Raw genomic sequence first — 113,443 nt, 5'->3', positions numbered from 1 at the left:
TCTTATCACTTTGAATAATTAATGGTTCAACTTGGGACGTCGTAATCACGTTGCGATTATTGGTTTTAGTAATATTTCTGAAGAAAGTCGTATAAACCATTAAGGTAAGCAACAACACAAAAACAACAATTTCGCCAATTGATATCAAAAAATTACGCCATTCAAAAGTTTTTTTATCCTCGATAATCATCTTAATTCGTCGTGATCGAATATTTTTAATCATAAAGATCAACACGATTAACACAACTATCCATGCAACTACACCTATAAGATTCCACCATGAATTCATGAAAGTATCCTCCGCTTCATTTTCCTATCTTCCCTATTCTAATTGAAAATTGATTTTTATGCCATCTTTGATATACTAAGTTTAATTAAACATTGGGGTGCCGAGTGGCTGAGATTATACCCGTTGAACCTGACTTGGACAATGCCAGCGCAGGGAAGATAAGATTGAGCTTAGATACATCAGCTGGACGTTCTCGCACTCGCGCTTGAAACGTCTTTTTTTATGGAGAATAATCAATGATAACAATTAAAAATCTATCATTTTCATATCCTGAACAGGATAAAATTCTAAATCAGGTCAATTTAAATTTCGAACCAAATAGCATCAATCTCCTGTTTGGTCCCACTGGTAGTGGAAAAACTACCCTCTTAAAACTAATTGCTCAACTATATCCCAAGTATAGTAAGGGGAAATTAACCGGCCAAATTGACATGGATGAAAAAACAGCCATGTTATTTCAGGATCCAAACCATCAGTTTGCGATGAAAACCGTTAAAGAAGAACTCATTTTTGCGTTAGGAAACCTTCACGTTGACCCTGTTAAAATGCCCAACCGGATTGACTCTGCTTTAAAGTTTTGTTGTATTAGTGAACTTAAAAATCGGGCCATTACCACCTTGTCGGGTGGCGAAAAGCAAAAAGTTGCCTTAGCTGTGACAGTTGCGATGAAACGTCCCGTCCTTTTACTGGACGAACCATTTAGTAACGTTGATGTTGATAGCAAAAAAGACATCATCGAACGTCTAATCCAGTTAAAGAAAAAAAGTAATCGGACCATCATTATCTCTGACCACAATCTTTCTGACTATCTCGACGTGGCTGATCATTTCTTTAACGTCCAAGCTGGCTCCGTTCATGCGGTTCCAGCTGACCAGATTAAAAATGAACTTGCAAACGACCCTAAAGAAGAGATTCACTACAAGATTATGTCAGACAACGATCCCGTGATTAATTTATTAAATTTTTCCATGACGAACGGTAATCAAAATCTGATTGAACCAGAAAACATTGACCTGTATCCCGGAATCACTTACCTAAATGGGAAGAATGGAAGTGGAAAGTCCACCTTCTTTAAGGCGCTGTCTCGCCTCCATTCGTACAACGGGGTCGTCAAAATTATGAATCATAACATTAAAAAATCATCCCTTCCCTCTCTCATGAAGTCCGAAAACCTGATTTTTCAAAATTCAGAAGACCAATTTTTAACCATCACGCTTAAAGACGAACTGACTCTAGCCAAGAAAAATGCCATCACCAAACAATGGACTGATGACCGAATTAACGACCTCTTAAAGGCCCTACATCTTGATAATCTCTTGAATCGGGTTGTCTATTCACTAAGTGGTGGGCAAAAGAAGAAACTCCAGATCGTGATTATGTTGATTCGGGATGCGCCCATCCTCATGCTTGACGAACCATTCGCTGGTCTTGACCAAAAATCAACCGTCATTATTTCGCGGATCCTTGAGAACGAGGCTAAGAACGGGAAAACCATTATTTTTGCTTCCCATCAACGAACCGACCTCGTCGAAAATGCTGATTTCTTTATTGAACTTGCCAATCATCGATTAACTTACAAGGAGGATGTTCATGAATCCTAGTCTAAAATTCGTTTTGGTATTGATCATTGCTCTAGAAGTTTCTTTCACTACCAGTATCGTTGGTAACAGTGTGCTAATCGTCTGTGGACTCGCCTATCTCATAGTGAAACACGTAAACTTCAAGCATCTGTTATGGATCCTTCTGATTGCCTTCATTCCTGCGGTCGGGTTACTGATCTCCCAGATTTTATACGCTAAAAGCACGCACGCGGGAATCCTATTATTTACGCGGATCTACGTTTACATCGTCTATGGAGCGGCCTTCACGTTAACCACTAAATTATACGAACTGGTTAATTCGTTAGAGCAAAATCTCCGGCTCCCAAGTAAATTTGTTTATGGGGCAATGGCGGCTTTCAACCTTCTACCAGAAATTCAAGCCGAAGTTAACAAGATTAAAACTGCTAGTTTGATGCGGGGAGTTAAATTACACTGGTGGTCACCGACCCTATACTTTAAAGCCATTTTATCAGCAATTCGCTGGTCAGAAAACTTAGCTCAAGGAATGGAATCACATGGTTTTGTCGAAGGTCAGCCCCGAACTTTTTATCAGACCATTAAAATCACAAAGGTGGACTGGCTCGTCTTTGTTTTTAACGTCATCTTACTTCAAGTAGTTCTGCTTCTGCTCTAGTATTCTTTGTCTCAAATAAATAAATTAATGTATAATAGAGTCAAGTAAGCGAAGTAGAGGAGGAAGCAAAATGAAAATTGGAGAAGAATTTAGTCAGGTAGCAACCGATCTAATTAAATTCCAAGAAAAACATGACATCCCTGACAACCAAATGGCCGTTGACCTACACATGACGGTGGAGAGATTTCATGCCATCAAGAGTATGCAAATTCAGCCTACTCAGGATGAAGTAAAAATAATTAAGCAGTTTATTGTTCATAACAAATAAAAACGATGACTTTTATAAAAGCCATCGTTTTTTTATCCGATTTGTTGCTCAATTAGATATGAGTCAAGGTAGCCAAAAGCAATTTCGTCAATATCTCCAAGATTAATGAGTTGATTATTCACAACGAATAATTTCGCTTTGTCAACGATTTGAACTGTTATCTGACCATGCTCGTACTTCACGGGAAATCCGAGGTAAGATTGGCCGTCATTCATTTTTATTCTAACCACCCGTTGAAATTTGATGGCCATTTGAATCGTGGCTTCAAATAGATTAATCGTCGAATCAAAACTTCGATCATTATTTAACACGGGTTGAACGAAGACCCCATTAGCCGAATTGATGGACACGAAGTGATTAATTAGCCGCAAATAATCACTTTTAATCACTAATTTATCAATCTCATCAATCTTAATGAGTTCATATCCACCAAATCGTCCCATCATATCAACCAACGAAAACATAACGGAATCAGAATTAACCGCTTTCACCTGACCAATGAAAAACAAATCAGAATGAATCTTCGGTATCATCACAATTCTTCTCCCTGTTTCCATGGCCGAGTACAAGTTGGCTTCAATGGCTAATTGTCCGTCGATGACTTTCGGGGCAATGTGTTTGGCAAATAAAACTGACTTAGAATCCGTTAATAACTTTAACTCGGTTCCAAGAAACTCAACCGAACGAACCAACGGTTTAATGATGGTCTTATGGGTCACATTTTCGTTGTCAAATTTATCAACAACGGAAAGTGAAAATTCAAAGTCCGACAGTGAATTAATGAACCCTTCAACGGAATTGCCGTCTTGAGTTACCACCATCACCGCTTGTTGGTCGACAAATGAATTGCCCAAAATCTGGGTCAATAGATCATTTTTAGAATTAAGTTTCATTACTTCCTGCTTAGTTCCGTTCAGTTTTAATTGACGAGACATTCGGATACGTCCCTCCATCTTGGTGAGGTCCTCACTTTGAAAGTCAATATCATCGATATCTCCGTAAACAACGTAGACCAGTCCGTTAGCAAGCCCGTAATCATCGTATGTGATCAAAATCGCACCAGCAGCATCAAGGGCAACGACCACACCAGTATAGAAGACCGTTGTATTTTGCTGGGTCAAATTTACCAATAAATTGTTATTCATTGAATACTTCAAGTCCTTAACAACTTGATTAACTGAATTATCCAAACAATCACCCGCTTCTCTAATAACATCAGTTTAATCTTATCACATGTATGGATTCGACCAAGTTTAGTGCGCTTATCATAACATAAATTTTGCGTTCTTTTTAAGCTTTCACTTTCTATTTTCATTTATTGGGCGAATGCTTTAAACTAATAGTGAGGTGAAAATATGTCGAAGAAGAAAATAGAACGTAAACAACGCCAAAACATCATCATTGATATGAATGATTTTATCATAAAATATGCCGCTACAATGTTAGGTGAAAACAAAACTAATCTAGCTCAGCAAGTCTATGAAGCCGGTAAAAACGACGTCAAAGGATTAGATAAATTATTTAACGATGCTGGCTACGGACGAAGAGAACAATACGAAGACATTGCTGAAGGATATGTTTGTAACTTCTATCACGTAATGCCTGATCAAACAAAAACTGAGGTTGATCGGTTAACCAAAGAGGCAATGAATTACTTAGGATCTCATGCAAACGAGTTCAATCGTTGGCGTGAAGAATAAAACAACTTCGTTTGAAGTTGTTTTTTTATTGAAAAAAGGAGGTGGAAATAGTGAACAAAGTTGGAGTCAGAGATCTCGTTGAATTTTTACTTCGAAGCGGAGATCTAAATAGTAGTCTTAGTAGTCTGAACACGGCTCAAGCTGGCACTAAAATCCACCGGAAAATTCAAAAGAATCGTCCTAGTAATTATGAAAAGGAGTACTACCTAGAAAAAGAAGTCCAGGCTAATCAGACTGATTTTCTGGTTCATGGTCGTGCCGATGGTGTCATCATGAGTGATAAATCAGCCACAATCGAAGAAATCAAAACCTCTGACATTGAGTTTAACGATATTCCAAAAAACAAAATGATTCTTTACTGGGGACAAGTACAGGCTTATGCCTATTTACTAATGACGGAACATCCCTCAATCAAATCAGTCACCATGCGGCTGACGTACGTCCAGACCCCTGAAGAAGAAATTACACAAAAGGAACGTTCCATTACATACGAAGATTCCAAACGTTTCTTTGACAACTTAATTCACGAATTTGGGGAATGGCTTGAACTTAAAGACCAGTTAAATGAAGAAAAAAGAATCACCGCCAAAAAAGTTCAATTTCCCTTCCCAACGTATCGAAGGGGTCAACATGAACTGGCAGCTGCGGTATATAAGACCGTCGCTTCTAACCGCCACCTGTTTGCAGAAGCTCCAACTGGAACTGGTAAAACCATCTCAACCCTCTTTCCTACCATCAAAGCCATGGGAAATGACCTTATCTCCAAGGTGTTTTACTTAACGGCTAAACAAAGTACTCGACGAGTTGCTGAAGACGCCATTAATCTCATGAGTAATCATGGATTACGACTTCGAAGCATTACCCTTACCGCTAAGGACAAGATTACGTTTGATGATGAACGTGACAAATCACCAGAGGATAATCCCTATATGCTTGGCTACTATGATCGCTTAAAACCAGCCCTAAAGGATATTTTAAAAAATAATCACCAGATCACGCGTGACGTGGTAGAAAAGTACGCAAAAAAATACACACTTGATCCCTTTGAATTCTCGCTTGATATCAGCCTTTTTTGTGACGTTATCATTGGTGACTACAATTACTTATTTGATCCACAGGTCCACCTTCAACGCTTCTTTGAGGTGCAAGACTATCAGAATTTTTACCTGATTGATGAGGCCCATAACCTAGTCGATCGCTCCCGTGACATGTACTCAACCGAAATATCATCTGAACCATTAGAAAAAGTTATCAAGCTTCTATCAAAAAACAAGGAACAAAACGCAAAGGTCTTAACCAAGTTACGATCACTCAAACGTCAATTTAATGCAATTGCCAAACCACTAAAGGAGGATCATCAATCAGAAGTATCAATCGATGATCCACTGGATAAATTTACAAAAGCAGTCACTAACGTAGTCAAGGTCCTCCGGAAATGGATCGCAAAACAAGACGACGGTGATGACCTGGACTTGGTGCTTGATTTTTTCTTTCAGTGTACGGGATACCTCAAAATCAACGAGTACTATGGTCCAAATTACAAAACGAGAATCCTCATCAATGGTAAGAATACGACTGTTCGTCTCTTCTGTATGGATCCAAGTCACAATCTAGCCGAGACCCTTAACCTTGGTGGCGGAGCAGTGTTGTTTTCGGCCACCCTCTCACCGATGAACTACTATGCCAAGGTTCTCGGTGACGAAGACAATAGTTTGAAGTATCAACTGCCCTCCCCGTTTCCAAAAGCAAATCAGAATATCATCATCACTTCTTACATCAATACTACGTTTCAAAAACGTGACCAAAGCATCCCTAAGATTGTTGATACCGTCAACAAAATGATCAGCGGAAAAGCCGGCAACTACCTGATCTTTGTTCCATCGGGGGTGTACCTAGAAAAAATCTACGATGAATTTAACAGGCAACACCCCACGGTTAAAACAATCAAGCAAGAAGCCGGCATGAACGAAGCAGCGCGTTCCAGCTTTATCAATCAATTCAATCAGCCAAACGACCATCCGGTTGTCGGATTTGCCCTTCTTGGTGGCATCTTTTCGGAGGGAATTGACCTGGTTGGTGATAAATTAATTGGGGTTGGGATTGTTGGGGTTGGACTTCCAGGACTTAACCCAGAAACCAACCTGATTCGGGACTACTTTGATGCCGAAAATGGTCACGGATTTGAATATGCTTATCAGCTACCGGGCTTAAACAACGTTTTTCAGGCTGCCGGACGTCTCATCCGTGGTAAGCATGATCAGGGAATCGTTGTATTAATGGATCAAAGATTTACCCAGAAAAGGTACACAAACCTTTATCCTCAACAATGGAAAAATTATCAGATTGCTCACAACCCTGATGAACTCGAGCATGACATCAAACAATTTTGGAATAATATAAAGGAGAAAAACCATGACGAAACTTGAAAGTTACCACCCAATTTTTACCGCTCACCTTGAAATGGATTGGCTGACTACCATGAATCTTGGCGAAATAACCTCACTCTTAAATGGTCGCACAATTGCCAATGTTCGCCTGGATGGTGAGTATAACCCCACTAGAACAGCCGATCTAGTTAATCTTGACATGCGTAAAATCATGAAATCTCAGGCTCTGATTTGGGGAGTGTTGGACAAAAACACTCACACTCTATTCGGAATCTTTGCCATCAGTAATTTAGACAATAACCAACCCCAGTTTTACTTTATCTTTGAGGTCGGAATTGCTCCGGATCTAATTTCCGAATTATTAAATCACATGATCAAGTTTACTTTTCAAGAATTAAAACAGCCAAACATCTCTATTCTATTAAATAATAATCAGCATAATCTTATAGGTATAATAAAAAGATTAGGTTTCTCTCAAGTAGGCCGATCCCCGAAATCCGCTAGATTTCAATTATTTCAGTGATTTCAGTTGAATTGTGTTCCATAAGCTACTAGAATGATTATTGAAATAAAAGAGTAACATTATAATGTATGGGAGTGCATATTTATGAATGAAAAAGAGAAGAAAGAAGCGTATGGGAAAGCCATGGACATTCTTAAAAGTAACAATGTCCGAATTACCCCGCAACGACAAATTATTTTAAAGTACCTTATCGATCACAATAACCATCCTTCAGTTGAGACCATCTTCCATTTTTTGGAAGAAACCTTTCCCAACCTAAGTATGGCAACTGTTTACAATAACTTACGTTTATTTAAAAAGCTTAGAATCGTGATTGAATTGCCAAATCCAGATGGTGGATATCGCTATGACTTTTACAGTCATCCCCATTTTCACGCCATTTGTGATACCTGTGGAAAAATTATTGATATTGATGATCCAAAGTTCAAGCAAATTGATAAAGACTTACAGGACGCAACCAAACAGGTTGGATTTGATCCATCAGTTTCAAACGTTGAAGTTCATGGAATTTGTAAAGAATGTCAAGCAAAGGAAAAGGACCAACAGAGTCAAAACAAGAGCAACAACCAAAAAGTTGTTGAAATATCTAAAACTTCATCAAAGGACTAATTAAAAAACTAATTTTATTTCAAAAATCGATCACCATGACATTTGTTCATGGTGCTTTTTTTATGCCTAATTTCTCTTTCGTGTTTACTATGTCAAGTTATTGCGGTAAAATAGTAGTTGAGCTAGATTATAATCATTATAAACTGGAGGAGTCAGTTATGTCAAAAATGAAAACATCACTTGCCCAGAAAATCAACGTTTTGCGGGCTAGTGTTATGGGTGCCAATGATGGGATCCTATCGGTTGCTGGAATTGTCCTAGGGGTCGCTGGTGCATCAACTAGTAATTGGGCAATTCTAATTTCAGGTTTAGCGGGAATGCTTGCCGGAACGGTATCCATGACGATGGGAGAATACGTCTCGGTTAACACCCAGAAAGATTCACAACGTCAGGCAATTGATCTTGTTAAACAAGGCCTTAAAAATCATTATGATGACGAGTTTAACTACGTTAAAAATAAGTACCTTAAAACCGGAATGGCAAACGCCCTGGCTGAAAGAGCAACTTCCGAAATGATGCAAAAGGATCCCCTCACTACCGTGGTTCGTGAAAAATATTCATTTGATCGAAATGATTTCACTAATCCTTATGCCGCTGCCATCGCATCAATGATCTCGTTTCCAACTGGATCAATTCTTCCCCTGGTAACTATTTTCGTTGCACCAGCGCAATATCGCGTGCTTGGGACCTACATTGCCATCGTCTTGGCACTTTCAATCACCGGATACGTTGCTGCCATTCTTGGAAACGCTAACCGGACTAAGTCACTGATACGAAACGTCATTTCGGGGTTAGTAACCATGACCGTTGCCTACCTTGTTGGTCGTTTAGTCGGATTAGCATTTTAGGAGGTAAGCAGATGCGTCTTCATTTAAAGAAACAACTAAAAGATAATAACGACAATACCATGGATGAGAAATTGAACAATCTCCGTGCCGGCGTTCTCGGATCAAATGACGGAATTCTCACCGTCGTTGGAGTCCTTTTTTCAGTTGCCGTAGCTACTACGAATCCCCTCACTATTTTCATTGCCGGACTATCGGATCTGCTTGCCTGTGCCTTTTCAATGGCAGGAGGAGAATATGCTTCAGTAAGTTCCCAACGTGACACTGAGGAAGCGGCCGTTAAAACCGAAAGCAAGCTTTTAAAAACCAATTTCGATGATGAAATGGCAAGTGTCGTTCAATTTTACATGAGCCGTGGGGTTAGTAAAGAAACGGCAACTGAAATTGCAAAGGATCTATTATCAAAAAAACCGCTTGAAACGGTAGTGAGCGTCAAATATGACCTTCAGTTAGGGAAATATCTAAGTCCGTGGAGTGCCGCTTTCTCGTCGCTGTGTTCTGCTGCACTTGGTGGAATTCTCCCACTACTTGCCATGACGCTGCTTCCCGTCGGACTTCAGTGGCCTGGAACTATCATCGCTGTCATCATTGCTGTAGCTATCACCGGATTCTTAAGTGCCGAACTTGGGAATGGTCTGGTGAAGATTGCGGTAATTAGAAACGTCATCGTGGGAATCATTACCATGATCATTCACTATGGGATCGGACAATTCTTCTAACACATTTCTCATCTTTTAACATTAATTTTAAAATAAAATTACATTACGAGAACCTACATCAGAGTAAGGACATAGAACCCGTAAAAACCGGTGTGCCGCGCTTTATAAATGGTAGAAAAGTTGACATATACGGTTGTACTTGTTAAGTTGGTTAATGTAGATATTTTTACTTTAATTGTCAGTGTTAATCGAAAGGAGGAGTTCTGTGGCTCAAAATAATAATGAAAAAATCAAAGTTGATCACATCACTAAAATCTTTGGTCCTCATATTAAAAAAGCACAAGAACTTTTATCTAAGGGAGAAGATAAGGCTCAAATTCTTGAAGAAACTGGTAGTACAGTTGGAGTTGATAATGCTAACTTCTCAATTAAAAACAACGAAATTTTCGTTATCATGGGACTATCTGGTTCGGGTAAGTCAACCATGTTAAGAATGTTTAATCGCTTGATTGACCCTACTTCTGGATCCATCTACTTAGATGGAGAAGACATCATGAAGTTTGATAAGAAACAATTACTTAACCTTCGTCGTAAAAAAATGAGTATGGTATTTCAAGGTTTTGGCTTACTTCCTAACCGTACCATCCTTGAAAATGCTGCTTTTGGACTTGAAGTTCAAGACGTTGACAAAGAAGAACGTGAAAAAAAGGCCCACGAATCACTAGAGATGGTGGGTCTTCACGGATACGACGATAGTTATCCAACTGAACTATCTGGTGGAATGCAACAACGAGTTGGTTTAGCACGTGCCATCACTAATGATCCTGATATTCTTTTGATGGACGAAGCTTTCTCAGCTCTTGACCCATTGAATCGGCGGGAAATGCAGAATGAATTATTGGAACTACAACGGAAGTTGCATAAAACCATTATCTTTATCAGTCATGACCTAAATGAAGCACTAAGAGTTGGTGATCGGATCATGATGATGCACGATGGCGACGTCATTCAAGTTGATACACCAGAAGACTTACTTGATCATCCTAAAAATGATTACGTTAAGAAATTCATCGAAAACGTTGATCGTTCTAAGATTCTTACCGCATACAACGTCATGGTTAAGCCAAATACCGTTAATATCGAAAAAGACGGTCCTAAGTTAGCCCTTCGTCGGATGAAGGAAGACCAAATCTCAAGTATCTTTGTTGTTGATTCACAAGACCACTTCGTTGGAATTGTCGACGCTGATGACGTCAACGAAATGATTGATAAACACGAAAAAGATCTTCACATCGCATTAAAAACAAATGTTCCAACTACTGCTCCAAGTACACCAATCGGTGACTTGTTCAATGCCATCTCTAAATCACCAATCCCATACGCGGTGGTTGATGACGAAAAACATCTGAAGGGTATTATTTTGAGAAGTGCCGTTCTTGATGCCATGGCTACGAAGAAAGGAGGAGATAACTAATGAATAGTTTGTTATCTATCGCTAGCATTGGTGCAATTCCCATTGCCAAGTGGGTCAATGACTTTTTTGCTTGGTTAACTGGATTTGCTGGTTTCTTTAATGCAATTACGCTTTTCTTAAATACCGTTATGAACGGAATCCAATGGGTTTTTGACATTATCCCAATTTGGTTGTTTATTGTCATTATCCTACTTGGAACCTGGTTCTTATTTCGCAAAACAAAACACTGGGGCTTCATGCTCTTTGAACTTCTTGGCTTCCTTTTAATCTGGAACCAAGGATACTGGCGTGACATGACTCAAACTTTGGACTTGGTTCTGACAACCTGCCTTTTAATCGTCATCATTGGAGTTCCACTTGGAACCTGGATGGCTAAAAGTAAAATTGTGGAAACCATTGTGAGTCCAATCATGTCATTTCTTCAAACCATGCCAGCTTTCGTTTACTTGATCCCTGCCGTTGCTTTATTCGGAATCGGTCAAGTTCCTGGTGTATTTGCTTCCGTAATCTTCTCAATTCCACCAATCGTCAACATGACCAACCTTGGAATTAGACAAGTCCCAAGTGAATACCTTGAAGTATCGGAATCATTTGGTTGTACCGCATGGCAAAAACTCTTCAAAGTTCAGTTCCCACTAGCAAAACCAACCGTTATGTCAGGGATTAACCAGGGAATCATGCTTGCCCTCTCAATGGTAGTTATTGCTTCAATGATCGGTACAATGGGGCTTGGAGAAGCCGTTTACTTTGCCGTTGGTAGAAATGATGTTGGTACTGGTTTTGCAGCGGGTATCGCAATCGTTATTCTTGCCATTGTTCTTGATAAAATCAGTAAAGGCCTTGGTGGTGCCAATAAAGCTGATGCAAGAGCAAATAAATAATGAATAAAAAATTTACAAAATGGATTCTAGGAATCACTTCCGCGTTACTTTTAGCGGTAACTCTAACCGCATGTAGTGTAAATCCACCAAAGTACAATCCCAACGCTAAAGTTGGACCACAAGTTAACTACACAATAACTGGAATTGATTCCGGAGCCGGAATCATGTCATCAACTACCAAGGCGCTAAACACTTATGGACTTAAGAAGGAAAAATGGCAACTTCAAGCTAGTTCTACTGCTGCCATGCTTTCATCTCTTGATAAAGCGCTCAAGTACAAACAACCAATCGTAATTACTGGTTGGACCCCGCACTGGATGTTTCAAAAGTATCCCATCAAGTTCTTAAAAGATCCAAAGAACGCTTATGGTAAGGGTGAACACATTCAAACTATCATCCACAAGGGATTTGAAAAGAAAAATCCTGGAGCAACAAAACTTCTCAGACAATTCCACTGGAACGACGAATTAATGAGTGAAGTCATGTTTAAGATTGATAAGGGTGAAAATGCTGAAAAAGCATCAAAAGAATTCATCAATAAACACCCCGAACTAGTTAAACAGTGGCTTAACGGTGTTCCTGAGGGACACGGTCAACCCGTTAAACTGGTCCTCGTTTCCTGGGATTCTGAATTGTCATCATCAAACGTGGTTGCTCAACTGCTACGGATGAAAGGTTATAAACCAACCCTTTCAGCAATGGAAGCTCAACCAATGTGGACGGCCCTTTCAACTGGATCGGCCGATGCTTCAACTGCTGGTTGGTTGCCAACAACGATGGCACCGATGTACAAGAAGTACAAAAACAACGTTGAAATCGTTGGTACCAGTATTGACAAGGCTAAAGTTGGCTTAGCTGTGCCGAAGTACATGAAGAACGTTAACTCAATTGAAGACCTAAAAAAATAAATAATCGAAAAAAATGAGTCTCATGAACAACATTCATGAGACTTTTTTGATACCATTTAATTATGAGAAAAAATTCGAAAGGACAATGACTATGACTAACAAAGAATTTCCAATTGATAAGTCAGAACTAAAAACCGACTTCTATGACGCCATTAATGGAGCATGGATTAAACAAGCAACCATCCCGTCTGATCACTCTTCAACCGGTGGTTTCATGGATCTAGTTGATGATATCGACAAAACCTTAATGAAAGATTCATCCGACCTATCAAGTGGCAAGTTACCTGCTAAAACCCCTGAACTCGAAGAATACAAAAAGTTCTATAACATGACTAATAACTTCAAAAAGCGTGATGAAGATGGCGTTAAGCCTTTAAAGCCAGTCCTTGACCGAATCAGTAATCTGGAAAATTACAATGATTTAAACGATCAGCTCCCCGATTGGATCCTTTCTGGACTCCCAACCCCATTTTCATTGGGACTTGATCCTGACATGAAGAATGCGAAAGTGAACGCCCTCTTTGCGAGTGGACCTTCCCTTTTTATGCCAGATAAAACTTACTACGAAAAAGATAATGAAGCGGCCAAAACCTTAATGCCAATCTTCATTCAAATGACCACCAAGTTATTTGAAATGGCTGGATATAGTGAGAACGACAGTCAAAAGATCGTTGAAAATGCGGTTGAATTTGATCGCTTAATCGCCCCAAACGTAAAGTCAGCTGAAGAAGCTGCTGACTATAGTAAAATGTACAACCCAGAAAGTACCGACGAATTAGCTCGGTCAACCAATGCCTTGAACCTAAAGGAAGCCATTAACCAATTAGTTGGTACCCTTCCTGAAAAGATCATCGTCACCGAACCCCAATTCTTTAGTAATCTTTCCGAACTTTTAACTTCATCTCACTTCCAGCTTATGAAGGACTGGATGCTTGTAAAGACGCTTAATGGGTACAGTGGCACTCTCTCAGACGAATTCCGGGTAGTTGGTGGGACCTATAGTAGATCGCTCTCAGGCAAGAAGGAAGCCACTAATAAAAAGAAGGCCGCCTACTACCTTGCATCAGGAACATTTGATCAAGTGGTTGGTGACTACTACGGTAAAAAATACTTTGGTGAAAAAGCCAAAGCTGACGTTCATCAAATGGTTGATAGTATGATCGACGTATATAAAAACCGACTTTCAAACAATCAATGGTTAAGCGACGACACTAAGAAGATGGCAACTAAAAAGCTTTCTACCCTTGGAGTTCAAGTCGGATATCCTGATGAATTAGATCCGCTTTACAAGAAATTTCACGTTACCGAGGAAAAAGATGGTGGCACGGTTTTAAGTAACCTACTTAACTTTGAAAAAATTGCCAACCAAGACGAATTCTCAAAGTGGAACAAACCAGTGGAACGAGAACGTTGGGAAATGAGTGCCAACACCGTGAATGCTTACTATCATCCCTTTAAAAACATCATTGTCTTCCCGGCTGCCATCCTACAAGCACCATTTTACAGTTTAGATCAACCCGAAAGCGCTAATTATGGCGGAATCGGAGCGGTTATGGCTCATGAAATTTCACACGCCTTTGACAATAATGGTTCTTTATTCGACCAGTATGGTAACCTGAATAATTGGTGGACCAAGTCCGATCACGAACACTTCTCCAAGTTAGCCCAGAAAATGATTGACGAATTCAACGGCATTCCATTTGCGGGTGGTAAAGTTAACGGTAAACTGACCGTCTCAGAGAATATCGCTGATGCGGGTGGTCTTAGCTGTGCTGAAGAAGCCGCTAAAAATGGTGATAATACTGACTTATACCAGTTCTTTACCAACTGGGGTCGGATTTGGCGGATGAAAGCCACCCCAGAATACCAGAATCTATTACTATCAATTGACGTGCATGCACCTGCCCCACTTCGGGCATCTGTTCAAGTTAAGAATCTTGATGACTTTTACACAACTTTTGACGTAACCGCCAAAGATCAGATGTACTTAAAACCTGATAAACGAGTTCAAATCTGGTAGGATGTAAGTGAAAAATAGAACAGATGGGAGTGCATAATATGAAACTTACTGATTATATCGATAAACAAATTCAATTCTTAGACCAACAATTACAAGATGCTAAAGACAAGAGTGAAGTTAAGGGTCAATACCTCATTGAATCAAAGATTAACGAACTTCAAGCATTAAGCCGTGCCGTTGAAAAAGGTGTCGTTAACCAACTCTAATTAAAACAAAAGCGAGATCACATTAATTTGTGATCTCGCTTTTTGTTTGATTATTCAGCGAACAGGAATCTTTCAATAATTCTTGAAGCCATCTGATTGTTTAATAACTTACTGTGTTGACCTGATCTTCCGCTTACTTTAATTTCCTGATAGTCAGAGCCCGGGACAAGCTTTCTTAATTCACGAGCAGACGAAGTAGTAACTCGTCCGTCAGATTTATTTGTCTTGCTCAATTGTCCGTAAACGTTGAGGACACTCACACCTTTCGGAAAACTCTTAGAGGCATCCTTTAATTCACTAACTTTCGGGTAGCGATGGTTCATAACATCAGTTACCGGCATGATGCCCTTGTATGGTCCACCAATTGATATGAACTTGGTCAGTCGCATATGATTCGATTCTTGACCATATGCCACGGCGTTCTGATAAATCGTTAGACTCCCAGAACCAAATCCTAAAGCATTATATTGTTGATAATGGTACTTATGATTTAAATGAACGAGAATCTCATTCAGCCACTTCGCCTGAATTACCGTGGAAGCAGTATTGTCGGTAAAGTTGACCTTGATAATCGGATACTTAGCGTGTACATTCCCGTTAGGATGGTAATAAATCTTACCGTCCGGATAAACATTAATCTTCATGGCATACTCGCCGCCCTCACGACTAGAAGTAACCGTCAGGTGGTTAGCAGCCTTGGAAGTTTTATTTAGGTCTGATACAAATAAAATGGGGGTGTGTTCACCACGCTTTACACCATCAACGTTGATCCCAAATTCAATAAAAAGAAAACCAGCCACAACAATGGCAATTCCAATCGCAAATAAAAAAATGTTTTTCTTTGCTGCTTTTTCCAAAAAATCACTCTTCCTTTGTTCATAAATTAGGAATCCCAGTGACACAAAAATCCCGCACAAAAAATCCGGAACACGCAAGCACCGGTTTCCAAATAATAATACACAATTGTGTATGAAACATAGTCTTATTAGATTTATAGCTCATCTTGTTTTCTTCCGGCAAAAAAGAAATAAAGACAGATACCAATGATACCCAACAACAATATTAACATAACCAACCAGAAGATGCTCTTTGAAACCGCTTTATTTATTGAATGAGTCGCTGAAATTGGGTTATTGACAGTAAACCCACGCGTAAAGTTCCAGACCTTAGTTCCCTTAAATTGAGGATCATTAGAAATCATTTTTAAGTGAAGCAAATAGCGTCCGTTCGGTAATTGGTTAGCTGACTTAGGAACCAGGTAATTAAACGAACTATTAGGCGCGATTACGGCATCAAAAGTTGTATGTGAGTCTAAAGCATTCATACTGTTAATCGGTGTAACGTAAGTCTTAATCTTGGTTTTTCCAAGCACCGCCGCCCTGTCATTTGATAACTTGACTTCCATCAAATTAGGATTACTAGCATTCAGCATCTTAATCCCATTCATTTTGATGTTAGCAGGTTGTTTTCCGTGTTTTAACTGAATTCCAACCGAATATGAATACAGTGAATTGACTGGTGATGACGACTGGTTGCCATTATCTTCGACAACGTAAAGGCCACCAAGAATGGTTCCCTTGAAGTCTTGAAATCGCCTGTCATTCGGAACATTTAGATTTAAAACAACGGTTTGCTTTTGTTGCGGTTGAAGTGAAATCGACTGATCGGAAGTTTTAGCAAAAGTTACCAACTTCTCAATCGGAAATTGACGGTTATTAGTTTTCTCTTTATTAGCGTAACTAATCGTAGGAGCTCCAGAAGTAGTAGCGGGATTAACTCCCAATTTAACCTTTAATGGCATGTTAGTGCTTCGGTTAATCAACTTGATTTTTAGCTGTTGTTTCATCCCAGGAGTTGCCTTAATATCGAAATAATCAGCCCTTTTTTGTTGGCCTTTCACATCTTTAATCTGAGGAAGAACTTCCAGTGGGACCTGATTTTGTGTATCGGCCTGGGTAAAAATACTTCCAAGTAAGAAGAAAAGAACAAAAGCACCGAGTGCAACCATCATCACCATTAATCTTTGAACTACTTTCATTATAACGCCACTCCAATTTCCAAGTTTAATCATTCATTACGCACAAAAGACGACAACAATTCTTAAATTATCATCGTCTTAATCATTAGTCGCCCTCAGAAGGACCGTGAGACAAGTTCCAAGTCAGCGTCCCACTAGAGTTCTGTGAATTGCCACCAAGACCCGCTTTATTATCCCTTAAAACTTCTTCATCTAGGTTCAATTTAATGTTATCCAAATTCCAAAATGTCTGATAGGTTGAATTATCTAAACTCACATCATTACTTGAGACAATCGGGGTTTCCTGTCCATTAAAGTTAATGAGGTCGGAAAGATTGTTTCCCGTTTTATTCCACTGCGTAAGTCCCATGCCACTTGGGGTACTTAATTCTTGGAGAAAACCATCACCAAGTGGGGACCCACCCAAAAGTAACGATGCATCATTTAACAGGTTTCCTTGATTATCATTTGCTGTAGCCGTAACCGATAAGTTCCAACCGTCATCATTTATTTCGCTACCAACAGAATTAGTAAACTGGGTAAAGATCCCCGGCTTCGAACTATTTGGATTGTAAGCTAACGAAGTTCCCTGCTCAGAAATTGGAACCGCCAAATGACCATTAATCGGTGACGCATTCCCACCGTTCATGTTAAATTGCATGCTTTGAGGAACCGCGTCGAGTCTTAACATTGCCGGATCATTATTGTCAGCAGGGTTGTTAGCTCCCGCAACTTGGTCACCCGGATCGACATTTTGTGGAAAGCCATTGTCATCCTGTGTTTGCGGTTGATATGGATTAATCACCCCTGGGTTATTAACACCGTCAACTGGTTCTGGGGTCTCCTTCGTGTAAAACCAACTGGAATCATTATATCCAGCGGCAAAAGCCGTAATGGTTTCGTTCGCAGTCAGGTAGGTTTGCTGTCCGTTCTTTTTAGGCAACGTATACTTGAAGTGCCCGTTAGAATCAGTCTTAGCGACGTACTCTCTTTTGGAAATATTATCAGGAGCCTTGGGTTGAAACATTGGATATCCAAAGGCGTAACCATCATTTGGGATACTATCGTTGTTACCAACATTGGGTTGGATATTCGGATCACCAGTTAAACTAACATATGCATTTGCATAGGGAGCACCGTTGTCATCCGTGACGGTTCCGTCAATCTGGTACGAGTACTTCGAATCCCTTGCATCATTTAATGAATGGTCAAACTGCAGGTTACCTTCAGACTGGGAAGTCCCCACCTTTAAACGAGAGTATTGATATGGATCAAACGAAGTGGGTTGAAAGGTATCATTTGGATACGACCAGCCACTAGCCGGTGATTGTTCCCAACTCCACTGAGGCGAACCGTCATTATCAGAATTAGTTAAGTTCCAAGCTGAGAATGGTTGATTAGCACCAAACTCAATTTGTCCGCTCCCGGTTGTACGACCGCGATTAACCGAAATAATTGGTTCATTAACCGGATGACTATAATTACTCATCCGCAGATCGCCATACCCCAGTTTACGTAAATCAACGTTCCCAGTTAGCGACTGAATTGCCATTCTTGAGTCATTATTTTGAACATTTTTATCAATGTTTAAGGTTGGCTGTTGATCAGAACCTGGGTCAAGTCCAGCAACCTGATTAGGAGCAAAGGTAATGTCCCCGTTAGCAAATATGCCTGGACGATTAGTTGCTGGGCTTCCGTAACCATGGTTACTATTGACCGTTAGGGTTGAACTCCCAATATTAATTCCAGATTGAGCACTACTATTTGCTCGATTATAGGAAGTGATGGCCCTATGACCAGGCGTCATATCAACATTAACCTTGGAATAATTACCAATACTAAAGTCATTTTGATTATTGCCACGCCCCAGATCAAATCCAGAAGTTTGACCTGAACTGTTGCTATTACCACCACCAACTGAGTTTTTAGCAGTCGCATCCATATCGACATTGACATTGTTACCAATCGCAATCTGACCCAGATTAAAAGGTTGACCAGTATTAGGATTAGTGGGAACATTTTGAATCCGCTGATCCCATCGTTCGTCTCCCCAGTCACCAATTTCAAAATTAGGAAGAGAAGAATTGTTATTACTGGTGGTTTTAACGTTAGTTGGATTGGAACTGTCATTGCTGTCGGCAATCCACAATGCGCATGCTTCCATCAGTTGTTGACCACCAAAGGAAATATTAGTATTAGTTCGCCCCATCGCTGAATACCGATTAACCTGGTTCAACCGGATTTGGCCCTTTAAAACGTCTAATCCACCATAGTTAACAAACGGTTGAGAACCGGTATACGAATAATTGGTGTAAGTTTGTACATCACCATGAATTCCACCGTTGCTATCACAAAACATCCCATAATAATTACCACCATACACGTTCAAGTTGTTAACCTGAACGTCTGGAAACTGGGATGTCCCATTCGAATTGCTTCCATTATTTCCATGCCAATCAAAACTATTACCGCCTAAATCAACCGTTGGACCATTAACGTGTTGATCGTCCGGATTACTATTAGAAGCGGTAACTTGTCCGTCGACCACCAGATTACCACTTAGACGAGAAGCAGCCTGGACCTGTCGCATTCCGGTATCAGGAGCGGCAAAATCATTTGCAATTAAAATATGATCGACGTTTGAATTCTGGATGGCCGCAACAAAACTACTCCAGTCGCCCACCGAGACAGTCGATAAATCAGCCGTTTTAATTTGCGCAGCCGACAACTTGGTGGCTGGCACATACTTACCAGCCTTAAAATCACTTTCGTCATTCTGACTTTCTTGCATCAATTGTGTGTACTTAACGCTCTTTTGGTCCATATCATGGTTACTTGAGGTTTTCATCCTCTGATCGTTTCCAGATGACTCCTGATCCGGGTTATCACTATTTGGACTTGTCTTTTTAAACGAACTGCTTTGACTAGTAGAATTAGCTTGACTAGCTGTTTGAGGATTACTTTCGCTCTTGGCCGAAGCAGAACGATTTGAACTCGTTGTATACACGAGTAGAATCGTACAGGCCACTATAAATAAGCCGGTCAGCCAACCGAGAATTACTCGTTTAATCCACTTGTCTTTTTTCACCGTTCATTCCTCCCCAATTTAAGACTTACACCTTGTGTTTTCGATGATTAAACATTACTAGAGATGCCAAAATTGTGACAATCAGGCCTAACGCAACTATAATTCCGATCATAATCAAGAGTGTTCGATCTGAAAATGTCCTGATGTAGTCAACCGGACTAACGATAAATTCCCTTTGTAATTTAACGTGACTAGGTGATTCATTAACTGAATTTTTACCACTGAGATTAACGGTGGCAACGTACCTACCGGGCAATAATTGTTTATTTAGTGGTTGTTTGATCGCAAATTCACTGTTGGGGGCTATCTGACCCCTTCTAATCTCGTCGGTACTCGTCATAAGTTGATTGAACGTCACGTTCTTCAATGTTGCATTAGCCTTCACGTCATCTAACATGGCTGGTTTTTTATTTACTAGTCCAAAAGTAAACATTGCATGTTTGACGGCATCCTTCTTGAGATCGTTTTTGGTTGCCTCAATCTCACTACCTTGCGGTTTCCCTTTTCTAACCTCAATCGGGATGGTGTAAGAAAATTGATTATTAATCTCACCATTAACTGCCGGCGCATCTTGTGTAAAAGTTACTGCGCCAAGGATTTCACCATTAAAGTCGCGAAACTTATCATTATTTAGGTTGAGGGACATTTTCACGATCCGAGTTTGCCTGGGAGCTAACTGAAAATCACGATCACTTAACTCATTAAATGAGACCACTTGGCGCATGTTAACGGGTAATCCACGAAACTGACTTTGATTATTATTAAAAAATAACGCCAACTTAGATGATGTGGACGCAGAATCAACTCGGGTGCTAATCTGACAAGCGTTGGTTTTACTTAGATTAGTTAACGAGACAGCGATTGGATAATCACGTGCTTGGTTAGTTTTAATCTGGTAGTATGAATTATCATGTGACACATGATAATTGTCATCAATCTTGACCTGGATTGGGGCCGTACTGCTCATACTAGCAGCCGAAGCCGTCAAAGTGGCCAAGACTTCCACCATAAATAAGGCAATCAGCGTGATTAATAGTGCTTTAACGAACTTTTTCATAATTAGGGTCCTAACTGTTTAGTGAACCTGAGGAGCATAATTCCAATCAATTGTGCCGTTGTATTCATTATCTTGACTAGGGACTTTATCATAGCCAGTAAAACTATTACTATTAAACGGAACTTCCAGGCGGAAATCTCCTAACGTCCATGCTAATTCATACACGCCAAACGAACCAACCGGAGTCATTGACTGATCAGCGGGGCCATTATTAGTATTCGACAACATTACCGGAGCATCTGCATCAGTCGTAATGGTGGTCGTTCCAATGTTGTCTGGTGACGCTGGTTGTGAGATATTATTGTACACAGCATCCCTAATGTCATATTGAAACAGTTGGGTATTCTTTAATTCAATGTACGCTCCGGGAAGGACATCTCCATCACCGTTAACAAACCCGTTTCCATTCCCATCGGCTTCAAGCGTGGCCTTTAACTCCATTGGTCCGGTATCACCAAAGTCATGAACTTGGACAAACACAAAGTTATTCTGACTTCCGTCTTTAGACGTGCTAGATCCACTTGAAGTTAACGGACTATCCGCAAAATGTGGGTCACTGAGAGCCTGAAAGGTTAACTCTTTGGGGACATAATCGACGGCATCTTGATCATTATTCTCACCAGCCGCTCCATTAGCACCAATGTTGGAATTGTCACTTGGTGTAAAAGGATTGATGATTGGGACATTAAATCTTCCCTGCACGTTTAGGCCAACGTTGGTATTATTATTTTGGGAATAATCAATTAACCCATCGGCTTTTACAATTATGGAAAATAGGCACACTAACAAAACCATGCTGCATAGAAAAAGCCCTACATATTTAACTTTTGCTACCAAACTCGTCGCCTCTCTTATCTCAAAGAATAAAAAAGTAATCTTCTTTAACAACTTGTTAACTAAACCAGATATCTTGCTTCATATTTTAGAATAATTATTAATTTATCACTTAATTAATTGATATTGTAACACGATCCCCATCAATCTTTAAATTTTATAAAAATAAATGTGATGTTCTTTCACAAAGACGTCGGTTAATTTATGATTAGAAATAATAGGCCCAGTAGTGATATATTAGAGGTGTGAGATTTTAACTAAATTTGGTAATTAAAAATTATTTTTACGCTTTATTTAATTTTAATTATTGAAGAAAAAATAATTTATCCAACTAATAAAAGGAGATATTCACTTGATTACTTTAAAATCAGATCGTGAAATTAAAAAAATGGCCGAGTCTGGTGCAGTTCTAGCTGGTGTCCACAATGGTTTGAAAAAAATCATTAAGCCGGGCGTTGATACTTGGGAAATTGAAGAATTCGCTGACAAGTACATTACCGACCACGGGGCTACTCCATCAGAAAAGGGCTTTGACGGCTATAACTACGGGACTTGCATCTCAATCAACAATGAAGTTGCCCATGGAATCCCGCGTCGGGGCTTAAAATTAAAGGAAGGCGACATTGTCAAAGTTGACATGTGTGTCAATAAGGACGGTTTTGAAAGTGACTCCTGCTGGTCATACGCGGTTGGTGAAGCCTCACCTAAGATCAAGAAACTCATGGAAGTTACTAAAAAGGGACTTTACCTTGGCATTGACCAAGCTCAAGTTGGTAATCGAATTGGAGACATTGGTGCTGCCATTCAACACTACGTTGAAGACGAAAACCATATGGGTGATGTCCGAGAATTAATTGGACATGGCATCCAGCCTTCCATTCATGAGGATCCAGCTGTTCCAGCTTATGGGGTTGCCGGTCATGGAATGCGTCTCAGACCGGGCATGACCATTACCATTGAACCAATGGTTAACCTCGGTACTTGGAAAATCAAAGATGACTATGATAAAAAAGACGATTGGACCTATTACGTTAGCCAAGATGGTTCATACTCAGCTCAATACGAACACACCTTAGCAATCACTGAAGATGGTCCTAAAATTCTCACTTCTCAGGATCACGTTGCTGACGCTAAATACATGTTCAAAAAATAAAAGTAATGAAAATGGATCCGAAATCATTAAGAGTTTCGGACCCATTTCTTTTTTGTTCTCCATTCTGTTTCGCTATGCTAAGATGGATTTGTTTCAGACTAAATCAGGGATGAAAGGTGGACCAAAAATGAAAAAATCAATCAAAATTGTGGGAACCCTAATGGTATTATTAGTTTCAATGATTGCCTTTAGTTCTCTCACGAGCTCGACCACTGAAGCTGATCAGAAAGTTGACCCTAACATTGGTTTTCGTTATGAACACCCCACCGCCAAATACTATATTCGGAGAGGAACTCCCCAATCGTACCAAACTATCATTGAACAAGCTGCCAGAAACTGGAATAAAACGCATGCTTTTACCTGGATTCGTTCCAAAACCAAAGTTCCGACAACCATTGGTACTACCAATAGTAATACTGGCTTCTGGAAGGGCAATCGGTACGCTGGAGTTACTTTGAATCTCACTAAAACCGTCAACGTTAAAAATCACACGTATCAGTCAGGTGCCAAAATCACGCTCAATCCGCGGGTAATGAGCAACATGCAATACACTTACAAGCAGCAATTGCTAACAACCGAACACGAATTTGGTCATGCAATGGGACTTAAGCACAATCACGCTCAAGAAAGTATCATGTTCCCAAATGACACCTACTATAATTCACTTGATCCTAATCAGATTGGTCTTAGTGACATTCATGGTTTAAAAAACCTGTACAATGAAAAATAAAACAATTTTAAAGGGATGCTACTTTATGAAAGTAGCATCCCTTCCTTATTTCCATCCGTATGTTTTTAAATCCATATCACGCTTAGGTATCTTAGACACATAAGGGTTCCCTTTAACGTAGAAACGATACGGCTTGTCCGTCCAAGTTCCTCGGTCACTAACCCCAATTCGTCCCGATTCAACCACTTCTTTTGGGACTTTCACATGATCAATGTCTAAGTCAAGGGCGGTGTTACCAAGCTCAATCAAGTTCATATCCTTGTCATAAATCCCCAAGGCGTCCATCAACTTTCCCGGACCATTGGTCAATTCAAAACCATTTTTCTTACGATTTTGTTTCATCAAGTCAATCCCTTGATAAGGTTCGATTCCACGAATCAAGATTCCCTCTGGTACGTCCTTAGCCTGAGCAGCAACGTCCAAACAAAGTCGACCATGAATGGAGTAGATATAAATCGTACCAGGAACACCATACAAGGCTTCGTTCGATGGGGTCCTTTTCCCCTGATAGGCGTGCGCTGCTGAATCTCTTTGTCCCAGGTAGGCTTCCGCTTCGGTAACGTATCCGCTCATTAACCCCTTTGGAGAATGATAAACCAGTAACGTTCCAAGCATCTTTTTAGTAATCTCATCGGTGGTACCTTCATTAAAAAAATCTCTTAACTTATCTGACAAAACCCTTACCTACCCTACCTCTTATTAAAAACTTTAGACTAACGAATGATAATCGTTGAAATTTTAGACTGCTTAACCAGTTTAACACTAATACTACGATTACCGTGTTCACCGGTCGCATCAGCTCCACAAATTAAGAGATCTGCCTTAAACTTGGGAGCAATGGCATCCAAGATTTCATCGTCAATGTTCCCACCAACCGAAATAATGGGGGTTACGTCCTCCACGCCAGCGTCACTTGCTCGATCGGTGTAACTACCAACCACTTCTCGTAAATGATCCCGTTTTGCTTCGATTTTACTTGGTGTTAAAGAATCATAAATATTAATATCATTATTTTCTAACACCGAGCAAATTCCAAGTGCCGCATGAAACTTAATGGCAATAGTAACTGCGTAACGAAAAGCCCGTTGCGTTGACTTACTATCGTCGGGATCAACTGTCAATAAAATTCTTTCAAATGTCAATGGTTTAAATTTTTCCATTGTCTCCATCCCCTTTCAATAACATCATATCATTAATTTTATGATTTTTAATAAAAAAATAATCAGTAGCAACCCACTGATTATTATTAACTCATTATTCTTTATTAGGATCAGGTAGCGACGCTTCACCAGCACCATTTTGAGCGTCTTCAATACTTTTTACCATTTTTTTAGCATGAATACGACGCATCTTTTCCTTTTTTTGTTTAATTCTTAGATTGTCCATTGCTTTATTTTTAAGCACGATTCCTTCATCATTTTTAACCATGTGGTAAATCGATATCAATATCATGATACATACAAACATTAATGGAAATCCAGCAATCGCACAGAATGTCTGGATGGTGCTAAATCCTCCGACAACTACTAGTCCAAACGAGAATAAGACAAAGACAACAACCCATGTCATTCGGTTAAACTGGGTTGGTTCCTGTCCCTCCTTTAACCCTAAACTTGTAAATGAGGAAACAATGAAAGCTGAGGACGAGATGGTCGTTGCCAGAAAGATAAAACACGAAATACAGTAAACGACAAAAACAATTACCTTAAAGGGCAAACTGGATAATACAGCAGTAATGACAGCAGCCTGCCCCTGCGTATTCAAAATATGAACCAAGTTAATCTGGCCGGTCCTTTGTAACCATAACGAATAGCCACCAAGAATTGCATAAAAACTTAAACATCCTACTGAACCGTAACCAAGCATTCCAATCAAAGTGGAACGAATGGTTCGTCCTTTAGAAATACGAGCAATAAAGAGTCCCATGACCGGCATGTATGACAGCCACCAGCCCCAGTAGAAAATCGTTTCCAGTTTGGCAACGTCCGCAGTTCCATTGGGAATGGTATTAGTCGACATGGAAACAAACTTATCAGCCAAGAGTCCCAAACTGTTGGTCTCTGAACTTAAGATATAAATAGTTGGACCAACTAACAGGACAAAGGCTAAGAAAATAATGGCTGTCCAAATATGGGCATCACTCAAACGATCAATTCCACCATTTAATCCCTTATAAACGGTCCAGGCAAAGATCACAAATAGCACCGCAAAGAGCGCAGTTTTAAGTTCCAAATTATCTGGAATCCCTAATAAACGACTTAAAACATTAGAAATAATGGGAATTTCCATTCCAACCGATGATCCAACACCACCCATAATTCCAAAGACAACCAGAAAATCAACTAGCTGTCTGGTGTAATACTTCCACCTAGCCTCACCCTGAATAAAATCAATGGCAGAGCTAAGGCGTTGTACCTTGCCGTGTTTAACAAATAGAATATAAGCAATGGCAATCGTGGCCGGAGCAAACATCATCCATGCCATTGGTCCCCAGTTAAACTGACCAAACATGTGCGCATAATTATAAGCACTCTGTGAAAATGGTTTAGCCCCAAAGGGAGGATGCTGCAAGTATCGAAGCGGATCCACCATACTCAACATTAAAATGCTGGCATCAATTGCGGTCGCAAAGACCATGCTGCCCCATTGCAAATCACTATACTCTGGTTTGGAGTGGGGCTCTCCCAAGCGGATAGCACCATACTTTGAAAAGATTAACCACATAAAAAATAAGAAGTTAATTATGTAAACCACCATATAGGCCCAGCCCATTTGATTAGTGATCCAATTTAAGGCTACCGCTAGTACTCCTTGCAACTTGGAACCACCAATAATCAGAATGATTGAACCAATTCCAAAAATTAATAAGGTTGGAATAAAGACGAATTTATCAATATTAAATTTTTTAAAAATAAAGAAATCCCTCCAAACGCTTTTTTCACAACAAAAAACGCTATGTATGGTGCTCATAGAGCCACTTGCATAGCGTTGTAAAGGTCACACAAATGATAATTACTTATCTTTCACTATCATTATACACAACTAAGATAATAAGTAAAATTCACTAATTATTGTCAATCTTTTTTAATACTTGAGCTGGATTTCCGACTAAAACCACATCGTCTCCAAACGATTTGGTAACAACAGCTCCAGCACCAACCACCACATTGTTTCCAAGGGTCACGCCGGGAACAATGGTTACATGACCACCAAACCAGGCATTATCACCAATTGTAATTGGGGCCGCCATTTCAACATCTGCAACCCGTTCCTTAGCATTCAAAGGATGGACGTTTGTATAAAGTCCACAATTAGGACCTATGTAACAATTTTTACCAAATGTGATTGGAGCCGTATCAAGCAGCGTTAATCCGTAGTTAGCGTAAAAGTTGTCCTCGATGTAAATATTAAAGCCATAATCAAACTCCATCCCAGTCTCAACAAAGAATCTTGGTCCGCTCTTTTTTAACAATGATTGAATCAGTTGGTTCCGCCTCTCATTATTAGGGGTATTATTAGCCTCCTGCAACTGCTTTCGACAAAGGATCCTTCGACTAATCAGTTCTTTATCAAATTGATTATAAGATTCTCCCTTAGTCATTTTTTCTCTTTCACTCGTCATTGAATCACTCCTTTTAGGTCTTAACCTTATTATTAGGAAAATTTACATTTTGTCCATAGTCTGATTCAATTTCTCGTCCACGAAGACGTTTCCTTTATTTGTGGCGTGACCCTTCGTCCAACCAAATTGGATGTTAGGAAACTGTTTCAATAAATCATCCAATTGTTGCCAGAGTTCCTTATTTTTAAGTTCTCCGCCACTACGTTTCCATCCGCGCTTTTTCCACCCGTCAATCCAGTGTTTAGTAATGGCGTTTAAAACGTATCTTGAATCGCTGACAACCCCAACACTCTGGTCGTTAAGCTGATGATCAAACAACCATTTCAAAGCTTTCACGAGTGCCATAATCTCCATTCTATTATTAGTCACCCCATACTCACCGCCTGAATCAACGTGCTGACCGGTCGGAGCATCAATTAGGTATGCCCACGCCGCCTTATCGTTTGATTTGACGTGACCACCAGCAACATTACCGTGATTTCTGGAACCACCATCGGTAAATACAATGATGGTTGGGCGTTTACCTACTTTACTTTCCACCGGATGGTTTTCAAATTGAACCCCATATAAGTACGCACCAGCTTCTCTTTTAGTTGCAAAACTTTTATACTCAGCTCCCGAAAATCCATCAACTTGCTTTTTAGTGAGTTCCCACGTTGGATAAATTCCAGGGTGTCTCCCCTGCTTTACCGCGTAATACTTCTTATTCTTTGCCATTTTAGCTCCATTTGAATTAAAATCTTAATTAATTATTACATTTAATCATATCGTTTTGCATTTTGTAATATTTATGCGAAAATAACATACAGGAGGGGATTCATACAATGGCTGACATAGCTGCAAAATTAATTACAGTTGATCAAGCGTTAGCAATGCTCAAGGACCGTCATGCTCAAAAAAATGAACGTTTTCCCAAGTTAATGACTCCCGGTAAGTACATTCTACCAGATTACTTCTTAACTAGAAAAAGGGAAGCGTTTAAGATTAGAAAGCATACTTTCTTAAAGCGGCGCTCCCGCTCATACGTTGCTTTCGATTCAGAGAATGGTCAGACGCTTTGGTTGCACAATTTCCCTAGTCTATCAGAAGCATTATTCTGGTTAGATACCGGCCTTAAACCAGCCGATTCTGATTCAGGATCTTCATTCAAAGAATGGAAACAAGAGCATGCAAAAGAAATTGAAGGCATGAAAGACCAGCTTAGACAAATGCCAAAACCTAAAAAAAGTAAACCAAAAAAAGCTAAAAAGGGTAAAAAGCATTAATATCAAAAGTCCCGAGTTGAATTTGGGTTTTTGATTAACTAATTTCACAAAAAAGCACCGCTCAATCAAATGAGGGGTGCTTTTTTGTAGCTGCTGTGGCTGGGCTCGAACCAGCGACATCTTCATTAACAGTGAAGCGTTTCTACCAACTGAACTACACAGCAATAATGAATTACTTAATTTGTTGTTCACAAGTATACACAGTTATTAATTAACTGTCTACTGTTTTATCAAATTATTTTAAATAAAAAAAGTTCTGCGCTAAAGAAACGCAGAACTCAACTCTAATCTATTTTCGCAGCTGTTCGTTTGGGTAAATGATAACCTTCAAAGAGTTCGATTTATCCGTTCTTGATTTTTCAAGAGCCGCTTTCGTTTCATCTAGTGGATAAAAGTTAGTTAATAGGTTATCAACCTTATCAGTGTTTTTAGCTAAAATCTTTAATCCAGTCTTGTAGTTGTTACAGTATCTAAAGATCCCCATAATGGTGGTTTCATGATCAGTCATGAACGGAACATCCAGTGGCGTTTGGTCGGTTGTTGGGACACCAATGTAGGCGACTTTGCCACCCCGCTTCAGTGCGTGAAGTGAAGTTTGTTCACCTGGAACTGATCCTGAAGCGTCAATGGCGTAATCAACGCCCGTTCCATTTGTGATGGTCTTAACTTCGTCTAAAACATCCGCATTTTTAATGTTAATTGCATGAGTAGCTCCCAGCTTCTTGGCGGTATCAAGTCGGAGTTGCTCGGTATCACTAACAATGATGGTGTCAGCACCATGGGCCTTTGCAGCTAAGATCGCAAGCAATCCAACTGGTCCCATACCTGAAATCAAAATAGTAGATCCCACGTCAACTCCCAATTTCTGAGTGGCATGAACGCCAACTGATAGTGGCTCATTTAGAGTCGCCTCTTCATAAGAAACGTTTTCAGGAATGTGATAAACAAAGTCTTGTGGATAAACGATGAATTGAGTTAAATCACCATCAACTGGCGGGGTTGCCATGAATTGCATGTTAGGACAGAGGTTATAATGACCGGTTCGACAAGCCTCACAATGACCACAGGGAACGCCCGGTTCCATTGCGACTCGATCACCACGTTTAAAGTCGGTTACTTGATCACCCACTGCTACAATCACACCAGAACTTTCATGTCCTAAGATTAAGGGTTTTTTAACCACAAAATCACCAATGTGTCCTTGGTCATAGTAGTGAACATCTGAACCACAGATTCCAACTGCCACAACTTTAATCAAAACATCAGTTGGACCCATTTTCTTTAACTTAGTGTCCTTCATATCAATATCAAACATTTTTTCTAAGACCGCACTTTTAGTGGTCTTAGGCATATTATTTTTGTCATAGTCGGGAATTTTTACATCAGTCATGATTTTCAGTCTCCTTTATTAAGAACTCATTTACAAAAATCATTTTAGGTTAGAAACCTACAACTCCCATTTTTATCATCCCATTCCCATAATTTTCACCATCATTATCACACCTTGCTCAATGGTTATCAATAAAAAAGCACAAAAAAATAGACCACTAATTATCAAAATAAATCAATAATCAGACGTCTAGTAAAAGTTAATTAGTTCAATTATTTAGCAGGTTTTTGTTTCAAAAACTTTTGTAAGTCTGCTACTTCTTTTTGTTTTGCTTTACGTTTTTTAGTGTCGATCGGACGACGACCTTGGACACCATTTGGATGACAAATTCTCATGATGAAAAACTCCTTCCAATTAAGTCTAATTCCTTAAATACATCAGCTCTTAGTATTATAATACATGGAACAGGTAAAAATCAAATCAAACTAGAATGGAGACGCAAAAAATGGCTAAAGATTATCCACAAGCAGTAACGATTGCTGGAAGCGATAGCGACGGTAGTGCTGGCGTCCAAGCTGATTTAAACACTTTCTTTGCCCGTCGAGTCTACGGGGCATCGATTATCACAGCATGTGTATCAGGTAATTCATATGGGATTCACGATAGTGTTAACATGCCGACTAGTTTTATTGACCAGGAATTTAAAGACCTCGGTGATGACTTTCACATCTTGGCTGCTAAAACTGGCATGTTATCAGACGCTAACATCATTAATACAGTCGTAAAAGATTATCAGCTCTATGACTTTGGTCCCCTCGTGGTTGATCCAGTAATCACCACCAAATTTGGTACCATGCTTTTAGAAACGGATGCTTTTGACGCCATGAAAAACCAACTGGTTCCCATGGCAACCGTCCTCACGCCGAACTTTTTTGAAGCGCAAAAGTTGACTGGTTTAGACGTTGACGATCCCAACTTTATGGCAAAATCAGCTCAAGTCATGCAGGACATGGGGGCTAGTAACGTAATTGTCAAAGGACGCCATGATGACCCTAGTCAGACCAAGGTTTCTGACTACGTTTTACTTGAAGACGGCAAACATTTTAATATCGACGGCCCTTATTTTACTACCGACCGTAAAAACGGAACTGGTGATACTCTTTCAGCTGGCATTACCGCTGAACTGGCAAAAGGACACACTGTTGCCGATTCCATTAAGATTGCCAAACAATACGTTGATGGCGCAATCGAAGACGAGATCCAAGTTGGTCATAAATATGGTCCAATCAATCATTGGGCAAGATAATTTAGGAATTAATATTTGTAAGACGCAAATTCATTACTTAAGGGATGAGTTTGGGTCTTTTTTTGGATTGAGCTCAATTTTCATTTGAGGCAAATTAATCATAATGTGGTATGTTCTAATTATCCAAGCTTAAATAATTTTGATTATTAATTTATTGATCAAAAAGGAAAGGAATCTTATGTTTCATGAAAGCAAACAAACCAATAAAATTATTTTTAGACATGGATAACGTGTTAGTTAATACCATCCCTGTTCTAAACCAACGGGCGAAATCATTACCAACCGGAGCTCGTCCTGATCGGATCCCCGGCATCTTTAAGGATCTTGATCCGACCGAAAATGCGATTGAAAGTGTTAATCAATTAAAAAAATATTATGATTTGTACATCCTCACTACTGCTCCGTGGAGCAATCCAAGTGCTTGGCAGGATAAGGTAGCGTGGATTCAACGCTACTTTGGTCAAGAAAAAGGAAGCCCCTTTTACAAAAAAATCACAATGACTCACGATAAGAGTCTCATTCACTACGTTGGTGGAATTCTGATCGATGATCGTCCGTATCATGGTGCCAGTGCTTGGAATGACACCAAAACCAACAGTGTGTGGATTCAATACGGATTTGATAAACGATTGACTTGGAAAGATGATCTAGTTCCATTCTTGATTAAAATTGCCCAATATGGCAATCAAACTAACCAGTTGATTGATGCCGTCAATCAGGCTAATGATCAAAATCCAAAATACGTCGTCCACGGAAATGTAAGTACGTTTCAAAAAGAAAATTGGGAATAAGGGAGAAAATAAAATGATTACAAACAGTACTGAAATGTTAGATAAAGCTCGAAAAGAACACTATGCCGTTCCGGCATTCAACGTTAATAATCTAGAATGGGCGAAAGCCATCTTAGAAGCATGTGAAGAAGCCAAGTCACCGGTCATTATGCAGGTTACTTCTGGTGCGGCCAACTACATGGGCAGTTTTAGATTAGCCTACGATTTGATCGTGGATATGCACAATGCACTAAACATCACCGTGCCGGTCTCAATCCATCTCGATCACGGAAACTACTACGACTCCATTAAAACTCTCGGAATCAAGTTCACTTCAATCATGTTTGACGGGTCTGCCCTCCCGTTAGACGAAAACCTTGAAAAAACCAAGACCCTAATTAAGTTAGCACACGCAGAAGACGTTAGTGTCGAAGCTGAAGTCGGAACCATTGGTGGTGAAGAGGACGGAGTAATTGCTGATGGTGAAATTGCACCAGTTGATTCAGCCGTCAAAATGGCCGAGACTGGCGTAGACATGCTGGCAGTTGGCATCGGTAATATCCACGGTAAGTATCCAAAGGACTGGAAGGGTCTCAACTTTGCTCATCTAAAAAAGATCGACCAAGCCCTTTATGATAATACGGGAAAGCAAATCCCATTGGTTCTCCATGGCGGCTCTGGAATTCCTGATGACCAAATCAAAAAGGCCATTCAATTAGGAATCTCTAAGATCAACGTCAATACTGAGGGACAATTAGCTTTCCACCAAGCAATGCGTGACTACGTCCATTCTGATAAAGACCTCGAAGGAAAAAATTATGACCCCCGAATCTTCTTAAAGGCTGGAACCAACGCGCTTAAAAACATGTGCCTAGACCGGATTAGAGTCTTTGGATCAGAAAACAAAGCCTAATTCATACCCGTTATCAAAATAATTAATCCATCTGGATTCACATTTATCTAAAAATGTGAATCCTTTTTTTATTCCATCAGTTCATTCATCAACTACATATAATAAAATGAATAAAGTTTAACGAACGTTAACCCACGTGATTACTCATTTTCTTACTCAAAGCCGGATATTATCCAGGATGTTTTTATTGTGAAATTTGATATTGGTAGTATACTAACCGTTAAAGAAAACGTTTTCTTTAGTTTATGAATGCTTCCATCAAGTGAATCCTAGGAAAATGGCACATTTAATAATTATGTGAAATATGGTTTATTTGTGAAAGTAAGAAGTGATAGACAAAATGAAAAAATATATTTTAGTAATTGACGAAGGAACCACCAGTGTTCGCGCTATCATTTACGATAAAAACGCAAACGTGGTATCTAGCGATCAAAAAGAATTAACCATGTATTTCCCGGAACCCGGTTGGGTGGAACAGGATGCTAACGAAATTTGGTTAACCGCCCAAGCCGTGATGGCAACCGCCATTATCAAGGGCCGGATTAATCCGAATGAGATCGCTAGTATCGGAATTACTAATCAACGAGAAACCACCGTAATTTGGGACAAAGAAAGTGGATTGCCCATTTCTAAGGCCATTGTGTGGCAATCACGTCAAACTGCCCCAATAGCTAAAACAATGATTGATGCCGGTTATAAAAGCATGGTGCAAAAGAAAACCGGCTTAATTATCGATGCGTATTTTTCTGCCACTAAAATCAGATACATCTTGGATCAAGTCTCTGGTGCTCAGGAACGAGCCGAAAATGGTGAACTTCTGTTTGGTACGATCGACAGTTGGTTGCTTTGGAAACTAACGGGCGGTGAAGTTCATGCGACTGATTATTCGAACGTTTCTCGAACCATGCTATATAACATCGAAAATCTCGACTGGGATCCAGAATTATTGAACATTCTCAATATTCCTAAAGTCATGCTTCCAGAAGTCAAAGACTCATCGGGAGTCTTTGGTAAGAGTCTGCCGGAAAACTTTTTTGGTGCTTCGGTTCCCATCTCTGGAATCGCAGGCGATCAACAAGCCGCTCTGTTTGGTCACTTAGCGGTTAATTCCGGTGATGTTAAAAACACTTATGGCACCGGTTCCTTTATTGTGATGAATACGGGAAAAAAGCCCAAATACTCACACAACGGCTTATTAACCACGATTGGTTATGGAATTGGTGGTCAAATTACCTACGCTTTGGAGGGATCCGTGTTTATTGCTGGTTCCGCCATCCAGTGGCTAAGGGATCGCATGCAGTTAGTTAAAACGGCTCCCGATACCGAAAATCTAGCCAACAAGTCTAATAATCACAACGAGGTTTATGTCGTCCCAGCATTCACTGGATTAGGTGCTCCGTACTGGAATCCAGACGCGCGTGGTGCGGTCTTCGGTTTATCACGTGGAACCACCAAAAATGACTTTGTTAAGGCAACGTTACAGTCCATTGCCTATCAAAGTCGGGACGTTGTGGGTGCCATGGTAAATGATACTAATATGCCAGTCACCAACCTCCATGTTGATGGGGGAGCCTCATTAAATAACTATTTAATGCAATTTCAATCCGATCTTTTAGAGACCTCAGTCGTGCGATCAAAAGACATTGAAATGACAGGACGTGGTGCCGCCTATTTAGCCGGACTAGCCATTGGATTCTGGAAGAGTATTGACGAACTTAAAAAACTTCAGCCTGAGCCAACCATTTTCAATCCCAACATGGAAAAAGATGAAGCAGAAAGCTTATATTCGGGCTGGAAACAAGCAGTTAAGGCAACTGAATCATTTAAGCCTCAGGAGAATGAAAATGAATAACTTTTCGTATAAAAACCGAAACCAAGATATTGATCAACTTAAAAATGATGATTTTGACGTCACAATCATTGGCGGTGGCATCACTGGAGCAGGCATTGCCGTTCAGGCCGCTGCTTCGGGTCTCAAAACCGCTTTAATTGATATGCAGGATTTTGCTGAAGGAACCAGTAGTCGTTCGACCAAACTCGTTCATGGGGGAATCCGCTACCTCAAGACTTTTGATATTGACGTCGTAAACGACACCGTCAAGGAACGAGCCATTGTGCAACATATCGCTCCACACATCCCTCGTCCTTCTAAAATGCTACTGCCACTTTACGATAATAAGGATGACACCTTCACCCCGTTAAGCGCAGAAGTCGCCATGGCCATTTACGATCGTTTAGCCAACGTTTCAAAAGACAGTCCCTTTGCACACCAAACATTGTCAAAAGCGGATGCAGAGAAAAAATTACCCAACCTAAACCACAATCATTTAGTTGGGATGGGAGTCTATCTTGATTACAAAAATAACGATGCGCGCCTCACAATCGAAAACATTAAACAAGCAGTCAGTGATGGTACCGTTGCCGTTAGTCACGTTAAAGCAGTCAACATCGAAAACGATCACAATGAAAAGATTGTAAACGTGATTGATAGAGAAGATAACACCGAATTTCCAATTAAATCCAAAATCGTCATCAATGCGGCAGGCCCTTGGTACGATGGCATTGTTAAAATGTTTGATTACGATCATAAGCAAAAAATCAGACCTACCAAGGGAGTTCACTTAGTAGTTGATCAAAGCAAACTTAAGGTGCCCCTCCCCGTTTACTTAGACTCTGGGTTAGACGACGGTCGGATGATTTTTATCATCCCAAGATTTGGAAAAACTTATTTTGGAACGACGGACACGGATTACGATGGTGATTACAGCAACCCAACCGTTAATCAAAAAGATGTTGACTATCTCTTAAAGGCCGTTAACCAACACTTCCCAAACGCTAACTTAACGACTAACGATATAGAAGCAAGCTGGGCTGGCATTCGTCCTTTGATTGAATCCGGTGATTATAACGGGAATACCACGCATAAAAACTTAAATGACGACGATCTGCACCACTTGGACACTAAAATCAATCAATACTTTAACCGGCAGATTGACCACAACGACGTTAACAATTACGTTCATTCGGTAGTTTCAAACGACCAAAGTGCTTCAAGTGTTTCACGTGGATTTGAAATCAAACTGGTCGACGGTGTCATCAATGTCTCTGGCGGTAAATTAACCGATTACCGGCTAATGGGCGAAGACACGATGAAACTTGTCAAAAAAGAACTGGAACAAAAATTTGATCAACCTGTTTCATTAATTGACTCTAAAAATTACCAAATCTCTGGTGGTCACTTCGATTCAAACGACGTTAATGGCAACATTAAAAGTTATGCCGCCACCTTAGTCAACCGTGGCTTAAGCACCAAGGAAGCCATGGCGATTGCCAACCTGTTTGGATCAAACACTCCCTTAATCGCTAACTACGTTGCCAGTGGCGTCACTGCGCCAGGTTTAACTTTGGCAGAAACAAGTGTTCTTCACTACTCAATTGATCACGAAATGATCAGTCGTCCAATCGACTTCTTACTTAGAAGAACGAACTACCTCTTATTTGATTCTGAGAAAACCGATCAAATCGAGAGGCCGGTCATCGATGAAATGAGCCGCCAATTAGGCTGGGATCGAGCAACTAAAGAAAACATGACCAGGGAATACTTTAAGATCCGCCATCAGTCTCAATTAAAGAAACTAAAGGAGGCTAGTCTCAATGAGTAATCGAATCCCACTTATTTTAGCAAATTGGAAAATGAACAAAACCAGCAAAGATATTGAGGACTTCTTAAAATCATTAGAAGGTAAGTTGCCTGATAAAAACCTCGTTCAAGTTGGCATTGCGGCTCAAAACGTCTACCTTTATAAAATGGTTCAGTTCATTCAATCCCAAAAAGAGCCCATCGAAGTTTTTGCCGAAAATTTGCACTGGGCCGACGAAGGTCCGTACACCGGAGAAACGTCCCCGGTTGCATTATCAGACCTTGGAATCAATGGTTCTATAATTGGTCACTATGAACGCCGCAAGATGTTTAAAGAAACGAACGGTACAATTGGATTAAAAATCATGGGCAGCTTTCGCAATCACCTCACTCCGGTAGTGGCAATCTCGGAGGATACCTCAACCTATAATCCTGATGATCTGGAGATGTCACCCTTAACCGAAATTGCCGTTTCATTTGCTGGCATCAACAGAAAGGATGCTGAACATTTAGTCATCGCATACGAACCATCGTGGTCCATCGGTGCCGCTAAAACAGCCTCATTAGCGGAGATTGAACATGCAGCACGGGTGATTCGCACCTCCCTTAAGATTATTTTTGGAAATGACACTGCCGAAAAGATTAGGATTCAATACGGTGGAGCAGTCACCCCAGAAAATGCCAAAGCCATTTTTTCATCACCAAATATCGACGGACTGTTGATTGGAAGAGCCTCATTATCTTCAGATACCTTTCTTAAAATCATCAATGACGTGGCCGAAGTTCAAAGAGGAACCTAATAATGAAATTAAAAATCTTTGGTGAACTGGTTGGGACTGCCTTATTAATCTATTTAGGAACAGGCCTCATCATTTTCAGCGGACCGTACGCTGACCAGTTAGGTCCGTCGGTTGGATGGGGTCTCACCTTATCCATTCTGGTTTATGCCACTGGACCACTTTCAGGAGCTCATCTAAATCCAGCCGTAACCCTTACCATGTATTTAACTAAAAGAATGCCCGGAAAAGAGGCGATTATTTATGTAATTAGTCAACTAGTCGGCGGTCTCTTAGGTGAAATTTGTGTCGTTTTAACCTACGTCTCACTGCTTAACAAGACTGGTGAAAGTTGGAACAAGGAAGTTAGCACTAATTATTTAGGTGGAACGGTCTTCCCCCACATCTCCGCTCCAATTGCTTTCTTCACCGAAGTTCTACTGACCACCACTTTGTTAATTGTGATCCTAGTCTTAAACCATTCTAAAACAAATATGTATGCCATTCAGTCACCAATTGCCGTCGGCTTTACCATCTTTGTTTTGGTAATTGTTGGTGGTAAGTTAACCGGCGCTTCAATGAATCCCGTCCGATCATTGTTCCCCGCTATTTTTGCTGGTGGATTAGCATTAAAATCACTATGGCTTTATCTAACAGCACCACTTGTCGGTTCGATTCTGGCAGCCTTAATAAACCAATACATTATTTCAGACCGAAGCGAACGAATTTAGTATTATAAATAAAAAAGCTCCCAAACCGGAGCTTTTAAATCAAACCTTACCCACAGGGGCTCGTCTTTAACGACGGGTCCCTTTTGTTGTCAATACCATCAACGTAAAGAGTCCTTACCATTTTTCGGGACTCCAACTTCTCCCATCAATTTCATTTTCAGCCTGCTCATTTCTTTTGGCCTGTTCTTTAACTAACTGTTTACATCCATATAACAGTGAACGATTAATAAATGATGTCTGGGTCTTAATTAATTCATTAATCTTATTAGTCGTCCATTCTTCGTTATCATCCATATTAGTCTTCCTCCTGATTCCGAATTAGGTTAATTTGTTCCTTTAAGTCATTTAAATTATCTTGGCTGGTTTCCACTTCTTTAATAATTAAATCCAAATCTTTTTGATGCGACTTCATACTCCCCTTTGCCAATTTCTTTAGTTGAAAAGCCATCCACGTCTCACGTTCGTTAAAGTTAAAGGGATACTTAGCTGTCAAATACATCTGGTAGTCAACAAGCAACTTTTTTTTCTCATCATCCGACATGTACCCAAATTGCGAAATCACAAGTGGTGTCATAAACTTCATACCTGCTTGTCTAGCAAGGGCTTCGTATGGTGTCATAATTTGAGAAATACTAAAGGATTGACTAGCACCCACCGCAAACGATGATTTAGGGTAGCCCACACTCGTCACGATTCCGAGTTTCTTGCCCTTTAAACGGCCATCTTCATTAGCGTACGTGTAGGCCCGACTTAAGACCTCATCCTCCCAAACTTTAAGCGATGAGGGGGCACTATACCAATAAAGTGGAAACTGAAAAATGATCCGATCAGCCTTATTTAAGAGGTCACGCTCAGCTTGCACGTCAATTGGATCACTTCCATATATTTCATCTAAACAGTGCCACGTAACATCGGCTAAATCAGCTTGACTGGTTCTTAGAAATTCCTGGGTAATTGAGTCCTGAAACTTGGGGTGTGAAACGATTATTAATGTTTTCATGCCTTCATCTTCTTTTAATTGATTAATATAAGTCTATCATATTGACATCAGTAGAATTTATGTTATATTTAAATAGATGTGTGAATGGTTTCGAGTTTCTAAGGTTTCTTGTTTTGTATTATTATGAAATGACTTCCTTTTAAGATTCAAACTAAGCAACACTGAAAAATTTATTGCGCTATGCGCTAGGAGGTTTCATATTATGAAACAAGGTACTGTTAAATGGTTTAACGCTGACAAGGGTTATGGTTTTATTACTACTGATGATGGTGATGTATTCGTACATTACTCAGCTATCAACAAGGATGGCTTCAAGACCCTTGACGAAGGCGAAAAGGTTACTTTGGACGTTGAAGAAGGAGACCGTGGTCCCCAAGCTGCTAACGTTACTCCAATGGACTAATTTTAGCCAAACAAAAAGAGTTCTGCAATCGCAGAGCTCTTTTTTTATACATATTTTTAAATTAAAAAATTAGTTAACCTTAAAGTTCATGTACTTCGATGCAAAGATGACCAATTCTTCAACGGGCTCTTCCATCCCGTCTTCTGTCCACGTTAGTAAAACTTCAGTTAAACCACCTGAAATCAACGCAATTAGCATTTTAGATGAATTGGCGCGCAACTCTAATATATCGTCGTCAACCAAATTCGTAATGTATTTTTTTAAGATTTTAAGTAACAAATAAGACAGATCATTATCAACGATTACATCCATCATCCGCTTATTCTCTTTAATAATCGTAAAGAAAGTCGTTGCTAGGCCGTTAAAATTAGAGACCTTTTGCGCTAGTAAACGATTAATAAAAGTTGAAAAGGTCTCCTGAAATTGACCAACGATGACGTCTTCCTTGGTATGGAAGTTACGATAAAACGTCATCCGGGAAACTCCAACGTGTTTGGAAATGTCTTTCACCGTAATTTCTTGATAAGACTTAGTTTGGAGCATCTCAAACGTTCCTTCAATTATTCTCTTTTTGGCTGTTTCTTTTTTTGCCATATTTTCACCATTCGACTATAAGCATGAGAGATTAACTTGGCAAATAAATAAGCGTGAAGAATGTTCTCCTCACACTTATTTATTTTTTAACGAGTCAAGTTGCGTTTGCAATTCATGATACTGATTTGATAATTCCATATATTCAGTACTCATTTTATTATATTTATTTTCATACTGAGTAGCTCGATCTAGAGCATTTTTTAATTCGTCTTGAAACTGGACCACCTGTGACTTCAAATCACTAGTGCTCTTATCTGAAATGTCAGTACCACTTGTCAAAGCTTGAATTTTACTTTTAAGCTCTTTATTACGAGCCAATAAATCTTTGACCTGTTGTTTCAAATCTGAATCAACCATTATACTCACTTCCTAGACAATTGCATTTTAGTTGAAACCGCAGCACCTTGCAATTAAATTACTAAAATTTACTAAGTTAACGGTTTCAAGATGGGTGCAATCATTGCTCTGGCTGATTTACTCAATTGAAGTTTCTTATTGTGCATTAGCTGATGAACTCGAAAAAGGTTATTTTCACGCTGTTGCCAGTCTTTGACTGGTAGAGCGCCTTGCTTGTTTAATACTTTAATATTCATAAGCAATCCCTCCAAATACAAAATCAACTTAAATGATTAGTTCAAGTTAACAAGAATTATAATACATATTTCAAAATTAGTCATCTCTTGTAATTTATTGCCCGTATCAATACGTTTGTGCCGCCCAGCCCTTACAATCCTGTATGCAATAAGTTATAATACAAATATCAAATTAAGAAGGAAGTCTATTCAATGAGTAATTCTACCCAATCAGGCAATACTGCCGCACCACAAATGACTTGGTACGGTAAAACATTTAATATATTACTTAAAGTTTTAATGTCGTTTGTTGGTATCACCATGTTATCACTTGGTGCCACGTTACTTCGATCAAGCAAGATTTTAGGTCTTGATCCTTTTACTGCCGTTAATATTGGTATGTCAAACCATCTGCACATGTCACTTGGTTTGTACCAGTTACTGGCTAACCTGGTAATCTTCGTGTTTGTCTTGTTCCTTGACCGTCACATGATCGGAATTGGAACCATCATGAACATGGTGTTAGTTGGATTTGAGATTCAAATTTTCACTCAATTTTACCAACAAATCTTCCCGTCGGGGATTAACTTCTTCGTAATCGTTGCTAATGCCTTCTTGGGACTAATCCTATTTACGGCTGGTAGTTCAATCTACATGGCTCCTAATCTTGGTGTTGCCCCCTATGATGCCATTGCTCCAATTGTATCATCACGACTACACATCAAGTACAAGACGGCTCGTGTGATCCAAGATATCCTCTTCTTGATTGCCGCTGTCCTTGCTGGTGGCCCCGTTGGATTTGCATCAATCATCGTTGCCTTCTTTGCCGGTCCACTAATTTCCTACTGGAACAAACACATTAGTGACCCCATTGTTAACGGAATTGACGACTTCAGTGAACAGCCAACGGTTAAACACGCCGCTAGCACGATTTCTAAGGCGACGTTATCTGGGTACCATTATCTAACCCATGCTTACAACGCGACTTTAAACGTTCAGATGAACTTATCAGGGTACACTAATCAACAGTTAGGGACTCGTCTTCACGACGCCCAAACGAACATGGAAGACTCACAGAAGGCCTACAATGCTTACCGGACCCAGTACAGAATGTTGATGGCAGAAATGATGAAACGAAGCAAAAACGGTAACGTTAATCCACAATCAACTGGTAGTACTACTGATGGTGCTCCTCAAAATTCAAAAGATTCTGATGCCAATAACTCCAATGATTCCAAAAAGTAATTAAATACCCAAAAGGTCCAGCAATAACGGAGACGTTAGTTGCTGGACCTTTTTTTATTTATAATCTTGATCATTGTTCGCGCTTATAATTAGTCATTTTTAATGGCTCAACCCATTTATCAAAGTTATCACCAGTGACGTATCCTGAATCAATGGCCGCCTGTCTAAGATTCGTCTTTCCCTTTAAAGCAGCATTGGCAATTTCAGCTGCTCGATGATAGCCAATGTGTGGTGACAATGCCGTTACCGTCATCAAAGAATTATGGACCAACTCCTCCATGCGATCTTGGTTGACTTCAATCCCTTTGACCATCAAGTCCGTAAAGTGGCTTAAGATGCCTGTCAGTGACTGAACGGAATCAAGAAAACAGGATATGATAATTGGCTTATAGACATTCATTTCAAAGTTTCCTTGAGTGTTAGCAACTTCGATGGTCGTATCATTTCCCATGATGCGTGCTACTACCATATCCATGGCTTCACCCTGAGTCGGGTTCACCTTGCCAGGCATAATCGATGACCCAGGTTCATTAGCGGGAATTTTAATCTCACCGTAACCAGCTCTAGGACCACTCGCTAGAAATTTAATGTCATTGGCAATCTTCATCAGATCAGTTGCAAGCGTCCGCACAGCCCCATGCGTCATGGTAATGGCCGAATGGGAAGCTAATCCATAAAATTTATTTTCAACTTCAAACGGCTCATGATACTTATTACCCAGGGTTTGAACCATTTCCTTATCAAAGTCTTCCGTCGTATTAAGGCCGGTTCCTACTGCGGTTCCACCAATTGGTAGACCCAGTAGTGACTTCGAATTGTCCCTCACAAAATCAAGGTCGTGTTGAATGGTGCTAGCCCATCCCGACACTTCCTGTCCAAATGTCATTGGAGTGGCATCCTGTAAATGAGTGCGCCCAATCTTAACCACATCCCAATACTTTTTCTGTAAGTGATGCATAACGTCAATCAAGTGCTCCAACTCAGGTAACAGCTGATTGATGGCAACCAGACTTGCAATGTTCATTGCCGTTGGAAACGTATCATTTGAACTCTGGGAATGATTAACATCATCATTTGGTAAAACATTAATCTTTGGATTAATCTGATTAGCAACGTGGGCAATCACCTCGTTCACGTTCATGTTAGTCTGAGTTCCCGATCCAGTTTGGTAAATGTGTAACGGGAAGTTTTGCATTAATTGATCATCGGAAAGACTCAATAATTTTTGGGCACCCTGCTCAATCAACTCACCCTTTTTTCGATCGATGGTGTCTTGTTTGATGCTCACCTCGGCGGCACTGGCTTTAATGTTTATGAGAGCGCGAATTACCAATACTGGTAACTTGGGACCGACAGGAAAATTATGCCGGCTCCGCTCGGTTTGAGCACCCCACAAAGCATCCTTTGGCACCTTGACGTCTCCAAGCGTGTCACTTTCAATTCGATAATCAGACATTTTGTCATCTCCTAATTAAATATTGGGTACGACTTATCTGCTTAAGACCTGACTTTTTTCTAGTAAACGACTGATGAAATAAGTCAGCACTCCACTGAATAAGAAGACCGATACAAGCCGGGTTAGAAACAGTAGGAGTAAAAATCCAAAATGATAATTTGCGTATCCACTTTTGATCATATCCCAAGCAAACGTAATTACCGTGGTGGTAATCGTCGTACTTATGATTCCTAACCAATCATAATGTTTATATCCCAATACGGCAAATCCTAACTCAGACGATAGTCCTTGAATTAAGCCGGATAACAAATCAGCAATTCCCCACTGACTGCCAAGGATCATCTCGACGAAGGCTCCCAGTAACTCACCAAGGGTAGCGGAAAATGGGATGCGAATGATAAACGCTGCTAACGGTCCAGCAAGCGTCCATAATCCAAAGGTGGCTTCGTTTGCCAACGGCTGCAATCCAAATGGTGTAAGTGCCGCAGCTAAGATATTATAGAGAAATGAAGTTCCCCAAAAAATCACTCCACAAAAAGCACCAATCAATGTAACTAAAATAATGTCCTTTAAATGCCATTCTCTCAAAATTTTCATGTGATCTCCTCCAATAAAAAAAGTTCCTGGATCTACCCCGGGAACTTCAACACATGATTAAAAATGACACTTGTAGTGTAGTCGGATCCCTTCGCAGGTCTTAACCTGATCAGGTTCAATGGGTATTATCTCAGCCTTTCGGCACCCCAGAATCATATAATTCACTTTAATAATATACTGATTGAATGGTAAAAGCAATCAAAATCAAAATGGAGATGCATTAATGCAACTCCATTTAACCTATTCTAATCCGACCCGTTTGAAAATATCATCAACGTGTCTAAGGTGGTAATGATAATCAAACGCATCGTTAATCTCTTGGTCAGACAACCGTTCATTAATCTGATCGTTAGCTTTAACTAACTTTTCAAATGACTCGTGGTTCTCCCATGACTGAGCCGTCAGTGGTTGAACTAAGTCGTAAGCCGCTTCCCGACTCATCCCTTTATCAATTAATTTCAGCATTACTCGTTGACTGTAAATTAGGCCATAAGTTAGATTCATATTTTCCTTCATTCGTTTCGGGAAAACATCTAAGTTTGAAAGAATATTATTGAAACGATGAAGCATGTAATCTAAGAGCGTGGTACTCTCTGGTAGAATAATTCGCTCAGCCGAAGAATGGGAAATATCACGTTCATGCCACAAAGAAACGTTCTCGTAGGCAGTGGTGATTAGTCCACGCATGGTTCTGGCCAATCCACAAATGTTTTCTGATCCAATTGGGTTCCGCTTATGTGGCATTGCCGAAGAACCCTTTTGACCAGGATTAAAATGCTCTTCTACTTCATGAATCTCAGAACGTTGCAAACCACGAATCTCCGTTGCAAAATTTTCAAGACTAGTGGCAATCAATGCCAAAGTGGCGATATATTCGGCATGTAAATCACGAGGTAAGACTTGACTAGTGATTTCTTGGGCACGTAGCCCTAACTTATCGCATACGTAAGCCTCTACCTGAGGGTCAATGTTAGCAAATGTCCCAACGGCTCCAGAAATTTTCCCGGCTTCCACTTCGGCAGCTGCTTCGTTAAATCGTTTTAGGTTTCGTTTCATTTCTGAATACCAACGTGCCATCTTCAAGCCAAAAGTCATTGGTTCCGCCTGAACCCCATGGGTTCTTCCGATTTCAACCGTATCCTTATATTTTAAGGCTTTCTGCTTAATGGTATCCATTAAAGTTAAAATATCCTGACGAAGAATCTCGTCAGCCTGCTTTAGTCTAAGTCCCTGAGCGGTATCGACAACATCAGTACTAGTAACGCCGTAATGGATCCACTTTTTTTCGGGGCCAAGCGACTCCGAAACATCGCGAGTAAAAGCCACCACATCATGGTGAGTTTCCGATTCAATCTGTGCAATGCGGTCCACGTCAAAGGTCGCGTTTCTTTTAATGGCAATAATGTCAGCATCTGGAATCTTACCTAACTTATTCCATGCTTCATCAATCGCAATCTCAACTTCAAGCCATGTCTGATACTGATTCTGCTTACTCCAAATTCGCTTCATTGGTGCTCTTGTATAACGCTCAATCATTTCATTCACCTCATTATAATTACAGGATAATCTTACATAATGTTTTCTTTTCAGTCAAATCAACGCCACTACTACTTTATTATAATTCTAATATTCAATAAAACACGAACATTATTTTTAACAATATTTTGAACGTTCTTGATTTTTCCATATGTGATTGGTAAACTGTTCTTGGTCAAAAAATTCATTTACGAGGTGCTATTTATGTCTGTAACAGTTGTTGTTGGTAGTCAATGGGGCGATGAGGGCAAAGGAAAGATTGTCGATACCCTAAGTGCTGACGCAGATATCATTGCTAGATATCAGGGCGGTGACAATGCTGGTCACACCATTGTGTATCACAATCAAAATTTTCACGTTCAACTTGTTCCGTCCGGAATTTTCTATTCTGACAAGTTGGCAGTAATTGGAAACGGCGTTGTTTTGAACCCCAAGTCACTATTTAAAGAAGTCGACTATCTAAACGAACATGGTGTTTCTACCGACAACCTCCGTGTATCATCTCGTGCTCAAGTCATCATGCCATACCATCCTCTTTTTGATAAGCTTCAAGAGGAACACAAACATCATAAGATCGGGACGACCCAAAAGGGAATTGGCCCTGCTTACATGGACAAGGTTGCTAGGGTTGGAATTCGGGTGGCTGATTTAATTGATCCGGCAACTTTCAAGAAACGTTTGCAGGATGTTTTAGCCGAAAAAAACGAAATTTTAGTCAAGCTGTACGATCATGAACCCCTTGATTTTACGGACATTTACGATGAATACGTAAAACTCGGGAAACGATTAAAACCATACGTAACCGAAACCTCCGTTCTTTTAAACGATGAAATCGATCATAACCAAAACGTCCTGTTTGAAGGTGCTCAGGGAATTATGTTAGACGTTGACCATGGAACCTATCCCTATGTCACTTCCTCAAACCCCGTTGCCGGAGGCGCTGCCGTTGGTGCGGGAATTGGACCCAGCAAGATTGATCGGGTCATTGGAACTTGTAAAGCCTATACTTCACGTGTCGGTGAGGGCCCATTTCCAACGGAACTACTAGACGAGACCGGTAACTACATCAGAGAAACCGCCCATGAGTACGGGGTTGTGACTAAGCGTCCCAGACGAATCGGTTGGTTTGACAGCGTTGCCTTAAGACACGCTCGTCGTGTTTCTGGTCTAACCCACCTAGCCTTAAACTGTCTGGATGTTTTAGACGGATTAAAAGAAATTAAGATTTGTACCGCATATGAACTAGACGGTAAGAAAATCACTTATTACCCCGCTAACTTGGATATCTTGGACAAGTGCAAACCGGTCTACGAAACGCTCCAGGGATGGAACGAGGATATCACTAATTGTGATACCTACGACAAGCTCCCTAAAAACGCCCAAAAGTTTCTTGACCGGGTTTCAGAACTTGTAGGTATCCCGTTAATCACTTTCTCAACTGGTCCCAAGCGAGAACAGACCCATCAAATGTAAAAAATAAGACCCTGGATAAAATCCAGGGTCTTTTTATGTCAACTCTTATACATAGCGTAATTCTTTGGACGTGTGAGTAAATGGTTCATTTCCATCCTTGGTTAAGTGGATGCAATCTTCAATTCGAACCCCAGCTACGCCAGGAATGTAGATACCCGGTTCAATTGAAAAGCACATGCCTTCCTTTAAAATCATCTTATTGCCCTCCATGATTGAAGGGAATTCATGCTCACCCATCCCCATGCCGTGGCCTAAACGGTGGATGAAGTATTTACCATAACCAGCCTTGTCAATGATATCTCTTGCAACCGCATCCAGGTCTTCGGCCCGAATACCTGGTTTAGCGGCAGATTGGGCAGCTAACTGAGCTTCCAAACAAACGTCATAAATCTCTTTTTGTTTGGCCGGAATTTTATCACCAACAGCGACCGTCCGGGAAGCATCAGAGATGTAGCCATTATGAACCGTTCCTAAATCAAATAATAACAGGTTATCGTTCTTAATCTTGTTCATGTCAGTAGCACCATGTGGTTCCGCCGCGTGAGGTCCAGTCTGAACAAGAGTATCAAAACTCATGTTCATAACCCCTCTGATTTTTTCCTGGTACTCAATCTCAGCAGCCACTTCTGCCTCCGTTTTACCGGCTTTAGCGGTCTCAAAACCAACTTGAAAAGCAAAGTCGGCTTCTTTTCCAGCAGCGTCTAACTGTTCAATCTCATATGGCGTCTTAATTACCCGCAGTTCACTAACTTCTGGAGCCACGTTAGTGCTAAAGTCAGCCTTCGGAAATTCAGCTTGAAGCTGTTGATAACGACTAATGACCAAGTTGTCGTCTTCAATCCCAAATCGTTTGGGATCAGGAGTTACATCACGAATGTGCTTGGCGATCATTTTAAAGGGATCTTCATGGTCTAAGTAACCATAAACGGGATACTTCCATCCTGACTCCTTTATGGCCTCCACTTCGAGTTCTGGTGCAAACAGAAATGGTTCCGCATCAGGAAAAATAAAAAGTGCCAACACCCGTTCAACGGGATCACTACCAAAACCAGTAAAGTACTTAATATCCTCAAAATTACTGATGTAAGCAACATCAAGTTTCTTTTGGTTAACGTAGTCTCTCATTTCATTTAATTTAACCATAATAAGACCTCCTGAATTTGTTGCTAATTTTAGCATACAATTAAATTTAATCAACACAAAAAGAGAAACCTAACATCAATCGTCAGATTTCATCTTCCTAATATGTCTGGTCACATTCGGATCCAGGTTTAACGTTTGCTGGTCCCGTGTCTTTAACAAAAGGTGCCCACGTTCGTCGATTCCCGCTAATTTCCCAGTGATTTCATTATCATGATTGATCAGGGAAACTTGTTCGTTAAGCCACAGCAGACGCTTAGTATATTGATTAATAATCCGATCATCGTCCCACTCGCGATAGACCTTATACAAATGGTCATAAACCGAAGCAATTAACTGGTTCCTTTTAAGTGGTGGTACCACGTTTAAACTCCCCACCATTTGGTCACCATTACGTGAAAACGGCATGATCCCAATATCGAGGCCAATGCCCATGATAAAGTTCTCGGGCTCGTTATCTTCGTTACTCTGAATTTCAGTTAAAATCCCACAGACCTTACTGTCATCGTGATACACGTCATTGACCCATTTTAATTGAGTATCGATGTTGTAGACCCGTTTAATGGCGTCCGTAACGGCAATGCCAATCCCAAGCGTTAAGATACCTGGATTATCAAGATACCTTGGTTGGGCCTGAAACACCACCGTAAAATAAACGCCGTTGTTTGCAGGAGAATAAAAATGATGGCCATTTTGGCCTTTCCCCTTCGTCTGTTCGTTAGCAATGATCATGCCAAGACGATGCCAGACTTCCACTTGAGCCTCTTCGTTAGTCGACGGCAATTGGTCATAAACCTCGATTTGATCAATGGGATTACTAATTAAGCTATGAATTACGCGTGCATTTAAAATATCGTTCATGATTTATTCACTCACCTGGGTAGCAAGAGTCCCAATGTATTTCCATCCCACGTCCAAAAAGTTAATCTGGTACAAATCATCGTTTCTTCTGGCACTTTCCATGTGAGGTAATGAAACCTCAACGGACTTGGGTTTTCCGATCAATCCGACTCCTTGAAGTTTTAAGACCGCTTCCTTGATGGTCCATAATCTTAAGGCTTGTTCACCTTGCCGTTCGCCCTTTAAATTCTTTAAGTAATTAAGTTCCGCTGGAGTAAAAGCCTTGGTAATCCTGGTGTAGTCATAAGGACGAATCTGTTCTAAGTCAACTCCAATTGGTTGATCAGAAATTACCACCAAAACCGCGGCATGAGAGTGAGCAATGTTAAAATGATAGCCATTTGGCACAAAATAGGGTTTCCCGTAATGTCCAAAATCAATGTCAACGTTTTTAATGGCGTCTTGTACTGGCATTCCCACCAATTTAGCTAACAAAACCCTTCCCACAAGCGTCTGTTGCTTTTTGGGCTTATCGGTGATTCCTAGGTCTTGGTAGTATGGTTGAAATGCTTTTGTGGTGATCGAATCACTTAAAAATTTAATCATGCTAATTCCTCATTTTCATTTTATTAGACCTGATTGGGTCCGAGAGATAAAAAATAAGAGTCTCACTATTTTCAACAGATACAATAGTAACACTCTCATACATCTTGGTCATTGACTAAAAATTACGGTACCTAGCAAACCGCTTCTTAAGCATCTCATCCTTTGGCATCGCATTTAGTTCTTTAATTTTTTTAACCAAATCACCACGAAACCGTTCAAAGCCATCGGCGGTATTTACTTCAGGAATAATCCGATCAATGATTCCTTCTTTTAGTAGGTCATCTGGAGTCAACTTCATGACTGAAGCAGCTTCTTTCATCCGACTAGCATCTTTCCACAAAATGGTGGCATATCCTTCTGGGGAAAGAACCGAATAGATACTATCCTCAAAAGCCCAGACGCAGTCACCAACGGCTAATGCCAGGGCACCACCACTGCCACCTTCACCAACAATCACACTTACGTAAGGAACTTTCAGTTGCATTCCCTGTAAGATTAATTGCGCAATCGTGTAGCCAATCCCGTGGTACTCGGCTTCTACACCAGGATAAGCTCCAGGAGTATTAATCAAGGTAACAATTGGGCGATTGAATTTTTCGGCCTGCTTCATCAATCGCAGCGCTTTGCGGTATCCGTCTGGTTCAGCGGAACCAAAGTGCCGTTCGATGTTGGAGTTTAGATCGGAACCTTTTCTAATCCCAATCAACGTCGTCGGAATTTTATCAAGGGTTCCAATCCCAGCGTATACGGCGGGATCATCACCGTAAGCACGATCACCATGCAGTTCCATAAAATCTTCAGTAATTCCGTTAATGAGGTCATCAACCCCAATCTTACCCGCAGCTCTAGCATTTATAACTCTATCCCATGCGGTTGGTTTACTCATCATTGTCACCTACCCGATGCCACTTTAAAATTTTATTAAGTGTCTCTTTTAGATCTCGTCGTCTCACGACCCCATCCAAAAACCCATTTTTAAGTAATGTCTCTGATCGTTGAAAGTCTTTTGGAGGGCGCTGTTGAATCGTTTTTTCAATCACCCGACGTCCCGCAAAACCAATCAAAGCGTGCGGCTCTGATAAAATAATGTCTCCCTGCATTGCAAAACTGGCAGTTACACCACCAGTAGTGGGATCACAGGGAACACTGACGTACAGTAAGCCCGCTTTACTGTGTTCCGCAACCGCTTCAGACACTTTGGCCATCTGCATCAGGGAATGAATCCCCTCTTGCATCCGGGCTCCTCCAGAAGCAGTAAACACAATCACGGGAAGCTTCTTTTTCGTTGCCGTTTCAAACAGCCGTGCCAAAATCTCGCCCGTTGCCGTCCCAAGACTAGCCATCACAAAGCGCCAGTCCATCGCAGCCATCGCTACCTGATTTCCATCAATGGTACCAATCCCAGACAAAACACTCTCATTTAGACCAGTTACCACGCGTGCCTTCTTCAACTTAGTTACGTATTTTTCGTCGTTAAATTTTTTAGAAGCCTTCAAATCGGTATTAATGGGTTCAAAATCATCACACATTAACTCAATGCGTTCTTTAGCACCAATCCGAAAGGCATAGTAACAATTAGGACACTCTTTATACCTGCCAAGATCTTTCTTGTAAAAACTCTTCTGACAAATCGGACACTTAACCCAGATGTGATCGGGGATTTGGTCCATCCGCTGACTTAACTCTTTTTGACTAATACTTTCAAACCGTTTGCTTGTCATACTGCTTCATCCATTCTTTTAAGAACGTACTCTCAATGTAATTATTGTTAAAATCACCAGTCAAAAAATGCTGATCAGAAATCAAACCAATCAAGAAATCGCGATTGGTGGTGACCCCCTTCACAACAAATTCGTTCAAAATTTGCTTCATTTCGGACACGGCTTCCCGTTTTGTCGGTTTATGCACGATAACTTTAGCAATCATCGAATCATAGTAAGGTGAAATCATGTCGCCAGCTTCCACCCCAGAATCAATTCGAATGGAATCAGATTCATGGGTAAATTTCACCTGCTGAAGTTTACCAGGTGATGGAGCAAAATTATTGCTAGGATCCTCGGCATCGATCCGACATTCAAGTGAGTAACCCTTGACTGCACAGTCTTGTTGATTAAAAGGGAGGGATTGTCCTTCTGCCACTAGAATCTGAGCTTTAATAATTTCAACTCCAGTTACTTCTTCGGTAACGGTATATTCAACTTGAAGCCTAGTATTCATTTCCATAAAATAAAAATGTTCTTCTTTATCCATCAAAAATTCGAAGGTTCCGGTATTAGTATAGCCAATTCCCTTAGCTGCTTTAGCCACGGTCTGTCCAAGTTCTTTGCGTTTTTTAGGCGTAATTTTTGAGCATGGACTTTCTTCGATTATTTTTTGATGATTTCGTTGCATTGAGCAATCTCGCTCCGGAAAATAGACCACGTGGCCGTGTTCATCGGCAATGACCTGCATTTCAATGTGTTTGGCATCATTTAAATCTTTTTCCATATAAAGCCGGTCATCACCAAATGAAAGTTTGACTTCACGCTTAGTATCACTAAAGGCTTTTTTTAATTCAGATTCACTAGTAACTTTTCGAATTCCCTTACCGCCACCACCGGCAGCAGCCTTTAACATCACGGGATAACCAGTTTCTTGGGCCACTTCTTTAGCCTGGTCGTAAGTATCAACAAACCCATCGCTACCAGGAATTATCGGAACGCCATTCTTTTTCATGGCTTCTTTGGCATTACCCTTATTACCCATCAGATTAATTACTGAAGCGGTGGGACCAATAAATTTAATTCCGCACTGTTCACATAATTCAGCAAAATCAGCATTTTCAGACAAAAAGCCATACCCAGGATGGAGCGCATCACATCCGCAAAGAACCGCGGAATCAATAATTGCTGCCATGTTTAGGTATGACTCATCTGGAAACGGTCCACCAATACATACGGATTCGTCAGCTAATTTTACGAATAAACTATCAGCATCAGCGGTTGAATAAACCGCCACCGCCTTGATATTCATTTCGTGAAGTGCACGGATGATCTGAACTGCGATTTCACCGCGGTTTGCAACCAGCACTTTTTTAAACATTAAATCACCTTTTTAAAATAATATGAATTGAGCTTTCTAGTCTTCCTTAATTTCAAAAATTGGTTCATTGTATTCCACCATCGAACCACTTTCAGGCATTCGTTTAACGATGGTCCCACTCACTGGACTTTTAACCTCATTAACCAACTTCATGGCTTCAATTACACAAACGGTCTCACCTTTTTTAACGTGATCACCATCTTGCTTAAAGTCGGCCTTTTCTGGGCTTGGAGCGTAATAAAGAATTCCAACCATTGGAGCTTTCAATTGATAATTATCGGAGTCGTCAGTTGCATCAATTGACGCAGATTCAAGTTGAGCCGGCTTTCTGGATTCATTAACTGACTCACTTGCATGCAAGCTGTCGTGATCAGGAATTTTGGATAAGTAAACGGCCCCTTCATTCTGATTAATCTTAATTTCTTGTAAACTCGATTGCTCAAATTTATCAATTAATTTTTCAATATCTTGTTCATTCACTAATCTTCATTCCACTTCTTCATCGCAATTACCGCATTGTGACCACCAAAGCCAAATGCATTACTAATGGCAGTATTAACGGGTGCCCTTTTGTTATCTTCATTAACCAAATCAACGTGAATCTCAGGATCCTTATGCTTCATCCCCACATTAACTGGCATCTGATCATTTTGAAGGGCAGCAACTAAAGCAACCGCTTCAAGTCCACCGGCGGCACCTAGGGAGTGTCCCACCATTCCTTTAATGGAACTAACCTTAACGTGATCGTTATCTTTAAACAACTTTTCAATTGCCCCGGCCTCAGCCACATCATTAGCGTGCGTACTGGTACCATGCGCATTAACGTAATCAAGTTCACTAGTTTTAATGTGACCTTCGTCAATGGCTTCCTTCATGGCTCTAATGGCACCTTTTCCAGAGGGATTAGGAGCAGTCATATGATAAGCATCGCTGGTAGCACCGTATCCAACCACTTCGGCCAAAATATTAGCACCACGTGCTTTAGCATGGTCATAATCCTCAAGTACAAGAGTACCAGCCCCTTCTCCCATGACAAAGCCATTGCGGTCTTTATCAAATGGCATTGAGGCATCTTCTACTTTTTCAGCGGTTGAAAGAGCGGTCAATTTAGCAAATCCAGCAATTCCAATCTCGGTGATGGCAGCTTCAGTTCCACCAGCAATCATCATCTTGGCTTTCCCTTGTTTAATTAGTTCAAAGGCGTTTCCAATGGCATTATTAGCTGAAGCACAAGCCGTCACAATGGTCTGAGACGTGTTTTCCGCATCAAAGTACATGGAAACATTTCCAGCTGCCATGTTAGCAATGGCTTTCGGAACAAAAAGTGGTGAAACTCGCTTTGGTCCTTTTTCGTGCATCTTGATGATGTCACTCTCAATGGTAGTAAGACCACCAATTCCATTTCCGTACATGACACCAAGGTCCTCAGGTTCGTAATCACCCTGTTTCAGGCCAGCTTGATCCATGGCCTCTTTAGCACTGTACAAAGCGTACTGTGAAAAAAGATCAATTCGTTTGTAGGCACGTTTATCTAAACGCTTGCTTGGATCAAAGTCTTTAACTTCAGCAGCTACCGTCACGCCCGTGTTACTAGCATCAAATTTGGTAATTGGTGCAATCCCCACTTTAGAATTGAACAAATTGTTGGAAAAGGTTTCGGCATCATTTCCGATGGGGGTGACAGCTCCCATCCCTGTTACAACTACTCGATTACTCAAATGATTTCCTCCTGTTCAAATAAATAATTTTACTGATTATTTATCGTTCTCCGCAATCTTCTTTTGAATGTAGTCAACTAATTGTTGGACGGTGTTGATGTCTTCATCACTTTCAATTTCAATGTCATATTCGTTTTCAAGTCCGTCAACCACTTCAAAGAAGTCAAGACTATCAATATCAACGTCTTCTTTAAGGTTAGTGTCCATCTTGATGTCTGATGCTGGTACATCAGTTTGTTTTGCGATTAAGTCCTTGATTTTGTTAAAAATTTCGTTTTGATCTGCCATAATTTATCACTCCATAATATTTTTTGTATTTAGTATCTAATTACTACGGTTCCAATGGTTAATCCCCCACCAAAACCGGTTAAAACAAGATTGTCACCACGGTTAATCTGATGCTCCTCTACCATTTCACTTAATAGCAGTGGTTCGCTTGCCGCAGCGGTATTGCCATATTTATTGATATTAACGGGAAACTTTTCCATCGATAAACCTAATTTGTTAGCAATACTTTTAATAATTCGTTCATTTGCTTGATGAACGATAAAGTACTTCACATCACTTAAGTCAATGTTTGCCTTTGAAAGCGCTAGTTCGATGGACTTGGGAACTCTTTGAGTAGCAAAACGATACACTTCATGACCATCCATCTTGAAATATGGCTGGTGCGTATCATCAGCGAAGTGCCCAGCCGTTAGCGAATTACCAAGTTCTCCAACTGTTTCTAAGTCACTAGCAAGTACCTCTGACTCACTTCCATCATTGGTAGCTAGAATTCCCGCAGCACCATCCCCAAACAGGACCGCCGTTGAACGGTCCGACCAATCAATGTATTTGCTTAGCTTCTCACCGCCAATTAAAATGCCCTTTGCATGCGGCTTATTTGCAAGCAACGCATTCAAGACGTAAATTCCGTAAGCAAATCCGGAACAAGCGGCGTTTAGATCAAAGGCAATTGCATTGTCGGCATGAAGATTTCCTTGAACCGCTGCTGCAGTTGAAGGAGTTTGAAAGTCTGATGACATGGTGGCTACGATGATGAAATCAACGTCACTTGCAGAAATATTGGCCTTATTAATGAGCTTGGTTGCAACATCAGTACACATGGAAGTATTAGTCTCTGACTTAGAAATGTGACGGGCGTGAATACCGGTCCGTCGTTTGATCCACTCATCAGAGGTATCCATGATTTTAGTTAAATCATGATTAGTAACAACATTATTGGGCGTTGACCTTGCCGTTTCTAAGATTGAAAAACTACCCATTTGCGACTCCTATTACCTATTTTATTGTTCTCTTTCCTTATTACTTACGATAAAGGTCAACTGAGCGTCACAAGCCTTTTTATCGCCAACGTATGCCACACACGAAACTGAGCCGGCACTTCCTCTAACCTTATCAATCTTAACCTCAAAGCGTAGCACATCACCGGGCTCCACCATCTTTCTGAATTTCGCGTTGCGGATGCTACCCATGTAAACCGTCTTGTTCTTAAACTGGGGCGACTTTAAAATCAAAATTGAAGCCACCTGGGCCATTGATTCAATAATCAAAACACCGGGCATAACCGGATTACCAGGAAAATGTCCTTGGAAATAATTTTCGTTAATCGTAACATTCTTGGTAGCCGTAATTGACTTACCTGGGTCCATCGCATCGACCCGATCAATAAATAAAATCGGATAACGATTAGGAATCAGATCCATAATTTCTTTTGCATTCATTAAACTCAAATTATTCACCTCTATTAATCTAATTTGATTCAAGCATGGTATTTCGAGTAATTACCATGTGTTCATATTCAACAAGTTTTCGTTATTTAGCAATCAAAAACCATTCTGGTTAGAATGATTCTGACATAAAAGCCTGTCATATCAGCATTTTAAAGCAAGTATGTATCTGGTTACACTTGTTTTAATGTGTAATCATGACCAAACTCCCACCTTTGAGTCAAAAAAATCCCATAGCCGATCAACGACTATGGGATATTTAAATTAATTTTAATTTAGGCAAGTAAGTGGACGCCTTTGTCAACGTAGATAATGTCACCAGTAACTCCGGTTGATAAATCGCTAACTAAGAAAGCAGCAACGTTACCAATCTGATCAGTTGTTACATTCTCACCATCAACGGTGAATGATTGTGACATTTTAAGAAGGTCACGATGACCCTTAATTCCGGTAACAGCCAAAGTTTTAACGGCTCCAGCGGAAATTGCGTTTACTCGAATTTGGTCTTTACCGAGTTCAGAAGCAAGGTAACGCATAGCTGATTCAAGGGATGCCTTAGCAATTCCCATCATGTTGTAATCAGGAATGGCACGAGTTGAACCCATATAAGTTAACGTTAAAATGCTACCAGGTTTGTTCATAATCTTGCTGGCATAACGAGTAACTGAGATAAATGAGTACGCACTAATGTCTTCGGCTAAGTTGTAACCATCTTTTTTGGTGTTAATCACACCATTTTGAAGGGTTTCTTTGTCAGCAAAAGCAATGGCATGAATAACCCCATCGATGTTTCCAAAACGGTCATGAATTTCGGAAAAAGCCTTTTGGACGTTAGCATCTTCGGCCACGTCACATTCAACCAGTGGGAACTCTTCATCACCAATGGTCTTCTCAATACTCTTCTTTAAACGATCATTTTGGTATGTCAAAATAACTTGAGCTCCAAGTGACTTAATTGCTTGTGCACATCCCCAAGCAATACTTTTTCTATTCGCCACACCCATCACAACAACTTTTTTTCCTTTTAATAAATCAGCCATCTTCAAAATCCTCCTAGAACCAAATATCTAATTTACATCATTATATCAAAAAATTAATTCATTCATTAAAAATTTCGGTAACGGGAAAGTCGCTTAGCAACCAAATCATCCTTAGATAATGCATTTAATTCCCTAATTTTTTTAACCAGATCGCCTCTGAAACGTTCGAAACCATCAACCGTATCAGCTTCGGGAATAATCCGATCGATGATTCCCTCAGACAACAAATCATCCGGCGTTAATTTCATCACTGAAGCAGCTTCTTTCATCCGACTGGGGTCTTTCCACAAAATCGTGGCGTAACCTTCAGGTGAGAGCACCGAATAAATACTATCCTCAAAGGCCCAGACACAATCACCGACAGCCAGTGCTAAAGCACCACCACTGCCACCTTCGCCAACGATCACACTAATATAAGGAACGGTTAGTTGCATTCCTTGTAAGATTAATTGAGCAATCGTATAACCAATTCCATGATACTCAGCATCAACGCCAGGATAGGCTCCCGGTGTATTGATCAAGGTGACAATCGGCCGGTTAAACTTTTCGGCTTGTTTCATCAGACGTAAAGCCTTCCGATACCCGTCTGGTTCAGCTGAACCAAAGTGCCGTTCAATGTTAGAGTTCAGGTCTGATCCCTTTCTAATCCCCACAAACGTAGTGGCAATGTTGTCCATGGTGCCAATCCCACCATAAACAGCCGGATCATCACCATAAGCCCGGTCACCATGAAGTTCCATAAAATCATCGGTAATGCCGTTGATTAAATCATCAACCCCAATTTTTTTGGCAGCTCTAGCGGCTAGTACCTTATCCCATGCCGTTTTTTTAGCCATTAAGATCACCTACCTGATGCCATTTTAGTAACTTTCCTAACGTTTCTTTCAATTCAGAACGTTTAATGACATCGTCCAAGAAGCCATTTTTAAGCAACGTTTCAGCCCGCTGAAAGTCCTTTGGCGGACGCTGTTGGATCGTTTTTTCAATCACCCGACGACCAGCAAAACCAATCAAAGCATGGGGTTCTGACAACAAAATATCACCCTGCATGGCGAAGCTGGCGGTCACACCACCAGTGGTAGGATCGCCAAGCACACTGATGTAAAGCAACCCAGCCTTACTGTGCTCAGCCACAGCCTCAGAGACCTTGGCCATCTGCATTAAGGAATGAATTCCCTCCTGCATTCGCGCACCCCCAGAAGCAGTGAAGACAATCACCGGCAGGCCCTTTTTAGTAGCCGTTTCAAATAAACGAGCCAAGATCTCTCCAGTAGCTGTCCCTAGACTGGCCATAATAAAACGCCAGTCCATCGCTGCAACCGCAACTTTGACACCGTTGATCGTTCCGATTCCCGATAGGACACTTTCGTTTATCCCAGTAACTTCTCTGGCCTTCTTTAGTTTTGCCACATAATTATCGTCTTTAAATTTTTTGGAAGCCTTTAAATCAGTATTAATGGGTGTAAAGTCGTCGCACATCATTTGAATGCGTTCTTTGGCTCCAATCCGAAAAGCATAGCCACAATTTGGGCATTCTTTGTACTTACCAAGTTTCTTTTTGTAAAAAGTAGTCCCACAATAAGGACATTTCACCCAAATATCATCAGGAATCTGATCCATTCTTTTGGTCAGCTCATCAGAATTCAAATTCTCAAAATCACTTTTTGCCATGTTTCTTCATCCATTCTTTTAAGAACGTACTTTCAATGTAATTATTGTTGAAGTCCCCAGCCAAGAAATGCTTGTCATTTAATAAAGCAATCAAGAAGTCCCGGTTGGTTTTAACCCCTTCAATGTGAAACTCATTAAGAACCCGACGCATCTTATGGACGGCTTGTTTCTTAGTGGGTAAATGAACAATGATTTTGGCAATCATCGAATCGTAGTACGGTGAAATGACGTCGTTTTGTCCAATGCCAGAGTCCACTCGAACTCCTTTTGTACCATAGGTCTGGTGCAAACTCGTAATCTTACCCGGCGATGGGGCAAAATTATTGCTGGGATCTTCTGCATCAATTCGACACTCCAAAGCGTAGCCTTTTACGTCACAATCAGCCTGCGTGAAGGGTAACTTTTCGCCTTCTGCAACTAAGATCTGAGCTTTAATGATTTCCACATCGGCAACTTCTTCGGTAATGGTGTACTCAACCTGCAATCTGGTGTTCATTTCCATAAAGTAGAAGTTGTGATCCCGATCCATTAAGAACTCATATGTACCTGTATTTGTATACTGGATTCCTTTGGTGGCGTTAACGACAATCTGACCAAGTTCTTTGCGCTTTGCCGGACTAATTTCGGCACATGGACTTTCTTCAATGATCTTCTGGTGATTACGTTGAAGTGAACAATCACGTTCGGGAAAATAAACAACGTTACCATGCTCATCGGCAATGACTTGCATCTCAATGTGCTTGGCGTCGTTTAGATCTTTTTCCATGTACAATCGATCATCGCCAAAGGAAAGTTTAGCCTCCCGTTTCGTATCCTGAAAAGCCTTAGCCAGTTCATCGTCATCAGCAACTTTTCGGATGCCCTTACCACCACCACCGGCAGCAGCCTTCAGCATTACCGGATAACCAATTTGATGAGCGACTTCTTTGGCTTGTTCCACGGAGTCAATAAAACCATCACTGCCAGGAATCGTTGGCACACCACTTTTTTTCATGGCTTCCTTGGCGTTTCCCTTGTTACCCATCAAATTTATGACCTTAGCACTTGGACCGATAAACTTAATGCCACACTGATTGCAAAGTTCCGCAAAATCAGCGTTTTCAGACAAAAAGCCATATCCCGGGTGCAAAGCATCGCAACCAGTAAGTACCGCTGCATCAACAATTGCTGCCATATTGAGATATGACTCGTCTGGAAATGGTCCACCGATACAGACTGACTCATCGGCCAATTTTACGAATAAACTATCAGCGTCAGCAGTTGAATACACTGCCACTGCCTTAATATTCATATCATGAAGCGCACGGATAATCTGGACTGCAATCTCGCCCCGATTAGCCACCAGTACCTTTTTAAACATTAAATCACCTTTCACTCACTATGATTCAACCGCAAACATCAACGTTGCATTAGCGATTTCCTGTCCGTCCCTAGTGACAACACCTTTGCCAATTCCAATATTATGTTTAACCTTTAATAAATCGACCTTTAAATGTAAAACATCGCCCGGTCGAAAGTCATCTTTAAACTCAGCTTGTTTGATTCCACCAAAAAAGGCGTTTTTACCCTTGTATTCTGGCATTGATAAGAGAGCAACCACTCCAGTCTGAGCCATTGACTCAAGCACCAACGGACGTGGCAGTGTCGGATGATTACCTTGATTTGCAAAGTACCATTCGTTTCCTGCCAACATCTTAGTGGCCTCGGCTCCCTCTCCCGGGGTAATGGTGTCAATCTTATCAATCATCTGAATTGGGGGACGTTGAGGGATATAATCATTAACATTCAATGCCATAACTAATCCTCCTTAATCTCATAAACTGGTTCGTTATACTCAACCATCGAACCATTCTCAACCAGACGTTTCACGATGGTTCCGCTCACTGGACTTTTGACTTCATTGACCATCTTCATGGCCTCAATGATACAAACCGTTTCACCCTTTTGAACACGATCACCATCTTTTTTGAAGTCAGACTTTTCAGGACTAGGAGCAAAATACAATATCCCCACCATCGGTGCCTTTAGTTGATAATTACCACTAGTAGGTGCATTCAACTGAAGCTTTTCCTGATTTTCATCCGATTTATCATCACTCGTTTTTTCAACGTGGGTGACTGGTTTAGAATGACTGTCAATCTTGGAGAAATAAAGTTGTTGACCGTTTTCATCAATTTTTAATTCTTGTAAGTTAGACTTATCAAATTTAGTTATTAATTTTTCAATGTCTTTTTCATTCATTATTGATTCCACTTCTTTATAGCAATGACCGCGTTATGACCACCAAATCCAAATGAATTACTAATGGCGGTATTGACCGGTCTTTTAGCATTCTCTTTATCCACTAGCCTGATATGACTTTCTGGATCCTGGGTACTGACACCAACATTCACTGGCATTTGACTATGCTTCATGGATCCAAGAATTGCCACTGCCTCAATGGCCCCGGCAGCTCCAAGGGCATGACCAGTCATCCCCTTGGTTGAACTAACCAAGACGTGGTCATTATCTTTAAACAACTTGCTAATGGCCTTTGACTCAGAAACATCATTAGATTGAGTTGCTGTGCCATGGGCATTAATGTAATCAAGGTCGGAAGTCTTGATGTGAGCTTCATCCAATGCTTGTTGCATGGCCCCAATGGCCCCTTCCCCATCTGGATCAGGAGCAGTTAAATTATAAGCATCACTGGTTTGGCCGTAGCCAACGATCTCACCCAAAATATGTGCATCACGTGCTTTGGCGTGATCGTAATCTTCAAGCACTAAGGTTCCAGCACCAGCGCCCATTACGAAACCATCCCGATCTTTATCAAATGGCATGGAAGCGTGAGCTGGATCTTCACTTGAAGAAAGAGCTGTTAGGGCTGCAAAGGCTGAAATTCCAACCGGCGTAATTGCTGCCTCGGATCCACCAGCGATCATCATTTTAGCCTTGCCAGCTTTAATGTATTCATAAGCATCGCCAATCGCGTTGGTTCCAGTTGCACAAGCTGTAACCACGGCTTTACTAGTGTTTTTAGCGCCAAAGTAGATCGAAATATTGCCAGCAGCCATATTAATAATGGTTTCTGGGATAAATAACGGGGAAAGACGTCTGGGACCCTTTTTGTACATTTTTAGAACCTGCGTCTCGATAGTACTAATACCACCAATCCCAGATCCGTAGATGACGCCAAGATCCTTCCCATCATATTCTCCTCGTTTCAACCCAGCTTGGTCCATTGCCTCTACGGCACTGTAAAGTGCGTATTGAGCAAATGGATCTACTCGATGATAGTCTCGTTTAGCTAAGCGTTTGCTTGGATCAAATTCCTTTACGCCGGCTGCCACGTGAGCTTTAATCTCAGAGGTGTCAAAACTAGTGATTTTTTCGATTCCAACCTTTGAAGCCAACAAATTATCAATAAAAGTCTCAGCATCGTTCCCGATCGGGGTTACTGCACCCATGCCCGTAACAACAACTCTATTACCCAATTGAATCCTCCCTTAAATAAACGGAACTACATTGTGAGTCCGCCATCAACAGTGATTACCTGTCCGGTAATGTATTGATTATTAATCAAAAACTCGATTGTTTCGGCTACTTCTTCAGCACTTCCAAAACGATGAAGGGGAATGGTATCTTCCCACCTCGAAATAATTTTGTCACTCAATTTGGCCGTCATGTCGGTCTTGATCATGCCAGGAGCAACGGCGTTACAACGAACCCCTCTAAGTGATCCCTCTTGTGCCGTCGTCTTTGTTAAACCAACAATCCCTGATTTGCTTGCCGAATAATTCGCCTGTCCCATATTTCCGTGAAGTCCCGAAATACTGGAAGTGTTGATGATAACACCAGCTCGTTTCTTTTGCATTGTCTTTAAGGCATACTTAGTCATATTAAACGTTCCAACAAGGTTGGTGTCTAACACAGCTTTAAAATCCTCTTCGCTCATCCGCGTTAAGAGTTTGTCCCTGGTAATCCCAGCATTATTAACTAATACATCGAGATGATCATGTTCATCTAAGATCTGGTTCACCATTGACTCAGCGTCTTCTTCTTTTGAAACGTCGCCAATCAAGATCTCAATCTCAGTGTCAAACTGTGACTTTAAATCTTTTACTTCGTCATCACTTAATTCTCGATGAGAATTCACAATCACAAAATTATGTGGATCTTTTGCTAATCGTTTGGCAGTTGCCAGACCAATTCCCTTAGTAGCACCGGTAATTAAAACCGTGCTTTTGTCATTTTTCGTTGTCATGAATTAGTCCTCCAAACCAAGTTTTGCTTGTAAATCATTTAATTTCTTTAAACTGTCAACGCTATAAGCATCGACATCTTTAAGTGTCTTTTTTGCAAATTTAGTCAGTGTGTTCCCCGGCCCGATTTCAATCAGCGTATCCACTCCGTAGTTTTTGACCATGAATTCTAGATCCGCTTTAAAGTGGGTTGGATTGACCAACTGACGGGTTAACGTATCGGAGAGGTTATCCTTATTAAACAGACCAACGTCAGTGTTGCTGATCACTGGAACCTCCGGGGTTTTAAAGGCAACATTCTCCATTCGTTTTGAAAGCAAATCACTCGCTAGCTGCATCAGCGGAGTATGTGAAGAAACGGCCACTTTTAAAGGAACGACTCGCTTTGCTCCCCGGTTCTTAAGTTCTGCACTAGCTGTTTTGACCCCAGACTCAGTCCCACCAATCACAGTTTGTTCGCTGGTATTGAAATTAGCTGGGTATGCTCCATCAACTTCGTTAGTTACGTCAACCACTACTTGGGGCTCAACCTTTAACACAGCAGCCATTGAACCGGGATTTTGCTTTCCGGCTTCATCCATGTAGTGGCTTCGGTCACGCACTAATTTTAATCCTGATTGAAAAGATAGTGCTTTAGCAGATACTAAAGCACTATACTCGCCTAAACTAAGACCCATCATTGCCTGCGCTTTAGGAAGCTTGCCAGCTAAAATCTGGTAAATCCCATAACTCAAAGTCAAAATGGCAATCTGAGTATTTTCAGGATCGTCAAAAACCTTCGGATCGGATAGATCAAGATTTAAAGTATGCGACGCGGTATCGACCACGTTTTTATAGGTATCGTTATTTTGATACAAGTCAGATCCCATGTTAGCAAACTGTTGTCCCTGGCCACTGAATAAATAACCGATTTTCAAAATTTAAAACACTCCTAAAATAAAAAACACTTTATTATTTATCGTTCTTTTCGTCAATTTGCTTTGCAACATAATCAACTAGGTCAGAAACCGTCTCCATGCCCTCGTCACTATCAATTTCGATGTCATAGGCATCTTCTAGGGAATCCACAATTTCAAAGATATCTAATGAATCTAAATCCAAGTTATCTTTGAAGTTAGCGTCCATTTTAATGTCATCGGGGTTGATATCGGTTTGGTCGGTAACAACCGCCTTAATCTTGTCAAAAATCTGATTCTTATCTGCTTTTTCAGCCATAAATAATCACTCCATTTAATAAAATTTGTTTGTCCTCAATAATTAATTATAACAGTTCCAGTAGTTAATCCGCCACCAAAACCGACAAGGGCAACTTTGTTTCCTCTTTGAATTTTACCGCTTGTAAGCAAATCTGCCAATAGCAGTGGTTCACTAGCTGCCGCTGTATTCCCATATTCATCAATATCAATTGGGAACCGACTTTTCGGCAAATCAAGCCTTCTAACAACGCTAGTAATAATTCTGGCATTAGCTTGATGCATGACAAAAACATCAATATCATCTAAAGCTAAATGAGCATCTGTTAGTGCTATTTTAATTGAACTGGGAACCCTCTTTAACGCAAAGTTAAACACTTTATGACCATCCATCTTAAAGAACCGATTTTCTTGGTTGGTACTTTTCCCAAATGGTGTAACGCAGGGAAAGTGTCCAGCTGTTAAAGCTGACCCCAAATCACCATAAGTTTGAAGGGACTCTCCTAAGATCTTCGAATCAGAACTAGGATCATTTTTAACCAAGATTCCAGCGGCTCCATCACCAAAAAGCACGGCAGTTGATCGATCTGACCAGTCCAAAAACTTACTTAATACTTCCGCACCAATCAAAATCCCACAACTACCGTTCTTTTTTGCTAACAACGAATTAAGAATTGACGTTCCAAACGCAAAACCCGTACATGCGGCATCAATATCAAACGCCACCGCATTAGTAGCGTCAATCGCACCCTGAACGCTAGCAGCCGTCGATGGAGTCTGATAATCAGATGACATGGTGGCCACAATTACATAATCCAAGTCTTTAGGATCAGTCCCAGAACTTTTCAAAAGCTTTTGAGCCACTTCCACACTCATTGACGTTGTAGATTCATTAACCGCAATGTGCCGACTTGAAATGCCCGTTCGTCTCTTGATCCATTCATCAGAGGTGTCCATAATCTTAGCCAGGTCGTCATTAGTGACGACCTTTTCAGGAACACTTTTGGCGCTTGAAATAATTTTAAAAGCACTCACTACTTATCACCTACTTAATCGGCCCGGTCAGCTAACGAGAATTCAAGCGTGGCCGAACAAGCTTTATCGCCATTAACTTCACTATCAGCCACCATCGTGTAGGTTCCATCGTTAACTTCTTTTAAATCAACGTGAACTTTCAAAGTGTCGCCGGGTCGAACCATGTGTCTAAACTTCACATTTTTAGTTTTGTTAAGTTTAGTAACCTTACTTTTAGGATCAACATCAAGCGATTTCAAAATGAGGATTGACGCCACCTGCGATAAGGTCTCAACAATTAAAACTCCTGGCATTAGTGGAAATCCGGGAAAATGACCCTGAAAATAGTTTTCATTAGCGGTGACGTTCTTTACGGCATCGATTGACTCGCCCGGGGTTAGCTGATCCACTCGGTCCACAAATAAAGTTGGGTTACGGTTTGGAAGAATTTCCATTATTTTATCAATGCTTAACTGTTCCATATTTTCATCTCACAAAATTTAGTTTTACGTTACAAATGTGACGTTTGGTAACATCTTAACGTTTATTCAAACTGAGTGCCTCGCTACTTACTAACAGGATTTTATCCTTTGAATTATACCCAATCGCCCATCGATTTCCGTATCGATCTCCGGGAATTCCTGGGAATTTATCGGCCTCATCATTATCCATATCCTGTAGATAATCATAGGATTCTGGGATGGGAGCCGAGTAACGATCGATTCCAACACCATCAACATAGTACATCCGCCAGTGATTAGTGTCATTTATGAAATGATGCTCTTGATCATAGGAACCGGGCATAACCTCAACGCTGTACTCAAGGTAATCTGGGTTGACCAGAACAGTATGCCCATTATCCATGATTGCGGAATAATAGGTGCCATAGTCCACCAAATCTGGATAACGATGACGTTCAATCTTTTGCCGTGGCGCCAGCTCAATATCTGTCCCATCAATCACTCTCTGTTTATTAGGATGTCGTTTTTCATCGATTTCAGTTTGAAATTTTTTCAAGAATTCATTGGCCGAACCGTGCAATTTGGAAATACCATCCGAAATCCGATTTTTTCTAACCATGATACTGTCCCTCCTTAATTTTTTTACACTTGATTTTACCACATTGAAGACTAAATTCTAACGTTTGGGCACCGAGGTATCGTATACTTGCTTATAGTATAAGAGATCAAATAATCAATGAAGGTAGGTAAGAAAAATGGAATTGAAGCTTGAACGAATCTATACCAAGCCCGTCGATAAGGATGGATACCGCATCTTAGTTGATCGCCTCTGGCCTCGTGGAATCTCGAAGGTTAACGCCGATCTAGATATTTGGTTCAAATCAATCGCTCCAAGCACCGAACTAAGAAAGTGGTTTGATCACGACCCAGCCAAGTTTGAGGAATTCAAACAAAAGTATTTGGATGAACTAAAAAATAATCCACAAATGCCTGGATTTGTATCATTAGTCTCCACCCATTTAAAATCGGGCAACGTAATTTTATTATACGGAGCAAAAGATACAAAGCATAATCAAGCGATCATTATCTATCACTATTTGCTTGCCCAACCTGAGATTAAAGCAGAACTCAATCAGTAATGGAGGAATTTAACATGAAAACAGTAGAAATTGGTAAATCAGACGTAACGACCGTCCCACTAGGTTTAGGCACTAATGCCGTTGGTGGTCACAACTTATTTCCAAACTTAAGTGACCAAACCGGAATCGAAATCGTTAAAACAGCTTTAGACTCTGGCATTACCCTGCTAGATACTGCCTTTGCGTATGGCATGGGCGAATCAGAAAAACTAATCGGTGAAGCCATCAAGGGATACGATCGTTCTAAGATTCAGATCGCTACTAAGGGTTGTCAAAAGGTTCAAAGCGATGGAAGCGTTGTTATTGATGACTCTCCGGAATACTTAAAACAATGCGTCGAAGATAGTTTGAAACGACTTCAAACCGACTACGTTGATATCTTCTACATCCATTTTCCAGATGATCACACCCCATTAAACGAATCAGTGGCTGCTTTAAACGAAATGAAAAAAGCCGGTAAGATTCGTGCCATCGGAGTTTCAAACATGTCAATGAAACAATTAAAGCAGGCCAACCTTGACGGACTGGTTGACATTGATGAAGAAGAATACAACTTGATTGATCGCTCAGCCGAAAGGGAAAGATTCCCATATCTAAAGGAACACGATATTTCATTTGTTCCATTCTTCCCACTTGCATCTGGACTCTTGACCGGCAAGTACAGCAAAGAGACTAAGTTCCCAGAGGATGATATCAGACATGACAATCCCGACTTTAAGGGCAAAGAGTTCAAAAAGATTGTTGAAAAAGTTGACCAACTAAAGCCAATTGCCGACAAGCATGACGCTACCGTTGCTCAAATCGTCATTGCTTGGTACATCAAGAATCCTGACATCACGGTTGTTATTCCGGGTGCCAAAAAGCCAGAGCAAGTCAAAAGCAATGCTAAAGCGTTAGACATTGACCTTAGCCACGCCGAGTATGATCAAATTAACACCCTATTTAAATAGAAATTAAGAAATGAAAAGCGTTCATCAAATGATGAACGCTTTTTTGACACTTATTTATTTTTAATTTCACGGTAGAAAATGATTTGAGCCGCTGAATTCCAGAAACTAATGAAAATCATTGGAACATATACAATTACAGAAACCACCGCGGCTAAAATAGAATTACCCTTCACAACGGTTGTAACGGCTGTCATCAAAATGGTTAATACGAAATACATACAGAAAAATAACAGCTGCAGATAAAAAAAGTTCCACTTGTAACCCTTCGTTGTTTGCCAAGCATCGGTAAATGCTTGAGTAATCCCAACTTCTTTTCCGGTCTCAATTTCATCTTGATACGAATACATCCAAAGACCCCATCCAACCGACAAGATGACGCCGGGAACAATCAATAGGAGGGTTGCAAAGGCCTCTGCCAGTGTCATTAATAGTCCTACCAGAATGATGACAGGCCAATTGTACTTACGATTAAAAGCCACAAAAGCATTCTTAAACTTAAAACTATCATTTTGAATACTCTTGGCGTATCCCATGGTCAGAGAGGCAGAAAATAAGATCCCCACCAGACCAACGATTAATTCAAAGATTGAGAAAAGGGCTCTTTGCATGCCTTGAAGCTTGAACAACATCATTGGATCCGAAAAGGCTCCCACGACCCCAGCTGGGATGCCCATTAAAAACATCATCCACCAATTCTTCTTCACGATTCCCCACGACTTTATCATTGCATTTGCAATCATATGTATTCCTCCATTTTTCGTTACTAGAATTATCACACGCCGAGTTCTTTTTGACAACGTAAAAAAAGAGAAGCAACTTGCTTCTCTTTTTGTAACTAATGATTAACTATTTAATTTCTTCGTAGAATTTAATGTTAGCCATTGAGAACCATACCATGTAAAAGATTGAAATTGCGATGGCGAGCACCGTCAAAATGACTTCAAGCACAATTGCAAAGACGGTCCATGTCAACATTGAGGCAAAGATCCACCAGAGAAGTGCACCTACCAGGACAATTACCGCGTAGGTTACGATGGCAATGATTAGGTTCAAAACCTTCAAACCAATCAGACCCCAACGATTGCCAGTCATGAGTTTCCATGAAGCTGAAAAGCCATCCATTAGATGAACTTTTTTACCAGCTCGTTGAGCATCAAAGTAGGTTAAGTAAATGAACGCTAATCCAGTGGCAACAAAAATCCAAGCAATTCCAACTAATGCTAGAATCACAATTCCAACAATGATCAAAGCGACCACTTGAGCGGTGGTGGTGTTAAAACCAAAGACTCGAGGAACAAATGAAGCACTAATAACGCCAGCGGAGGCAACAAATAATGCACCAAAAATGAAACTAATCAAATCCATAAAAGCGGCATACAGTGCTGCCACTAACCAAGTGTTTCCTTGTTTAAATGCCACAAAGGCATCCTCAAATTTAAACGTATTGGTCTCGTCACCAGTCAGGTATCCCATCGCTGCCGATTCAAATAATACAATCCCAATAATTCCAACGATGATCGAGATTAACCAGATACTAAAACTGGCACCCAAACTATAACTTAAACTCAAAGCCTCAGAATTTTGCAGGCTGCTAACCACTCCACCCAGAACAGCGGATATTAAGATCGCAGGAACAACCATTGCTAACAAAATCCAAAAATGCTTTTTGGTTACGTTAAGGGCACTTTTAATTGCTTTAATAATCATAATAATTCTCCCTTTGTTAATTTATTTACAATTTCATTATAACGAAATCTTAATAAAAACGCTATCAGTCACAATCACAACCAATAAAAAAAAGAAGCACACGCTTCTCTTTTGACTAAATTAGTCATCCCATTGGTCAACAGTGTCAACTGGAGCATCAGGATTCCCATTCCAACGGAAGTCACCGTACCAAATTGAACGCTTGTCAACGTTAAGGCTATTAATTAGGCGAATGTCATCGTCGTCAAGTTCAAAGTCAAAGATGTCAGCATTGGCTTTAATGTATTTTTCGTGAGCTGACTTTGGAATTGAGATAATGCCTCGTTGCATGTCCCAACGAATGATGATTTGTGCGGTTGATTTACCGTACTTTTCAGCAACCTTCTTAACAAGTGGATTGTTTAAAGCGGCTCCACCACCAAGTGGTGACCATGCTTCAAGTTTAATGTCATTTAAGTCACAGTATTCTTTAATGTCAGCTTCTTGTTCTAATGGATGAAATTCCATTTGGTTGACAGCTGGCTTTACGGAAGCATGCTTCATCAAATCTCTTAGACGACGAATATTGAAGTTTGAAACTCCAATGGCACGTGCTTTACCCTCATGGTAAATCTTTTCAAGAGCGCGCCAAGTTTCCTTGTACTTGCCATTAACTGGCCAGTGAATTAGTAACAAATCAACGTATGAAGTTTGAAGACGCTTTAATTGTCCTTCAAAAGCTTCAAGAGTTGAATCGTATCCTTGATCACCATTAAATACTTTAGTCGTTAGAAAAACATCTTCACGTTTTAATCCGTTGTCAGCCAGACCTTTTTTCAGACCTTCACCAACACCGGCTTCATTTCCATATTGTTTAGCGGTATCGATTGCTCGATAACCATCATTTAGTGCCCATTCAACGGATTGAGCGGCGGTTTTATTATCACTCTTCCAAACACCCATTCCTAATTGGGGCATTTCAACGCCATTATTTAAACGTACTTTTGATTCTAAATCTCTACTCATACTTAACACCTCCATGAACTAATTGTAGGATATCACGTTATTTATTTCATGAATTTTGTTTGTTATTTTTAGCGAGCGTCACGGTAAAATCAAGCGTTCCCTTGTTCACGACGTCTAAGATGTACTGAAATAACATCATAATCCAAGAAAAGGCCAACGTGAACGAAGTAATCTCAAAGGCTGTTAGTGAGAAGTAGTTCACAACTTGAAAGAGGATACTGGCCAGCACTAGTAGTAGTCCAATCAAATACGACGTTTTCAGGAAGTTTTTAGAAATTCCAGGCCAAAGCCAACGAATTCCAGCAATCAAAATAATAATAATCCAAACTAACGACCAGCCAAACTGAGTGTGCCAAAAATGCATCCACGGAATCTGAATGTCATTGGGAATAATCCCGATAGCGGCCACGTTAAACGCCATTAACGTCAAAAGGGTTCGTAAAATCCAAGTTTGAATGGTTGGTCTTTGAACTGATTTTAACGAAACAAACAAGAAATCAATCACAGCCCACATCAATAAAGCGGAAAAGATAATGGTCAAGTTAAACTGCCAACTGTCGGTTGCTCGACTCGTCCCCAAAAAGCTCAGATTATGGCGCCACCAGTAGCGATGACTGTTTGACGACATGGAGATCAGAACACCAGAAACAATGATTAGGTTCAAAAGATCGACTAATAAAGTTGGCGTTAGAGCCACTGCCACACTAATCATGACGTAGTTCACGATTCCCTCTAAAATGGCAATGATGATGGTCGCCGTATACACATCGAAAGTGGCGCCTTTAAAAGCAATTCCCAGAATCCAAAATACCCCAAGCAGTCCAACCAATAAACTGGCAGTAAAGGATAGAACAATCGTTGGAAAGTTTCGCCAGTAAATATTGCGATAAATGGTATTTTGTGGATTCTTGCGACTTTTAATGAGAAAAATCGTAAACAGTAAAGCACCAAAAAACAGTCCCAATACAATGGTTCCACTGGCAATCGAATATTTACCACTGATGGGGACGATCTGAAAGTGCCGATACTTAAAAAAGATCAGTGCGATTAACGCGGTCATCACCGCCGGAATCAGCGACCACCAGATCGAAACGTTCCACGAATTCGGCGTGCCATCGTTAACTTTTTCTACCGTCATGCCCTGTCTTCGCAGTGTCAAGTTCAATTTGGCTCCCGGCTTAATATGGAGACGTTCAACGACCTGATTTGGGATTGCAATTTTATACTTTGGTTCCGTCATTATGATTCCTCGTTCGTTATGAATTTGAAAATAGTTTTATTCTTCTATTATAACGGACCCAGGACTAATTATTAAAAAAAGAAGTAGAATTCTATGAATTCTACTTCTTAAGTTAGTTAGTTGATAATTTTAATTTATTTGTCATCACCAGTGAAATCGAAAACAACACGGCCAACAATCTTACCAGCCTTCATGTCATCAATTACGTTGTTGATATTTTCTAACTTGTCAGTTCTAACGATTGGTTTAACCTTACCTTCAGCACCGAACTGGAAGGTTTCTCTAAGATCTTGTCTAGTTCCAACTAGTGAACCAGCAACTTTAATACCGTCAAGAACGGTCTTATCGATGTTAAGTGCCATATCACCCTTTGGTAGAGCAACCGCAACTAAGGTTCCGTCAGGACGTAAAGCGTTAACTGATTGAGTGAAAGCATCCTTGTTAACGGCAGTAACGATTGAATCGTAAACCCCACCAACTTTATCTTGAACTTGTTCGGCAACGTTACCGTCATGTCTGTTAATCAAAACATCGGCACCATTTTCTTTAGCAGCTTCTAACTTCTTAGGATCTCCATCCACAACTACAACTGGAGCACCAAAGACGTTTTTGGCAAGTTGAACACCCAGGTTACCTAATCCACCGGCACCAACGATTTCAACCCACTTGCCGGGTCTCGTGTCACCAATCTTTAAAGCTTTGTAAGTGGTAACACCGGCACAAGTTAGTGAAGTTGCTTCAACGGGGTCCAAGCCTTCAGGAACCTTAACGGCGTACTTAGCATCAACGATACATTCTTCTGCCATGGCACCGTTAACGGTGAAACCAGAGTTTTTAACGTTACGACATAAGGTCTCATTACCAGTAACACAATACTCACAAGTACCGTCAGCTGAGTAGAACCAAGCGATTGAAACTCGGTCACCAACTTTTAAGTCGGTAACGTCGTCAGCAACTTGAGTTACACGTCCAACTCCTTCGTGACCAATGATTCGGCCCGGAACTTCACCGAAGTCACCCGAGGCAACGTGGAGGTCAGTATGACAGAGTCCACAATACTCAACTTTAACTAAAGCTTCACCCTCGTGAATTGGACGAAGTTTGACATCTTTAACATCAACGTATCCATCTGAATTATCTCTAACAACTGCTGCTTTTACCATATTAATTCTCCTATTCCCATGATTTATAGTCGTCTATCTATCAACAATTCCTATCATATAGTTAAAATTTTCACGTGTCAACAGGGAATTGTAAGCGATAACAGATTGTAATATATCCTTAAAAAACGAAGAATTAAAAAAGTGATTTATTTCCATGCCCAGGGGTCTTGATGCCATTTATTAAGTCGCTCGTACTGATCATTTTCGATTTGACCGTTGTTAAGCATTTGCTTAATTAGTTCAGGATAAGTTAACAGCGGAACAAATCTTAAATCGGCCTTGTTAAAATTATCGTCGGCATCACTAAAACCATAGGAGAAGATGGAAACTACCCCATCAACTTGATGGCCGTTATTTTGAACTGCCTGAGCCGCCTTAAGCACGCTTCCGCCAGTTGAGATTAGATCATCAATGAGCACAATATGATCATTTGTCCTTACTTTCCCCTCAATCTGTTTACTAGTCCCATGATCTTTTGGTTTGGATCTAACGTAGATCATCGGTAACTTCATTGCTTCAGCTACCCAAGCCGCGTGCGGGATTCCAGCCGTTGCCACTCCGCCAATGACCGTGACGTTCGGAAAATTAGTCTGAATTAATTGACCAAGGGCCTGATAAATCTTTTTTCTTAGTTTTGGATATGAAATCGTTAAACGTAGGTCGGTATAAATTGGCGACTTAATCCCACTGGCAAACGTAAAGGGGCGTCTTGGATTCAGTTGAACGATTTGGTCGTTAACCAGGTCCTTTAAAATTTCAGTTGTACTATGCATAACTAATCTGTCCCCTTTTTTAAATTCCATTCATCATTGTATTTTTGATAAGCCCGATAAGGATGTTCACTCTGCGTAATGGGACGTCCTACGACAATGGCAGACGCACCATCACGTCGCGCTTGTTCTGGTGTTGACACCCGTTTTTGATCTTCACTGGCGTCGTCTTTACTTCTGATTCCCGGCACAACGTAATCAAAATCAACCCCAACCTGCTTCATTAAATCGGGCAACTCCTTAGCAGAGGTAATGACTCCCTCACAACCAGAACCTTTAGCTAGCTTAGCTAGGGAGACTACCTGCTCATTCATGTTCAAAGAACAATTTTGCTCGTTAGCAAGTCCGGCTTTCGAAATGGAAGTTAATTCGGTCACCCCTAATAACTCGGGAACCTGATTATGAGATTTATTACTCCCATCCACTAAGCCACTTTTGGCAGCCTTCATCATTTCACTTCCGCCAAGTGTGTGCACGGTCACATAATCAACCCCAAGTTGAGCAAGCTGAAACATACCCGCGTACACAGTATTAGGAATGTCCATTAACTTCAGGTCTAAAAAGATTGAACACCCCTTATTTTTGATTTCTTTGACCGTCTCAGGACCGTATCGATAGAAAAGTTCCATGCCAATCTTGACCGTCAACTGACCTGGGTACGCAAACTGATCCAAAAACGTATTTACGTCCATTTGCGTCGGAAAATCCAGCGCAATCATCATCGTCTTCTTCATTTTCTTACCTCGCAAAAAAGGACCAATCACAGACGGGTGTCAGAGAATGGTCCTTTAAAATTAAATTTATATCAGTTAATAAACATAATCTTGGTTTCTCTGAACCAACTTAATTAATTATTACTCTAAATATAGGGAATATCGGTGGGGCCGTCAAGGTAAAAGTTCATCTTGTCAAAACAATTTTACTATGTAATAATCACTAACAGCGTCAAATAAACAAGACCGGTGAGTCTTAATTTGGAGGAAATTATGGATAAAATAAGTAATAATACTGAGCACAGCCATGCATCAATGAGCAAGAACCAGAAACTAGTCTTACTATCGTCTAATTCTGGCTTTGGCCTTGAAAACATGGATGTGCTTTTTCTGTCTTTTACAATGAGTTCGATCATCGCATCCTTACACATCTCAGCCGGAGCGGCCGGGTTAATTGGAACCATCACCAACTGGGGAATGTTGCTTGGTGGCGTGATCTTTGGATTTCTTGGTGACCGTTTTGGTCGAGTTAAGACGTTTACCTACACCATCTTCATCTTTGCGTTTGCGACCGCTCTAATGGGGTTTGCCAACAACATCTATCTCATCTACTTTCTAAGACTGTTGACCGGGATTGGAGCTGGTGGTGAGTATGGACTTGGCATTACTTTACTAGCCGAAGCCTTTCCGAAGAATAAGTTAGGAAAAATGTCATCAATTGCATCAGTCGGTGGGCAAGTTGGTGCTCTACTTGCAGCCATCCTGGCCGCCTTTGTTATTCCACACCTTGGCTGGCATGCGTTATACCTATTCGGTCTCATTCCGATTGTCCTAATCTTCTTCGTTAGACGCCACCTACATGAGTCGGATGAGTTTCTTGAATCAAAGCAGGAACAGACCATTTCAACTGGCGAAGCCATTAAAAAATACATGTTTTCAGACTTTAAGACTGCCTATCAAAGTGTCGGTTTGATGATTATGACCACCGTTCAGATTGCTGGATACTTTGGGTTAATGAACTGGCTTCCAACCATCGTTCAAAAGCAAAGTGGTTTAAACGTTGCTGGATCCTCACTATGGATGATTTCCACCATTATTGGGATGAGTATTGGTATGATGGTGTTTGGTACGATTCTTGATCATATTGGGCCCCGACTCTCATTTGGGATCTTCCTGATTGCTTCATCAATCATGGTTTATTTATTGGCCCTAGCGCACACCACGATTGCTCTACTAGTGATTGGTGCGGTCGTTGGTTTCTTCTCAAACGGGATGTACGGCGGCTATGGTGCGGTTGTGAGTCAACTCTACCCTACTGAAGTGAGAAGTAGCGCCAACAATATCATCGTGGGAGTTGGGCGAGCTGTTGGTGGAATGTCATCGGTCATTATCGGAATTCTAATGGATCAATACAACCTGTACGTAGTAATGATTTTCCTTTCCGTTTTGTATTTAATCAGCTTTGTCACCATGATAAGCATCCCTGGCATTAAAAAATTAAGTAAAAACACCAAATTAAGTGCAAATAACTAACATTTTTAAGCCAAAAGAACTAAAATAGACATGAATAAATGAAAAAGGGGATATATAACATGGCTGATGATTTTGAAACACCACGTGTATTAGACGAAAAGATGTCAGAAGTATTTGATTGGAGCGATGACTCAATTCCAGTACGTGATGCATTATGGGATCACTACATGGAAGATAACAGTCATGATACCATGAAGACTGAATCTGATATGGAAAAGTACTTAAACATGAGCGATGACGATGTTAAAGCTGATGCTGAAAAGTTACTTAAGAAATAGTTTTTGATTCTTAGAACTCATCACTAATTGGTGGGTTCTTTTTTTATACAAAAAGAGATGACTGAATTGTCATCTCTTTTATTTAGAATTAATTGTTAACGATTAGTCTTATTCTACGCCCTTAGTTGAAGATATCATATCTAGTTTTTTTAATCTGCTCCTAATCATTATAATTGTAGACAAAGCAGCTAGAACAACAATCAATGAAGCTAGAACGATACTAGTAATAGAAATAAACGGATAATAAATTATCTGACTGGTATTAAAAGTAGTTACGTACTTGGATAGGAACCAGTATCCAAACGGAATTCCCAAAAACCAACCAACTACCGTAATTGTTAAACTCTCAATAATCGTTAAATTTCGGATCTGTTTACGAGAGAATCCTAGTATCTCAAGAGTGGCATAACTTCTTGACCTTTCTGTAAAGCTTAGAGATCCCAAATTATAAAGAATTACAATGGTCAAAAGGATTCCAAAGATTTGGATCATCAAGAAAATACTACTCAAATTATTTACCATACTTTTAGCATTACTTTTTTGTTCTTTCAAACTAACAACTTGATTAACATCAGGACTTTTCTTAATTGAATGTGAAACGTCTTGATGATTTGTCAAAATTGACGTTGGTTTAAATTTCAAGCCATTACTGGTCCACGTCTTCTTAGTTACATACATTCCTTGTGGTGCATTTGATTTAATGATGCCCTTTACTTTCAACTTCAATTTATTCATACTTAACGACGGCTTTATAAAAACAGTATCATTTTTCTTAACGTTAGCAGTTTTAGCAATTCCCTCAGCTAGATATATACCACCATCCTTAATTCCTTGACCATCATTGGTTTTAAGATTTATTTGAGATCCAGAACCCAAGACAGTAAGTGGACGATCAAATTTTCCATTTGGACTTAAACTAGCGTAAGATGTTTCAATCTTCTGTCCGTTAGTTTTGTTAACAATTCGATTAATCTCTGTTTCACTAGTCTTTTGGTTTAAATTAATCTTTTTAGCATAGTTATACTCATGTCCATACGTTTGGTTAACCTGATTATCCATTGAATTTTTCGTACCAAATCCAGTCATCACCAAAGCTAGTCCACCAATAACACCGATTAATCCCATCAGCATTTGAATTTTATTACCAAGATTATCTCTAATTGACCAACGATTACCAATAGGAATTTTATTCCAAATTCGAGGAAATCTTTCGAGAAAGACTCGTTTACCATTTTTAGCAGTACTACCCATCCTAAATGCTTGGGCTGGTGTTAATCCATGATTCACTTGCGCCGCTAGTAGTGCTGAAAAAATACATATAATTATTACCCCCACAGCAACGTAGATCGGTGCGGTGGTATAGGCAATTTGCCATGACGGAAGCGAAAACATAGATTTCTGTGAATTCATTACAAATGTTGAAAGTGCTGGAGCTATTATCAAACCAGCAATTGCACCAATTCCTCCAACAAAAAGACCATACATTGAGTAATACATGGACAATGCTATATTGGAATATCCTAACGACTGTAAAGTTGCCATGTCCTTTTGTTGCTGATCAATTATTTTTCTAATAGTGGTATACATGGCCAATACAGCTAATAGAATAAAGATAATTGAAAACAAAATTGAAAGATTACGTATTTGTTTTACTCGATCAACAGCTGTTGAGATGCCAACATCGGATTTTTGAGTTTGCAAAGTGATAAATTTACTACCAATGATATCTCTAATTTTACTTTCAGTTTTAGAATTATCACTGTCTTTAATATCGACAATATTATTAAGGGCTGGCAATTTAAATTTATTGAACAATGTCTTTTCACTAATGATTCCATACCCATATTTTTGTTCTTGAGGAGATATGAAATCATTGGTCCCGGTATAATACATCTTGTTCGGAGAATTTATCATACCGACCACTGTTAATTTAATGGGTTGGTTATTGAAATTAATAGTGACTTGTTTTCCTTTCTTTAACCCATTCTTTTTAGCAAACTTCTCATTCAAATAAATGCCCTTAGTATTTTTATTTATATTCTTGCCATTAATTTGAAATGTACGAGAAATTTCTTGGGTTCCAGGAGTATCAATCTCTAAATAACGTTTATCCCCCTTTAATTGTGCCGTGGTACTAATTTCTGTTTTAGCCGATGTCTTTGAAACACTTGGAATCGACTTAATTGTATTTAGTTCTTTATTGCTCAATCCTGTCGATTGTAATGTCGATGTAGCCAAATGGGTTTCACTCGTATACTGATTAATATTTTGTTTCATACCATTCCATGTACCTTCTAAACCGGTATAAAAAAGAACACTTAGAAACGCCATCAAAAAAACGGAAAAGAATTGAGTCCAATTTTTCACAACCGTGCGGGTTAATTTCTTAAATAAAAACTTCATCCCCAATCAACCTCCTCAACTTCAAGCGGAGTTGGATTGTCAACGATCTTATCTATTTTGCCATCTTTAATATTGATAACTCGATCAGCAATTGGAGCAACTAATGGATTATGGGTGACGATCACCACGGCCGTATTTTCATTTTTACTACCCTTTAGAATTTTAAAAACTCGTTTTGAGGTTTCAGTATCAAGTGCACCAGTAGGTTCATCACAAAGAAGTACTCTGGGATCTTTAGCCAAGGCTCTCGCAATCGAAACACGTTGCATTTCCCCTCCAGATAACTGATCAGGAAAATTATTTCTTTGTTTTAAAAGACCAACCTTTTTCAAATATTCTTCCGACACTTTCTTGTACTTCTTGTTTTTTAATTGTGCCGAAATTGCCACATTTTCAAATGCCGTAAGATTAGAAATTAAATTATAAAATTGAAACACAAATCCGACAACGTCTCTTCGATAAACTGTCAATTGCTTATCTGACTCTGTGTTAATAAGATCATCATTATATAAAACTTTACCTGACGTTGGTTTATCCATCCCACCTAAGATATTTAAAGTTGTACTTTTACCGGACCCACTTGGTCCCAAAATCACCGTTACTTTATTCGAATCAATATCAAAACTAACGTCGTCTAAAGCATGAGTTGTTTCAGATCCATTTTGATAACTTTTACTGACATGTTTTAAGCTGAGCATAAGTGGTACCTCCATGATTAATTATTAGAAATGTGATAGTATCTTAATTTTTTCGCTGATAGTTGGTTTATGATATTGCTCAATAATTTTTTTAGATACCATTTCTCGACTTTTTTTTATTTTTTCATTTGCATCTATTAATGCATCACTCGTTGATACAATCTGAGGCAAGTGAAGTATTTCAATAATTTTATCTACTCGTTCATATGGTGAACCGCCAATAATATGCATAGGAATATTTAATTTCTTATAAGCTTTAAATATTTCCTCATCGGATAGTTGACGATATTTTTCAGAAACCGGTCTGTGGCCATCTGGATCCATCTCAAATTCTATTGGCAAATGAATGATTTCAGTGTAAGTACTTTTAGCATATTTATTAACAACTTTTCCATATCCATTTAAGTATTTTTTCATAAATTTATTGGCATTAATTCCTAAAAAATATTTAATTAATTGTTGGTACCAAGGCGCACCAGGATTAATCCCTATTTTGGTTCTAACAGTTCCATATATCCATTCGTTTAATACCGACCCATCAGAAATAAAATCAGTTTTTTCATCAATTAGTTTTTCTTCAGCTTTAATTCTTTCTTTGAATCTATACAGTCCCAATGCTAATAGTTCTGTCATATTCATATCTTGGAATCTTAATCCTGGGTATAACGAAGTTAAAATTTCCCTAGCAGACAACGCATTAATCATCGGAATACCAGTTGCTATTGACAGTGCTGTTGTAGTAGTTGTTTTTCCAGTAGAATAAGTGCCAGAAATAACAATATGCTTCTTTTGATTATTCAAATTAAACACCATCTTTCTGCAGAGCGGTTTTTGCGCTTACATGGACTAAGTCCATTTGATCATGACCTCTCATATCCATAGAAAGCCAAGTTGTATCTTTAGTAGTAATGGTCCTATCATTAACTACATCTAAAAATAATTTATCTTTTTGATTTGTCTTTAACAATTTGTTTTTATTATTAAGTTTAAGTTCTAATTTTCTAACCCAAAAATTATTAGAATCATCCCTGGAAACGCCTGCCATATTGAACGCAAGAGCTTCACCAAGTTGTGCGAATACAACTAACCAAGACACAAGATATACAGACAATTTATTGTCAGACATGCCTTCAAAATCACACAATAAAGATTTACTAGATTTAATATTTATATCAAAAATATTATTCCTTATTTCTTTATATTTATTAAATGTATTGGGAATAGATTCCATACATTTTTCAAATAAACACTTAACTTTCATATTTCCGATACTTCCAGTTAACTTAAATAGTCTAGTTAATTTGTCCAATTCAAATTCAACTTTTATATTATTAGAAATGCTAATTGGATTTTTCCCAGTTTTAACGTAAAAATCTGTTAGTATAAAGTCATCACAATTAATCCCCAACTTAGTTAAAATCATATTAAATATTTTTATAGTAATGACTATGGAATCAATACTACTAACATGTTGTGATTGTGATACATTACCCTTAACTGACCAATTATCATATTTAGAAACCTCAACATATGAAGTCCATAATCTATCTGTATTTTGAATCAATTTAACATTATGGGATATTTTTTTATACCCACTACCAAAACATCTATTTTGGTAATTCCCAAGTAAATCATCAATAGAGTCAAAGTTCATCTGTACAATCCTCCTTTTATTATTATTTGTATAATATATTTATAAGTTTAAAAATAAAAGTAGGGTAATTTTTTAAAGTATCAGCACAAAAGTAAACTGGAGGCACTTATGGAAAACAATAACATCATCGATGACTGTCCTATTCAACCAGTTGTGGACATCATTAGTGGAAAATGGACCTCATACATTCTCTGGGAAATTTACAATAAAAATAATCATTATGGAGGTATCACACGGGCATTACCTGGAATTAGTACCAGAACATTATCAACAAGATTAAAAATGTTAGAAGACAAGCAAATCGTTACGCGCAAAGTCTTTAATACAAACCCTCCCACTGTAGAATATAATTTAACTAAACGTGGAATGGATTTAGCACCTATTTTAAAGTCAATGAAGAAATGGTCAGAACGATATAAAAAATAGAAGCAAAATGACTTCCAAAAGTCATTTTGCTTCTATTTTTTATATTAAATTGTTAACGATCAGTAACCAACTTATATCCCCGCATTGGCACCGTCTTAATCTTTTCTTTTAATCCAACTTGGTCTAACTTGCGTCGAAGTAAACTAATGTCATCTTCAATGGCGTCCTCGTCAATAAAACTTCCGTTCGCCCACAGAAACGTCATCAATTCCTTTTTGGACACTAACTTATTCTTATGCTCAATGAAAATGACCATTAGTGAAGTCTCCGTTGGAGTTAGCTTAATCGACTGTGTATTACTGCTTAGTTCTCCCACTGCCGGATTTAAAGTGAACCCATCAAAACTAAATCCATTACTTTTATCTACCAAATTCTCATCTCCGATTTTATTTATTAAAATTGTCACAAAAAAAGGAAGCTACCGAGTAGCCTCCTTTTAGAGCTTATTAATCGTTGTCGTCCAAATCGTCGACAACCTTTTTGTAATCTTTCATAAATTTATCATAAGCAGCAGAATCGAACTTGTCGAACTTACCAACTTCATGAAGGGTGCGTTTAATTTCATGAATGGCACGGTGTTCTTCTAACCAACGATGAACTTTGTGGCCCTCTTGTGATTCAGTGCCTTCCTTGTCCAAAGTTTTTTGGAGTTCGTTCATAATTTCTGAAATCTTATCTAATGCTTTTGTTTCTTTACTTTCGTCTGACATAACAATCTCTCCCCTTTATTTAAGTATGACATCATTATATCTTGAAACATCAGGGGTTCAAACCAATATGCTCAAGGGTTTAAGAAAGTTATAAGAGTTCTTCTTGATTCTTGTGTCGCTGGACGTACTGCAGGATGTAAACGGCCAAAATAACCAGAACGGCACCAAGAACTTCAATCCAACTGATGTGGGTGTGTAAAAAGATCACACTCAAGATAAAGGTTGCAACCGGTTGAATGGCGTCTAGTAAACTAATAACTTCTGATGAAGTAAAGCGGGAAGCGTAGATCAGTGATGAGAATGTGAGTAGGGTTCCAAAGAGGATGATCCCACAAACACCAAGGACTCCACCCATTCCTAAGTGGGGCACGTTGGTCCAAACGGGATGATTAATGTTAAAGGCTAAACTGGCAATCAGAGTTCCCCAGCCAAGAACCACGATTGGTGAGTTGTCGTGAGCCAGTGGCCTTGGAAGCACAACGTACAAAGCAGCAGTGATTCCAGAAATAATCCCCCAGAAAAACGAGTCAAAGGGAATGGATAATTGAGAAAGGTCCCCTTTAGTAATTGAAAGGAAAACTCCAGCTAGCGCCAAAATGAAGACCACGATGTCCATCTTCATGGGCTTTTTGTGCATGAACAGAAAACCACCCAGTAGGATGAATAGCGGTGACAGGTACTGCAAAATCGTGGTGGCAGCGGCGTTTCCAGTCTGGATACTAACGTAGAAACTTCCCATGTTGGCAGCCAAACCGAACAAACCGTATAAAACTAGCCACATGATTGATTTCCATGAACGGAAAACACTAAAAATGCCTTTTCCGTAAATAATGGCACTGACTAGTAACAATACAATCGCAGCCCCGGTAGTCCGTGCTGACAAAAACCAGGCAGCTGGAATCCCAACGTTTTGTGAAACGTACTGCGTAATAACGCCAGCAACACCCCATGAAGTTGAAGCAAACGCCGCTAAACTAATTCCTTTAACGGTATTGCTCATCTTACCCGTTTTACTTTTCATATTCTCTCCTCACAGTCTACTCTTGATCTAAATGTGACTTTGCCTCATCAATCAACTTCAAATCAACGTAATCATTTAAAAAACGTTCCATTGGTGTGTACAAATGTCGTTTTTTAAAAGATACACTAAAATCCGCCACAATGGCAACCCTTAATTTATTTTCCGTCAAAAAAACTTGACCAATGCGCTGAAAATGTCCCTTAGTATGTTTCCCGATCCGCCAGGTGTGAAGTTTAAAATTACCCTGCTCATCCCTCTTAATTACGTAATTACCAGAGTCATCCAGTTTAACTGGAACCCCGGTAAAACGAATTACTTTATATTTATCTGCCATGATCTCGGCTAAAGCTTCTGTTGTTTAATATTGCGACGCTTGGAATCCTGCAAGATGTAGATGGCAAGAATTACCAAGGCGGATCCGACAATTTCCATTAAACTAATCTTGGTGTGCAAGAAGATAACACTCAAAATGAAAGTCACTACTGGCTGAACGGCGTCAACTAAACTAACATCTTCAGAGGAAGCAAAGTGTAAACTGTGAAGCAAACATGCAAATGGGATTACGGTTCCAATGATAACAATGGCACCAATTCCAATGATCGCACCCATCGTTAAGTGAGGTACACCAACCCAAACTGGTTGATGAATGTTAAAGACCAATCCGGCAATCAAGGTTCCCCATCCAAGGACGACGATTGGTGAATTTTCTTCCATTAATGGCCGAGGGATGACAACGTAGCATGCGGCCGTAATTCCTGAAACAATTCCCCAAAGTAACGCTGGCAGCGGAATGGCTAACTGATTAATGTCACCCTTGGTAATGGCCAGAAAGACCCCCACAAGTGCCAACAGGAACACGATTAAATCAATCTTATAGGGACGTTTATGAAAGAACAAAAATCCACCTAAAAGGATGAACAGTGGTGATAAATACTGCAAGATGGTTGCTGATGCTGCGTTTCCGTCCTGAACACTAAGGTAAAACGACATCAGGTTGGCACCTAAGCCAATGATTCCATATGCCACAATACAAATAATCGATTTCCAGTCCTTAAAAACATGGAAGATTTTTTTCCCATACATAATCGAACCAATTGCTAAAAGTAGAATCCCGGAAAAAATAGTTCTGACGGACAAGAACCATGAAGCTGGAATAGCGGCATTTTGTGAGACAAACTGCAAAACAACCCCAGAAATACCCCAAAAAGTGGATGCAAGGGTTGCCCAAGCAATGCCTTTTAATACTTTACTTTTTCCAATGCTAGTCTTTTCTTCACTCATATTTTCACCCTAACTCGGCATAAACCGATTTATTTTTTTACATATCAATTTAATAGTTTAATTTTAGGCGTAAAGAACAGGGCGGTCAATAGTCCATGTCATTTTATCTAACATAAAAAAGCGAAACCAATTTTATCTGGTTTCGCTTTTAAATTAAAAACTAATCTTCGTTTTTATCTCGTTTAAAACTCATTGGTTGATACGTTAACCGAATGGCAGCTGGTAACAGGATTGGCAAAATGATTACTAAGATAATCAAACCAATGATTACCCCGATGGCAACCTGAATCAGTGTCAAAATTCCTGATGGAATCAGTGCGGCAAACGTACCACCTAAAATCACAGCAGCAGATAATACCACTACTCCAATATAGTTGGCTGAATTAACGATTCGTTTCGCAGGCGTTCCGTCTTTGGTTTCTCGGTACCTCATCATCAAGAAGATACTGTAATCAACCCCCAACGCAATCAACATGATAAAGGTAAAGAACGGCGTGTTCCAAGTCAACATGCTCTGTCCGAGGAAAATATCCGAGAAGATCCGTGTCAACGTCAATGAAGTGAAGTACGTCAAAATTAATGTTCCTTCAATGTAAAGTGGTTGTAAAATTGAACGGGTTACAAACATCAGTGCAATCAGGATGCCGACTAACATGATGACAGCCGTTCTGAAGAAGTCTTGTGAGGCAATATCATGGGTGTCAGACATGGTTGCTGTCTCTCCCCCAATCGCAACGGTTGCATCATTTAGACTGGTTCCCTTAAGTGACTGTTTAACTTGATTTTGAACGTCCTTAACCAAGTTCATCGACTTAGCGTTTGATGGGTTATCTTTTAAGACAAAGGTGATGCTTGTAATCTTGTCATTAGAAGAAACGTAGTTGTTTAAGGCTTGCTTGAAAGTATCACTTTTAAGCACCTGGTTAGGAATGTAGAACGTGTTCGCAGCCGCAGCTGAGTTCTGTAAGCCGGTCAAGTATTCATTTGACTGTTGCATGCCCTTATTAATCTTACTTAGGCCATCATTTGCTTGCGACAATTGGGCTTGGACCCCTTGCAACTGTTGCCCCATCGCCTGAGCATTTGCACCAATGTTTTGAGTATCTGAGGCAATCCCGGCCAATTCATTTTGAAGACCTGACATAGAAGCGGCCTGTTGCATTTGCACCTTGGAACTAACACTTTGAAGACCGGAAGCAACAATTTGTAACTGTTGAGGACTCATTGGTGACCCCATAGCGGTGGCTTGTTGTTGCATCTGGGCGATGACTTGCTGACCCGAAGTTTGACCAGGAGCGGTACTTGCTCCACTAGCGCCTTGAATGGTCTTTAAATGATCTCCAATTGATTGTGCCGAAGCCCCAATTGCCCTTAGTTGATCGGCATTAAATGAACCACTGTTAGCCCCACTCTGAAGTTGGGTTAAACCAGCATTAGCCTGTTGCATCTTGCTGTTCAAAGTCCCCAGCTGATCGTTTAAGTAGAGTTGGTTAATTGGTTCGCCACTTGGCTGGGTGACCGAAGCAACCGTCTTAATTTCCTTATTTTTCTCCAATTGACGAGTAATCCGATCAATTTCCATCATTGACTTCTCGTTATTGACCTTGTGTTTGGATTGAATATAAATCGTTGACGGTTCAGCAGTTCCCTTTGAGAAATGCTTGGATACCGTATTTAATCCTTGTTTTGAAGGCAATGAATTACTTAATTCAACCGAATTATCGTAGTTCAAGCTGCTCTTTCCCGCAAAGAAAATCAACGGCAAAGTCAAAACTAGAACTAAGGCAATCGCCATCACCGGATGTGCAACTGAATGACTGGACAAGAAGTACCAGATTCGACTACCCCGTTTCTTTGGTGACAGATTCTTAGCTGGCCAGTACATGGTCTTACCAAGGAGCGCCATAAAGAACGGATTTAATGAGAGAAGTACCAGTAATAGTACCACCACTCCGATGGCAACTGCCACTCCAGATTGGTAAATTGAAAACTTGGCTAGTCCAAGGGCAAAGAAACCAATTAGGACCGAACCACCACTGTAGAGAATGGTCTTACCGGCTCGTCTTCTGGCATCGACCGTCGCCTCAACTTTGTCCATTCCTTGTCCCAGATTATCCTTAAACCGGTCGTACAGCAGGATATTGTAGTCAGTCCCGATTCCAAACAGCACTACCACCATGAAGACCTGGGTAAAGTTTGAGAGTGGAAAGCCCATATACTTCGCCAAATTCATGACGACACTCAAAGAGACAATGAAAGAAACTCCCACGGTCAAAAGTGAAATCAACGGAACGATTGGAGATTTAAAGACAATGATCAACACAATCAAAATGAAGACTGCCGCAATGATTTCGGTTTGCTTGATGCCGTCGATCATTGACTGCCGCATGTCGTCATCTAAGACATCAGATCCTGTCACGTACGACTTCAAGTTCGCCGTTTTCGCACCCTTTTTGAGTTTGTTGTTCATCGTTTCAACCGAGTCCTTTTTAGAAACATTCAGTTGAACTAATTCGGTCGTACCGTCCTTTGAAATCAGTTGTTTCTTGGCGGCGGCATTCTCGTTTGCTGAGGTAACACCCTTAATTCCATAGTAATCGGCATCATTTTTTAGCTTCGAAACGGTTCGATCGATGTTAGCCTGTTTACTAGCATTAATGCGTTTATTGCCGTTGTTATATACCAGTACAACTTGTCTGGTATCGCTAATGTGATGGCCCCAATGCTTTTGAATATTTTCAGCAACCTGACTCTGCATGTTAGCTGGAATCTTAGTCTGTCCATGTTGTGCAGTTACCTGTGAAATGCTGGGCAAAAAGAAAATGGCAGCTAAAACAGCAAGAACCCAAAATATCGCAAAAAATATGTATTTTTTGACGAACCTATTCATCAAACTCCTCCTCAATGCTTAATATTTTACTTAAAACATTAATTCATTCATAACGCTTCCAATTATACAAAATTGATCACAAACAAGCAATCCGCCAAAAGCAGTTCAATCAAAAAAGCACCAACCGATTAGTCAGTGCTGAAGTGATGCTTTTCTGGGTCTGATTGCCAGGATAAAAACGGTACTTAAGACCAAAACGCCACCAATGATTTCATAGATATTGAAACTGGTATGTAAGAAAACCACGGTTCCAATCGTTGCCGACAAAGGTTCAAAAGTATCGAGTAGGCCGGCAGTCGTAGCGGACACGTACCTTAAACTCGATGTGAAGCATAGAAATGACAACATTGTGCCAAAAAGCACAATGAAGGCCACTCCTAAAATGCCACCAAGAGAAAGCTTGGGAACATCCACCCAAAAGGGATGAACGCACGTGAAGATCACTCCACCAACGATCATTGCCCATCCAATGATGACAAACGTGCTGAACTTTTCCTGGAGTTTGACCGGCAGCATGGTCTGAAGCGCGCCAGCAAAAGCCAGGCAAAGGCCAAGCGTAAACGCTTTAGGACTCATTGCGAGGTGGGTCAAATCTCCCTTTGTTACCAGTAACCACGTTCCAAGTAGGGCTACCACTACGGCAACCCCCTGCTGAATCGTTGGCGCTTTTTTGTACACAATCACCGTCAAAATCATAATGATGACCGTTCCAAGGCTCTGCATGATAGTTGAAGTTGCCGCATTACTGGCTCTCGTTGTCAGTAAGTATAGGTACTGAACGGCCGATAAACCAAAAATCGCATAACAGAGCAGGATGACCCAGCTATATCCGGTGTGCCAAATCTTTAAAATCCTATTTCTTTGAACAAACTTTGTAAATAAAAGAATTAAGATGCCGGCAACCGACATCTTAACTCCCATTAACCATTCCGTTGAAAAGTTCTTATCTTGAAACAAGAACTGCGAAACAGGTCCTTGAATTCCCCACATGATGGCTCCAGCAATTGCTAGGATGACACCAATGTAAGTTTTACTTTTCTTCAATATTTGTGCCCCATTTACTTGTCTTCGTAACCATTTGGATGCTTAGTCTTCCAGGTCCAAGCGGTTTTAATGATTTCTTCAACGTTATCAAACTGTGGTTTCCAACCAAGAACTTCTCTCGCCTTGTCAGAGTTAGCAATCAAGGTATCAGGATCGCCACCACGTCTTGCGTCAATTTCAACCGGAATCTTCTTACCAGTAACCTTTCGAGCGGCATCAACGATCTGTTTATTGGAAAAACCAGTTGATGAACCGAGGTTAAAGATGTTACTTGGGTTACCCTTTTCCAGATACTTCATGGCTAAAATATGAGCGTCCGCTAAATCAAGGACGTGCACGTAATCACGAACGTTGGTCCCGTCTGGCGTGTCATAGTCATCCCCAAAAATCTTCATGGTATCCTGCTGACCTGCAGCAACCTTTAAGACGATGGGAATTAAATGGGTTTCTGGATGATGATCCTCTCCAATGGAGCCGTCTTCCTTGGCTCCAGCAGCGTTAAAGTATCTAAGAGCAACAAACTTAATTCCGTAAGCTTCATCAACCCACTTCATAATGTGCTCCATGATTAACTTGCTTTCACCATAAGGGTTGATGGGGTCTTTTCGGTCTTTTTCATAGATTGGAATTCGCTCTGGATTACCATAAGTAGCAGCGGTGGAAGAAAAGACCAAGTACTTAATTCCGGCTTTCTTCATTGACTCCAACAGCTTAATCATCCCAATCACGTTGTTATCAAAATACTTCAAAGGATCTTTCATTGATTCTGGAACCAGTGAAAAAGCATCCATGTGGATTACAGCATCGATATTTTCCTTAGCGAAAACGTCATCCAAAAAGTCAGAATCACGAGTATCCCCCTCATAAAACTTTGCTTTAGGATTAACGGCCTTGCGGTGTCCTGTTGACAAATTGTCAACCACTACAACATCGTAACCTTTATTAATTAATTGATCGACCATGTGTGAGCCAATGTATCCAGCTCCTCCAGCAACTAATACAGCCATCTTAATTACCTCCTATTTATCTAATAAATCATCATATTGAATGTTTTTTTCGAAAAATTTAACGGCAAAGGAACAAACTGGTTTGATTAAATCATGGTTTTCTTTGGCGTAATCAATCATTACCATAATTAACTGTCCAGCTAAACCCTGGCCACGATAACTGGGGTTCACAAATGTTTCGTTAATGGAGACTACTCCATTATCTTCAGTAAAAGTAACTTCAGCAATTAAATCACCATGGACATCGTTAGCATAGAAACGGCCTGGTTCATAATCAAATTTCATTTGTCTCACCACCTTAGCGTAAGTATATCACAGTCTTAACATCAATATAAAGGCGCTTACATTGACGGAGTGTCAGACTTTAATTATAATCCATATTAGAAGTTACAATTCAAACTATTCGACGTGGAAAAATTATTTCCAGGAGGAAAATTATGAGTGCAACAGATACTAAACAGGAATATGATAACTGGGTTTCTCAAGAAGATATGCCGGCAGAATTAAAAATCGATTTAGCCAAAATGAGAAACGATTCGGAACAAATTGAAGACGCTTTTGGGTCATCACTTTCATTTGGAACGGCCGGAATGCGTGGAACGCTCGGTGCTGGAACGAACCGGATGAACATTTATACCGTTAGACAGGCCACTGAGGGTCTCGCCCAATTGATGGACACCCTTGATCCTGAGGTAAAAAAGCGTGGAGTTGTTATTAGTTTTGATCCCCGATACAACTCGCAACTCTTTGCTCATGAAGCGGCTCGGGTACTTGGTGCTCACGGCATCAAGACGTTTGTTTTTGATGACATTCGCCCAACTCCGGAACTTTCATTTGCTGTGCGTCACTTACACACTTACGCCGGAATCATGATTACCGCTAGTCACAATCCAAAACAATACAATGGTTACAAAATTTACGGTGAAGATGGTGGCCAAATGCCACCCAAAGAATCCGATCTAATAACTACTTACATCCGCAAGGTCAACGACCTCTTTAAAATTCCAGTTTCAGAGGAAAAGGACCTTAGAAAGGATGGGCTCATGAGTATCGTTGGTGAAAACGTCGACGTTCCTTATCTAGAAGCAGTTCAAACGGTCAACGTGAACCATGACCTGATTAATAAGGTAGGAAAAGACCTGAAGTTTGTCTACACTCCCCTTCATGGCACTGGCAAAATCATTGCTAGACGGGCACTCTCAGACGCTGGATTCAAGAACTATGACGCGGTTGTAGAACAAACCATCGCCGACCCTGAATTTCCTACTACACCATTTCCTAATCCAGAATTCCCGCAAACCTTTGATCTCGCCATCAAATTGGGTAAAAAAGAAGACGCGGACGTTCTGATTGCGACCGACCCTGACGCTGACCGTTTGGGAGCCGCCGTTAGACAACCTGACGGTGAGTACAAACTCATGACTGGAAACCAAATTGCCAGTGTTCTTTTAAATTATATTCTTCAAGCCAAAAAAGACGCTGGTACTCTTCCAAAGGATGGAGTAGTGGTCAAATCAATCGTTTCAACTGAACTCGCTACCGATATTGCCAAGAATTACGGGATCGAGATGAAGAACGTCCTAACCGGGTTCAAGTTTATTGCGGAACAAATCAAAAACTTTGAACAAAATCACGATCATACCTTCCTCTTTGGATTTGAAGAAAGCTACGGTTATCTTATCAAACCGTTTGTAAGAGATAAGGACGCCATTCAGTCAACCCTACTGCTTGCTGAAGTTGCTGCTTACTACCGGGAAAAGGGGATGACCCTGTACGACGGTCTTCAGGATATCTACAAGAAGTACGGTTACTTTAGAGAAAAGACCATCTCCAAGGAATTCGATGGTCTAGAGGGTAAATCCAAGATGGCCGCAATCATGAAAGACTTTAGAGACCATCCCATGACAACATTCAATGGCGCCAAGGTGATTAAGCTTGAAGACTTCCAGACTTCCACCACGACGATGGCTGATGGTTCAACCCAAAAGATTGAGTTACCACAATCGAACGTTTTAAAGTATTGGCTTGATGATGGGACTTGGCTTGCAATTCGTCCTTCTGGAACTGAACCCAAGATCAAGCTTTACATCGGTGTTAAAGCTGATACAGCAAAGGCAGCTGATCAAAAACTCGAGAGCTACACTCAAGCCGTTGACGATGAACTATTAAATAAATAATTTTAAGCAAACAAAAACTGGACTCGTTTGAGTCCAGTTTTTTGATACTTTCATTTAGTTACTGGTTCATCAGCATTAACAAGTGCGACCGTGTACACTTTTTCAACTTTAAATTCCTTAATGGCCTTCTCACTACGCCAGAACATCTGGATCGCAGCATGACCAGTTGTTCCCTGGCGCATATCACGCCGCATTCCCGTAACATAATCAGAAACATACGTAATCATCTTAATCAACTGCGCAATTAAGGAGGCCAACTTTGATTTTTTGGGTGCGTCCATTCTTTTTAACAATTTAATCGAATAAGCGCATTTTTCAAGCAAGTTATCGTCATTGACTAGGTCACCAATCGCAAACGCAAATGAATTCTCAACGGTGTAACCATCACCACGATAATGAACTAACCCGGAGTTATCTTTAAAACTATTAACAACCGTTTCAAGGTATTTTCCTTCGTTATCAATGAATTGAACGTTATCGGCCAGTTTCGAATCCGAAAGGCTCGGGGTCTCCTTATCCGTCAAATTACTAAACCAACTTTTTAAGCTCAAATTGCCAACCCCTTTCTGATGTTTGGTTTGTGAATTATTACTTTCATTATATCATTAGCTGTAAGCGCTTACCAATAGTAACTTTCTCTCGGTAAAATCATTGGTTTGTTAATTCCTGCTTACATAACCAATTAACAATGATGTATCATTATTATCATAATGATAAATTAAGGAGTGAATCACATGAAAATTGGAGTATTAGGTGCCGGCCATATGGGCAGCGCCATCATTAAAGGACTTGTCAACAAATATAACGCAAGTGACATTTTAGTAAAGGGACATCACGTAACCGACGAGCTCAAAAACTTCTCAAAAGACCTTGGCTTCACAATTGTCACCGATGATTTTCCAAGTGACTTAAACGTCCTATTTGTAACAACTCCCGCACCAATCACAGTGGCAGTGCTGAAGAACACCAAATTGCCAGACCAAACTGTGATCGTTTCAGCGGCCCAGGGGGTTAGTGAACAAGCCATTAATGACGTGCACCAAAACAACTCAGTGGTTTGTATCGTACCTAACATCCCGGTTGCCGTGAACGCCGGTTGCATCGCCGTTGGTAAATCTAAGAATGCTAATGAAGCAGACGTTAAGTCGGCTTTAGACGTTGTCACTAACCTAGGAACGCTCATTAAGACCAGTAACCAAAACCTTGGCATCGTGGGAACGGTTGCTGGATGTGGCCCAGCTTTTGTCGACGTCTTCATGGACGCCTTAGCTGACGCCGCCGTTCAAAATGGCCTTGACCGTGAGACCGCCTTTAAGGTCGCTGCAAGTATGGTTCAAGGCAGTGGCAAATTAGCACTCGATACTGGCATTTCACCGGCAACTTTGAAAGACCAAGTTACCTCACCTGGTGGTTCTACTATTCGTGGGGTGGTTGCTTTAGACGCCACCGGCTTTAGAAATGCCGTCAACAAGGCGGTTAACGACGCCAACAAATAAAATACGGTAATGGAGGAAATTATTTGGATTCAAAAGTAAGCTTAAAAACCAAAATCGCGATCCTCGCCACCGCGTTACTATCATTTTGTGGAATTCTATTAGAAACTTCAATGAACGTTACGTTTCCAGAACTCTCACAAATTTTTCACATTTCGTTAAACTTAGTTCAGTGGATTTCAACTGGATACCTACTAGTCGTTACCATTACCATGGCAACGACGGCATACCTCCTAAAGAAATTCCCACTAAAAAACATTTTCGTCTTTGCGGTCACCGCGTTTATCCTTGGTGATATTTTGTGTGCGGTCGCACCCAACTTCTGGCTCCTATTAGTCGGACGACTAATTCAAGCAGCTGCCACCGGAATCTCACTTCCGATGATGTATCAAATCATTTTTGCTGAAGTACCCCGACCAAAAATCGGCTTTTATACTGGAATTGCTTCAATGGTTATCTCACTAGCTCCCGCACTGGGACCAACTTACGGGGGAACGCTATCATCACTACTTTCATGGCGTTACATCTTCATCGTGGCTTTCCCAATCGTCCTAATTACCCTGTTTATCGGACTTAAGAGCATTGATCTTAAAGCTCCGGGAATCTCCAAACGATTTGATTTCGTTAGCTTTGCCCTCTTGATCGTGACCCTATTCTCATTTGTTTGGGGTGCTAACCAGTTTGGCGTCAAAGGTGCAACGTTTATGAGTGGCCTCATTCCCATCGTCATTGGATTAATCACCCTGGTCTTATTTATCTACCTCAATGGTCATGGTGATTCCCAGCTAATGTCGCTTCACCCACTCAAAATCCCCACGGTTTCACTGAACGCCGTGAACTACTTCTTGTTGATGTTCATTAACATCGGGGCGTCATTCGTAATTCCAATTTACGCTGAAACGGTTCTTCATACCAGTGCCATGGTTGCCGGACTGATCCTGCTTCCAGGTTCAATCATTGGTGGACTCATTTCGCCATTTGCGGGAGGCGCTTACGACCGGTTCGGAGCCTTTAAACCAATCATGATTGGGATGGTTCTTCTCTCAATCGCCACGTTCTTGTTTAGTTCCATGACCGCGGCCTTCACGGTGGTCGTGTTGACGCTGTTATTCGCACTTTTACGAATTGGATTTAACTGCGCGTTCTCCTGTACCATTACCAACGCTCAAGAAACCGCTCCACAATCTGATTCAGCCGACGTGAACTCGTTATTCAACATGCTCCAACAATATGCTGGTTCAATCGGTACTAGTGTCCTGGCAACGATCTACGCCTTTAACCAGAACCAGGCTCACAGTGCTGCCCAATACGTCTCAAAGACGGTCATGGGTGGTCACATGGACTTCTTACTCCTGTTCGTACTGGCCGTTTTCGGCTTAATCCTTGCGCTAGTTAACTGGACAATTCAAAGAAAGCACCTCGCAAAAAATGCATAACAATCAAGCAATTAAGAAACTTGCTCCGAACCTTCACCATTTAACTAAGGAACAGGAACAATTAATCAATCAAATTGAACAATTTACTAAGCAACGAATCGATCAAAAACAACCGTCCGTTTTCACGATCTTTGGAGATGCCGGTACGGGTAAAAGTGTCATTTTAAGCCAACTTTTTTTCAACCTTCAGCAAGCCGCAACGAAAAGTGGCAAGCTTCATGGTACAAAAAATTACTTCTTAGTTAACCACCCGGAAATTTTGAAGGTTTACAAACAAATTGCTGGATCCGAGGATAACGTTTTAAAAAAGAACTTTATGCGTCCCACCTCATTTATTAACCAAATGCACAAGCGAAACGAACGTGCTGACGTGGTGATTGTTGATGAGGCCCATCTTCTACTGTCTTCACCGGACCACTACAATAATTTCTACCAGGAAAACCAGTTAGAAGAAATCATTAAGTCAAGCAAGGTCATCATCGCCGTTTTTGATATGAATCAGGTACTACGGACCAAGTGTTACTGGGACAAACAACGTTTAAACAAACTACTTGAGCCCTACTATCACGAAAGCTATCAACTGACCCATCAGTTTCGCATGACCGCTAAACCAGACCTTGTTCATTGGATCAATGAATTTACGGCGGGCAAGTTGTTGCCAATCCCCAAGGACGCCGATACTGGTTACGACTTTCAAATCTTTGATGACGCTGAAAAAATGCGTCAAGCGATTATGAAGAAGAACGATGAGGTGGGTTTATCTCGAATTGTTTCAACTACTGGCTATCCATCGACTTTAGATGGCGGAAAACATTACATCAAAGAGCTCGGAGGTTTCAAAATGCCGTGGGATCAGTACAATTACACCAGTACTCCGTGGGCGGAAATTCCTCAAACCATCAATGAAGTTGGCTCCATTTACACCTGTCAGGGATTTGATTTGAACTACGTTGGCATTATTTTAGGTCCGCCAATCTATCTTGACCCTAAGGATCATCGCGTAAAGGTCGATTTAAAAAAGCAAACCGATGTTGAAAGCAAAAAACACCGCAAAGACATCACGGATCCAAAAAAATTTGCACAAATAAGGCGGCAAATCATCCTGAACTCCGTGAACGTGTTGATGAAGCGCGGTGTCTTTGGGACTTTCATCTTTGCTCACGATCCGAAGCTTAGAGAAGCATTGATGAAATCATTTCAAAAGATCAACCACTAAGTAAGTTCCATTTTAAAGATAATTAAGCTAAGAGGCCCCATAATGTTCGTATTTTGGGACCTTTTTTGTTGTTCTGATAAAAAAATTTACTTTTGTGTAACAAAATGTACCATCAGTGCTAGTAATTTCCTTTCAATGCGTATAATCTAGTCATAACCCCAAAATACATTTTTTGGAGCTTATGATAAGGAGGACAATTTAATGGGATCAATCATTCAATTCAAAGACGTAGAAAAGTACTACGGCAAATTTCACGCGTTAACCAACATTAACCTTGATATTCATGAAGGTGAAAACGTTGTGTTAATCGGACCATCTGGATCGGGTAAATCAACTTTACTTAGAACCATTAATGGACTAGAGACCATTCAACAGGGACAACTCATTGTTGACGGCAAAGATCTGTCAAGCAACAAAACCAACCTCAATAAACTTAGAACTGACGTTGGGATGGTCTTTCAACATTTCAACCTTTACAACAACAAAACCATCACCGAAAACATCACGTTGGCTCCACGAATCGTCTTAAAACGTCCTCAAGCTGAAAACGAAAAGGTAGCAAAAAAACTACTTGAACGAGTTAACCTACCAGAACAGGGAGCCAAATACCCAGCTCAATTATCCGGTGGTCAACAACAGCGAATTGCTATTGCTCGCTCCCTAGCAATGAATCCCAAGGTGTTGCTGTTTGACGAACCAACCTCTGCCCTTGATCCCGAGATGGTCGGAAGTGTGTTAGACATCATGCAGGACATTGCTAACACATCGGACATGACGACCCTCGTTGTTACTCACGAAATGGGCTTTGCCAGATCCGTTGCTGATCGCGTTATTTTCATGGCTGACGGGAAAATCCTGGAAAATTCTAAAACCGATGAATTTTTCGATCACCCTAAGACCGAACGAGCTCGCAAATTCCTATCACAAGTTGAACATAAATAAAAAGTGAGGTAGATTCCATGAGTAAATTTAAGTTAAAACGAGTGGGTTTGATTGCCTCCGTCATCCTAATTGTCATAATCATTGGCGGCATTTTCACCGGACTTGAGGCCAAGAAACATCAATCGGTCGCAACCAATGACTACGCCAGGATCAAGGACAGCCACGTCATGCACTGGGGAGTTAAGGGTGATACCAGACTGTTTGGCTTAATTAGTCCCAAGACCGGTCAAAGTGAAGGATTTGATGTCGACATGGCACGCGCCGTCACCGCCCAAATGGCCAAGGACGCCGGAACGAAAATCAAGCCCGAATTCACTTCGGTCACCACTAACTCTAAAATCCAATTACTAAAAAACAATCAGGTTGAAGCAGTAGCCGCAACGATGACCATCACACCCGAGAGAGCCAAAGTGATTGACTTTACCAAACCGTATTTTCCAGCTGGCCAATCAATCCTGGTTAAAAAAGATTCCCCAATTAAGGACATTCGTCAGTTAAACAATCCTAAATACACCGTGATCACGACGATCGGAACCACTGCGATTCAAACCATGAAACAGTTTGCTCCCAAGGCAAAGGTCATCTCGATGCCAGATAACTCCCAGGCTTTAAGTGCTCTTGAATCTGGTCAGGGAGTGGCCGTGACTACCGATAACGCCATTCTATATGGTCTAGCTGATCAAAATCGTTCCACCAAGGTTGTTGGAAAACCATTCACTAATCAACCCTACGGACTAGCAATGAACAAGCACCAACCTGAACTGAAATCCGCTATGGACAAAGCTTTAGAACAGGTCATTTCCGACGGGACTTACAACAAGCTGATTAAGAAATGGTTCTCAAACGTGCCTGGATTAGATTGGAGGAGTCTTGAAAAATGATAAATATCTTTCTTGAAAATTGGAAAACTCTTCTAGACGGCTTCTGGATTACCATCCTATCCTCAATCATTGGATTAGTTGGATCACTAGTCTTGGGGACCATCTTTGCCCTTCTAGAAATGGCTCCAAATAAATTACTTAAATTCATCGGAAGTGCGTTTGTCGAATTCTTTAGAAACATCCCACTTCTGGTCATCACCTTATTCTTCTACGTGGTGGTCGCAGCTGATTTTCACATTTCTGGATTTTGGTCTGGGACCATTGGATTAATCCTCTATACGTCTGCGTTTATCGCTGAGTGTATTAGAGGTGGCGTTGATTCAGTTGATCCGGGCCAGATGGAAGGTGCCAGAGCGAACGGATTAACGTACACTCAGGCCATGATTCAAGTGGTCTTACCCCAAGGATTCAAGCTAGCCATTCCATCGCTTGGAAACCAGTTCATTAACTTGGTGAAAAACTCATCAATTCTGTCATTTGTGGCCGGATTCGATTTAATGTACCAGGCCAACGTTATCTCTGGTGAAAATCTTGACCCATTTAACACCTACATCATCGTTGGAATTTTGTACCTCATCATCACCGTCTCCGTTTCCAAATGCATGAGCGTGATTGAGCGCAAAGTGAACGGAGGTGTCACACAATGAGTGGAGCATTTAGTTTAATTAACATGCACTATTTACTGGGTGGTCTAGTGGTTACCATTCTGGTATCAGTGATTTCAATTATTATTAGTTTTATCCTAGGAACTCTAATCGGAATTATCCTATTTGAAAAAGTTCCCTACTTTACCAAAACGGTTCGTTTCATTTCCAACACCATCAGGAATCTTCCCTTACTGCTTCTTATCTTCTTCACCTTCTTCGCTTTACCAAAGTTAGGGGTCGAGTTGAATTCCTTTGCGGCCACGGTCGTTGCCATGTCGGTCTTTGAAGCCAGTATGGTTGGCGAGATTATCCGTGGTGGCTTACTCTCAGTTGGAGTTGACCAAGCTGAAGGTGCCCTTTCTACCGGAATGAATAAGGCCCAAACGTTATGGCACATCCTGTTGCCACAGGCCCTAAAGAAGTCCATTCCACCACTGATTTCCCAATTCATTTCACTAGTTAAGGATACTTCGTTAGCAACCGCCATTGTCCTTCCAGAACTAACCTTTAGGTCTCAGGTCATCTACGGTCAGAACCCTAATTACATGATCCCGATGTTTGTCACGATTGCCATTATGTACTTCATTATTAACTACGGACTCTCCTTACTTGCAAAATGGTTCGACAAAAGAATGGTTTAGCCTGCACAAATTGCTTCCCTTTCCCTTGATTTTGAGCTACATTGGATGAGGGCATATGGGAGGTTAATGCATGTTGACAAACAAAATTAAAATCACAGCAACAATGACGAGTAAGAATCAAATTACGATTCCAAAAACCGTCCGTGACATTCTCAATCTTAAGCAAAACGACCAACTGGAATTTACAATTCAAAAAGATGGTTCGGTAACAATGGCACCTAAAGAATCCTTTGAAGGGTTTTGGAAAATCGTTGAAGATCAGGAAAAGAAATACGGTAACGTCAGCAGTTCGGAACAAGATTGGGGCCCTGATCAGGGGTCGGAGGTTATCGATTAATGAATTATAAACAAGGTGAGATTTACTTCGTTAATCTTGAACCGGCACTTGGCACCGAAACCAAGAAAAAACGTCCGTGTCTGGTTGTTAGTAATAATCACTATAATCATCTAATGAACACGGTGATTGTAATTCCAATCAGTTCTTCCGCTAAGTACCTGGAAGAAAAGAAGTACGTGAAATCACCACTATACTTTCAGGTTAATAACAAAAACGTTCATGGGACTGCCATGCTTCAGCACGTCCGAACCGTGGACATGGAAGTTCGAAGTGAAACCAAGTTGGTCGCAAAGTTAGACGATCGGGACATGCGGAAAATTACTAATAACATTAAACAGTTCTTTTAAAGGGTACGAAAAAGAGGTCACACGAAGGTGTGACCTCTTTTTTATATGGATCCCTTTCTGGTCAATTGACTAGAAAAGAAGACACCGAGCTTCATTGCATGATAACGACTCCACAAAAGTCACATGCAATTGGATAACTCTAATGCAATTTCATAATTTTTATATATAATTTTATATATAAATAGTAGGTCTTATTACTGTTATAAGTCCTATTATTTATAATTTCATTCTTAATTTAATAAATTAAGAATGAAATGAAAACAGTAAATTTTTTACCAACTGTTTTTTAATTATTTTTCTTTTGATATATTATTAATATCTTTAAGTAATTTTTCATTTTCATGTTCTTGAACATACCAATTTTGAATCAAGAACTCTAATAGTTTTAATAATTTTTCAGCTTCTCCGGAATCTATATCAACTATTTCTCCATTTTTTTCTTTCATATGCGCACCAACATTACCAATGTTTCGTAATCCATCAATTGCCTTCCATATCACGGGTGTCATTTTATCTTTTACATCATTAATTGCTCTATATAAATTTGTTTCAGCTATATCAAAATGATCTCTTATGAGTTCTGCTAATGCTCTCCTTGATAAAGTAGCAGAAGCTTTAGGACTCAAATTTAATATTGAATATGCTTCTTCGTAATCTTCTCTAATATTTTTAGGTATATAAGCAGGAAATTGTTTTGCTTCGGACACAGGATTAACCATTATTTTCCTATCCCCATATTTTGTTCCCTTTGTATCAAGAATGACACTAACTTTTTTACAATTGGGACACTTATACATCATTAGATGTAAACATTCCTTTAAAGATGGTAACCCTTGTCCTCTTAGTACTCCCCCACTTAGTACTCCTCCACTTAGTATTACATTTTCCAATAGACCGTCTCTTTCACTTGATCTAACAAAGCATGATATATCAAAATACCCCTCAAAATAGCTTGACCCACCAACTAAAGAAAAATTTTGTTCACAAAAAGTACAAAAAAATGCATCTTTATTATTATTCATTTAAATTCCTCACATTTTAAATAAAAGAAGTATAATTCAACAATATTCAGAATACCATAGATATCATTATTAAAATGAAATCAGAAAAACTATAAAAGTTGCATACTTAATTAAGTGTTTACAATATTAAATATCTAAAATGCTCACGTAACATTATATCAAGATAATAATTTCAAAAGAAGATTGTATAACGGTAATTTAATCGATAATCTTAAATAAAGACATTTAAGTAATTAATTAAGGAGAACAACAATCATGAAGACCAAAGAACTTGTTTATGACGCGCTATTTGCCGCAATCGTCGTTGTGTTAGGCCTCTTTCCACCGCTGACACTGCCGTTTATCCCAGTTCCAATTACGCTACAAAGTATGGGTATCATGCTTCAGGGAAGTTTTCTAGGTAAGAAAAACGGCTTTCTAAGTGCCCTACTGGTAGTTATGCTGGTCTTAATTGGTCTGCCAGTCCTTTCTGGCGGACGTGGCGGTTTAGGAATTTTAGTGGGGCCGACCGGTGGTTACTTCATCATTTGGCCCATTGCCGCCCTTCTCATTGGATTTTTGGTCGAAATATCATGGAAGAAGATTAATTTCTGGAAGTATCTCATCGCCAATATTATCGGTGGTGTGATTTTAATCGACGTTTTTGGGGCCATGTACCTCTCAGTGATTGCCCACATGTCAGTAACGGCCTCACTAGTTTCAAACTTAGCCTTCATCCCTGGTGATATCATCAAAGCCGTGATCGTTAGTTTAATCTGTGCTTCCACCAAGAAAATTAGTCTGGTATCACACCTCAAACATGAATAATTTTATCTTCGGCACATACGCAAACAATCATTCCTTCATGCAACAATTAGATCCGCGAACTAAGCTCATCGGTATCACGCTTGTAACGATCACGTTCATGTGGTCAACCACGACCATTCAAATTGGAATCGGTGCTTTAGGACTAATTGGACTGTATCACTTGGCACACATCAAAGTAAGCATGGCACTTAGTTCCATCAAGCCCATTTTGTTCATTTTAGTGTTTATTTTAATTTATCATGGAATTTTTCCAACCAATCACGACTTGGATATAAATCAGATGAACGTGGGTGGTTGGCTTTATGGAAGCAAGCTTTGCGTTAAAATCATTCTCCTGATTCTGGTGGCCGCCCTTTTATCGTTTACGACCAGTCCATCCGATTTATCGCAGGCAATCTCACGACTACTGAGACCATTAACTTATCTGCATCTACCTGTATCTGAGTTTTCGTTAATGATTACTCTCACCCTGCAGTTCATTCCCATCATTTTAGGTGAATTAAACGATCTGAAAATTGCCCAAGCCAGTCGTGGAGTTGACTTTACTTCATCAAAATTGACCAAGAAAATCAAGCTCCACGTTCAACTCATTATTCCACTGTTGTACGCGGTCACAAACCACGCTAATAAGCTAGCCAATACTTTAGATGCCCGTGGCTACACGCCTAAATCCCAATCAACTAGATATCACGAAACCCAGTTTAGTATGCGAGATACTATCTTTGACGGCTGTGTCATCATCTACTTAGCTTTAATTCTTACTTTAAAGTCATTTTAAAACTATCTTGAATCATCTTTTGGACCTGTTTTGAATCAACTTCACCAAGCACAACCGTAATCCAGTGCTCCTTGTTCATGTGATAAGCCGGTAAATATCCCTTAGACTGTTTCAAAAGTCCGGCAACATCTGGATCAACTTTCACGTCTAAGACATCAATCTCATCAGTCCCGTTTAATCCTAACTTATTTTGAGGCACGTTCATGACCAAGCCAAACCACTTCTGGTCATCTTTGTGACGAAAAGCCAAGTACTTCGGATATTCTTTAAAAGGTCGATCTGGTTCAACATCAAACTTCTTTTTAATGTATTCAACTACATCATCACGATTATTCATTTTAATTACCTAACCCATTCTTAACCTGATACTCATGACTGAATTCAGAAACAGCTTTCATAGCGTTCATCACATCTATTGGAGTTACCGATACTGGCAAATTAGCCATGGTATCCTTTGGATCACATGCTTGAGTAGCTGCCTTCATTAACTCTTCATCACTAGCGTCCCCTAACTTCAGATCCGCTAACGTCGTTGGAAGGCCAAATTCAAGATCAAATTTCAAATACTTCTCAAATTGACGGTGATCAGAACCAGTCAGAACCAACTCACATAGGGTTCCAAAGGCGACCTTCTGTCCGTGAGATAGCTGGTCAATCTCACCACTTAAAGCCGTAAAACCATTATAAATGGCGTGAGCAGCTGCTAATCCACCACTTTCAAAACCAATTCCACTAAGAAGCGTGTTGGCTTCAGCGACTTTATCAAGTTCGGAAGTAGCCGATCCAACCACGTTTGAAGCCACTGCTAAACTGCCATACTTAAACAACGTTTGTTCACACATTTGTCCAATCGCTTCGCCAGCAAGGGTGGATTTTCCAACCAGCATGTTCGTCCCGTTCGACTTGCGGGTATCTGTCGCCTCAATGTTAGTCGCCATGGCATCAGCCATTCCTGAAATCAGAAACTTGACTGGCGCCTGACTAATCACCTTGGTATCAAGAATCACCATGTCGGGATTCTTCTTATAAAAACGATAGTGGTCAAATTGACCACTATCAGTGTAGATTACCGATAACCGCGAACATGGCGCATCCGTCGAGGCAATCGTTGGGGCAATCACTACGGTCGTGTTTAAGTTGTCAGCAATCGCTTTGGCACTATCGGAAACCTTGCCACCGCCCAGACCAATGACAATGTCATCATCGTTATTTTGCCCAATCTTAGTGACCCGATCAATCTCACTTTCAGATGATTCCCCGGCAAAATCAACGACGGTTACTTCAAAGTCATGTTGTTTCAAGTAATCAGCAAAGTCATTTCCAACCATTCTTAGTGCCGTCCCACTTGATAGAAGTAGCACCTTTTTCCCAAACTTACCAATTCGGTCCGCACTGTTCATTAATACATCTGAACCTTGGACATAATTACTAGGACTTGCATATAATTCAACCATTTTTTACTCCTCCTTTAAACTGTCATAATTATATTATTCACAAATTAAGAAGTAAACCATTTGAAAAAGGCATAAGAAAAAGCCGAGACGCTTGTCCCGACTTTTTAGACTTGTTCATCTAAACTATTAAAATACTCAACCTTGATATCTTTATCAGTAATAATCAGCTTAGTGATACTACCGTTCTTAGCTGGTTCACCAATATCCAACGCTGGATTATAACGATCAACGATGGAACGAATGGTCATCCCATGAGAAACAATCAGGATCTTGTCACCATCCTTGGTGTTTTTTCGGATTCGATCAATTCCACGGTCAACTCGCTTCCAAAACGTCTTGTTGTCCTCTGCATTATTGTACAAATCGGCTCTGGCAATCAAATCACGAGCCTTTTCAAGACCAAAGTTTTTGAGAACCCCGGCTTCAGAAGTCGTCTTGACCTGCTCACCAACAAACTGCCACATCTGCTCCAAGTTTTCACCCTCAAAGTAGCCGTGGAACTGTTCCCGTAATTCGGGGAACTGATAACTAATGATGTTAATGTTATTGTTGTTGGCTTGCAAAATATGGTGGGCGGTTTGAATGGCTCGACCAGAATCACTACTAAAGGCCGCATCAAAATTGATGTCCTTCAATCGTTCACCAGCGTTATCGGCGTCCTCAAGTCCCTTTTTGGTCAAAGGCGAATCAATCCAACCTTGTACCTTGTTATAAAGATTCATATAGGTTTGTCCGTGTCGTACTAAGTATGCAGTTACTTTCATAATTTATTACCTCACTCGTTTCCTTAACTCTAACCCAATTATAACAAAAAACATTCCCAAAGTATTTTGGGAATGCTAATTTCTATTTATTTCGTTTTCGGTAGAATAGCCACTCGCAGAATGCCCCCAAAATTCCAACTAGGGTCAAAAGCAATCCCAGGATTAATCCTGGAGTGCGGTAATGGAAGTGAAGGGTGTGTTTACCGGGCTTTAATTTTACCCCAGTAAGGCCGTCAGCAACCATCAAGGTCTTGACTTTCTTACCATTCTCAGTCACGTGCCATCCCTTGTCATAAGGAATACTCAATAAGAGCACGTTGCGCTTTGAACTCGTCTTAACGTGACCAGTGAAATCGGCTCCTGAAAGTTTCAGGTTCTCAGGATGATCCACTCTCAGCTTGTATGGCTGAGTTTCGTCAACAAATTGATTGAAAGCCACACCGTCTAAGCCAGAGAAGCTCTTTAATAGACTCTTCTCCTTCAGACTATTAGAAGAAATAATCTTAACCGTAAATTTCTGTCCTTTATCAAAATGACCTAACTTAACGTTTTCAGTCCCGATCATCCGGTATCTTTCAGGAATCTTCTTGCCATTCACAAAGATTTTATCCTTGTAGAGGTTGGCCTGACTCAGATACATGTATTGGTTACCGGAAATAACCGGATTAACCGTCAAATTATACTTGTATCCGTCCACCGTATCCATTTGTCTAGTATCGTATGGATCAACCGTCTGATAACGGTACTTACCAGAATTATTAACGGTAACCTGAGCCTTATGCATGAACTTCTTCTTGGTTCCGGACTCGTCTTGAACGAAACGATTCAGGTTCTTAAAAACATGACCCTTGTTTAGTTTGGTCTTAACAATCCGATCAGAAACCGCATAGCCCAGTCCACTATAGCGTTCATTCTTTTTATTGATCGTCTGACCATTTTTCAAAATGGTTAACCGGTTAGTAACTCCAAGTAGTTGGTCGGTAATCGGCGAACTACCAATCACGCTAACCCGGCGCACGTTTCTTGACGATAATCCCAGATTAGAAAGGACTGCTTGAGTATGCATGTTTAAAGTTGAACTATAGCCACTTACCCCACGGTAATTAAAGATAATTCCATCATTATACTGGTTGTAATCCTGATCAAAGATCCCACTGTACAGTTGATTATTCACGTCATTACGATGGAACGTCGTTTGATTCTTCTTATTATCAACTTTTTGGTCAATAATGCCTTTAGACTGGTTATAGGCATTTTCAAATTTTTTCTGATTCCCAAACATTGCAGGAGCATTCCTAAACGCATCAATCCGTCGTCCCTGAAGTGAGAGATAGAGGTTAACTCCCATCTCAACGCACAGGACTGCGAAAAGCAGGTACCAAATCTTTTTGCCGTAGCGATTCGTTGCCATTAACAACAACGTGGTTATTAAGACAAAGATTAAGGCGTAGATCAAATGAGAATTTCCAGCAATAAGTTGAATGCCATACTGATGCATGTGGTTAAATAAGGCAACCAAATCGCCACAACCATAACCAATTACTAACAGGAAGGAAACGATTAAACCAGCGTTTTTAACAACTCGATTGTCCTTAAACGCTCCGTTAATGTAAGCTTCATAGGCAAACATGATGGTCACAAAACCGAACATGAAGGCTTCTCGATACGGAAATCCAGCTGGATTTTGGAACATGTGCCAAATAGTGTTAAAAGTGGTAATCCACATCCCGACGAAAATTGCCCCAACTAGCCAGAAGGAAGCGTGTTTCTGTCGTTTCGTAATCTTCTTCGATAACCAGAACACTAAGAGGCCCATGATGAAGATCGTGCCCACAAAGATACTTGGATCATGAGACAAACGACCCATAAAGTTATTGGCTCCCACCCCAAGATTAACAAAAACAGCAGGACTAAACCTTGGATAAGGCAGAAAGTCCCAGATCTTGAATAATCCCTTACTGGTTGAAAGCATCCCCACAATTGATGGAATCAACATGAAACACGACAACAGGCCGGCAATGATCGAACTAACGACGTACTTACATGTCATGGAACCATGAACCTTTAAGTAATGCCAAAACCCAGTTTTAGCTGGACGGTTCAAAAAGACGAGGTAAACAAAATAGATCACAGAGTAAATACATAGCATATAGCCCATGTAGTAATTCATGATAATGATGGCCGTCAAAGCGACAACGTATCCACCCCATTTCCCCTTATAAAACAGTCGCTCAATTCCAAGGGTTAAAAGCGGTAGAATCATTAAGGCCTCAAGCCACATGAAATCATAGAAGTAGAGGGCAACGTAACCACTCAAACTGTATGCTACGGCAGCCATGATTTGCATCATGTCCTGTCTGTGATACTTCACTTTCAAAAAGAAGGCCATTGACCAACCAATTAGTCCGATCTTAATTAAAATGATGATTGAGATCAGAATTGGCATGTGAACCACACTGAACCATGAAACCAATAAGTTCAGAGGACTCATTAAATAGTAAGTGTAGATCGGAACGGTATTATCACCAATCGAGACCAAAAACGAGTATGCACTAAAGGTATGATGGAGCATCTGATCACGAAGTAACTTAAAAAATGGCATGTACTGCGTGAGCAAATCACTGATAAGTAGATTATGGTTACCAAATGGTGTTATTCCGTAAATTGCGAAGACGATGGAAGCCACTACGACCGGAATGATAAAAGCGGCCACGTAGTATTTCCAAACATGCATTTTCTTTTTCATAGCTAAAAAATCCCTCGATATTAATATTTGTAAAATTATGTAACCACAGTTCATTGTATTATATTTTTGTGACGTAACCTAACAAATGTGACAATTCTTTAGGAATAATTTGTTAGTTCAATCATTTAACGCTAGTGTCTTTGACAAAACCAGCTAGCCTTCATAACTAGGATACGTCAATTATTCCAATTAACTTCCCTTAAAGTTAAATATCTCCCTAAATTACGTCATTTAACATTTCAATGGTGGTTTATTTCTTAAATTTTGGTAAAATGAATTTAAGCTTAGGCTAATAAATAAAAAGGAGTGTTCATATGTTTAGTAAAACAAAGGGCTTTGACCCGTTTTCACTGGTTATCGGAATCTTGAGTGTGATCTTATCACTCTTCATTTTGAAGAATCCATTGAACTCATTTAAGGCATTAGTTTTCGTCATTGCCATCTTGTCAATCGTTGAAGGGATCTTCAAGATTGCTGAAATTTCTCAACTAGACAAATCATTAGGGATGTCACCAATTTGGCTTGTCATTAACGGTGTGCTTGATATCATCATTGGTATCTTGATCTTCTTAGACCCTGCCGTTGGTGGAATCTACATCTGGTTGATGTTATCAATCTGGTTCATCATCGATTCATTGTTTGAACTATGGTACAGTCGATTTGCCGAAAGAAACCACAAGGGTTACTTCTGGTTTGAAGTCATTCTTGGTATTATTGGCTTGATCTTAGGAATTGTTCTATTATTCCAACCAGCCATGGCAATGTCAGTTGCATTATTCTTAGTGGCATTTTACTTCATGTTCTTTGGAATTTTGTTAATTGTTCGTTCATTCTAATCAAAAAAAAAGATCGCGGATTCGCGATCTTTTTTTTGTACCATTAATTATTTGCGATCCTTATTCGGTTCTTCAGGACGGTCACTACGTTCGATGTGTTTATGAATCTCTTTTCCATCGGTTGAACGGTTTTCATGGCCACGATCCTTTTTGTGATCGTCTTTTTCTAACTTATGCAATAAATCCTTTTCTTGTTTTTCACTAGGTCTTCTGTCACTCATACTAAACCCTCCTCTTCTGTTTATACGTTCCTATTATATCATTATCACCACGGCTTTCATAAAGAATCATTTCCAAAAATGGTTTAATTGCCTTTTGAAAAGATTAATGCTAGTTTTTAGATAATGAAAACTAAGGAGAAAATATTATGAAATATGGAGTTACTGCTGGAACGGGTCGTTTCGGTGAGCGTGCTATCTTGGGCTTGATTCGACTGGTCCCTGTCGAAGACATCGTCGTAATTGCCAGAAATACTGAGAAAGCCAAAAAGATGTATCCTGCGGGAGTGGAAATCAGAAAGGGTGACTACAATGACACTGTAAGTCTGAATCAGGCCTTTGATGGAATTGACAAGCTCCTGTTTGTCTCATCTCAACCTGATCCAGAACATCCCCGCTACGTCCAACACGAAAACGTGGTCAACGCCGCCGTCAAAGCTAAGGTCAAGTTTATCGCTTATACGAGCTTCCCTCATGCTGACATCGCCAAGGTGCCACTAGCAGAGGACCACGCCAAGACCGAAAAATTAATTGAGGCAACTGGCATCAACCATTCCTTTCTTAGAAACAACTGGTACCTAGAAAACGACCTCGACCTCATCAAACGTTCCGCTAAGGGAGCGGCTTTTATCTTCTCCGCTGGTGACGGCAAAGTTGGCTGGGCCGAAGAGAAATACTACGCGTTTGCGGCGGCCAAGGTCATGGCAAGCGACGAAAAGACCAAGGATGTCTATGAGTTCTATGGAAACGAACACACCTACGCTGACTTAGCAGCCTCAGTCATTGCCAACACCAACAGGGACTTTAAGGTTAACTTGTTAAACGATGACAACTACCGCCAAGCTTTAGCAAAACGTGGCTATGACAAGGGTTCAATTAATTTCATGGTCGGCGTTCAAGACATGATCAGGGCCGGGGTCTTAGATGAAAACATCGACGAACAGGCCGTCAAATTTGGCATGACTCATCAAGAAATCCTAGAAAACAATACTGACAACGATCCGGACCTGCCGCAGGTCATTGGTAGACCATTACCAACCCTTGATGAACAGGTTAAAGATTTATTATCCACTAAACCATCATACGAAATCTAAGCAAAAGAAGTTCTTTGATTAAAATTTTAGTCAGAGAGCTTTTTTAAACCCATTGATTGCATGATTTCCCCAAGTGTATTAACTTAAACTTAATTAAAGACTAAACTTTCTAGCAGAATCGAAGTGAGTAACCATGCGGCAAGAATCACTTTTTAATAATCAAGATCAAAACGTCCCCTTGGCCAGTCGGGTTCGTCCCAAGACTTTAGACCAATTTGTGGGACAGCAAAATCTCCTTGGAGAGGGAAAAATTTTAAGAGAACTAATTGAAAACGACCAGGTTTCTTCCATGATTTTCTGGGGAACACCTGGGGTTGGTAAAACCACTTTGGCCGAAATTATCGCCAGAAAAACGCAATCAAACTTTTATAGTTTCAGTGCGGCCGACAGCAGCATCAGCAAAATTAAAAAAATCATGCGTCAGGCTGAGCAAGATCAAGCAATTGGGCAAAAAACGATTGTCTTCGTCGACGAAATTCATCGTTTCAACAAAGCCCAACAGGACGCCTTTTTACCTTACGTCGAGCAAGGGAGCATCATCTTGATTGGAGCCACCACCGAGAATCCGTCGTTTGAAGTCAATTCGGCGTTACTATCACGCTGTAAGGTCTTTGTCCTGCACGCCCTAAAACCGTCCGACGTGGTGACGCTTTTAAACAACGCCTTAAAGAATCCGGATGGCTTTGGCAAGCAAAATATCAAAATCGGCCAGGATGAAATTAACGAGATTGCTAATTTTGCTAACGGTGACGCCCGAAAAGCTTTAAACACCCTGGAAATGGCCGTCCTCAACGGTGACAAAAAAGACGGTGTCACTAAAATAACGTTAGATGGTCTGAAACAACTGATTGGTAACAAATTTGTGCTGTACGACAAAAATGGCGAAGAACACTACAACATTATCTCAGCTTTGCATAAATCGATGCGTAATAGTGACGTTGACGCAGCCATTTACTGGCTTTCTCGTATGCTAGACGGTGGAGAAGACCCGCTTTACATTGCAAGACGACTGGTGCGGTTTGCCAGTGAAGACGTTGGCTTAGCTGATACCAACGCCTTAAACGTTGCCATTAACGTGTTTCAGGCCTGCCAGTTTCTAGGAATGCCAGAGTGTGACGTCCACCTCGTAGAGGCCGTTACGTACCTCTCACTCGCACCAAAATCAAACGCCCTTTATAAAGCCCGACTGGCGGCCAAGAAAGACGTCCAGGAAACTGCTGATGATCCCGTTCCACTGCAAATCAGAAACGCTCCCACTAAGTTAATGAAAAACTTGGGCTACGGGAAAGGATATGAACTCGCGCATAACTATCAAGACAAACTAACGACGATGAAAACAATGCCACCATCGGTTGATGGCCACGTCTACTACAAACCCACGAGTGAAGGCCATGAAATCCGGTTCAAGGAACGCCTGGAACAGATCAAGAAGTGGCATGAACAACACGATAATAAAAATTAAGTCCAAAAATTGCCAACCCGATAATTTAATCAGAGTTGGCAATTTTAATTTACTGTAATTTAAAAAAGAATCGACGCTACTAATAATTAAATAACGCCCCAAACACCACTAGTACCAACATAATCAGTCCGAGAATCCAGAAATTAGCCGCAAACAAACCAATCGTTGCGGCTAATAGAAACATCAACAAAAGACAACCACAAGCGGCACTGCTGATAAACTCAAACAGTAACCAGACCAGAAACAAAAAAATAAAGATTGATATTGCAACAGTCATTTTTCGCCTTTCTAAGATACGATTAATTCATACACTTTATATTTAAACACAAAAAATGAACCTCTCAAAGTTCCTTTAGAGATTCATAATATTACATATTTTAAAAGTAAACAACGAATAATTATAACGTACTGTAAGAATCCTCATTACAATAATTACAATTTGCTATCAAGTAATTGTTGAAACTGGTCCATGGTATCATCAAACTTCGGTAATTTACCCGTATCCTGGGCATTTTCAACAATCTTAATGACCAAGTCGTTGAATGGAGTCTTGATTCCATATTTCTTGCCCGTCTCGGAGATCACTCCATTGATGTCATGAACTTCAGTCTTTCTGCCCTTCTCCAAATCTTGCAGCATACTGGCCTTTAGGTTCTTACTATTGTTCATCGCGGACTTCAGGTAGGCCAACTGTGCTGGTTCATCATTGGGATGTTCACTAGTAAGTGAACTGAGGTCATGATTTCCCAATTTGGCAAATTTAACACCGTCAGCATGACCCACCTTTAATCCTTCTTTGATGATATTTAGCGCACTCTTTAAGCCAACCTCACTATCAGCAACCTGGCCAAACGTAGCATCACTTGCGGCTGATAACCCACTAAACGATGAGTTAACCAAAAGTTTAGACCATTTGGTTCCAAGTAAGTTATCGGAAATGGCGGTGCCACCAACGTGACTCAACACGTCTTTGACCTTCTTAATGCGGTCGGTATCTTTCCCGTCAAGTTCACCAATCTGAAACGCCGCATTTTCAAAAGCTGGAAGTGCCGTGGTCAATTCTGACTCCGTGTGATTCAGTTGGGTACCACCAAATTCAACCGAACCAGCAATGATATTTGCGGGATCAATGACCTTTGAAATCGCAATTTCTGGAACCCCGTTTTGAAGTGAAACTAAAGTTCCATCCGGTTTCAACACTTCTTTAACCTTAGGGAGAACTTCATCATTATGGGTCTGCTTGGTTAAAAGTAAGACGAGATCATACTCATCCGATTTTAATTCATCTGGAGTCTTGGCAGTGACAGGAACGGTAAAGTTAGCCGTACCAGTGACCGTCGCACCCTGATCATTTAAATCCTTAACGTGCTGGGGATTGTCGGCAATCAAATCCACGTTGTCTTTGCCGTATGCTTTGGTAAGATAAGCACCAATAATGGTCCCAAGTGAACCAGCGCCATAGACTGCAATTTTCATTATTACCATACTTCTTTCTTTTTTTGGAATACATGGGAAGTATGTAGCTGTAAAGCGGGAATGTCAAAAATGTGAGCTTATAAAAAATGCTAAACCACTTAAATAGTTAGCACTCACATTATATTAGCCTTGTTTTTCAACTAACTCACTATACTTCTTATAAAAGCCCTTCGTATCAGTATACGCCAAACGATACAATTCATAGTACTTGTTATACTCTTCGTGTCTTTCAGGATTGGGATCAATCTTTTCATTAATCTTGACCCATTTCTGGACTGCTTGTGGTTGAATTTGATTCAATCCAATTCCAGCCAGAATGGCACTTCCGAGGTCGGCTTCACCACCAGAATCAGTCGTTTTGACGGTCTTACCCGTCACGTCCGCAATAATTTGGACTATTTTTCTAGAACTGCTAACGCCACCCACCAGGGTAAACGAGTCGCCAATGTGATCCCCAAACTGTTCAATACTCTGACGAACAGAGTAGGCAATGGCTTCCTGAAATGCCTTAAATAACTCGTAACGCTTCGTTGTCATTGAAATCCCAAAGATGGTTCCCCGAACGTTGGAGTCCCAGACCGGACTGCGTTCTCCCATAAAGTACGGTAGAACAATCAAGCCATTACTACCAGCGGGAACGTGCTCACTCTCTTCGTCCAGCATTTTCGTACTGTTATTATTATCAACTTCCTGAGCGAATTCACGGGTGAACCACGCAATTACCGCGCCAACCGTGTTAGCTCCGGCGAAGTTATAGTAGTATTCCTTTGGTTTGTAAGCATACGGCCAAATAATCAGATTGTCATCTTTAAGTGGCTTGTCGGTCACAAGTGCCGCATTCATTGACGTTCCTAACGCAATCGTCATGCGACCGGTACCAAGCACTCCCGTTCCGACCGTTGCTGGTCCAACGTCAACCCCAGTATTAAAGATTGGTGTTCCAGCTTTGATGCCCAGTTTTTGCGCCCACTCGTCAGTGACTTGACCGGCGACATCCGTGCTAGCAATCATTTTATGCGGTAATTTATTTAAATCAATGCCTAATTTATCAGCCAATTCAGGTGACCACTCATCATCATTAATGTTGAAAATTCCAGCTAAGTTACCAGCCGCAGAGTAGTTAATGCTGATGTTCCCCGTTAACTTGTAAATGACGTACGATTCTGGTGGCAAAAATTGATAAG

At 40.4% G+C, this 113,443-nt stretch carries 123 protein-coding genes, 1 tRNA gene and 2 riboswitches (2 of these 126 cut by a window edge); of the genes, 47 read left to right on the top strand and 77 right to left on the bottom strand.

Annotated elements, in window-relative coordinates; translation table 11 throughout:
• Window positions 1-289: the beginning of an LVIS_2131 family protein gene (locus AC6UDC_RS02145; RefSeq protein WP_500721093.1), read on the bottom strand. The gene continues 332 nt to the left of window position 1, outside the view; 289 of the gene's 621 nt are visible here — the first part of the coding sequence; its start codon is at window positions 287-289; its stop codon lies off the left edge, out of view.
• An 83-nt stretch (window positions 290-372) separates the two neighbouring features.
• Window positions 373-462: riboswitch (TPP riboswitch) on the top strand.
• 63 nt (window positions 463-525) lie between these two features.
• Between AC6UDC_RS02145 and AC6UDC_RS02140 the strand changes: the two genes are divergently transcribed.
• The 3 genes from AC6UDC_RS02140 (at window position 526) to AC6UDC_RS02130 (ending at window position 2,792) form a co-directional block, all read left to right on the top strand.
• Complete coding sequence (locus tag AC6UDC_RS02140; RefSeq protein WP_500721091.1) at window positions 526-1,890, top strand: ATP-binding cassette domain-containing protein; 1,365 nt, start codon at window positions 526-528, stop codon at window positions 1,888-1,890.
• Window positions 1,880-2,524, top strand: coding sequence for an energy-coupling factor transporter transmembrane component T family protein (locus tag AC6UDC_RS02135; RefSeq protein WP_500708100.1), 645 nt, complete (start codon window positions 1,880-1,882; stop codon window positions 2,522-2,524). Before AC6UDC_RS02140 ends, AC6UDC_RS02135 begins: the two co-directional genes overlap by 11 nt.
• A 70-nt stretch (window positions 2,525-2,594) precedes the next feature.
• Entirely contained in the window at window positions 2,595-2,792 is a 198-nt protein-coding gene (locus AC6UDC_RS02130) for an LBP_cg2779 family protein (RefSeq protein ID WP_500693476.1), read from the top strand.
• A gap of 32 nt (window positions 2,793-2,824) precedes the next feature.
• Here AC6UDC_RS02130 and AC6UDC_RS02125 read toward each other — a convergent pair whose 3' ends face one another.
• Window positions 2,825-3,982, bottom strand: coding sequence for a hypothetical protein (locus tag AC6UDC_RS02125; protein ID WP_500695284.1), 1,158 nt, complete (start codon window positions 3,980-3,982; stop codon window positions 2,825-2,827).
• 165 nt (window positions 3,983-4,147) lie between these two features.
• On the opposite strand from AC6UDC_RS02125, the gene AC6UDC_RS02120 reads away from it, so the two are divergent.
• The 11 genes from AC6UDC_RS02120 to AC6UDC_RS02070 all read left to right on the top strand — a co-directional run bounded on the left by AC6UDC_RS02120 (window position 4,148) and on the right by AC6UDC_RS02070 (window position 15,004).
• Window positions 4,148-4,492 (top strand): hypothetical protein, encoded by a 345-nt coding sequence (locus tag AC6UDC_RS02120; RefSeq protein WP_500693474.1) that lies wholly within the window; start codon window positions 4,148-4,150, stop codon window positions 4,490-4,492.
• Between the two features lie 47 nt (window positions 4,493-4,539).
• On the top strand, window positions 4,540-6,918 hold the full coding sequence (locus AC6UDC_RS02115; protein WP_500721218.1) for a helicase C-terminal domain-containing protein: 2,379 nt from the start codon (window positions 4,540-4,542) through the stop codon (window positions 6,916-6,918).
• Window positions 6,905-7,402 (top strand): GNAT family N-acetyltransferase, encoded by a 498-nt coding sequence (locus AC6UDC_RS02110; RefSeq protein WP_500707236.1) that lies wholly within the window; start codon window positions 6,905-6,907, stop codon window positions 7,400-7,402. Before AC6UDC_RS02115 ends, AC6UDC_RS02110 begins: the two co-directional genes overlap by 14 nt.
• An 84-nt stretch (window positions 7,403-7,486) precedes the next feature.
• Entirely contained in the window at window positions 7,487-8,011 is a 525-nt protein-coding gene (locus AC6UDC_RS02105; RefSeq protein ID WP_500707238.1) for a Fur family transcriptional regulator, read from the top strand.
• A 158-nt stretch (window positions 8,012-8,169) separates the two neighbouring features.
• The gene (locus AC6UDC_RS02100) at window positions 8,170-8,859 is read left to right on the top strand and encodes a VIT1/CCC1 transporter family protein (RefSeq protein ID WP_500696489.1); all 690 of its coding nucleotides are present in this window, start codon (window positions 8,170-8,172) and stop codon (window positions 8,857-8,859) included.
• 11 nt (window positions 8,860-8,870) lie between these two features.
• Window positions 8,871-9,575: a VIT1/CCC1 transporter family protein gene (locus tag AC6UDC_RS02095; protein WP_500708097.1), complete on the top strand. Its 705-nt coding sequence runs from the start codon at window positions 8,871-8,873 to the stop codon at window positions 9,573-9,575.
• A gap of 205 nt (window positions 9,576-9,780) precedes the next feature.
• The gene (locus tag AC6UDC_RS02090; protein ID WP_500696488.1) at window positions 9,781-10,989 is read left to right on the top strand and encodes a quaternary amine ABC transporter ATP-binding protein; all 1,209 of its coding nucleotides are present in this window, start codon (window positions 9,781-9,783) and stop codon (window positions 10,987-10,989) included.
• Window positions 10,989-11,870, top strand: a complete 882-nt coding sequence (locus tag AC6UDC_RS02085; protein WP_500693468.1) for an ABC transporter permease — start codon at window positions 10,989-10,991, stop codon at window positions 11,868-11,870. Before AC6UDC_RS02090 ends, AC6UDC_RS02085 begins: the two co-directional genes overlap by 1 nt.
• Window positions 11,870-12,778: a glycine betaine ABC transporter substrate-binding protein gene (locus AC6UDC_RS02080; protein ID WP_500693467.1), complete on the top strand. Its 909-nt coding sequence runs from the start codon at window positions 11,870-11,872 to the stop codon at window positions 12,776-12,778. The genes AC6UDC_RS02085 and AC6UDC_RS02080 overlap by 1 nt, the downstream gene beginning before the upstream one ends.
• Before the next feature lie 91 nt (window positions 12,779-12,869).
• Window positions 12,870-14,798, top strand: coding sequence for a M13 family metallopeptidase (locus AC6UDC_RS02075; protein ID WP_500721089.1), 1,929 nt, complete (start codon window positions 12,870-12,872; stop codon window positions 14,796-14,798).
• A gap of 38 nt (window positions 14,799-14,836) precedes the next feature.
• The gene (locus AC6UDC_RS02070) at window positions 14,837-15,004 is read left to right on the top strand and encodes a hypothetical protein (protein WP_010022596.1); all 168 of its coding nucleotides are present in this window, start codon (window positions 14,837-14,839) and stop codon (window positions 15,002-15,004) included.
• Window positions 15,005-15,054: 50 nt separating this feature from the next.
• Here the strand turns inward: AC6UDC_RS02070 and AC6UDC_RS02065 are convergent, their stop codons facing one another.
• From AC6UDC_RS02065 to AC6UDC_RS02045, 5 genes are all read right to left on the bottom strand, one after another.
• Window positions 15,055-15,861, bottom strand: coding sequence for an alpha/beta hydrolase (locus tag AC6UDC_RS02065; RefSeq protein ID WP_500693465.1), 807 nt, complete (start codon window positions 15,859-15,861; stop codon window positions 15,055-15,057).
• Between the two features lie 134 nt (window positions 15,862-15,995).
• A complete protein-coding gene (locus AC6UDC_RS02060) occupies window positions 15,996-17,042 on the bottom strand; it encodes a WxL protein host-binding domain-containing protein (protein WP_500721086.1) in 1,047 nt (348 codons plus the stop codon).
• Between the two features lie 85 nt (window positions 17,043-17,127).
• Entirely contained in the window at window positions 17,128-20,109 is a 2,982-nt protein-coding gene (locus tag AC6UDC_RS02055) for a pectate lyase-like adhesive domain-containing protein (RefSeq protein WP_500721083.1), read from the bottom strand.
• A gap of 25 nt (window positions 20,110-20,134) precedes the next feature.
• On the bottom strand, window positions 20,135-21,166 hold the full coding sequence (locus tag AC6UDC_RS02050) for a WxL protein host-binding domain-containing protein (protein ID WP_500721081.1): 1,032 nt from the start codon (window positions 21,164-21,166) through the stop codon (window positions 20,135-20,137).
• 18 nt (window positions 21,167-21,184) lie between these two features.
• Entirely contained in the window at window positions 21,185-22,003 is an 819-nt protein-coding gene (locus tag AC6UDC_RS02045) for a hypothetical protein (protein WP_500721079.1), read from the bottom strand.
• A 349-nt stretch (window positions 22,004-22,352) separates the two neighbouring features.
• On the opposite strand from AC6UDC_RS02045, the gene map reads away from it, so the two are divergent.
• Both map and AC6UDC_RS02035 read left to right on the top strand, forming a co-directional pair.
• Entirely contained in the window at window positions 22,353-23,153 is an 801-nt protein-coding gene (map, locus tag AC6UDC_RS02040; protein WP_500721077.1) for a type I methionyl aminopeptidase, read from the top strand.
• Between the two features lie 127 nt (window positions 23,154-23,280).
• Window positions 23,281-23,883, top strand: coding sequence for a matrixin family metalloprotease (locus AC6UDC_RS02035; RefSeq protein ID WP_500721075.1), 603 nt, complete (start codon window positions 23,281-23,283; stop codon window positions 23,881-23,883).
• A gap of 45 nt (window positions 23,884-23,928) precedes the next feature.
• On the opposite strand, the gene AC6UDC_RS02030 is transcribed toward AC6UDC_RS02035, so the two are convergent.
• From AC6UDC_RS02030 to AC6UDC_RS02010, 5 genes are all read right to left on the bottom strand, one after another.
• Window positions 23,929-24,558, bottom strand: coding sequence for a DNA-3-methyladenine glycosylase (locus tag AC6UDC_RS02030; protein WP_500693458.1), 630 nt, complete (start codon window positions 24,556-24,558; stop codon window positions 23,929-23,931).
• Between the two features lie 38 nt (window positions 24,559-24,596).
• Window positions 24,597-25,043, bottom strand: a complete 447-nt coding sequence (locus tag AC6UDC_RS02025; protein ID WP_500721072.1) for a universal stress protein — start codon at window positions 25,041-25,043, stop codon at window positions 24,597-24,599.
• Window positions 25,044-25,137: 94 nt separating this feature from the next.
• Window positions 25,138-26,853, bottom strand: a complete 1,716-nt coding sequence (locus AC6UDC_RS02020) for a BCCT family transporter (RefSeq protein WP_500693456.1) — start codon at window positions 26,851-26,853, stop codon at window positions 25,138-25,140.
• 94 nt (window positions 26,854-26,947) lie between these two features.
• The gene (locus AC6UDC_RS02015) at window positions 26,948-27,505 is read right to left on the bottom strand and encodes a sugar O-acetyltransferase (protein WP_500708088.1); all 558 of its coding nucleotides are present in this window, start codon (window positions 27,503-27,505) and stop codon (window positions 26,948-26,950) included.
• 42 nt (window positions 27,506-27,547) lie between these two features.
• On the bottom strand, window positions 27,548-28,222 hold the full coding sequence (locus AC6UDC_RS02010) for a ribonuclease H family protein (protein WP_500721070.1): 675 nt from the start codon (window positions 28,220-28,222) through the stop codon (window positions 27,548-27,550).
• 107 nt (window positions 28,223-28,329) lie between these two features.
• On the opposite strand from AC6UDC_RS02010, the gene AC6UDC_RS02005 reads away from it, so the two are divergent.
• A complete protein-coding gene (locus AC6UDC_RS02005) occupies window positions 28,330-28,770 on the top strand; it encodes a hypothetical protein (RefSeq protein ID WP_500693453.1) in 441 nt (146 codons plus the stop codon).
• Between the two features lie 90 nt (window positions 28,771-28,860).
• Here the strand turns inward: AC6UDC_RS02005 and AC6UDC_RS02000 are convergent.
• From AC6UDC_RS02000 to AC6UDC_RS01990, 3 genes are all read right to left on the bottom strand, one after another.
• Window positions 28,861-28,934: transfer RNA gene (locus AC6UDC_RS02000), tRNA-Asn, on the bottom strand.
• A gap of 125 nt (window positions 28,935-29,059) precedes the next feature.
• Window positions 29,060-30,160 carry an NAD(P)-dependent alcohol dehydrogenase gene (locus AC6UDC_RS01995; RefSeq protein ID WP_500693452.1) on the bottom strand — a complete coding sequence of 367 codons (1,101 nt, stop codon included), beginning with the start codon at window positions 30,158-30,160 and terminating at the stop codon, window positions 29,060-29,062.
• A 212-nt stretch (window positions 30,161-30,372) separates the two neighbouring features.
• Entirely contained in the window at window positions 30,373-30,495 is a 123-nt protein-coding gene (locus tag AC6UDC_RS01990) for a hypothetical protein (protein ID WP_010022570.1), read from the bottom strand.
• 110 nt (window positions 30,496-30,605) lie between these two features.
• Here AC6UDC_RS01990 and thiD point away from each other — a divergent pair, with 110 nt between their 5' ends.
• The 7 genes from thiD to AC6UDC_RS01955 all read left to right on the top strand — a co-directional run bounded on the left by thiD (window position 30,606) and on the right by AC6UDC_RS01955 (window position 38,236).
• Window positions 30,606-31,406 carry a bifunctional hydroxymethylpyrimidine kinase/phosphomethylpyrimidine kinase gene (gene thiD / locus AC6UDC_RS01985; protein ID WP_500706271.1) on the top strand — a complete coding sequence of 267 codons (801 nt, stop codon included), beginning with the start codon at window positions 30,606-30,608 and terminating at the stop codon, window positions 31,404-31,406.
• A gap of 185 nt (window positions 31,407-31,591) precedes the next feature.
• Window positions 31,592-32,197, top strand: a complete 606-nt coding sequence (locus tag AC6UDC_RS01980; protein ID WP_500721068.1) for a 5' nucleotidase, NT5C type — start codon at window positions 31,592-31,594, stop codon at window positions 32,195-32,197.
• Between the two features lie 13 nt (window positions 32,198-32,210).
• A complete protein-coding gene (fba, locus tag AC6UDC_RS01975; RefSeq protein WP_500696478.1) occupies window positions 32,211-33,089 on the top strand; it encodes a class II fructose-1,6-bisphosphate aldolase in 879 nt (292 codons plus the stop codon).
• A gap of 340 nt (window positions 33,090-33,429) precedes the next feature.
• Window positions 33,430-34,941: a glycerol kinase GlpK gene (gene glpK / locus AC6UDC_RS01970; RefSeq protein ID WP_500693448.1), complete on the top strand. Its 1,512-nt coding sequence runs from the start codon at window positions 33,430-33,432 to the stop codon at window positions 34,939-34,941.
• A complete protein-coding gene (locus tag AC6UDC_RS01965) occupies window positions 34,934-36,751 on the top strand; it encodes an FAD-dependent oxidoreductase (RefSeq protein ID WP_500721066.1) in 1,818 nt (605 codons plus the stop codon). The genes glpK and AC6UDC_RS01965 overlap by 8 nt, the downstream gene beginning before the upstream one ends.
• Window positions 36,744-37,529 carry a triose-phosphate isomerase gene (gene tpiA / locus AC6UDC_RS01960; RefSeq protein WP_500693446.1) on the top strand — a complete coding sequence of 262 codons (786 nt, stop codon included), beginning with the start codon at window positions 36,744-36,746 and terminating at the stop codon, window positions 37,527-37,529. Before AC6UDC_RS01965 ends, tpiA begins: the two co-directional genes overlap by 8 nt.
• A 2-nt stretch (window positions 37,530-37,531) precedes the next feature.
• A complete protein-coding gene (locus tag AC6UDC_RS01955) occupies window positions 37,532-38,236 on the top strand; it encodes an MIP/aquaporin family protein (protein ID WP_500693445.1) in 705 nt (234 codons plus the stop codon).
• Window positions 38,237-38,350: 114 nt separating this feature from the next.
• On the opposite strand, the gene AC6UDC_RS01950 is transcribed toward AC6UDC_RS01955, so the two are convergent.
• Both AC6UDC_RS01950 and AC6UDC_RS01945 read right to left on the bottom strand, forming a co-directional pair.
• Entirely contained in the window at window positions 38,351-38,530 is a 180-nt protein-coding gene (locus AC6UDC_RS01950) for a hypothetical protein (RefSeq protein WP_500696474.1), read from the bottom strand.
• Between the two features lies 1 nt (window position 38,531).
• Window positions 38,532-39,236 (bottom strand): NAD(P)H-dependent oxidoreductase, encoded by a 705-nt coding sequence (locus AC6UDC_RS01945; protein ID WP_500707257.1) that lies wholly within the window; start codon window positions 39,234-39,236, stop codon window positions 38,532-38,534.
• 202 nt (window positions 39,237-39,438) lie between these two features.
• On the opposite strand from AC6UDC_RS01945, the gene AC6UDC_RS01940 reads away from it, so the two are divergent.
• Window positions 39,439-39,639: a cold-shock protein gene (locus AC6UDC_RS01940; RefSeq protein WP_010022560.1), complete on the top strand. Its 201-nt coding sequence runs from the start codon at window positions 39,439-39,441 to the stop codon at window positions 39,637-39,639.
• Window positions 39,640-39,708: 69 nt separating this feature from the next.
• Here AC6UDC_RS01940 and AC6UDC_RS01935 read toward each other — a convergent pair whose 3' ends face one another.
• From AC6UDC_RS01935 to AC6UDC_RS01925, 3 genes are all read right to left on the bottom strand, one after another.
• A complete protein-coding gene (locus AC6UDC_RS01935; protein ID WP_500695318.1) occupies window positions 39,709-40,233 on the bottom strand; it encodes a TetR/AcrR family transcriptional regulator in 525 nt (174 codons plus the stop codon).
• A gap of 75 nt (window positions 40,234-40,308) precedes the next feature.
• On the bottom strand, window positions 40,309-40,590 hold the full coding sequence (locus AC6UDC_RS01930) for a hypothetical protein (protein ID WP_500693441.1): 282 nt from the start codon (window positions 40,588-40,590) through the stop codon (window positions 40,309-40,311).
• 71 nt (window positions 40,591-40,661) lie between these two features.
• Window positions 40,662-40,826 carry a hypothetical protein gene (locus tag AC6UDC_RS01925; RefSeq protein WP_500693440.1) on the bottom strand — a complete coding sequence of 55 codons (165 nt, stop codon included), beginning with the start codon at window positions 40,824-40,826 and terminating at the stop codon, window positions 40,662-40,664.
• Between the two features lie 192 nt (window positions 40,827-41,018).
• On the opposite strand from AC6UDC_RS01925, the gene AC6UDC_RS01920 reads away from it, so the two are divergent.
• Entirely contained in the window at window positions 41,019-42,050 is a 1,032-nt protein-coding gene (locus AC6UDC_RS01920; RefSeq protein WP_500695320.1) for a YczE/YyaS/YitT family protein, read from the top strand.
• A gap of 70 nt (window positions 42,051-42,120) precedes the next feature.
• On the opposite strand, the gene AC6UDC_RS01915 is transcribed toward AC6UDC_RS01920, so the two are convergent.
• The 3 genes from AC6UDC_RS01915 to purB form a co-directional block, all read right to left on the bottom strand.
• Window positions 42,121-43,506, bottom strand: a complete 1,386-nt coding sequence (locus tag AC6UDC_RS01915; RefSeq protein WP_500695322.1) for a class II fumarate hydratase — start codon at window positions 43,504-43,506, stop codon at window positions 42,121-42,123.
• 33 nt (window positions 43,507-43,539) lie between these two features.
• The gene (locus AC6UDC_RS01910; protein ID WP_500696470.1) at window positions 43,540-44,103 is read right to left on the bottom strand and encodes an ECF transporter S component; all 564 of its coding nucleotides are present in this window, start codon (window positions 44,101-44,103) and stop codon (window positions 43,540-43,542) included.
• A gap of 68 nt (window positions 44,104-44,171) precedes the next feature.
• Window positions 44,172-44,262: riboswitch (TPP riboswitch) on the bottom strand.
• 81 nt (window positions 44,263-44,343) lie between these two features.
• The gene (gene purB / locus AC6UDC_RS01905; protein WP_500708074.1) at window positions 44,344-45,639 is read right to left on the bottom strand and encodes an adenylosuccinate lyase; all 1,296 of its coding nucleotides are present in this window, start codon (window positions 45,637-45,639) and stop codon (window positions 44,344-44,346) included.
• Between the two features lie 204 nt (window positions 45,640-45,843).
• Here purB and AC6UDC_RS01900 point away from each other — a divergent pair, with 204 nt between their 5' ends.
• Complete coding sequence (locus tag AC6UDC_RS01900) at window positions 45,844-47,112, top strand: adenylosuccinate synthase (RefSeq protein ID WP_500710720.1); 1,269 nt, start codon at window positions 45,844-45,846, stop codon at window positions 47,110-47,112.
• A gap of 45 nt (window positions 47,113-47,157) precedes the next feature.
• Here the strand turns inward: AC6UDC_RS01900 and AC6UDC_RS01895 are convergent, their stop codons facing one another.
• From AC6UDC_RS01895 to AC6UDC_RS01780, 24 genes are all read right to left on the bottom strand, one after another.
• A complete protein-coding gene (locus AC6UDC_RS01895) occupies window positions 47,158-48,255 on the bottom strand; it encodes a M24 family metallopeptidase (RefSeq protein WP_500706261.1) in 1,098 nt (365 codons plus the stop codon).
• Between the two features lie 75 nt (window positions 48,256-48,330).
• Entirely contained in the window at window positions 48,331-49,113 is a 783-nt protein-coding gene (locus AC6UDC_RS01890) for a biotin--[acetyl-CoA-carboxylase] ligase (RefSeq protein ID WP_500721064.1), read from the bottom strand.
• A gap of 3 nt (window positions 49,114-49,116) precedes the next feature.
• Window positions 49,117-49,698 (bottom strand): 4'-phosphopantetheinyl transferase family protein, encoded by a 582-nt coding sequence (locus AC6UDC_RS01885; protein WP_500721062.1) that lies wholly within the window; start codon window positions 49,696-49,698, stop codon window positions 49,117-49,119.
• Between the two features lie 115 nt (window positions 49,699-49,813).
• Complete coding sequence (gene accA, locus AC6UDC_RS01880; protein WP_500721216.1) at window positions 49,814-50,584, bottom strand: carboxyltransferase subunit alpha; 771 nt, start codon at window positions 50,582-50,584, stop codon at window positions 49,814-49,816.
• On the bottom strand, window positions 50,577-51,419 hold the full coding sequence (locus tag AC6UDC_RS01875; RefSeq protein ID WP_500721060.1) for an acetyl-CoA carboxylase carboxyltransferase subunit beta: 843 nt from the start codon (window positions 51,417-51,419) through the stop codon (window positions 50,577-50,579). Before AC6UDC_RS01875 ends, accA (AC6UDC_RS01880) begins: the two co-directional genes overlap by 8 nt.
• Window positions 51,400-52,779, bottom strand: a complete 1,380-nt coding sequence (locus AC6UDC_RS01870; RefSeq protein ID WP_500721058.1) for an acetyl-CoA carboxylase biotin carboxylase subunit — start codon at window positions 52,777-52,779, stop codon at window positions 51,400-51,402. Before AC6UDC_RS01870 ends, AC6UDC_RS01875 begins: the two co-directional genes overlap by 20 nt.
• Before the next feature lie 36 nt (window positions 52,780-52,815).
• Window positions 52,816-53,259 (bottom strand): acetyl-CoA carboxylase biotin carboxyl carrier protein, encoded by a 444-nt coding sequence (locus tag AC6UDC_RS01865; protein ID WP_500693428.1) that lies wholly within the window; start codon window positions 53,257-53,259, stop codon window positions 52,816-52,818.
• Complete coding sequence (gene fabF, locus AC6UDC_RS01860) at window positions 53,259-54,497, bottom strand: beta-ketoacyl-ACP synthase II (RefSeq protein WP_500710705.1); 1,239 nt, start codon at window positions 54,495-54,497, stop codon at window positions 53,259-53,261. The genes AC6UDC_RS01865 and fabF (AC6UDC_RS01860) overlap by 1 nt, the downstream gene beginning before the upstream one ends.
• Before the next feature lie 36 nt (window positions 54,498-54,533).
• Window positions 54,534-54,785, bottom strand: a complete 252-nt coding sequence (locus tag AC6UDC_RS01855; RefSeq protein WP_500693426.1) for an acyl carrier protein — start codon at window positions 54,783-54,785, stop codon at window positions 54,534-54,536.
• A 29-nt stretch (window positions 54,786-54,814) separates the two neighbouring features.
• Window positions 54,815-55,765, bottom strand: a complete 951-nt coding sequence (locus tag AC6UDC_RS01850) for a beta-ketoacyl-ACP synthase III (protein WP_500721056.1) — start codon at window positions 55,763-55,765, stop codon at window positions 54,815-54,817.
• A 21-nt stretch (window positions 55,766-55,786) separates the two neighbouring features.
• A complete protein-coding gene (gene fabZ / locus AC6UDC_RS01845) occupies window positions 55,787-56,233 on the bottom strand; it encodes a 3-hydroxyacyl-ACP dehydratase FabZ (RefSeq protein ID WP_500693424.1) in 447 nt (148 codons plus the stop codon).
• Window positions 56,234-56,505: 272 nt separating this feature from the next.
• Window positions 56,506-57,270, bottom strand: a complete 765-nt coding sequence (gene fabI, locus AC6UDC_RS01840) for an enoyl-ACP reductase FabI (RefSeq protein WP_500693423.1) — start codon at window positions 57,268-57,270, stop codon at window positions 56,506-56,508.
• 65 nt (window positions 57,271-57,335) lie between these two features.
• Entirely contained in the window at window positions 57,336-58,106 is a 771-nt protein-coding gene (accA, locus tag AC6UDC_RS01835; protein WP_500696459.1) for a carboxyltransferase subunit alpha, read from the bottom strand.
• Window positions 58,099-58,941 (bottom strand): acetyl-CoA carboxylase carboxyltransferase subunit beta, encoded by an 843-nt coding sequence (locus tag AC6UDC_RS01830; RefSeq protein ID WP_500721054.1) that lies wholly within the window; start codon window positions 58,939-58,941, stop codon window positions 58,099-58,101. The genes accA (AC6UDC_RS01835) and AC6UDC_RS01830 overlap by 8 nt, the downstream gene beginning before the upstream one ends.
• Complete coding sequence (gene accC / locus AC6UDC_RS01825) at window positions 58,928-60,301, bottom strand: acetyl-CoA carboxylase biotin carboxylase subunit (protein WP_500721052.1); 1,374 nt, start codon at window positions 60,299-60,301, stop codon at window positions 58,928-58,930. Before accC ends, AC6UDC_RS01830 begins: the two co-directional genes overlap by 14 nt.
• Before the next feature lie 18 nt (window positions 60,302-60,319).
• Window positions 60,320-60,736, bottom strand: coding sequence for a 3-hydroxyacyl-ACP dehydratase FabZ family protein (locus tag AC6UDC_RS01820; protein ID WP_500693419.1), 417 nt, complete (start codon window positions 60,734-60,736; stop codon window positions 60,320-60,322).
• Window positions 60,737-60,738: 2 nt separating this feature from the next.
• Window positions 60,739-61,182, bottom strand: a complete 444-nt coding sequence (locus AC6UDC_RS01815) for an acetyl-CoA carboxylase biotin carboxyl carrier protein (RefSeq protein WP_500721050.1) — start codon at window positions 61,180-61,182, stop codon at window positions 60,739-60,741.
• Window positions 61,182-62,417: a beta-ketoacyl-ACP synthase II gene (gene fabF, locus AC6UDC_RS01810; RefSeq protein ID WP_500721048.1), complete on the bottom strand. Its 1,236-nt coding sequence runs from the start codon at window positions 62,415-62,417 to the stop codon at window positions 61,182-61,184. Before fabF (AC6UDC_RS01810) ends, AC6UDC_RS01815 begins: the two co-directional genes overlap by 1 nt.
• A gap of 26 nt (window positions 62,418-62,443) precedes the next feature.
• Complete coding sequence (gene fabG / locus AC6UDC_RS01805) at window positions 62,444-63,187, bottom strand: 3-oxoacyl-ACP reductase FabG (protein ID WP_500696453.1); 744 nt, start codon at window positions 63,185-63,187, stop codon at window positions 62,444-62,446.
• Window positions 63,188-63,190: 3 nt separating this feature from the next.
• On the bottom strand, window positions 63,191-64,102 hold the full coding sequence (locus AC6UDC_RS01800; RefSeq protein ID WP_500707272.1) for an ACP S-malonyltransferase: 912 nt from the start codon (window positions 64,100-64,102) through the stop codon (window positions 63,191-63,193).
• A gap of 34 nt (window positions 64,103-64,136) precedes the next feature.
• A complete protein-coding gene (locus tag AC6UDC_RS01795) occupies window positions 64,137-64,400 on the bottom strand; it encodes an acyl carrier protein (protein WP_500721045.1) in 264 nt (87 codons plus the stop codon).
• A gap of 35 nt (window positions 64,401-64,435) precedes the next feature.
• Complete coding sequence (locus tag AC6UDC_RS01790) at window positions 64,436-65,413, bottom strand: beta-ketoacyl-ACP synthase III (protein WP_500707273.1); 978 nt, start codon at window positions 65,411-65,413, stop codon at window positions 64,436-64,438.
• Between the two features lie 14 nt (window positions 65,414-65,427).
• Window positions 65,428-65,874: a 3-hydroxyacyl-ACP dehydratase FabZ gene (fabZ, locus tag AC6UDC_RS01785; RefSeq protein WP_500721043.1), complete on the bottom strand. Its 447-nt coding sequence runs from the start codon at window positions 65,872-65,874 to the stop codon at window positions 65,428-65,430.
• 55 nt (window positions 65,875-65,929) lie between these two features.
• Window positions 65,930-66,472 carry a hypothetical protein gene (locus AC6UDC_RS01780; RefSeq protein WP_500693411.1) on the bottom strand — a complete coding sequence of 181 codons (543 nt, stop codon included), beginning with the start codon at window positions 66,470-66,472 and terminating at the stop codon, window positions 65,930-65,932.
• 136 nt (window positions 66,473-66,608) lie between these two features.
• Here AC6UDC_RS01780 and AC6UDC_RS01775 point away from each other — a divergent pair, with 136 nt between their 5' ends.
• Both AC6UDC_RS01775 and AC6UDC_RS01770 read left to right on the top strand, forming a co-directional pair.
• On the top strand, window positions 66,609-66,992 hold the full coding sequence (locus AC6UDC_RS01775; protein WP_500721041.1) for a DUF488 domain-containing protein: 384 nt from the start codon (window positions 66,609-66,611) through the stop codon (window positions 66,990-66,992).
• 14 nt (window positions 66,993-67,006) lie between these two features.
• The gene (locus AC6UDC_RS01770) at window positions 67,007-67,942 is read left to right on the top strand and encodes an aldo/keto reductase (protein WP_500693409.1); all 936 of its coding nucleotides are present in this window, start codon (window positions 67,007-67,009) and stop codon (window positions 67,940-67,942) included.
• 50 nt (window positions 67,943-67,992) lie between these two features.
• Here AC6UDC_RS01770 and AC6UDC_RS01765 read toward each other — a convergent pair whose 3' ends face one another.
• From AC6UDC_RS01765 to pyrF, 7 genes are all read right to left on the bottom strand, one after another.
• Window positions 67,993-68,682, bottom strand: coding sequence for a hypothetical protein (locus tag AC6UDC_RS01765; protein WP_500721039.1), 690 nt, complete (start codon window positions 68,680-68,682; stop codon window positions 67,993-67,995).
• A gap of 106 nt (window positions 68,683-68,788) precedes the next feature.
• Entirely contained in the window at window positions 68,789-69,649 is an 861-nt protein-coding gene (locus AC6UDC_RS01760) for a hypothetical protein (RefSeq protein WP_500721037.1), read from the bottom strand.
• 120 nt (window positions 69,650-69,769) lie between these two features.
• On the bottom strand, window positions 69,770-70,654 hold the full coding sequence (locus tag AC6UDC_RS01755) for an aldo/keto reductase (protein ID WP_500693406.1): 885 nt from the start codon (window positions 70,652-70,654) through the stop codon (window positions 69,770-69,772).
• Between the two features lie 46 nt (window positions 70,655-70,700).
• Window positions 70,701-71,894, bottom strand: coding sequence for an AbrB/MazE/SpoVT family DNA-binding domain-containing protein (locus AC6UDC_RS01750; protein ID WP_500707277.1), 1,194 nt, complete (start codon window positions 71,892-71,894; stop codon window positions 70,701-70,703).
• Between the two features lie 134 nt (window positions 71,895-72,028).
• Window positions 72,029-73,057: an alcohol dehydrogenase AdhP gene (adhP, locus tag AC6UDC_RS01745; RefSeq protein ID WP_500696445.1), complete on the bottom strand. Its 1,029-nt coding sequence runs from the start codon at window positions 73,055-73,057 to the stop codon at window positions 72,029-72,031.
• A gap of 146 nt (window positions 73,058-73,203) precedes the next feature.
• A complete protein-coding gene (pyrE, locus tag AC6UDC_RS01740; protein ID WP_500721035.1) occupies window positions 73,204-73,830 on the bottom strand; it encodes an orotate phosphoribosyltransferase in 627 nt (208 codons plus the stop codon).
• Between the two features lie 2 nt (window positions 73,831-73,832).
• Window positions 73,833-74,561: an orotidine-5'-phosphate decarboxylase gene (pyrF, locus tag AC6UDC_RS01735; RefSeq protein ID WP_500721032.1), complete on the bottom strand. Its 729-nt coding sequence runs from the start codon at window positions 74,559-74,561 to the stop codon at window positions 73,833-73,835.
• Between the two features lie 252 nt (window positions 74,562-74,813).
• On the opposite strand from pyrF, the gene AC6UDC_RS01730 reads away from it, so the two are divergent.
• Window positions 74,814-76,073: an MFS transporter gene (locus tag AC6UDC_RS01730; RefSeq protein ID WP_500721030.1), complete on the top strand. Its 1,260-nt coding sequence runs from the start codon at window positions 74,814-74,816 to the stop codon at window positions 76,071-76,073.
• 59 nt (window positions 76,074-76,132) lie between these two features.
• Window positions 76,133-76,351 (top strand): P8 family protein, encoded by a 219-nt coding sequence (locus AC6UDC_RS01725; protein WP_500695363.1) that lies wholly within the window; start codon window positions 76,133-76,135, stop codon window positions 76,349-76,351.
• Between the two features lie 108 nt (window positions 76,352-76,459).
• On the opposite strand, the gene AC6UDC_RS01720 is transcribed toward AC6UDC_RS01725, so the two are convergent.
• The 4 genes from AC6UDC_RS01720 to AC6UDC_RS01705 are packed head-to-tail and all read right to left on the bottom strand — an operon-like array spanning window position 76,460 to window position 81,106.
• On the bottom strand, window positions 76,460-78,754 hold the full coding sequence (locus tag AC6UDC_RS01720; RefSeq protein WP_500721028.1) for an ABC transporter permease: 2,295 nt from the start codon (window positions 78,752-78,754) through the stop codon (window positions 76,460-76,462).
• Window positions 78,751-79,452 (bottom strand): ABC transporter ATP-binding protein, encoded by a 702-nt coding sequence (locus AC6UDC_RS01715; RefSeq protein ID WP_500695365.1) that lies wholly within the window; start codon window positions 79,450-79,452, stop codon window positions 78,751-78,753. The genes AC6UDC_RS01720 and AC6UDC_RS01715 overlap by 4 nt, the downstream gene beginning before the upstream one ends.
• Before the next feature lie 24 nt (window positions 79,453-79,476).
• Window positions 79,477-80,262 (bottom strand): AAA family ATPase, encoded by a 786-nt coding sequence (locus AC6UDC_RS01710; protein WP_500721026.1) that lies wholly within the window; start codon window positions 80,260-80,262, stop codon window positions 79,477-79,479.
• A complete protein-coding gene (locus tag AC6UDC_RS01705; RefSeq protein ID WP_500721024.1) occupies window positions 80,255-81,106 on the bottom strand; it encodes an AvrD family protein in 852 nt (283 codons plus the stop codon). Before AC6UDC_RS01705 ends, AC6UDC_RS01710 begins: the two co-directional genes overlap by 8 nt.
• Before the next feature lie 108 nt (window positions 81,107-81,214).
• Between AC6UDC_RS01705 and AC6UDC_RS01700 the strand changes: the two genes are divergently transcribed.
• Entirely contained in the window at window positions 81,215-81,532 is a 318-nt protein-coding gene (locus AC6UDC_RS01700; RefSeq protein WP_500695368.1) for a winged helix-turn-helix transcriptional regulator, read from the top strand.
• Window positions 81,533-81,584: 52 nt separating this feature from the next.
• On the opposite strand, the gene AC6UDC_RS01695 is transcribed toward AC6UDC_RS01700, so the two are convergent.
• The 9 genes from AC6UDC_RS01695 to AC6UDC_RS01655 all read right to left on the bottom strand — a co-directional run bounded on the left by AC6UDC_RS01695 (window position 81,585) and on the right by AC6UDC_RS01655 (window position 89,770).
• Window positions 81,585-81,902, bottom strand: a complete 318-nt coding sequence (locus tag AC6UDC_RS01695; protein ID WP_500721022.1) for a winged helix-turn-helix domain-containing protein — start codon at window positions 81,900-81,902, stop codon at window positions 81,585-81,587.
• A 76-nt stretch (window positions 81,903-81,978) separates the two neighbouring features.
• On the bottom strand, window positions 81,979-82,242 hold the full coding sequence (locus AC6UDC_RS01690) for a hypothetical protein (RefSeq protein WP_500693395.1): 264 nt from the start codon (window positions 82,240-82,242) through the stop codon (window positions 81,979-81,981).
• Between the two features lie 88 nt (window positions 82,243-82,330).
• On the bottom strand, window positions 82,331-83,263 hold the full coding sequence (locus tag AC6UDC_RS01685) for a DMT family transporter (protein WP_500693394.1): 933 nt from the start codon (window positions 83,261-83,263) through the stop codon (window positions 82,331-82,333).
• 16 nt (window positions 83,264-83,279) lie between these two features.
• The gene (locus AC6UDC_RS01680) at window positions 83,280-83,597 is read right to left on the bottom strand and encodes a DUF7671 family protein (RefSeq protein WP_500708407.1); all 318 of its coding nucleotides are present in this window, start codon (window positions 83,595-83,597) and stop codon (window positions 83,280-83,282) included.
• An 8-nt stretch (window positions 83,598-83,605) separates the two neighbouring features.
• Window positions 83,606-84,544: a DMT family transporter gene (locus AC6UDC_RS01675; protein WP_500693392.1), complete on the bottom strand. Its 939-nt coding sequence runs from the start codon at window positions 84,542-84,544 to the stop codon at window positions 83,606-83,608.
• A gap of 160 nt (window positions 84,545-84,704) precedes the next feature.
• The gene (locus AC6UDC_RS01670) at window positions 84,705-87,434 is read right to left on the bottom strand and encodes an MMPL family transporter (protein WP_500721020.1); all 2,730 of its coding nucleotides are present in this window, start codon (window positions 87,432-87,434) and stop codon (window positions 84,705-84,707) included.
• A gap of 132 nt (window positions 87,435-87,566) precedes the next feature.
• Window positions 87,567-88,478 carry a DMT family transporter gene (locus AC6UDC_RS01665; protein WP_500700882.1) on the bottom strand — a complete coding sequence of 304 codons (912 nt, stop codon included), beginning with the start codon at window positions 88,476-88,478 and terminating at the stop codon, window positions 87,567-87,569.
• Between the two features lie 14 nt (window positions 88,479-88,492).
• Window positions 88,493-89,485 carry a UDP-glucose 4-epimerase GalE gene (galE, locus tag AC6UDC_RS01660; RefSeq protein WP_500693389.1) on the bottom strand — a complete coding sequence of 331 codons (993 nt, stop codon included), beginning with the start codon at window positions 89,483-89,485 and terminating at the stop codon, window positions 88,493-88,495.
• A 12-nt stretch (window positions 89,486-89,497) separates the two neighbouring features.
• Window positions 89,498-89,770 (bottom strand): GNAT family N-acetyltransferase, encoded by a 273-nt coding sequence (locus tag AC6UDC_RS01655; protein WP_500721017.1) that lies wholly within the window; start codon window positions 89,768-89,770, stop codon window positions 89,498-89,500.
• Between the two features lie 152 nt (window positions 89,771-89,922).
• Here AC6UDC_RS01655 and AC6UDC_RS01650 point away from each other — a divergent pair, with 152 nt between their 5' ends.
• On the top strand, window positions 89,923-91,662 hold the full coding sequence (locus AC6UDC_RS01650) for a phospho-sugar mutase (protein ID WP_500721015.1): 1,740 nt from the start codon (window positions 89,923-89,925) through the stop codon (window positions 91,660-91,662).
• Between the two features lie 50 nt (window positions 91,663-91,712).
• Here the strand turns inward: AC6UDC_RS01650 and AC6UDC_RS01645 are convergent, their stop codons facing one another.
• Complete coding sequence (locus AC6UDC_RS01645; protein ID WP_500693386.1) at window positions 91,713-92,213, bottom strand: hypothetical protein; 501 nt, start codon at window positions 92,211-92,213, stop codon at window positions 91,713-91,715.
• A 183-nt stretch (window positions 92,214-92,396) separates the two neighbouring features.
• Between AC6UDC_RS01645 and AC6UDC_RS01640 the strand changes: the two genes are divergently transcribed.
• The 9 genes from AC6UDC_RS01640 (at window position 92,397) to AC6UDC_RS01600 (ending at window position 99,602) form a co-directional block, all read left to right on the top strand.
• On the top strand, window positions 92,397-93,158 hold the full coding sequence (locus AC6UDC_RS01640) for a pyrroline-5-carboxylate reductase family protein (RefSeq protein ID WP_500693385.1): 762 nt from the start codon (window positions 92,397-92,399) through the stop codon (window positions 93,156-93,158).
• 23 nt (window positions 93,159-93,181) lie between these two features.
• Window positions 93,182-94,591: an MFS transporter gene (locus AC6UDC_RS01635; RefSeq protein ID WP_500721013.1), complete on the top strand. Its 1,410-nt coding sequence runs from the start codon at window positions 93,182-93,184 to the stop codon at window positions 94,589-94,591.
• Window positions 94,584-95,807: a DUF2075 domain-containing protein gene (locus tag AC6UDC_RS01630; protein WP_500721011.1), complete on the top strand. Its 1,224-nt coding sequence runs from the start codon at window positions 94,584-94,586 to the stop codon at window positions 95,805-95,807. Before AC6UDC_RS01635 ends, AC6UDC_RS01630 begins: the two co-directional genes overlap by 8 nt.
• 201 nt (window positions 95,808-96,008) lie before the next feature.
• Window positions 96,009-96,749, top strand: coding sequence for an amino acid ABC transporter ATP-binding protein (locus tag AC6UDC_RS01625; RefSeq protein ID WP_500695375.1), 741 nt, complete (start codon window positions 96,009-96,011; stop codon window positions 96,747-96,749).
• 17 nt (window positions 96,750-96,766) lie between these two features.
• A complete protein-coding gene (locus AC6UDC_RS01620; RefSeq protein WP_500708400.1) occupies window positions 96,767-97,630 on the top strand; it encodes a transporter substrate-binding domain-containing protein in 864 nt (287 codons plus the stop codon).
• On the top strand, window positions 97,627-98,277 hold the full coding sequence (locus AC6UDC_RS01615; RefSeq protein ID WP_500693380.1) for an amino acid ABC transporter permease: 651 nt from the start codon (window positions 97,627-97,629) through the stop codon (window positions 98,275-98,277). The genes AC6UDC_RS01620 and AC6UDC_RS01615 overlap by 4 nt, the downstream gene beginning before the upstream one ends.
• Window positions 98,274-98,918, top strand: a complete 645-nt coding sequence (locus AC6UDC_RS01610; protein WP_500693379.1) for an amino acid ABC transporter permease — start codon at window positions 98,274-98,276, stop codon at window positions 98,916-98,918. Before AC6UDC_RS01615 ends, AC6UDC_RS01610 begins: the two co-directional genes overlap by 4 nt.
• A gap of 70 nt (window positions 98,919-98,988) precedes the next feature.
• On the top strand, window positions 98,989-99,255 hold the full coding sequence (locus tag AC6UDC_RS01605; RefSeq protein WP_500693378.1) for an AbrB/MazE/SpoVT family DNA-binding domain-containing protein: 267 nt from the start codon (window positions 98,989-98,991) through the stop codon (window positions 99,253-99,255).
• Window positions 99,255-99,602, top strand: a complete 348-nt coding sequence (locus AC6UDC_RS01600; protein WP_500693377.1) for a type II toxin-antitoxin system PemK/MazF family toxin — start codon at window positions 99,255-99,257, stop codon at window positions 99,600-99,602. The genes AC6UDC_RS01605 and AC6UDC_RS01600 overlap by 1 nt, the downstream gene beginning before the upstream one ends.
• A gap of 290 nt (window positions 99,603-99,892) precedes the next feature.
• On the opposite strand, the gene AC6UDC_RS01595 is transcribed toward AC6UDC_RS01600, so the two are convergent.
• Complete coding sequence (locus AC6UDC_RS01595; protein ID WP_500721009.1) at window positions 99,893-100,624, bottom strand: DUF4145 domain-containing protein; 732 nt, start codon at window positions 100,622-100,624, stop codon at window positions 99,893-99,895.
• Window positions 100,625-100,879: 255 nt separating this feature from the next.
• On the opposite strand from AC6UDC_RS01595, the gene AC6UDC_RS01590 reads away from it, so the two are divergent.
• Together AC6UDC_RS01590 and AC6UDC_RS01585 are read left to right on the top strand one after the other, a co-directional pair.
• Window positions 100,880-101,431, top strand: coding sequence for a biotin transporter BioY (locus tag AC6UDC_RS01590; RefSeq protein WP_500721007.1), 552 nt, complete (start codon window positions 100,880-100,882; stop codon window positions 101,429-101,431).
• Entirely contained in the window at window positions 101,424-102,209 is a 786-nt protein-coding gene (locus AC6UDC_RS01585) for an energy-coupling factor transporter transmembrane component T family protein (protein WP_500721005.1), read from the top strand. Before AC6UDC_RS01590 ends, AC6UDC_RS01585 begins: the two co-directional genes overlap by 8 nt.
• On the opposite strand, the gene AC6UDC_RS01580 is transcribed toward AC6UDC_RS01585, so the two are convergent.
• The 4 genes from AC6UDC_RS01580 to AC6UDC_RS01565 form a co-directional block, all read right to left on the bottom strand.
• Window positions 102,190-102,546 (bottom strand): MmcQ/YjbR family DNA-binding protein, encoded by a 357-nt coding sequence (locus AC6UDC_RS01580; protein WP_500699032.1) that lies wholly within the window; start codon window positions 102,544-102,546, stop codon window positions 102,190-102,192. The two genes, AC6UDC_RS01585 and AC6UDC_RS01580, sit on opposite strands and share 20 nt — an antisense overlap.
• Before the next feature lies 1 nt (window position 102,547).
• On the bottom strand, window positions 102,548-103,663 hold the full coding sequence (locus tag AC6UDC_RS01575) for a glycerol dehydrogenase (RefSeq protein ID WP_500721003.1): 1,116 nt from the start codon (window positions 103,661-103,663) through the stop codon (window positions 102,548-102,550).
• 104 nt (window positions 103,664-103,767) lie between these two features.
• Window positions 103,768-104,427: a histidine phosphatase family protein gene (locus AC6UDC_RS01570; protein ID WP_500693372.1), complete on the bottom strand. Its 660-nt coding sequence runs from the start codon at window positions 104,425-104,427 to the stop codon at window positions 103,768-103,770.
• An 82-nt stretch (window positions 104,428-104,509) separates the two neighbouring features.
• Window positions 104,510-107,173 (bottom strand): YfhO family protein, encoded by a 2,664-nt coding sequence (locus AC6UDC_RS01565; RefSeq protein ID WP_500721001.1) that lies wholly within the window; start codon window positions 107,171-107,173, stop codon window positions 104,510-104,512.
• Window positions 107,174-107,487: 314 nt separating this feature from the next.
• Here AC6UDC_RS01565 and AC6UDC_RS01560 point away from each other — a divergent pair, with 314 nt between their 5' ends.
• Window positions 107,488-108,009, top strand: coding sequence for an HdeD family acid-resistance protein (locus tag AC6UDC_RS01560; RefSeq protein ID WP_500720999.1), 522 nt, complete (start codon window positions 107,488-107,490; stop codon window positions 108,007-108,009).
• 47 nt (window positions 108,010-108,056) lie between these two features.
• On the opposite strand, the gene AC6UDC_RS01555 is transcribed toward AC6UDC_RS01560, so the two are convergent.
• Window positions 108,057-108,230, bottom strand: coding sequence for a hypothetical protein (locus AC6UDC_RS01555; protein WP_500720997.1), 174 nt, complete (start codon window positions 108,228-108,230; stop codon window positions 108,057-108,059).
• 146 nt (window positions 108,231-108,376) lie between these two features.
• Here AC6UDC_RS01555 and AC6UDC_RS01550 point away from each other — a divergent pair, with 146 nt between their 5' ends.
• Both AC6UDC_RS01550 and AC6UDC_RS01545 read left to right on the top strand, forming a co-directional pair.
• Window positions 108,377-109,321, top strand: a complete 945-nt coding sequence (locus tag AC6UDC_RS01550; protein ID WP_500720995.1) for an NmrA family NAD(P)-binding protein — start codon at window positions 108,377-108,379, stop codon at window positions 109,319-109,321.
• A gap of 133 nt (window positions 109,322-109,454) precedes the next feature.
• Window positions 109,455-110,783, top strand: a complete 1,329-nt coding sequence (locus AC6UDC_RS01545) for a replication-associated recombination protein A (RefSeq protein ID WP_500720993.1) — start codon at window positions 109,455-109,457, stop codon at window positions 110,781-110,783.
• Between the two features lie 79 nt (window positions 110,784-110,862).
• On the opposite strand, the gene AC6UDC_RS01540 is transcribed toward AC6UDC_RS01545, so the two are convergent.
• From AC6UDC_RS01540 to AC6UDC_RS01530, 3 genes are all read right to left on the bottom strand, one after another.
• Window positions 110,863-111,060 (bottom strand): hypothetical protein, encoded by a 198-nt coding sequence (locus AC6UDC_RS01540; RefSeq protein ID WP_500695384.1) that lies wholly within the window; start codon window positions 111,058-111,060, stop codon window positions 110,863-110,865.
• A gap of 155 nt (window positions 111,061-111,215) precedes the next feature.
• A complete protein-coding gene (locus AC6UDC_RS01535) occupies window positions 111,216-112,259 on the bottom strand; it encodes a ketopantoate reductase family protein (protein WP_500720991.1) in 1,044 nt (347 codons plus the stop codon).
• A 123-nt stretch (window positions 112,260-112,382) separates the two neighbouring features.
• Window positions 112,383-113,443: the 3' portion of a xylulokinase gene (locus AC6UDC_RS01530; protein WP_500720989.1), read on the bottom strand. 91 nt of this gene lie beyond the right edge of the window; only the last 1,061 of its 1,152 coding nucleotides appear in the window; its start codon lies beyond the right edge, outside the window; its stop codon occupies window positions 112,383-112,385.

This window comes from Fructilactobacillus sp. X7R7C1, assembly GCF_059901065.1.
This window is presented reverse-complemented; position numbering and strand designations above follow the sequence as displayed.

What these genes read in the sequence shown, in the direction of transcription:
- thiD (WP_500706271.1), top strand. Translation starts at nt 30,606, where the DNA reads ATGGCTAAAGATTATCCACAAGCAGTAACGATTGCTGGAAGCGATAGC.
- AC6UDC_RS01630 (WP_500721011.1), top strand. Translation starts at nt 94,584, where the DNA reads ATGCATAACAATCAAGCAATTAAGAAACTTGCTCCGAACCTTCACCAT.
- purB (WP_500708074.1), bottom strand. Translation starts at nt 45,639, where the DNA reads ATGATTGAGCGTTATACAAGAGCACCAATGAAGCGAATTTGGAGTAAG.
- AC6UDC_RS02075 (WP_500721089.1), top strand. Translation starts at nt 12,870, where the DNA reads ATGACTAACAAAGAATTTCCAATTGATAAGTCAGAACTAAAAACCGAC.
- AC6UDC_RS01615 (WP_500693380.1), top strand. Translation starts at nt 97,627, where the DNA reads ATGATAAATATCTTTCTTGAAAATTGGAAAACTCTTCTAGACGGCTTC.
- AC6UDC_RS01900 (WP_500710720.1), top strand. Translation starts at nt 45,844, where the DNA reads ATGTCTGTAACAGTTGTTGTTGGTAGTCAATGGGGCGATGAGGGCAAA.
- AC6UDC_RS01750 (WP_500707277.1), bottom strand. Translation starts at nt 71,894, where the DNA reads ATGACGGAACCAAAGTATAAAATTGCAATCCCAAATCAGGTCGTTGAA.
- AC6UDC_RS01595 (WP_500721009.1), bottom strand. Translation starts at nt 100,624, where the DNA reads ATGAATAATAATAAAGATGCATTTTTTTGTACTTTTTGTGAACAAAAT.
- AC6UDC_RS01725 (WP_500695363.1), top strand. Translation starts at nt 76,133, where the DNA reads ATGGCTGATGATTTTGAAACACCACGTGTATTAGACGAAAAGATGTCA.
- accA (WP_500721216.1), bottom strand. Translation starts at nt 50,584, where the DNA reads ATGAGTAAACCAACCGCATGGGATAGAGTTATAAATGCTAGAGCTGCG.
- AC6UDC_RS01550 (WP_500720995.1), top strand. Translation starts at nt 108,377, where the DNA reads ATGAAATATGGAGTTACTGCTGGAACGGGTCGTTTCGGTGAGCGTGCT.
- AC6UDC_RS01705 (WP_500721024.1), bottom strand. Translation starts at nt 81,106, where the DNA reads ATGAACTTTGACTCTATTGATGATTTACTTGGGAATTACCAAAATAGA.
- AC6UDC_RS01545 (WP_500720993.1), top strand. Translation starts at nt 109,455, where the DNA reads ATGCGGCAAGAATCACTTTTTAATAATCAAGATCAAAACGTCCCCTTG.
- AC6UDC_RS01535 (WP_500720991.1), bottom strand. Translation starts at nt 112,259, where the DNA reads ATGAAAATTGCAGTCTATGGCGCTGGTTCACTTGGGACCATTATTGGT.
- adhP (WP_500696445.1), bottom strand. Translation starts at nt 73,057, where the DNA reads ATGGTAAAAGCAGCAGTTGTTAGAGATAATTCAGATGGATACGTTGAT.
- AC6UDC_RS01555 (WP_500720997.1), bottom strand. Translation starts at nt 108,230, where the DNA reads ATGAGTGACAGAAGACCTAGTGAAAAACAAGAAAAGGATTTATTGCAT.
- AC6UDC_RS01540 (WP_500695384.1), bottom strand. Translation starts at nt 111,060, where the DNA reads ATGACTGTTGCAATATCAATCTTTATTTTTTTGTTTCTGGTCTGGTTA.
- AC6UDC_RS02110 (WP_500707236.1), top strand. Translation starts at nt 6,905, where the DNA reads ATGACGAAACTTGAAAGTTACCACCCAATTTTTACCGCTCACCTTGAA.
- AC6UDC_RS01685 (WP_500693394.1), bottom strand. Translation starts at nt 83,263, where the DNA reads ATGAAAAGTAAAACGGGTAAGATGAGCAATACCGTTAAAGGAATTAGT.
- AC6UDC_RS02120 (WP_500693474.1), top strand. Translation starts at nt 4,148, where the DNA reads ATGTCGAAGAAGAAAATAGAACGTAAACAACGCCAAAACATCATCATT.
- AC6UDC_RS01855 (WP_500693426.1), bottom strand. Translation starts at nt 54,785, where the DNA reads ATGGCAGATCAAAACGAAATTTTTAACAAAATCAAGGACTTAATCGCA.
- AC6UDC_RS01565 (WP_500721001.1), bottom strand. Translation starts at nt 107,173, where the DNA reads ATGAAAAAGAAAATGCATGTTTGGAAATACTACGTGGCCGCTTTTATC.
- AC6UDC_RS01640 (WP_500693385.1), top strand. Translation starts at nt 92,397, where the DNA reads ATGAAAATTGGAGTATTAGGTGCCGGCCATATGGGCAGCGCCATCATT.
- AC6UDC_RS02070 (WP_010022596.1), top strand. Translation starts at nt 14,837, where the DNA reads ATGAAACTTACTGATTATATCGATAAACAAATTCAATTCTTAGACCAA.
- fba (WP_500696478.1), top strand. Translation starts at nt 32,211, where the DNA reads ATGATTACAAACAGTACTGAAATGTTAGATAAAGCTCGAAAAGAACAC.
- AC6UDC_RS02135 (WP_500708100.1), top strand. Translation starts at nt 1,880, where the DNA reads ATGAATCCTAGTCTAAAATTCGTTTTGGTATTGATCATTGCTCTAGAA.
- AC6UDC_RS01920 (WP_500695320.1), top strand. Translation starts at nt 41,019, where the DNA reads ATGAGTAATTCTACCCAATCAGGCAATACTGCCGCACCACAAATGACT.
- AC6UDC_RS01885 (WP_500721062.1), bottom strand. Translation starts at nt 49,698, where the DNA reads ATGATTAAATTTTTAAGTGATTCGATCACCACAAAAGCATTTCAACCA.
- AC6UDC_RS02020 (WP_500693456.1), bottom strand. Translation starts at nt 26,853, where the DNA reads ATGAGCACCATACATAGCGTTTTTTGTTGTGAAAAAAGCGTTTGGAGG.
- AC6UDC_RS01755 (WP_500693406.1), bottom strand. Translation starts at nt 70,654, where the DNA reads ATGAGTAGAGATTTAGAATCAAAAGTACGTTTAAATAATGGCGTTGAA.
- AC6UDC_RS01600 (WP_500693377.1), top strand. Translation starts at nt 99,255, where the DNA reads ATGAATTATAAACAAGGTGAGATTTACTTCGTTAATCTTGAACCGGCA.
- AC6UDC_RS01700 (WP_500695368.1), top strand. Translation starts at nt 81,215, where the DNA reads ATGGAAAACAATAACATCATCGATGACTGTCCTATTCAACCAGTTGTG.
- tpiA (WP_500693446.1), top strand. Translation starts at nt 36,744, where the DNA reads ATGAGTAATCGAATCCCACTTATTTTAGCAAATTGGAAAATGAACAAA.
- AC6UDC_RS02035 (WP_500721075.1), top strand. Translation starts at nt 23,281, where the DNA reads ATGAAAAAATCAATCAAAATTGTGGGAACCCTAATGGTATTATTAGTT.
- AC6UDC_RS01780 (WP_500693411.1), bottom strand. Translation starts at nt 66,472, where the DNA reads ATGGTTAGAAAAAATCGGATTTCGGATGGTATTTCCAAATTGCACGGT.
- AC6UDC_RS01890 (WP_500721064.1), bottom strand. Translation starts at nt 49,113, where the DNA reads ATGAACGATATTTTAAATGCACGCGTAATTCATAGCTTAATTAGTAAT.
- AC6UDC_RS01610 (WP_500693379.1), top strand. Translation starts at nt 98,274, where the DNA reads ATGAGTGGAGCATTTAGTTTAATTAACATGCACTATTTACTGGGTGGT.
- pyrE (WP_500721035.1), bottom strand. Translation starts at nt 73,830, where the DNA reads ATGCATAGTACAACTGAAATTTTAAAGGACCTGGTTAACGACCAAATC.
- AC6UDC_RS02005 (WP_500693453.1), top strand. Translation starts at nt 28,330, where the DNA reads ATGGCTGACATAGCTGCAAAATTAATTACAGTTGATCAAGCGTTAGCA.
- AC6UDC_RS01670 (WP_500721020.1), bottom strand. Translation starts at nt 87,434, where the DNA reads ATGAATAGGTTCGTCAAAAAATACATATTTTTTGCGATATTTTGGGTT.
- AC6UDC_RS02025 (WP_500721072.1), bottom strand. Translation starts at nt 25,043, where the DNA reads ATGGAAAAATTTAAACCATTGACATTTGAAAGAATTTTATTGACAGTT.
- AC6UDC_RS01560 (WP_500720999.1), top strand. Translation starts at nt 107,488, where the DNA reads ATGTTTAGTAAAACAAAGGGCTTTGACCCGTTTTCACTGGTTATCGGA.
- AC6UDC_RS01690 (WP_500693395.1), bottom strand. Translation starts at nt 82,242, where the DNA reads ATGTCAGACGAAAGTAAAGAAACAAAAGCATTAGATAAGATTTCAGAA.
- AC6UDC_RS02060 (WP_500721086.1), bottom strand. Translation starts at nt 17,042, where the DNA reads ATGAAAGTAGTTCAAAGATTAATGGTGATGATGGTTGCACTCGGTGCT.
- AC6UDC_RS01875 (WP_500721060.1), bottom strand. Translation starts at nt 51,419, where the DNA reads ATGACAAGCAAACGGTTTGAAAGTATTAGTCAAAAAGAGTTAAGTCAG.
- AC6UDC_RS01910 (WP_500696470.1), bottom strand. Translation starts at nt 44,103, where the DNA reads ATGAAAATTTTGAGAGAATGGCATTTAAAGGACATTATTTTAGTTACA.
- AC6UDC_RS01575 (WP_500721003.1), bottom strand. Translation starts at nt 103,663, where the DNA reads ATGGTTGAATTATATGCAAGTCCTAGTAATTATGTCCAAGGTTCAGAT.
- AC6UDC_RS01950 (WP_500696474.1), bottom strand. Translation starts at nt 38,530, where the DNA reads ATGGATGATAACGAAGAATGGACGACTAATAAGATTAATGAATTAATT.
- AC6UDC_RS01715 (WP_500695365.1), bottom strand. Translation starts at nt 79,452, where the DNA reads ATGCTCAGCTTAAAACATGTCAGTAAAAGTTATCAAAATGGATCTGAA.
- pyrF (WP_500721032.1), bottom strand. Translation starts at nt 74,561, where the DNA reads ATGAAGAAGACGATGATGATTGCGCTGGATTTTCCGACGCAAATGGAC.
- AC6UDC_RS01925 (WP_500693440.1), bottom strand. Translation starts at nt 40,826, where the DNA reads ATGAATATTAAAGTATTAAACAAGCAAGGCGCTCTACCAGTCAAAGAC.
- AC6UDC_RS01680 (WP_500708407.1), bottom strand. Translation starts at nt 83,597, where the DNA reads ATGGCAGATAAATATAAAGTAATTCGTTTTACCGGGGTTCCAGTTAAA.
- fabZ (WP_500721043.1), bottom strand. Translation starts at nt 65,874, where the DNA reads ATGGAACAGTTAAGCATTGATAAAATAATGGAAATTCTTCCAAACCGT.
- AC6UDC_RS01675 (WP_500693392.1), bottom strand. Translation starts at nt 84,544, where the DNA reads ATGAGTGAAGAAAAGACTAGCATTGGAAAAAGTAAAGTATTAAAAGGC.
- fabG (WP_500696453.1), bottom strand. Translation starts at nt 63,187, where the DNA reads ATGACAACGAAAAATGACAAAAGCACGGTTTTAATTACCGGTGCTACT.
- AC6UDC_RS01990 (WP_010022570.1), bottom strand. Translation starts at nt 30,495, where the DNA reads ATGAGAATTTGTCATCCAAATGGTGTCCAAGGTCGTCGTCCGATCGAC.
- AC6UDC_RS01870 (WP_500721058.1), bottom strand. Translation starts at nt 52,779, where the DNA reads ATGTTTAAAAAAGTGCTGGTTGCAAACCGCGGTGAAATCGCAGTTCAG.
- AC6UDC_RS01830 (WP_500721054.1), bottom strand. Translation starts at nt 58,941, where the DNA reads ATGGCAAAAAGTGATTTTGAGAATTTGAATTCTGATGAGCTGACCAAA.
- AC6UDC_RS02130 (WP_500693476.1), top strand. Translation starts at nt 2,595, where the DNA reads ATGAAAATTGGAGAAGAATTTAGTCAGGTAGCAACCGATCTAATTAAA.
- AC6UDC_RS01650 (WP_500721015.1), top strand. Translation starts at nt 89,923, where the DNA reads ATGAGTGCAACAGATACTAAACAGGAATATGATAACTGGGTTTCTCAA.
- AC6UDC_RS01765 (WP_500721039.1), bottom strand. Translation starts at nt 68,682, where the DNA reads ATGATTGCAAATGCAATGATAAAGTCGTGGGGAATCGTGAAGAAGAAT.
- AC6UDC_RS02140 (WP_500721091.1), top strand. Translation starts at nt 526, where the DNA reads ATGATAACAATTAAAAATCTATCATTTTCATATCCTGAACAGGATAAA.
- AC6UDC_RS01775 (WP_500721041.1), top strand. Translation starts at nt 66,609, where the DNA reads ATGGAATTGAAGCTTGAACGAATCTATACCAAGCCCGTCGATAAGGAT.
- AC6UDC_RS01605 (WP_500693378.1), top strand. Translation starts at nt 98,989, where the DNA reads ATGTTGACAAACAAAATTAAAATCACAGCAACAATGACGAGTAAGAAT.
- accA (WP_500696459.1), bottom strand. Translation starts at nt 58,106, where the DNA reads ATGGCTAAAAAAACGGCATGGGATAAGGTACTAGCCGCTAGAGCTGCC.
- AC6UDC_RS01980 (WP_500721068.1), top strand. Translation starts at nt 31,592, where the DNA reads ATGAAAGCAAACAAACCAATAAAATTATTTTTAGACATGGATAACGTG.
- AC6UDC_RS01625 (WP_500695375.1), top strand. Translation starts at nt 96,009, where the DNA reads ATGGGATCAATCATTCAATTCAAAGACGTAGAAAAGTACTACGGCAAA.
- AC6UDC_RS01720 (WP_500721028.1), bottom strand. Translation starts at nt 78,754, where the DNA reads ATGAAGTTTTTATTTAAGAAATTAACCCGCACGGTTGTGAAAAATTGG.
- AC6UDC_RS02010 (WP_500721070.1), bottom strand. Translation starts at nt 28,222, where the DNA reads ATGGCAAAGAATAAGAAGTATTACGCGGTAAAGCAGGGGAGACACCCT.
- AC6UDC_RS01815 (WP_500721050.1), bottom strand. Translation starts at nt 61,182, where the DNA reads ATGAATGAAAAAGACATTGAAAAATTAATAACTAAATTTGATAAGTCT.
- AC6UDC_RS01620 (WP_500708400.1), top strand. Translation starts at nt 96,767, where the DNA reads ATGAGTAAATTTAAGTTAAAACGAGTGGGTTTGATTGCCTCCGTCATC.
- AC6UDC_RS01965 (WP_500721066.1), top strand. Translation starts at nt 34,934, where the DNA reads ATGAATAACTTTTCGTATAAAAACCGAAACCAAGATATTGATCAACTT.
- AC6UDC_RS01760 (WP_500721037.1), bottom strand. Translation starts at nt 69,649, where the DNA reads ATGATTATTAAAGCAATTAAAAGTGCCCTTAACGTAACCAAAAAGCAT.
- AC6UDC_RS01935 (WP_500695318.1), bottom strand. Translation starts at nt 40,233, where the DNA reads ATGGCAAAAAAAGAAACAGCCAAAAAGAGAATAATTGAAGGAACGTTT.
- AC6UDC_RS01570 (WP_500693372.1), bottom strand. Translation starts at nt 104,427, where the DNA reads ATGAAAGTAACTGCATACTTAGTACGACACGGACAAACCTATATGAAT.
- AC6UDC_RS01820 (WP_500693419.1), bottom strand. Translation starts at nt 60,736, where the DNA reads ATGGCATTGAATGTTAATGATTATATCCCTCAACGTCCCCCAATTCAG.
- accC (WP_500721052.1), bottom strand. Translation starts at nt 60,301, where the DNA reads ATGTTTAAAAAGGTACTGGTGGCTAATCGGGGCGAGATTGCAGTCCAG.
- AC6UDC_RS01585 (WP_500721005.1), top strand. Translation starts at nt 101,424, where the DNA reads ATGAATAATTTTATCTTCGGCACATACGCAAACAATCATTCCTTCATG.
- AC6UDC_RS02095 (WP_500708097.1), top strand. Translation starts at nt 8,871, where the DNA reads ATGCGTCTTCATTTAAAGAAACAACTAAAAGATAATAACGACAATACC.
- AC6UDC_RS01770 (WP_500693409.1), top strand. Translation starts at nt 67,007, where the DNA reads ATGAAAACAGTAGAAATTGGTAAATCAGACGTAACGACCGTCCCACTA.
- AC6UDC_RS01655 (WP_500721017.1), bottom strand. Translation starts at nt 89,770, where the DNA reads ATGAAATTTGATTATGAACCAGGCCGTTTCTATGCTAACGATGTCCAT.
- AC6UDC_RS01730 (WP_500721030.1), top strand. Translation starts at nt 74,814, where the DNA reads ATGGATAAAATAAGTAATAATACTGAGCACAGCCATGCATCAATGAGC.
- fabI (WP_500693423.1), bottom strand. Translation starts at nt 57,270, where the DNA reads ATGGCTGATTTATTAAAAGGAAAAAAAGTTGTTGTGATGGGTGTGGCG.
- AC6UDC_RS01955 (WP_500693445.1), top strand. Translation starts at nt 37,532, where the DNA reads ATGAAATTAAAAATCTTTGGTGAACTGGTTGGGACTGCCTTATTAATC.
- AC6UDC_RS01850 (WP_500721056.1), bottom strand. Translation starts at nt 55,765, where the DNA reads ATGGGTAGTTTTTCAATCTTAGAAACGGCAAGGTCAACGCCCAATAAT.
- AC6UDC_RS01590 (WP_500721007.1), top strand. Translation starts at nt 100,880, where the DNA reads ATGAAGACCAAAGAACTTGTTTATGACGCGCTATTTGCCGCAATCGTC.
- AC6UDC_RS01795 (WP_500721045.1), bottom strand. Translation starts at nt 64,400, where the DNA reads ATGGCTGAAAAAGCAGATAAGAATCAGATTTTTGACAAGATTAAGGCG.
- AC6UDC_RS02100 (WP_500696489.1), top strand. Translation starts at nt 8,170, where the DNA reads ATGTCAAAAATGAAAACATCACTTGCCCAGAAAATCAACGTTTTGCGG.
- AC6UDC_RS01995 (WP_500693452.1), bottom strand. Translation starts at nt 30,160, where the DNA reads ATGACTGATGTAAAAATTCCCGACTATGACAAAAATAATATGCCTAAG.
- AC6UDC_RS02050 (WP_500721081.1), bottom strand. Translation starts at nt 21,166, where the DNA reads ATGAAAAAGTTCGTTAAAGCACTATTAATCACGCTGATTGCCTTATTT.
- AC6UDC_RS02085 (WP_500693468.1), top strand. Translation starts at nt 10,989, where the DNA reads ATGAATAGTTTGTTATCTATCGCTAGCATTGGTGCAATTCCCATTGCC.
- AC6UDC_RS02080 (WP_500693467.1), top strand. Translation starts at nt 11,870, where the DNA reads ATGAATAAAAAATTTACAAAATGGATTCTAGGAATCACTTCCGCGTTA.
- AC6UDC_RS01930 (WP_500693441.1), bottom strand. Translation starts at nt 40,590, where the DNA reads ATGGTTGATTCAGATTTGAAACAACAGGTCAAAGATTTATTGGCTCGT.
- AC6UDC_RS01895 (WP_500706261.1), bottom strand. Translation starts at nt 48,255, where the DNA reads ATGGTTAAATTAAATGAAATGAGAGACTACGTTAACCAAAAGAAACTT.
- AC6UDC_RS01915 (WP_500695322.1), bottom strand. Translation starts at nt 43,506, where the DNA reads ATGTCTGATTATCGAATTGAAAGTGACACGCTTGGAGACGTCAAGGTG.
- AC6UDC_RS01940 (WP_010022560.1), top strand. Translation starts at nt 39,439, where the DNA reads ATGAAACAAGGTACTGTTAAATGGTTTAACGCTGACAAGGGTTATGGT.
- AC6UDC_RS01945 (WP_500707257.1), bottom strand. Translation starts at nt 39,236, where the DNA reads ATGAAAACATTAATAATCGTTTCACACCCCAAGTTTCAGGACTCAATT.
- AC6UDC_RS02105 (WP_500707238.1), top strand. Translation starts at nt 7,487, where the DNA reads ATGAATGAAAAAGAGAAGAAAGAAGCGTATGGGAAAGCCATGGACATT.
- glpK (WP_500693448.1), top strand. Translation starts at nt 33,430, where the DNA reads ATGAAAAAATATATTTTAGTAATTGACGAAGGAACCACCAGTGTTCGC.
- AC6UDC_RS01580 (WP_500699032.1), bottom strand. Translation starts at nt 102,546, where the DNA reads ATGAATAATCGTGATGATGTAGTTGAATACATTAAAAAGAAGTTTGAT.
- galE (WP_500693389.1), bottom strand. Translation starts at nt 89,485, where the DNA reads ATGGCTGTATTAGTTGCTGGAGGAGCTGGATACATTGGCTCACACATG.
- AC6UDC_RS02015 (WP_500708088.1), bottom strand. Translation starts at nt 27,505, where the DNA reads ATGACGAGTGAAAGAGAAAAAATGACTAAGGGAGAATCTTATAATCAA.